General features: G+C 63.1%; 100 protein-coding genes, 1 tRNA gene and 2 pseudogenes (1 of these 103 running past the window's edge). 50 read left to right on the top strand and 53 right to left on the bottom strand.

Annotated elements, in window-relative coordinates; genetic code table 11:
* From QME84_07165 to QME84_07120, 10 genes are all read right to left on the bottom strand, one after another.
* Positions 1-840 carry the 5' portion of an aldehyde ferredoxin oxidoreductase family protein gene (locus tag QME84_07165; protein ID MDI6874045.1) on the bottom strand. It extends 1,245 nt beyond the left edge of the window, so 840 of the gene's 2,085 nt are visible here — the first part of the coding sequence; the start codon lies at positions 838-840; its stop codon lies off the left edge, out of view.
* A 421-nt stretch (positions 841-1,261) separates the two neighbouring features.
* The gene (locus QME84_07160; GenBank protein ID MDI6874044.1) at positions 1,262-2,224 is read right to left on the bottom strand and encodes an amidohydrolase family protein; all 963 of its coding nucleotides are present in this window, start codon (positions 2,222-2,224) and stop codon (positions 1,262-1,264) included.
* Positions 2,225-2,390: 166 nt separating this feature from the next.
* Positions 2,391-2,675: a 4Fe-4S binding protein gene (locus tag QME84_07155; GenBank protein ID MDI6874043.1), complete on the bottom strand. Its 285-nt coding sequence runs from the start codon at positions 2,673-2,675 to the stop codon at positions 2,391-2,393.
* A gap of 44 nt (positions 2,676-2,719) precedes the next feature.
* Positions 2,720-4,213, bottom strand: coding sequence for an NAD(P)/FAD-dependent oxidoreductase (locus QME84_07150; protein MDI6874042.1), 1,494 nt, complete (start codon positions 4,211-4,213; stop codon positions 2,720-2,722).
* Between the two features lie 578 nt (positions 4,214-4,791).
* Positions 4,792-6,465 carry an FAD-binding oxidoreductase gene (locus QME84_07145; protein MDI6874041.1) on the bottom strand — a complete coding sequence of 558 codons (1,674 nt, stop codon included), beginning with the start codon at positions 6,463-6,465 and terminating at the stop codon, positions 4,792-4,794.
* A gap of 193 nt (positions 6,466-6,658) precedes the next feature.
* Positions 6,659-7,939 (bottom strand): (Fe-S)-binding protein, encoded by a 1,281-nt coding sequence (locus QME84_07140; protein ID MDI6874040.1) that lies wholly within the window; start codon positions 7,937-7,939, stop codon positions 6,659-6,661.
* Between the two features lie 148 nt (positions 7,940-8,087).
* Positions 8,088-9,563 carry an FAD-binding oxidoreductase gene (locus QME84_07135; GenBank protein ID MDI6874039.1) on the bottom strand — a complete coding sequence of 492 codons (1,476 nt, stop codon included), beginning with the start codon at positions 9,561-9,563 and terminating at the stop codon, positions 8,088-8,090.
* Positions 9,564-9,576: 13 nt separating this feature from the next.
* On the bottom strand, positions 9,577-10,032 hold the full coding sequence (locus QME84_07130; protein MDI6874038.1) for a hypothetical protein: 456 nt from the start codon (positions 10,030-10,032) through the stop codon (positions 9,577-9,579).
* A gap of 24 nt (positions 10,033-10,056) precedes the next feature.
* Positions 10,057-10,857, bottom strand: a complete 801-nt coding sequence (locus tag QME84_07125; protein ID MDI6874037.1) for an electron transfer flavoprotein subunit beta/FixA family protein — start codon at positions 10,855-10,857, stop codon at positions 10,057-10,059.
* Positions 10,858-10,863: 6 nt separating this feature from the next.
* Positions 10,864-11,853, bottom strand: coding sequence for an electron transfer flavoprotein subunit alpha/FixB family protein (locus QME84_07120; GenBank protein MDI6874036.1), 990 nt, complete (start codon positions 11,851-11,853; stop codon positions 10,864-10,866).
* A gap of 604 nt (positions 11,854-12,457) precedes the next feature.
* Between QME84_07120 and QME84_07115 the strand changes: the two genes are divergently transcribed.
* The 5 genes from QME84_07115 (at position 12,458) to QME84_07095 (ending at position 18,069) form a co-directional block, all read left to right on the top strand.
* Complete coding sequence (locus tag QME84_07115) at positions 12,458-12,973, top strand: ferritin (GenBank protein MDI6874035.1); 516 nt, start codon at positions 12,458-12,460, stop codon at positions 12,971-12,973.
* 351 nt (positions 12,974-13,324) lie between these two features.
* The gene (locus QME84_07110; GenBank protein ID MDI6874034.1) at positions 13,325-14,872 is read left to right on the top strand and encodes a radical SAM protein; all 1,548 of its coding nucleotides are present in this window, start codon (positions 13,325-13,327) and stop codon (positions 14,870-14,872) included.
* Between the two features lie 132 nt (positions 14,873-15,004).
* Positions 15,005-15,334 carry a hypothetical protein gene (locus QME84_07105; GenBank protein MDI6874033.1) on the top strand — a complete coding sequence of 110 codons (330 nt, stop codon included), beginning with the start codon at positions 15,005-15,007 and terminating at the stop codon, positions 15,332-15,334.
* Positions 15,335-15,404: 70 nt separating this feature from the next.
* Positions 15,405-16,862, top strand: a complete 1,458-nt coding sequence (locus QME84_07100) for a zinc ribbon domain-containing protein (GenBank protein ID MDI6874032.1) — start codon at positions 15,405-15,407, stop codon at positions 16,860-16,862.
* A 1-nt stretch (position 16,863) separates the two neighbouring features.
* Positions 16,864-18,069, top strand: a complete 1,206-nt coding sequence (locus QME84_07095) for an acetyl-CoA acetyltransferase (protein ID MDI6874031.1) — start codon at positions 16,864-16,866, stop codon at positions 18,067-18,069.
* A gap of 305 nt (positions 18,070-18,374) precedes the next feature.
* On the opposite strand, the gene QME84_07090 is transcribed toward QME84_07095, so the two are convergent.
* A complete protein-coding gene (locus QME84_07090) occupies positions 18,375-19,169 on the bottom strand; it encodes an enoyl-CoA hydratase/isomerase family protein (GenBank protein ID MDI6874030.1) in 795 nt (264 codons plus the stop codon).
* Positions 19,170-19,769: 600 nt separating this feature from the next.
* Between QME84_07090 and QME84_07085 the strand changes: the two are divergent.
* The 8 genes and pseudogenes from QME84_07085 to QME84_07050 all read left to right on the top strand — a co-directional run bounded on the left by QME84_07085 (position 19,770) and on the right by QME84_07050 (position 26,585).
* Positions 19,770-20,120: pseudogene (locus tag QME84_07085) on the top strand (C-GCAxxG-C-C family protein).
* Complete coding sequence (locus QME84_07080) at positions 20,094-20,693, top strand: C-GCAxxG-C-C family protein (GenBank protein MDI6874029.1); 600 nt, start codon at positions 20,094-20,096, stop codon at positions 20,691-20,693. The pseudogene QME84_07085 and the gene QME84_07080 overlap by 27 nt, the downstream one beginning before the upstream one ends.
* A gap of 34 nt (positions 20,694-20,727) precedes the next feature.
* Positions 20,728-21,834, top strand: a complete 1,107-nt coding sequence (locus QME84_07075) for a DUF362 domain-containing protein (GenBank protein ID MDI6874028.1) — start codon at positions 20,728-20,730, stop codon at positions 21,832-21,834.
* A gap of 9 nt (positions 21,835-21,843) precedes the next feature.
* Positions 21,844-22,581 (top strand): class I SAM-dependent methyltransferase, encoded by a 738-nt coding sequence (locus QME84_07070; GenBank protein MDI6874027.1) that lies wholly within the window; start codon positions 21,844-21,846, stop codon positions 22,579-22,581.
* A gap of 649 nt (positions 22,582-23,230) precedes the next feature.
* Positions 23,231-23,707 (top strand): Zn-ribbon domain-containing OB-fold protein, encoded by a 477-nt coding sequence (locus QME84_07065; protein MDI6874026.1) that lies wholly within the window; start codon positions 23,231-23,233, stop codon positions 23,705-23,707.
* Between the two features lie 14 nt (positions 23,708-23,721).
* Positions 23,722-24,867 (top strand): hypothetical protein, encoded by a 1,146-nt coding sequence (locus QME84_07060; protein ID MDI6874025.1) that lies wholly within the window; start codon positions 23,722-23,724, stop codon positions 24,865-24,867.
* A 12-nt stretch (positions 24,868-24,879) separates the two neighbouring features.
* Complete coding sequence (locus QME84_07055) at positions 24,880-26,112, top strand: hypothetical protein (GenBank protein MDI6874024.1); 1,233 nt, start codon at positions 24,880-24,882, stop codon at positions 26,110-26,112.
* Between the two features lie 29 nt (positions 26,113-26,141).
* Positions 26,142-26,585, top strand: a complete 444-nt coding sequence (locus tag QME84_07050; GenBank protein MDI6874023.1) for an OB-fold domain-containing protein — start codon at positions 26,142-26,144, stop codon at positions 26,583-26,585.
* 271 nt (positions 26,586-26,856) lie between these two features.
* Here the strand turns inward: QME84_07050 and QME84_07045 are convergent, their stop codons facing one another.
* A complete protein-coding gene (locus QME84_07045; protein MDI6874022.1) occupies positions 26,857-28,008 on the bottom strand; it encodes an aminotransferase class V-fold PLP-dependent enzyme in 1,152 nt (383 codons plus the stop codon).
* 814 nt (positions 28,009-28,822) lie between these two features.
* Between QME84_07045 and QME84_07040 the strand changes: the two genes are divergently transcribed.
* Together QME84_07040 and QME84_07035 are read left to right on the top strand one after the other, a co-directional pair.
* Positions 28,823-31,162: an NlpC/P60 family protein gene (locus QME84_07040; protein ID MDI6874021.1), complete on the top strand. Its 2,340-nt coding sequence runs from the start codon at positions 28,823-28,825 to the stop codon at positions 31,160-31,162.
* A 191-nt stretch (positions 31,163-31,353) separates the two neighbouring features.
* Positions 31,354-32,118, top strand: coding sequence for a hypothetical protein (locus QME84_07035; GenBank protein ID MDI6874020.1), 765 nt, complete (start codon positions 31,354-31,356; stop codon positions 32,116-32,118).
* 29 nt (positions 32,119-32,147) lie between these two features.
* Here the strand turns inward: QME84_07035 and QME84_07030 are convergent, their stop codons facing one another.
* From QME84_07030 to QME84_07005, 6 genes and pseudogenes are all read right to left on the bottom strand, one after another.
* Entirely contained in the window at positions 32,148-32,897 is a 750-nt protein-coding gene (locus QME84_07030) for an acyl-CoA dehydratase activase (protein ID MDI6874019.1), read from the bottom strand.
* A gap of 82 nt (positions 32,898-32,979) precedes the next feature.
* Complete coding sequence (locus QME84_07025) at positions 32,980-34,266, bottom strand: double-cubane-cluster-containing anaerobic reductase (protein MDI6874018.1); 1,287 nt, start codon at positions 34,264-34,266, stop codon at positions 32,980-32,982.
* 78 nt (positions 34,267-34,344) lie between these two features.
* Positions 34,345-34,566 (bottom strand): DUF3343 domain-containing protein, encoded by a 222-nt coding sequence (locus tag QME84_07020; GenBank protein ID MDI6874017.1) that lies wholly within the window; start codon positions 34,564-34,566, stop codon positions 34,345-34,347.
* A 542-nt stretch (positions 34,567-35,108) separates the two neighbouring features.
* A pseudogene (locus tag QME84_07015) lies at positions 35,109-35,537 on the bottom strand (hypothetical protein).
* A 445-nt stretch (positions 35,538-35,982) separates the two neighbouring features.
* Positions 35,983-36,315, bottom strand: a complete 333-nt coding sequence (locus tag QME84_07010; protein ID MDI6874016.1) for a transposase — start codon at positions 36,313-36,315, stop codon at positions 35,983-35,985.
* Positions 36,316-36,335: 20 nt separating this feature from the next.
* Positions 36,336-36,485, bottom strand: a complete 150-nt coding sequence (locus tag QME84_07005; GenBank protein ID MDI6874015.1) for a hypothetical protein — start codon at positions 36,483-36,485, stop codon at positions 36,336-36,338.
* 310 nt (positions 36,486-36,795) lie between these two features.
* On the opposite strand from QME84_07005, the gene QME84_07000 reads away from it, so the two are divergent.
* A complete protein-coding gene (locus QME84_07000) occupies positions 36,796-37,254 on the top strand; it encodes a helix-turn-helix domain-containing protein (GenBank protein ID MDI6874014.1) in 459 nt (152 codons plus the stop codon).
* A 33-nt stretch (positions 37,255-37,287) separates the two neighbouring features.
* On the top strand, positions 37,288-37,752 hold the full coding sequence (locus tag QME84_06995) for an integrase core domain-containing protein (protein MDI6874013.1): 465 nt from the start codon (positions 37,288-37,290) through the stop codon (positions 37,750-37,752).
* A gap of 112 nt (positions 37,753-37,864) precedes the next feature.
* Here the strand turns inward: QME84_06995 and QME84_06990 are convergent, their stop codons facing one another.
* Positions 37,865-38,080, bottom strand: coding sequence for a hypothetical protein (locus QME84_06990; GenBank protein ID MDI6874012.1), 216 nt, complete (start codon positions 38,078-38,080; stop codon positions 37,865-37,867).
* Positions 38,081-38,497: 417 nt separating this feature from the next.
* Here QME84_06990 and QME84_06985 point away from each other — a divergent pair, with 417 nt between their 5' ends.
* The 3 genes from QME84_06985 to heR all read left to right on the top strand — a co-directional run bounded on the left by QME84_06985 (position 38,498) and on the right by heR (position 40,522).
* Positions 38,498-38,674, top strand: a complete 177-nt coding sequence (locus QME84_06985; GenBank protein ID MDI6874011.1) for a hypothetical protein — start codon at positions 38,498-38,500, stop codon at positions 38,672-38,674.
* A gap of 298 nt (positions 38,675-38,972) precedes the next feature.
* A complete protein-coding gene (locus tag QME84_06980; protein MDI6874010.1) occupies positions 38,973-39,509 on the top strand; it encodes a helix-turn-helix domain-containing protein in 537 nt (178 codons plus the stop codon).
* 224 nt (positions 39,510-39,733) lie between these two features.
* Entirely contained in the window at positions 39,734-40,522 is a 789-nt protein-coding gene (gene heR / locus QME84_06975) for a heliorhodopsin HeR (protein ID MDI6874009.1), read from the top strand.
* Positions 40,523-40,800: 278 nt separating this feature from the next.
* On the opposite strand, the gene QME84_06970 is transcribed toward heR, so the two are convergent.
* The 5 genes from QME84_06970 to QME84_06950 form a co-directional block, all read right to left on the bottom strand.
* Complete coding sequence (locus tag QME84_06970; GenBank protein MDI6874008.1) at positions 40,801-41,553, bottom strand: alpha/beta fold hydrolase; 753 nt, start codon at positions 41,551-41,553, stop codon at positions 40,801-40,803.
* Positions 41,554-41,884: 331 nt separating this feature from the next.
* Entirely contained in the window at positions 41,885-43,381 is a 1,497-nt protein-coding gene (gene glpK, locus QME84_06965) for a glycerol kinase GlpK (GenBank protein MDI6874007.1), read from the bottom strand.
* Between the two features lie 229 nt (positions 43,382-43,610).
* On the bottom strand, positions 43,611-45,209 hold the full coding sequence (locus QME84_06960) for an AMP-binding protein (protein MDI6874006.1): 1,599 nt from the start codon (positions 45,207-45,209) through the stop codon (positions 43,611-43,613).
* Positions 45,210-45,881: 672 nt separating this feature from the next.
* Entirely contained in the window at positions 45,882-46,313 is a 432-nt protein-coding gene (locus QME84_06955; GenBank protein ID MDI6874005.1) for a hypothetical protein, read from the bottom strand.
* A gap of 40 nt (positions 46,314-46,353) precedes the next feature.
* Positions 46,354-46,569 (bottom strand): 4Fe-4S binding protein, encoded by a 216-nt coding sequence (locus QME84_06950; protein ID MDI6874004.1) that lies wholly within the window; start codon positions 46,567-46,569, stop codon positions 46,354-46,356.
* A 989-nt stretch (positions 46,570-47,558) separates the two neighbouring features.
* Between QME84_06950 and QME84_06945 the strand changes: the two genes are divergently transcribed.
* Together QME84_06945 and QME84_06940 are read left to right on the top strand one after the other, a co-directional pair.
* Positions 47,559-49,961: a PAS domain-containing protein gene (locus tag QME84_06945; protein MDI6874003.1), complete on the top strand. Its 2,403-nt coding sequence runs from the start codon at positions 47,559-47,561 to the stop codon at positions 49,959-49,961.
* Complete coding sequence (locus QME84_06940) at positions 49,958-50,644, top strand: flavodoxin family protein (GenBank protein ID MDI6874002.1); 687 nt, start codon at positions 49,958-49,960, stop codon at positions 50,642-50,644. The genes QME84_06945 and QME84_06940 overlap by 4 nt, the downstream gene beginning before the upstream one ends.
* A 24-nt stretch (positions 50,645-50,668) precedes the next feature.
* Here the strand turns inward: QME84_06940 and QME84_06935 are convergent, their stop codons facing one another.
* A complete protein-coding gene (locus QME84_06935) occupies positions 50,669-51,325 on the bottom strand; it encodes a diphthine--ammonia ligase (protein MDI6874001.1) in 657 nt (218 codons plus the stop codon).
* A 475-nt stretch (positions 51,326-51,800) separates the two neighbouring features.
* Between QME84_06935 and QME84_06930 the strand changes: the two genes are divergently transcribed.
* The 4 genes from QME84_06930 (at position 51,801) to QME84_06915 (ending at position 57,015) form a co-directional block, all read left to right on the top strand.
* Positions 51,801-52,568, top strand: a complete 768-nt coding sequence (locus QME84_06930) for a TetR/AcrR family transcriptional regulator (protein ID MDI6874000.1) — start codon at positions 51,801-51,803, stop codon at positions 52,566-52,568.
* Between the two features lie 180 nt (positions 52,569-52,748).
* Positions 52,749-53,969: a saccharopine dehydrogenase NADP-binding domain-containing protein gene (locus QME84_06925; GenBank protein MDI6873999.1), complete on the top strand. Its 1,221-nt coding sequence runs from the start codon at positions 52,749-52,751 to the stop codon at positions 53,967-53,969.
* Positions 53,970-54,096: 127 nt separating this feature from the next.
* Positions 54,097-55,659, top strand: a complete 1,563-nt coding sequence (locus QME84_06920; GenBank protein ID MDI6873998.1) for an FGGY-family carbohydrate kinase — start codon at positions 54,097-54,099, stop codon at positions 55,657-55,659.
* Between the two features lie 12 nt (positions 55,660-55,671).
* Positions 55,672-57,015: a RuBisCO large subunit C-terminal-like domain-containing protein gene (locus QME84_06915; GenBank protein ID MDI6873997.1), complete on the top strand. Its 1,344-nt coding sequence runs from the start codon at positions 55,672-55,674 to the stop codon at positions 57,013-57,015.
* Between the two features lie 67 nt (positions 57,016-57,082).
* On the opposite strand, the gene QME84_06910 is transcribed toward QME84_06915, so the two are convergent.
* Entirely contained in the window at positions 57,083-57,847 is a 765-nt protein-coding gene (locus tag QME84_06910; GenBank protein MDI6873996.1) for an acetoacetate decarboxylase family protein, read from the bottom strand.
* A 320-nt stretch (positions 57,848-58,167) separates the two neighbouring features.
* Positions 58,168-59,163: an NrpR regulatory domain-containing protein gene (locus QME84_06905; GenBank protein MDI6873995.1), complete on the bottom strand. Its 996-nt coding sequence runs from the start codon at positions 59,161-59,163 to the stop codon at positions 58,168-58,170.
* Positions 59,164-59,525: 362 nt separating this feature from the next.
* Between QME84_06905 and QME84_06900 the strand changes: the two genes are divergently transcribed.
* The 6 genes from QME84_06900 (at position 59,526) to QME84_06875 (ending at position 66,003) form a co-directional block, all read left to right on the top strand.
* Positions 59,526-59,963 carry a 4Fe-4S dicluster domain-containing protein gene (locus QME84_06900; GenBank protein MDI6873994.1) on the top strand — a complete coding sequence of 146 codons (438 nt, stop codon included), beginning with the start codon at positions 59,526-59,528 and terminating at the stop codon, positions 59,961-59,963.
* A gap of 113 nt (positions 59,964-60,076) precedes the next feature.
* Positions 60,077-61,423: an FAD-dependent oxidoreductase gene (locus tag QME84_06895; GenBank protein MDI6873993.1), complete on the top strand. Its 1,347-nt coding sequence runs from the start codon at positions 60,077-60,079 to the stop codon at positions 61,421-61,423.
* A complete protein-coding gene (locus tag QME84_06890; GenBank protein MDI6873992.1) occupies positions 61,392-62,543 on the top strand; it encodes a glutamine amidotransferase family protein in 1,152 nt (383 codons plus the stop codon). The genes QME84_06895 and QME84_06890 overlap by 32 nt, the downstream gene beginning before the upstream one ends.
* Entirely contained in the window at positions 62,540-64,072 is a 1,533-nt protein-coding gene (locus QME84_06885; protein MDI6873991.1) for a glutamate synthase-related protein, read from the top strand. The genes QME84_06890 and QME84_06885 overlap by 4 nt, the downstream gene beginning before the upstream one ends.
* A gap of 144 nt (positions 64,073-64,216) precedes the next feature.
* Positions 64,217-65,020 carry a hypothetical protein gene (locus tag QME84_06880; protein MDI6873990.1) on the top strand — a complete coding sequence of 268 codons (804 nt, stop codon included), beginning with the start codon at positions 64,217-64,219 and terminating at the stop codon, positions 65,018-65,020.
* A gap of 335 nt (positions 65,021-65,355) precedes the next feature.
* Positions 65,356-66,003 carry a winged helix-turn-helix domain-containing protein gene (locus tag QME84_06875; protein MDI6873989.1) on the top strand — a complete coding sequence of 216 codons (648 nt, stop codon included), beginning with the start codon at positions 65,356-65,358 and terminating at the stop codon, positions 66,001-66,003.
* Positions 66,004-66,080: 77 nt separating this feature from the next.
* Here the strand turns inward: QME84_06875 and QME84_06870 are convergent, their stop codons facing one another.
* The gene (locus tag QME84_06870; protein ID MDI6873988.1) at positions 66,081-66,443 is read right to left on the bottom strand and encodes a nucleotidyltransferase domain-containing protein; all 363 of its coding nucleotides are present in this window, start codon (positions 66,441-66,443) and stop codon (positions 66,081-66,083) included.
* Positions 66,397-66,783: a HEPN domain-containing protein gene (locus tag QME84_06865; protein MDI6873987.1), complete on the bottom strand. Its 387-nt coding sequence runs from the start codon at positions 66,781-66,783 to the stop codon at positions 66,397-66,399. The genes QME84_06870 and QME84_06865 overlap by 47 nt, the downstream gene beginning before the upstream one ends.
* A gap of 467 nt (positions 66,784-67,250) precedes the next feature.
* Here QME84_06865 and QME84_06860 point away from each other — a divergent pair, with 467 nt between their 5' ends.
* From QME84_06860 to QME84_06830, 7 genes are all read left to right on the top strand, one after another.
* On the top strand, positions 67,251-68,897 hold the full coding sequence (locus tag QME84_06860) for an FAD-binding oxidoreductase (GenBank protein MDI6873986.1): 1,647 nt from the start codon (positions 67,251-67,253) through the stop codon (positions 68,895-68,897).
* Positions 68,898-69,121: 224 nt separating this feature from the next.
* A complete protein-coding gene (locus QME84_06855) occupies positions 69,122-69,874 on the top strand; it encodes a hypothetical protein (protein ID MDI6873985.1) in 753 nt (250 codons plus the stop codon).
* The gene (locus tag QME84_06850; GenBank protein ID MDI6873984.1) at positions 69,871-70,155 is read left to right on the top strand and encodes a 4Fe-4S binding protein; all 285 of its coding nucleotides are present in this window, start codon (positions 69,871-69,873) and stop codon (positions 70,153-70,155) included. Before QME84_06855 ends, QME84_06850 begins: the two co-directional genes overlap by 4 nt.
* A 253-nt stretch (positions 70,156-70,408) precedes the next feature.
* Positions 70,409-71,965, top strand: coding sequence for an ammonium transporter (locus QME84_06845; GenBank protein MDI6873983.1), 1,557 nt, complete (start codon positions 70,409-70,411; stop codon positions 71,963-71,965).
* Positions 71,966-71,970: 5 nt separating this feature from the next.
* Positions 71,971-72,309 carry a P-II family nitrogen regulator gene (locus QME84_06840; protein MDI6873982.1) on the top strand — a complete coding sequence of 113 codons (339 nt, stop codon included), beginning with the start codon at positions 71,971-71,973 and terminating at the stop codon, positions 72,307-72,309.
* 245 nt (positions 72,310-72,554) lie between these two features.
* Positions 72,555-73,886 carry a glutamine synthetase family protein gene (locus tag QME84_06835; protein ID MDI6873981.1) on the top strand — a complete coding sequence of 444 codons (1,332 nt, stop codon included), beginning with the start codon at positions 72,555-72,557 and terminating at the stop codon, positions 73,884-73,886.
* Positions 73,887-74,080: 194 nt separating this feature from the next.
* Positions 74,081-75,838, top strand: a complete 1,758-nt coding sequence (locus tag QME84_06830; GenBank protein ID MDI6873980.1) for an NAD+ synthase — start codon at positions 74,081-74,083, stop codon at positions 75,836-75,838.
* An 18-nt stretch (positions 75,839-75,856) separates the two neighbouring features.
* Here the strand turns inward: QME84_06830 and QME84_06825 are convergent, their stop codons facing one another.
* The 3 genes from QME84_06825 to QME84_06815 form a co-directional block, all read right to left on the bottom strand.
* On the bottom strand, positions 75,857-76,135 hold the full coding sequence (locus tag QME84_06825; protein ID MDI6873979.1) for a GyrI-like domain-containing protein: 279 nt from the start codon (positions 76,133-76,135) through the stop codon (positions 75,857-75,859).
* A 109-nt stretch (positions 76,136-76,244) separates the two neighbouring features.
* Entirely contained in the window at positions 76,245-77,516 is a 1,272-nt protein-coding gene (locus QME84_06820; GenBank protein ID MDI6873978.1) for a 2-hydroxyacyl-CoA dehydratase family protein, read from the bottom strand.
* 66 nt (positions 77,517-77,582) lie between these two features.
* A complete protein-coding gene (locus QME84_06815) occupies positions 77,583-78,575 on the bottom strand; it encodes a 2-hydroxyacyl-CoA dehydratase family protein (GenBank protein MDI6873977.1) in 993 nt (330 codons plus the stop codon).
* Between the two features lie 239 nt (positions 78,576-78,814).
* On the opposite strand from QME84_06815, the gene QME84_06810 reads away from it, so the two are divergent.
* Together QME84_06810 and QME84_06805 are read left to right on the top strand one after the other, a co-directional pair.
* Positions 78,815-78,973 (top strand): rubredoxin, encoded by a 159-nt coding sequence (locus tag QME84_06810; protein ID MDI6873976.1) that lies wholly within the window; start codon positions 78,815-78,817, stop codon positions 78,971-78,973.
* A gap of 85 nt (positions 78,974-79,058) precedes the next feature.
* Positions 79,059-80,258 carry an FprA family A-type flavoprotein gene (locus QME84_06805; GenBank protein MDI6873975.1) on the top strand — a complete coding sequence of 400 codons (1,200 nt, stop codon included), beginning with the start codon at positions 79,059-79,061 and terminating at the stop codon, positions 80,256-80,258.
* Between the two features lie 115 nt (positions 80,259-80,373).
* Here the strand turns inward: QME84_06805 and QME84_06800 are convergent, their stop codons facing one another.
* The 3 genes from QME84_06800 to QME84_06790 all read right to left on the bottom strand — a co-directional run bounded on the left by QME84_06800 (position 80,374) and on the right by QME84_06790 (position 81,532).
* Positions 80,374-80,712 carry a hypothetical protein gene (locus QME84_06800; protein ID MDI6873974.1) on the bottom strand — a complete coding sequence of 113 codons (339 nt, stop codon included), beginning with the start codon at positions 80,710-80,712 and terminating at the stop codon, positions 80,374-80,376.
* Positions 80,713-80,782: 70 nt separating this feature from the next.
* Positions 80,783-81,097 carry a hypothetical protein gene (locus QME84_06795; protein ID MDI6873973.1) on the bottom strand — a complete coding sequence of 105 codons (315 nt, stop codon included), beginning with the start codon at positions 81,095-81,097 and terminating at the stop codon, positions 80,783-80,785.
* 360 nt (positions 81,098-81,457) lie between these two features.
* Positions 81,458-81,532: transfer RNA gene (locus QME84_06790), tRNA-Ala, on the bottom strand.
* Positions 81,533-81,902: 370 nt separating this feature from the next.
* On the opposite strand from QME84_06790, the gene QME84_06785 reads away from it, so the two are divergent.
* The gene (locus QME84_06785; protein ID MDI6873972.1) at positions 81,903-82,784 is read left to right on the top strand and encodes a metallophosphoesterase; all 882 of its coding nucleotides are present in this window, start codon (positions 81,903-81,905) and stop codon (positions 82,782-82,784) included.
* Positions 82,785-83,079: 295 nt separating this feature from the next.
* Here QME84_06785 and QME84_06780 read toward each other — a convergent pair whose 3' ends face one another.
* The 3 genes from QME84_06780 to QME84_06770 form a co-directional block, all read right to left on the bottom strand.
* Entirely contained in the window at positions 83,080-83,841 is a 762-nt protein-coding gene (locus QME84_06780; protein ID MDI6873971.1) for a LytTR family transcriptional regulator DNA-binding domain-containing protein, read from the bottom strand.
* Positions 83,842-83,933: 92 nt separating this feature from the next.
* Positions 83,934-84,878, bottom strand: a complete 945-nt coding sequence (locus QME84_06775; GenBank protein MDI6873970.1) for a response regulator — start codon at positions 84,876-84,878, stop codon at positions 83,934-83,936.
* Positions 84,879-84,894: 16 nt separating this feature from the next.
* Complete coding sequence (locus tag QME84_06770) at positions 84,895-87,876, bottom strand: GAF domain-containing protein (GenBank protein ID MDI6873969.1); 2,982 nt, start codon at positions 87,874-87,876, stop codon at positions 84,895-84,897.
* Between the two features lie 440 nt (positions 87,877-88,316).
* Between QME84_06770 and ychF the strand changes: the two genes are divergently transcribed.
* On the top strand, positions 88,317-89,408 hold the full coding sequence (gene ychF / locus QME84_06765; GenBank protein ID MDI6873968.1) for a redox-regulated ATPase YchF: 1,092 nt from the start codon (positions 88,317-88,319) through the stop codon (positions 89,406-89,408).
* A gap of 24 nt (positions 89,409-89,432) precedes the next feature.
* Here ychF and meaB read toward each other — a convergent pair whose 3' ends face one another.
* Positions 89,433-90,389 (bottom strand): methylmalonyl Co-A mutase-associated GTPase MeaB, encoded by a 957-nt coding sequence (gene meaB / locus QME84_06760; protein ID MDI6873967.1) that lies wholly within the window; start codon positions 90,387-90,389, stop codon positions 89,433-89,435.
* A gap of 351 nt (positions 90,390-90,740) precedes the next feature.
* Between meaB and QME84_06755 the strand changes: the two genes are divergently transcribed.
* The 3 genes from QME84_06755 to QME84_06745 all read left to right on the top strand — a co-directional run bounded on the left by QME84_06755 (position 90,741) and on the right by QME84_06745 (position 93,028).
* Complete coding sequence (locus tag QME84_06755) at positions 90,741-91,112, top strand: DUF192 domain-containing protein (protein ID MDI6873966.1); 372 nt, start codon at positions 90,741-90,743, stop codon at positions 91,110-91,112.
* Between the two features lie 274 nt (positions 91,113-91,386).
* On the top strand, positions 91,387-92,208 hold the full coding sequence (gene fdhD / locus QME84_06750) for a formate dehydrogenase accessory sulfurtransferase FdhD (GenBank protein ID MDI6873965.1): 822 nt from the start codon (positions 91,387-91,389) through the stop codon (positions 92,206-92,208).
* A gap of 175 nt (positions 92,209-92,383) precedes the next feature.
* Positions 92,384-93,028 (top strand): molybdenum cofactor guanylyltransferase, encoded by a 645-nt coding sequence (locus QME84_06745; GenBank protein MDI6873964.1) that lies wholly within the window; start codon positions 92,384-92,386, stop codon positions 93,026-93,028.
* A 211-nt stretch (positions 93,029-93,239) separates the two neighbouring features.
* On the opposite strand, the gene QME84_06740 is transcribed toward QME84_06745, so the two are convergent.
* Both QME84_06740 and QME84_06735 read right to left on the bottom strand, forming a co-directional pair.
* On the bottom strand, positions 93,240-93,800 hold the full coding sequence (locus QME84_06740; protein ID MDI6873963.1) for a TMEM165/GDT1 family protein: 561 nt from the start codon (positions 93,798-93,800) through the stop codon (positions 93,240-93,242).
* 282 nt (positions 93,801-94,082) lie between these two features.
* Positions 94,083-94,850, bottom strand: coding sequence for an alpha/beta hydrolase (locus tag QME84_06735; protein ID MDI6873962.1), 768 nt, complete (start codon positions 94,848-94,850; stop codon positions 94,083-94,085).
* Between the two features lie 653 nt (positions 94,851-95,503).
* Here QME84_06735 and QME84_06730 point away from each other — a divergent pair.
* Positions 95,504-95,791 (top strand): hypothetical protein, encoded by a 288-nt coding sequence (locus QME84_06730; protein MDI6873961.1) that lies wholly within the window; start codon positions 95,504-95,506, stop codon positions 95,789-95,791.
* A gap of 77 nt (positions 95,792-95,868) precedes the next feature.
* Here the strand turns inward: QME84_06730 and QME84_06725 are convergent, their stop codons facing one another.
* Positions 95,869-97,527, bottom strand: a complete 1,659-nt coding sequence (locus tag QME84_06725) for a long-chain fatty acid--CoA ligase (protein MDI6873960.1) — start codon at positions 97,525-97,527, stop codon at positions 95,869-95,871.
* A gap of 263 nt (positions 97,528-97,790) precedes the next feature.
* A complete protein-coding gene (locus QME84_06720; GenBank protein MDI6873959.1) occupies positions 97,791-99,017 on the bottom strand; it encodes a 3-hydroxyacyl-CoA dehydrogenase in 1,227 nt (408 codons plus the stop codon).
* Positions 99,018-100,469: 1,452 nt separating this feature from the next.
* Between QME84_06720 and QME84_06715 the strand changes: the two genes are divergently transcribed.
* Positions 100,470-101,183: an MBL fold metallo-hydrolase gene (locus tag QME84_06715; protein ID MDI6873958.1), complete on the top strand. Its 714-nt coding sequence runs from the start codon at positions 100,470-100,472 to the stop codon at positions 101,181-101,183.
* 464 nt (positions 101,184-101,647) lie between these two features.
* Here QME84_06715 and QME84_06710 read toward each other — a convergent pair whose 3' ends face one another.
* The 10 genes from QME84_06710 to QME84_06665 form a co-directional block, all read right to left on the bottom strand.
* On the bottom strand, positions 101,648-102,160 hold the full coding sequence (locus QME84_06710; protein ID MDI6873957.1) for an OB-fold domain-containing protein: 513 nt from the start codon (positions 102,158-102,160) through the stop codon (positions 101,648-101,650).
* Positions 102,161-102,177: 17 nt separating this feature from the next.
* Positions 102,178-103,332: a thiolase family protein gene (locus QME84_06705; protein ID MDI6873956.1), complete on the bottom strand. Its 1,155-nt coding sequence runs from the start codon at positions 103,330-103,332 to the stop codon at positions 102,178-102,180.
* Positions 103,333-103,345: 13 nt separating this feature from the next.
* The gene (locus QME84_06700) at positions 103,346-104,488 is read right to left on the bottom strand and encodes a thiolase family protein (protein MDI6873955.1); all 1,143 of its coding nucleotides are present in this window, start codon (positions 104,486-104,488) and stop codon (positions 103,346-103,348) included.
* 18 nt (positions 104,489-104,506) lie between these two features.
* A complete protein-coding gene (locus tag QME84_06695; GenBank protein MDI6873954.1) occupies positions 104,507-104,971 on the bottom strand; it encodes a Zn-ribbon domain-containing OB-fold protein in 465 nt (154 codons plus the stop codon).
* 746 nt (positions 104,972-105,717) lie between these two features.
* Positions 105,718-107,580, bottom strand: a complete 1,863-nt coding sequence (locus QME84_06690; GenBank protein MDI6873953.1) for an aldehyde ferredoxin oxidoreductase family protein — start codon at positions 107,578-107,580, stop codon at positions 105,718-105,720.
* A 139-nt stretch (positions 107,581-107,719) separates the two neighbouring features.
* Positions 107,720-108,136, bottom strand: a complete 417-nt coding sequence (locus QME84_06685; GenBank protein MDI6873952.1) for an SCP2 sterol-binding domain-containing protein — start codon at positions 108,134-108,136, stop codon at positions 107,720-107,722.
* A gap of 155 nt (positions 108,137-108,291) precedes the next feature.
* Positions 108,292-109,455, bottom strand: a complete 1,164-nt coding sequence (locus QME84_06680; protein ID MDI6873951.1) for an iron-containing alcohol dehydrogenase — start codon at positions 109,453-109,455, stop codon at positions 108,292-108,294.
* A gap of 228 nt (positions 109,456-109,683) precedes the next feature.
* Positions 109,684-110,247, bottom strand: a complete 564-nt coding sequence (locus QME84_06675) for an SCP2 sterol-binding domain-containing protein (protein ID MDI6873950.1) — start codon at positions 110,245-110,247, stop codon at positions 109,684-109,686.
* Between the two features lie 667 nt (positions 110,248-110,914).
* Positions 110,915-111,154, bottom strand: coding sequence for a 4Fe-4S dicluster domain-containing protein (locus QME84_06670; protein MDI6873949.1), 240 nt, complete (start codon positions 111,152-111,154; stop codon positions 110,915-110,917).
* A gap of 44 nt (positions 111,155-111,198) precedes the next feature.
* Complete coding sequence (locus QME84_06665) at positions 111,199-112,014, bottom strand: 4Fe-4S binding protein (protein MDI6873948.1); 816 nt, start codon at positions 112,012-112,014, stop codon at positions 111,199-111,201.
* Positions 112,015-112,250: 236 nt separating this feature from the next.
* Here QME84_06665 and QME84_06660 point away from each other — a divergent pair, with 236 nt between their 5' ends.
* Together QME84_06660 and QME84_06655 are read left to right on the top strand one after the other, a co-directional pair.
* Positions 112,251-113,240, top strand: coding sequence for a (Fe-S)-binding protein (locus QME84_06660; protein ID MDI6873947.1), 990 nt, complete (start codon positions 112,251-112,253; stop codon positions 113,238-113,240).
* Positions 113,241-113,711: 471 nt separating this feature from the next.
* Positions 113,712-115,343 (top strand): beta-galactosidase (locus tag QME84_06655; GenBank protein ID MDI6873946.1); only part of this gene is annotated, 1,632 nt, incomplete at its 3' end.

Genomic DNA, 115,343 nt, shown 5'->3' with positions numbered 1-115,343 from the left:
GGTGTCGGCCATGTTCACCCCGGAGAGCTCTTCCATCCCCTCCACCCAGCGGGGTTCCCGCCAGTTCTTCACCGGCAGGTCGCAGATGGCCGAGGAGAGGTCCACGCCTCCCGCGGTCCCGAAGAGGCGGAGGCCCTCGGCGAAGGCGCTCCTCTCCATGTTCTCCAGGGCCCGGCGGCGCACGGCCTCGCAGGCCTCGCGGTCCGCGGGGCGGGGCTTGAGGTCGCCCCTGACCACCACGGCCTTCAGCTTCTTGGAGCCCATCACCGCGCCCAGGCCGCAGCGCGCCGCCAGGTTCCCGCGGTTACCGACCACGCTGGCATATTTTACCATGTGTTCACCGGCCGGGCCGATGCTCGCCACCGCCGCCCTGCGGTTGCCCACCTCCTCCTTCAGGATCTCCTCCGTCTCGAAGGTGCCCCTGCCCCAAAGGTGGGAGGCGTCGCGCAGCTCGCCGCCCCTCTCCGTGAGGAGGAGGTATACCGGTCGTTCCGAGGCCCCCACGAGGACGACGCCCTCGTAGCCCGTGCCCCGCAGTTGGCGGGCGAAGGGGCCGCCCATGCTGGACTCCCCCCATATGCCGGTCTGGGGGGAGCGGGCGCAGATGGAGAGGCGGGAACAGCCAAGCAGGTTGGTCCCGGAGAGGGGTCCGTTGAGGATCAGGAGGGGGTTTCCGGAGGACAGGGGTTGAGCCTCCCAACCCCTTAGTTGGAAGAACATGTAGGCCGCCAGCCCGGAGCCGCCCAGGAACCTTCGGCAGGCGTCCTCTTCCAGCCGGAATTCGGACAACTCCCCCGTGGACAGGTCCACCCAAAGCAGCTTTACCGGTTCATGAAGCATCGAAGGTCACCTCTTTTTACCATTTCCGGACTGCCCATATCCGAGCCTCGGTTTCCCGCGCCCTCCCCTGGCGGGTTCGTCGCCTGCCTCGCCGTTCCCGATGAAGGGTGGGCTTCCGGCCATGGAGGGACCTTCTGTTCCGAGGTGCCCGGCTACCGTGTCCGCGATAAGATTATGTTTTGTGCCCCTTTCCTAAGCGACCCACACCACCCAGATCCGCGGTCAAGAGCTGTGGTCCATGCCTGCACGATTTCCTCTATATTCCTCCGCGACCCACATCGCCTAGATCCCGCGGACCACCGGCAGGCGAGGTTTGCGGCTCCCCCAACCGCATCCTCCCATGGATTCCCCTCCCGTGGATTCCCTATTCTCCCGCCAGGGTCGGGCTGGCCGCCGAATCACGGGTGGGAGTGAGTAGAGCTCATGACATCATCCGCAGGCGGGGGAAGAGCGCCCGGGCGTTGCGGTGGAACACGGCCTCCCGGGAGGCCTCGTCGAACCCCGGGTACTCGTTCAGGCCGGAAACGGTGGCCACGGCAGCCAGCTCCGGGGCGAAGGGATAATCGCTCCCGAAGAGGATGTGCGAATCGTCCACCAGTTCCTGCAGGGAACGCAGGGCGAAGGGCGCCGCGGAGATGGCGGTGTCGTAGTAGAGCTCCCGCAGGTAGGCGACGACCCCCTTGGGGACGTGTTCCTGGAGGCCGGGCCAGAACTGTCCCAGGGTGAGTCTTATAGCGATGAAGGGGACGGTGCCCCCGGCGTGGGGCAGGATGAGCCTCACCCGGGGACACCTTTCCAGGGTCCCGCGGAAGAGCAGCGAGGCCACGGCGCGGGTGGTCTCGAAGACGAACTCGATTAAGGACGGAGGGAGGCCGGTCTTGGGCGCCTCGTCCTCCTCCGGGGTATGGGGATGCATGAAGACCACCGCCCCGCGGCGGTCCAGCTCCTCGAAGAGCGGCCGGTAGGCAGGGTCTCCCATGTAGCGCCCGTCAACGCTGCTCAAGAGGCTTATTCCATCAAGACCCAGCTCGTCCAGGGCGTAGGCAACCTCTTCCAGGGCGGCCTCCACGTCCGGGAGAGGCAGGACGGCGAAGGCGCCGAAGCGGCGCGGTTGTTCGCGCACCAGCCCGGCGAGGTACTCGTTGCACGAGCGGGCCAGCTCCCGGGCCAAGGAGAGGTCGCCGATGAACACGCCGGGCGCGGAGACCGAAAGCATCGCCGTCTCGATGCCCTGCCGGTCCATGAAGCCCAGGGTCTCCTCCAGGTCCCAGGCCGGGATGGGCCGCCCCCCGACGCTCTCCACGCCCCGGGCGGCCAGGGCGGTGCGGTATGGCGGCGGAGCTATGTGGTGGTGCACGTCGATTTTCGGCGTGGGATTTTCCATTCTTTCCCTCCGCTCGTCTCTCCCCGCGAACGCCATTTTGTCTCTCCCGTCGATGGCGGGAATGCCCCGCCGACGCGCCTACGTCTCGGGGCGTAAACCATGCGGTACGCCCCCGGCACGTATCGACTGCGACGCGGTTCGTAGCTCGACTACGGGCGCACAGCTATTATCCGTACTCGATGACCACCCCGGTGCCGCCGGCGGGGTAGGAGAAGTCGATGGCCTCCGTGGGACAGATCTCCCAGCAGGCGGCGCACTCCAGGCACAGCTCCTGGTAGCGCGGGGCCAGGCGGGCCTTGCCGTCCTTCATCGACCAAAGGTTGAAGGAGCAGACCATGTTGCACAGCCCGCATCCGTTGCACTTGCTCTCGTCGTAGCGGATGAAGTCGCCGGTCTTGTCGGCGTCCACCCTCTTCACTAGCTTGGTGAAATCCAGCTTGATGTCCTCCATCTCCTATACCTCCTCATTGCGCCCTCCCGGAAGCAGCTTTCCGACTACTTCTTCCCGGCCCTGCTCCGCTCGAAGACCTCCCGGGGCAGGGGGGCCTCCTGGTCCACCGTGGGGTCGAGGTAGGGGGCCAGAGACTTGGAAAGTTTTGCCACCACACGCAGGAAGGTATTGTCCGGGAGCTTGTTCAGCACCGGGATCCTGGGTTTCACGGAGAGCAGGATCCGCTTCACGTTCTTGGGCCAGATGCCCCGGGCCAGGGGGGCCAGGTAGGTACGCCCGAAGTCGGCGAACTGCGGGGCCAGGTCCAGGAGATGCTCCAGGTGCTGGTTGAAGCAGTCTATGTGCGCGTCGCCCCAGTCGAAGACCACCGAGAATGGATGGAGCATGGAGAACTCCAGCAGGAGCTGTATCTGTCGGGCCATGAGCTTGGGGTCGAAGATGGTGCTGTTCCAGAGGTCCACGAACTCCGGCCCGAACTCGTGCTCCTTGCCCAGGGGAGAGGCCTTCCAGCGGCGCTCGTACTCGGCAAGGGCTCTCTCCGAGGTGTCCCCGCGGGAGATGGCCCAGGCGGCGGTCTCCGCGGCGATCTTCCCCGAGGTCAGGGCGTGCCAGATCCCCTCCGCCTCCAGGGGACAGGGGAAACCCGCCGCGTCCCCCACCAGCATCATGCCCCCGGTGTAGGTCTTGGGCGGCTTCTTCAACCAGGGAAGGAGGTGGGCCTGGTACTCGCGGGGCTTGGCGTCGATGGCCCGGCACATGGCCTGGAAGGCCGGGAACTGCAGCACCTTCTTGACCATGTCCGTGGGCTTCTCGTCCCAGTCCTCCCGCAGCCACTGGCCGGCGCCGATGTGGAAACCGTCGCGGAAGTTGACCTGGTAGGCCCCGTAGAGGGCGCCGAACCACACCCACTCCGCGTTCCCGATGACGTCGTCCATCTTGTCCGGGTCGGCGGAGAAGTCCAGCTGCGGCACCAGGGTGCAGCCACCTCCCCAGCGGTTGCGCATCCCCGACTTGCGGGCCATGGTGGACATGGCACCGTCGGCGGCGATGACCACCTCGGCGTAGAAGGGTTCCCCCTTCTCCGTGCGCACCCCCTTCACCTGCCCGTTCTCCATGATCACGTCGCTCACCAGGGTGGAGGTGCGCAGCTCCGCCCCCGCCTTGACCGCCAGGTCGGCCAGGAAGGGATCCAGGTCCCGGCGGTAGATGCTGATGCCGTCCATGCCGTGCGGCCACCGGTTGGCGCAGAGGTCGGAGCCGGTGGTCCCGCAGCGGTAGCGCAGGCGGTTGTTCTCGTCGACGAGGTTGATCACCACCATCTCCACCTTGCGCACGGAGGGCAACCCCTGCAGGGCCTCCATGATGTCCGGGAAGTCACGCCACCAGCGCTGCCCCAGGCCGCAGCCCGAGGAGTTCTTGTCCCCCGGCTTGCGGCCCCTCTCGAAGAAGACCGTCTTCAGGCCGAGCTCGGCCGCGGTCTTGGCGGCGTAGGAACCGCCGGGTCCGGCTCCCACCACCACCACGTCCCACTTTTCCATCCGCAGTCACCTCCCTCAAAGGGTCTTCATTCTCTCGGTTCCCTTTATCTATAGAGAAACGTCCGCCTTGTCGCCGGATCGTAGTCCTTTTCTCCCTGCAGGTCCCGCTTAACGGATTCCGCCCTTCCTGGGTCGGGAAAAGGCCCTTACCGGGACAGGGACCAGGAACCCCAGCTGCCCTTCGGCCCTAGGTATCCCTCTCCGCCAGGGATATCTCGCGGCCCTGCATGTCCAGGCTTCTTAAAGGCCGGCGATCGCTTCTCGCCGGGCTTACCCCGGACCACGACGGTCTTCATCATCGCGACGCAAGCGCGCCGCCCGGCATCGTCGGGGTTTGGAAGTTGCGGCGGATGGAGCGCGACCGGTGCTACAGCGAGGGCAAGGCGACGGACCGCCTTTTTCTTTTCAAGCAGCCCCCATCGACTCGGGCCAAGCAGCCCCCCATCGACTCCGGCAGCGATCTTCAGGCAGCCCTCGTCAACTTGGTCAGCCACCCATCCCTTTCCCGCTCCCGGGGTCAGCCCTCGAGCTGGGAAGAGATGGCGACGACACGCTTAAATATAAGAGGCGATCCTCCCTCAGGACGGAGGACCCTCCTCCGTCCAGCGGAACTTCTCCACCAGGCGGTCCAACTTGGCCTTCAACTCCGGCTCCACCTTGGAGAAGTCGAAGTCCACCTCGTCGCAGTACATGCCGGTGTCCGCGGCCCGGTTGGCGTCCACCATGGCCGAGACCTTCTTCTGCCACTCGTTGTAATGGCCCATGAGGGGACTTACTATCTTGCGCAGCCTGGCGTCCGTGGCGGAGAGGGGCTCCATGCACTTCTCGATGGCCGCCACGGAGAACTCGATGAACATGGGCTCCAGGGAGGCCAGGTGCTTGGGATCCCGGGCGTCGTACTGGAAAATCTCCTCGCAGTGGGCCCACATGTTGCTCTCGTAGAGGGCCATGAAGGGGTTGTCGGCCAGGTCGTCCAGGATGCCACCCCGCTCAATCCACTTCTTCTTGATGGCCTCCCCGATCTCCGCCCAGTCCAGCTGGGTGTCCCAGGTGTCGTTGCGGTCCAGGGCGGTGGAGAAGAGGCCGCCCATGCGGAAGACCATGGGGATGGCCGTGACCCGGAAGAAGTTCATGAAGACCATGGAACCGATGGAGGGGACCCCCATGGCTTCGATGGAGAGCCCGTCGTGGTCGGTTAGGATACGGTGCAGCACGGCGTCCTGGTACTCGATCTCCTCCTCGGAGGCCCCCACCAGCATGATAACGAAACCCCACTTCACGCCCTTGCTCAGCACGTCGCGCAGGGCGCGGGTGCCGGCGATGCGGCGCAGCAGGTGGGGGGCGAAGGTATAGATGAAGGCGGCCACCGCCGTTCGGGTGGCCAGATAGCCGATCTCCGCCTCGCCCATGCGGTACACGGCGTCGGCCAGCCTCTTGCGGTCGGGGAAGAAGCAGAGGTGGAAGCGCACGTTCTCCGGGATCTCCGCCTTGGCGTCCAGGAGCAGGCCCTTGATGTTCACCCGCGAGGGCCCCGGCCAAGGATAGAGCTTCAGGGCACACTTGGTAAATACTCCCAGGCCGGATAGGGCTCCCGTGGACCCGCGCATCAGCCCCCGCAGGGAGGGGCCGGGCCCGTCGGGAGAGAACCACCCCAACCCGGAATCCGCTGATCCCACCCGGATGACCTCACCGCTGGGGAGCACCCATTCCGCTCCCAGGAGGTTGCGGTGCCCGTAGCTCATGTAGATGCCGTCCCAGCCCACTCCCCAGCCGGAGGTGGCGCTGGCCAGGGGAGAGCAGGCGGGACCGGCGCCGATGATGTGGCAGTTGAGACCCCGCTTCATGGCCTCCGCCTGCAGCTGGGCCCCGCAGACGTAGGGTTCCACCAGCGCGTACATATTCTTCTCGTCGATGTCCAGGATGCGGTTCATGCGCCGCAGGTCGATCTGGACCACGTTGTCGTAGGTGGGGCCGGAATAAACGCCCCACCCGGTGGAGAAGGCCTTGAACTTCAGGCCATGGCGGTTGCATACCCGGACCACCTCCTGCACCTCCTCGGTGGAGGAGGGGAGGACCACGGCCACGGGGCGCTTCACCCACTTGGCCGGGTCGTCGTTGATGGTCGGCTGCCAGGCGTACCCGTCCAGGACCGCCGGTTCACGGGAGACGTTCTCCTCGCCTACCGCGTTTTCCAGCTCCCGGTAAGCGGTATCCGATATCTCCCTCCAGGTCTCGAGAGTAGCTGTGGTCATGCCTTGTTCCCCCTTCCAGCCTTCTTCCCGCTGCGACGTGATTCCTTATTCGTGCCCACGGCGCCGTCGCGTCCGGATTGCGGCCTGATTACTCGACGCCGGCTCCGTGGTTCCGTAACTCCGCCGATGTTCCACACGGGGAGACGTCCCCTCTTTCAGGCCCTCATCTTCGCAAGGCGAGCCTCTTCCGGCCTCACACCCGCTCTTTTTCCGCGATCCCTGCCGCCTGGAGCGCCAGGTCCACCAGGTCGTAGACCGGGAGTTCCGCCCCCATTTCCTCGGAGGCGTCGCGCAGCACGCGCACGCACCAGGGACAGGCGGTGGCCAGCGCCTCCGCCCCCGTGGCCAGTGCCTCTTCGATCCTCTCGGCGGCCGTCCAGGCAGCGAAGTCCGGGTAGGCCTCCAGCACCCCGCCTCCCGCCCCGCAGCACCAGGCGTATTCCCGGATGCGCTCCATCTCCGTGAGCTCGGCGCCGGGCAGGGCGCGCAGGAGGTTGCGCGGGGCCTCGTAGACCCCCTTGCGTCCCGACCTCTTCAGGGACATGGGGCGCTGCAGCTTGTCCCCCTTCCAGTCCCCCAGGTAGGGCTCCCCCATCCTTCCCAGGTGGCAGGGGTCGTGGTAGGTGAAGAGGAGGGGAACCTGCTCCCGGAGGCGCAGCCTGCCCTCGGAGACCAGCCTCTCCAGGAGCTGGGTGATGTGCAGGACCTCGCAGGGAAGCTCCTTGCCCATGCGGGGATAGAGGTAGCGGAAGTGGGCGTACCCGTCCGCGCAGGGGGTGACCAGGATGCGCGCCCCGGAGGCCTTCACCCGGGAGAGGAGATCCTCGGCGTAGTTCTCCGCCTCCCCCCGGTATCCCAGCTCGTAGGCCCGGCCCCCGCAGCAGGACTCCTCGGCCCCGGCGATGCCCACGTCCAGCCCGGCCTCCAGGAGGAGCCTCACCGCCCCCCGCACCGTCTCCCGGAGGTCAGGGTCGTAGGAGTAACGGCAGCCGGCGTGGAAGAGGACCTCGCACCTCTCGCGGTTGATGTCCTTGACCGGAAGCCCTTCCGCCCATTCTCCCCGCTTGGCCTTGGGCTCTCCCAGGACGTTGTCCTCGCGTTTGAGGGCGTCGATGAGCGCCATGTGCTCCACCATGAGGAAGCCCTGCTCCACGCAGTGGGCGCGGAGCTCGAGGAGGACTTCGGTCAGGTCGATGTCGTCCCGGTAGACCTTGCAGGCGGTGTCGCAGGCCCCGCACAACTGGCATTTATAGATGATCTCCGCCACGGCGTCGTTGAGTTCCGAGCGCCCGAGAAGCAGGGAGAGTCCGATGATCATGCGCCCGGAACCGGAGTAGGCGTGGAAGTTGTAGCGGCAGATGGAGGGGCAGTTCTTGGCGAAGCGCCAGCTCTTAATCTGGTTGTAGGGCACCCACTTGCAGGAGGAGCAGCGGGAGCAACCTTCCATGTCCCTCTGGTAATCGGAAAGAGCCATCTCAAGACACCCCCTCTCGCGCTACAAGCCCCGGGGCGGATGACCGTAGGTGACGGCGACAAGGAACCATCTCCAGATACCCCCTCTTAATTCCTGAAAACCGTGACCGGGAAGGGTGGGTGGCGGACTTCATGGCTGGAGCGGCCATTCACACCACCTCCTCCGCAAAGCAGAGCTTGCCCCGGTTGAGAACGTGGTCGGGGTCCAACATGTCCTTCACCTTGCGCAGCACCCGCACCGTGTCCGGGCAGCGGGCGTAGGCCAGGTCGGCCCAGATCCCGTAGGGGCGGGAGAAGAAGGCCCCCGCCTCCGAGAGGGCCCGGGAGGCGGAGGCGTGGAGCTCCCGGGCCTTTCCGGCGTCCTCGGGGTTGAAGTAGAGAGTGAACTCCAGGTGGGCGTTCCTGCCCTGCTGGATGGGCTGGATGTACACGCCCAGGCGCCAGGTGGGATAGCCGAAGCGCTCCGCCTCGGCCTCCATGACGGAGATGAAGCGGGGCACCTGGTCCAGGGTGGTGAGGAAGAAGATATCCAGAAAGTCCCCCTTGGGGCGGGTCTTGTAGTAGGGCTCGGGGGAGGGGGCGGCGAGGATTCTTTCCATCCGCTTCCAGGAGCATCCCGGGACTTCGTAGGACGCCGCGACCCCGGCGGCCTGGGCGTGTCTCGCCAGGTCGTGTTCCTGGTAGGCCACCCGCTGCTCCGGCAGGTACTGGTACCCGGAGACCCCGTAGACCACCGTCCAGGGGGCCTGCTCCTCGGCCAGCTCCTGGATGCGCTCCGGGTCCTCGGCGATCACCGTGGCCAGGGCGAAGGAGTTGAGGATAAGCCACTCGTCACCCAGCCGGGGCCGGAGGGCCCGGTAGGTGAAGTCGATGAGCCTCTCCAGCTTGCGGTCGGGGACGAAGTATATCCTGTGGATGGTGGGCTTCACCTCCAGCTTGAGGGAGCACCAGGTGACCGCGGCCATGGTCCCCTGCGAGCCCTGCACCACGCGCACGAAGTCCGTCTGGGCGGGGCCCATGGGGTTCTTCTGTGCCGCCCCCGCTGCCCACTGCTGCTCCAGCGAACCGGGACCGGCCGCCGACCCGGTGCGGAAGAGGTCCCCGGTTCCGAAGACCAGCTCGGTGCAGAGCATGGGGTCGGTCATGTCCCAGTGGTACTTGGGGATGATGATGGGCTCCCGCTCCAGGCAGGAGGCTAGGATGGACTTGCCCCGCTTGGGCAAAAGGGGCATGAGCACCTTGAGCCCCAACTTGTCCACCTCGGGGATGAGCTTCTCGTAGGTCACTCCCGCTTCGATCAGGGCCACCTTGTTCCTGCGGTCCAGGCGGACGATCTTGTCCATGCGGGACATGTCCACGATGATCCCCTCCCCGTTGGGGACTGAATCCCCCCTCAGGCGGGGTGGGGCGGAGGAGGAGAAGACCAGGTTGTACTTCTCCTCGCGGGCCAGCTTGATGAGCTCCTGCACCTCCCGGGTGTCTGCCGGCCGGACCACGGCCAGGGGCTCTCCCCCCTCCACCGTGCCGGCCTTCCTGAAGGTGGAGAGGACCTCCTCGTCGGTGGACACGTTCTCCCTTCCCACCACGGAGGCCAGTTTTTCAAGTGCCACGCTCAGCTCGGCCATCGACCACACCCCCTCATGCCGCCCTGCGCAGTCTCGAGACCGCGGACTTCACCCTCTCCGGAAGGGAGGGCGGGGCCTCACCGGTGAGGGTCCTCTTTATGGAGTCCGCCATTCGCCTGGCCATAAAGGCCTGCACCTTCTCGGAGGAGAGCAGCCGGTCCGCCAGGCGCATGAGGCGGTCGTTGTTCAGGTATTTCAGGAAGGGGCCGGCCCGGTCCAGGAGGCGGTCCACCTTCATCACCGTCTCCTCCTTGGCCTCGTCCATGCGGTTGAGCAGGTCCCCCATGTCCGCGCCGGTCTCCTCCATGACCAGCTCCAGGGCCCTGCCCTGGATGGACATGAACTTGTCCAGCACGCCGTTGCGGTAGGCGCACTGCATTACCCAGAAGACTTCCTGGGGGTCGATGGCCACCGTCCTCACCTCCCGTCTAACCGTACCGGCCAGCCGTTGTTTTCGGTTGATGATCAAGGGTTTTACCCCGGGAATATCGATTCACAGTACCTTCTCCTCCCGCAGGAGCAGGGCCAGCTTCTCCCCCGCCTCCGCCGGGGAGTCGGCCTCCACCAGGCGGCACCTCCTCTCCCGGCGGGGAGGCTCCAGGGAGACCGTCTCCACCCAGGGGGAGGGAAGGTCGATTCCCAGCTCCTGCGGCTTCATCACCCTCTGGGGCAGCTCCTTGGCCGCCCGGATGGCCTGCAGGCTGGGATAGCGCAAATCCCCCACCTCCCCGCTCACCGTGACCAGGGCGGGGAGGGAGCACTCCACCACCTCGTAGCCCTCGGAGAGCACCCGCTCCACCACCACCTTCCCGTTCTCCACCTCCACCCTCTGGGCGAAGGTGACGGCGGGAAGGCCCAGGATGCGGGCCACCCCCAGGCCCACCACCCCGGCGTTGCTGTCCGAGGCCTGCCTGCCGCAGAGGAGGAGGTCGAAGGGCTCCAGGGAGCGCAGGGCGGCGGCCAGAAGGGCGGCCGTGGCCCGGGAGTCTAAAAGCGCCTGGTCCAACGAGTCGTCCTCCACGAGCACCGAGGCGTCGGCCCCTGAGGCCACCGCCTTTAAGATCACCGCCCGGGAGAGGTTCCTCCCCAGGGAGAGCAGGGTGATGGTCCCCCTGGCCCGCTCCTTGATGCGGATGGCCGCCTCCAGGGCGTTCTCGTCGAAGGGGTTGATCACCGGGGGGATGCCTCGGGCCACCACCCTCCTTCCCGCGGGATCCACCTCGAAGGAGGAGGGAGGGCCCTCGGGGTCGGGGACCACCTTGGCCAGGACCACGATGTGCATGCCCCTCTTCACCTCCCCTCATTCCGCGGCCAGCTCTTTCACCTTGGAGAGGAAGGCGGGGAGCACCTCCCGCCAGTCCCCCACCACCCCGTAGTCGGAGACCTGGAAGATGTAGGCCTCGGGATCGCGGTTGATGGCCACGATCTTCCCGGAGTCCCCCATCCCGGAGAGGTGCTGGCTGGAGCCGGAGATGGCCACGGCGATGTAGAGGTCGGGGGCCACCACCTTCCCGGTGATCCCCACCTGGCAGGTGGTGGGGGCCCAGCCCGCGTCCACCGGGGGGCGGGAGGCCCCCACCGCCCCGCCCAGTAGCCGAGCCAGCTCCCGCAGTATTTTGAAACCCTCCTCCCCGCCCATGCCCCGGCCCCCGGAGACCACCACCCGGGCCTCCTCCAGGGGGCATTCGGAGGCCTCCAGGCGGTGCCTCTCCCGCACCGCCATCCCTGCTTCCGCCGGGGGGTCCAGGTCCAGGGGGAGGAGCTCTCCTCCCGGCCCGGATGCGGGGAGCGCCTCCCCCACCCGGGCCCGCACCGTGGCCAGGGCCAAGGGGGTGGTGATCCTCATCCCCGCCAGGGCGTTCCCTCCGTAGACCGGCTTGGTGAAGAGGAGGCCGCCCTCCCTCGCCCGGACCCCCACGCAGTCGGTGACCAGCCCCGCTTCCAGGGAGAAGGCCAGGCGGGGGAGGAGGTCCTGCCCCAGGGGGGTGTGTCCGGCGAGCACCAGGGCCGGGGAGCGCTCCCGGAGGAAGGCCTCCAGGAGGGGCGTCCATACCTCGGGGTTGTAGGGGGTAAGTTCCGGGCGGTCCAGGAAGAAGACCCGCTCCGCTCCCCGGGAGGCCAGCTCGGAGCAGGCCTTCTCCACCCCGCTTCCCAGGACCAGGGCTGAGACCCCGCCCTCCGGTGGGGCCAGGCCCCTCCCCAGGCCCAGGAGCTCCAGAGTGAGCCGGGTGGGGGTTCCCTCCTCGTCGATCTCGGCTATCACCATGATCTCGCGGTCGATATCTCCCATTTGTGCCTCCGTTGCGCCGTCATACACGCCATAAGGATCATGTGTATGGGATGCAGGATGTCGGATGGAGGTGGTAAAAGATGGAAAAACCTGCCCTCCGCTTGTGCTGGATGTGAATCCTCATCCCCCGCGGCATCCCGTTTTCCCTCCCCAATGAGAAGGCGGCTTTCGTCCCGGCTGCGTGTGTGCTGCGACGAAAGCCGCTTCTCAAATGTGACTGGTAGTCATTTTATATCACCACTTATGCGCAAAGTCAATCAAAATTTTTAAATTTGTATGGAATCGAGGAGAGGGGATGGGAGACGGCTTGCTCACCGTCCGGTAACGAGTCCGGTAAATACTCTCGTCCTCCCTCGTCCAGGACTTGGGTCCGATTCGGGAACCCGGAGCAAGCGGCATTCAGGCCTGGCCCGAACGCAAAGGTGAAAGAGATGACGGACCACCCATCTCCTCCTTCGCCCGGGGCCTGCTTCTCCTCCGGGGATGCGGAGTGCCGTGTCCATGACCTGTATCCTGTTTGGGGACGCAGAGCAAGCGGTATAGGTATAAATAATGAGGTTGGTGTATTGAGAAGGATGTTCATCCAGGAAAGGAGTGGTGGACGATGCTTTCAGAGAGGATGCAGGAAGCGCTCAACGACCAGATGAAGTGGGAGTTCTACTCCGAGTTCCTCTACCTGGCCATGGCCGGGTATTTCAAGTCCCGGAGCCTGGATGGGTTCGCCAACTGGATGCTGGTGCAGGCGGAGGAGGAACGTACCCACGCCCTCATGTTCTTCAACTACATAGCCGAGGCCGGTGGACGCCCCGAGATCAGGGCCTTCGACCAGGTGGAGAACGAGTACCCCTCGGTGACCGAGGTGTTCCGGAAAACGGTGGAGCACGAGAAGCTGGTCACCCGTCGTATCAACGACCTCATGACTCTGGCCCTGGAGGAGAAAGACCACGCCACGGCCAATTTCCTGGACTGGTTCGTGAAGGAACAGGTGGAGGAGGTGGCCTCGCCGCAGAAAATCCTGGACCAGTTGGAGCTGGTCAAGGAGGACGGGCACGCCCTCATGATGCTGGACCGCGAGCTGGCCCAGAGGGTCTTCACCCCACCTGCCACGGCAGCGGAATAAACGGACCGAGAAGAGACATGAAAGGGTTTCGCCCCGGTTGACCTCCAGGCACCGATGGGAGCCCGGGGCCCATGGGTTTTCCGTTAAGGCCATGGTAGCCCTTTATAGGCCACGGTTTGAAAATTGACGAGGCCGCCCCTGGGAGTTCTCGACGGTGAGCGGCTACCCGCCTGGGGTCGGGTGGACCAGAACAAGTTCTTGAAGTCCTGGATGGAGGAGTGCAAGGATAGGGATGGAATGTTCACCATGCAGTGGACCAGCACACCCCTTTCCCTTTTACCGGCGGAGAATATATAATCCTTTCGCGACCGGCGGATCCTCCGCCGCGAAGAGCCAGCATACGAGGCGAATATGAATGTACTTTTTGTGCACTCCGAGGAGGATGCCTACTCGCCGGAAAAACCCCTGGAGATACAGGAACGCGTGCAATTCGGCATCTCCTACATCTCCTCCTTCCTCCGGGCGCACGGGCATCGGACCTCTCTGGTGGTACTCTGCCGCGAGACCCCTCATCTCCTCGAGGAATACATCCAATCCTTCCACCCCGACCTGGCCTGCTTTACCGCCGTGTACACCGAGTACCTTTTTCTATCCCGGGTGGCGGCGCGTATAAAGAGAAAGTACCCGGATGTCTTCCTCCTCCTGGGAGGGCCTCACGCCTCCCTCAATCCCGACCGCTGCCTGGAAGAGGCTTCCTTCGACGCCGTGTGCGTGGGGGAGGGGGAGTTCCCCACCCTGGAGCTCGTGGAGCAGCTGGAGAAAGGGCGTTTCCCCTCGGGGATCCCCAACCTCTACATCAGGAGGCCCGATGGTTCCATAGAGCGGAACGCCCCTCGTCCCTTCCTCGAGGACCTGGATTCCCTCCCCTTCCCGGACCGGGAGATGTGGACGCCCTGGGTGGCCAACCCTTCCTCCCGCCCCTCGGTGCTGGTGGGAAGGGGATGCCCTTTCAGCTGCACCTACTGCTGTAATCACGCCCTGCGGAAGGCGGCGCCGGGCCGGTACGTTCGCGTCCGCAGCCCGGGGAACATCGTTCAGGAGCTGGAGAGCATGAAACAGAAGGACCCCTCCTTCGCCGAGGTCTACCTGGAGGTGGAAACCCTGGGGGCGAAGCGGGAGTGGGCCCTGGAGCTTTGCGCGGAGCTGCGGAAGCTCAACGCCCGCCTGGAGGTCCCCATCGCCTTCGGGGCCAACCTCCGGGTAACCCCCAACGCCGATTACGAGGAGCTTTTCGCGGCCTTCGCGGAGAGCAACTTCCGCTTCGTGAATATCGGGCTGGAATCGGGGAGCGAGAAAATACGCCGCCAGGTGCTCAAGCGCATGTATTCCAACCAGGACATCATCCGCGCCGTGGAGACCGCGCGCAAGTACGGCCTGCAGGTGGGGATATACAACCTCATCGGGCTCCCGGGGGAGACTCCCCGGGAATTCCGGGAGACGGTGCGGGTAAACCGCGTATGCCAGCCGGACTGGTTCCTGCTCTCCGTGTTCTTCCCCTACCCGGGAACGGAGCTCTACGAGAGGTGCCGGGAGCAGGGCCTCCTGGAGCGCGATCCCGACCCCACCCTGGAGAGAAGGAAGCCGGCCCTGGATCTTCCGGGATTTTCCAGGTGGCAGGTGGGATGGCGCAGGACCTGGTTCCCCTTCATGGTCTACCGCGGTCACCGGCCCCTCTCGGAATGCCTCTGGCTGGTGGCCATGGCGGAGATATATTCCCACCGTCCCCTCATCCGCCTCCATCGGGCCATCGCCAACGGGGGATTGCGTAAGCGGGCGAAGTGGCACCGCGGCTCCCCGGAGGTGAAGTTCCATCCTGGACTGGCGGAACCGGGAATGGAAGCCGCTTCCGGTTACCGGGAGTCAATGCCCGATGAGGCCGGGGGGTTTAATATCGGTTAGTCGGAGGGAGGCGCGCAGGAAGAGACGCATCACGCACCGGGCCGCGTGAAGAAAAAGTGCCGTGGGGCTCGCGAGGGCGAGCTTTGCATGGAAGGGACACCGGTCGGACTTGGGAGGGAGGTGCGCAAGGCGATGGCGCAGCACGTGCACCAGCCCATCGGCGAGGAAATAAGAAGTATCGCTGGATACTACATGGTCCTGGAAGAGGGCATGTTAAAATATAGGGACCGCGAAGTCCTGTACCTCCTGGAGGCCGCCGCGGCGGACACCTCCTGCTGCGGGGGAGCGGGCATGGGATTCATCATGGTTCCCGGGTACATAAGGGAGCTGCGGGGGCGGAAGAACGAGGACGGCCTCTGGGTCTCGGAGGTCGACCGCGTGGAGGACGAGGGGGAGCGAAGGGAAATAACCAGGGAGCTGAAGGCCAGGCACCCCGGTTTTCATCAGATAATCTTCGCCTGAGTAAGAGAGGTCGCGACGAGGCAGGGCTCGACCTTCATCGGCAGAAAGACAAGAGGGAAGGGAGGAAGAGATGGTTGGGATCGGCTCCTTCGGCGGCTACGTGCCCCGCTACCGGCTGAACCGCATGATCATCTTCGGCAGCATGGGCTGGCTGAACCCGGTGATCATCACCAACGCCCGCGGGGAGAAGGCCGTCGCCAACTTCGACGAGGATTCCATCACCATGGCCGTGGCCGCGGGCATGGACTGCCTGCGGGGGGTGGAGCGCCAGAGCATCGACGCGGTGTATTTCGCCACCACCACCGCCCCCTACAAGGAGAGGCAGAACGCCAACATCGTGGCCGGGGCCCTGGGGGCTAGGGACGAGATACGGTCCGCGGACTTCACCGGGTCCCTGAAGTCCGGAACCAGCGCCCTGCTCTCGGCCCTGGAGTTCGTGGCCTATAACGGCGGAAAGGCGGTGGTCTGCGCCGCCGACTGCCGGCTGGGCAAGATGGCCTCCACCCAGGAGATGGTCTTCGGTGACGCGGGGGCGGCGATCATGGTCTCCGACCAGGACGTCATCGCGGAGTACAAGGGTTCCTTCTCCGTGTCCCACGATTTCGTGGATCACCTGCGGGGCGCCAACACCAGGTACGACCGCATGTGGGAGGAACGCTGGATACGGGACGTCGGCTACCAGCAGTTCATCCCCCAGGCGGTGCAGGGGCTGTGCGCCAAGTACGGGCTTAACCCCTCCGACTTCGACCGCATCATTTACCCTTGCTACTACGGCGGGGCCCGTAAAAACATCAACAAGGTACTCCAGGTGGAGCAGGAGAAAGTGCAGGACGACATGCTGACCACGGTGGGCGATTCCGGAAGCGCCCATCCTCTGCTCATGCTGGCCGCCGCCCTGGAGAATGCGAAGCCAGGGGAGAAGATCCTCCTGGTAAGTTATGGAAGCGGGTGCGACGCCCTGTGGTTCGAGGTCACGGACAACATAACCAAGATGCAGGACGGGCGGGGCGTCTCCCGCTGGCTGGCCCGCCGCGCCGACCTGGACAACTACCAGAAGTACCTGGTATGGAGGGGGATGGCGCCGGCGGAGACGGGCATCCGCGGGGAGACGGACAAGGAGACCCGCTGGTCACTGGTGTGGCGGGAGCACAAGGCTATCCTGGGGCTCTGGGGCAGCAAGTGCCGCAAGTGCGGGACCCAGCAGTACCCGCCGCAGCGCATCTGCATTAACCCCGACTGCCAGGCCCTGGACGAGATGGACCCCGTCTACCTGGCGGACAAGGGCGGGACGGTGTTCACCTACACCGGGGACATGCTGGCCGCCTCGGTGAATCCGCCTGCCATCTACGGGAACGTGAACTTCAACGGCGGCGGACGCACCCTCATGGACTTCACCGACTGCACGGTGGAAGACCTTTCCGTGGGCATGCCGGTGGACTTCAGCTTCCGCATCAAGTTCTACGATCCCAAGCGCGACATCACCAATTACTTCTGGAAAGCCATACCGGCGGTGGGGGAGGTGAAGTGAGATGGCCGAGGGAATCCGGGACAAGGTGGTCATCCTGGGCATGGGATGCACCAGGTTCGGGGAGCGCTGGGACGCCGGTTCCGACGACCTCCTCATAGAGGCGCTCACCGAGGCCCTGCAGGACGCAGGGATAGAGAAGAAGGACATCCAGGCCGCCTGGCTGGGCATCCACATCGACGAGATAAACATCGGCAAGGGCGCCACTTATGCCAGCGGGGCCCTGCACACCCCCTTCATCCCCTTCACCCGCGTGGACAACTTCTGCGCCTCGGGGACGGAGGCCTTCCGCGGCGCCACCTACGCCGTGGCCTCGGGGGCCTGCGAGATCGCCCTGGCCATCGGGGTGGAGAAGCTCAAGGACACCGGGTACGGAGGACTTCCCGATAGTCCGGCCTTCGGGCAGGAGGCGGTAATGATCGGGCCCAACGCCACCGCTCCCGGGATGTTCGCCCAGCTGGCCACGGCCTACGCCGCCAAGTACAAGATCCCCATGGACAAGCTCAAGGAGGCCATCACCCACGTCTCCTGGAAGAGCCACCAGAACGGGGCCAAGAACCCCCGCGCCCATTTGAGGAGGGCGGTGACCAAGGAGCAGATCATGGGGGCCCCCATGGTGGCCTATCCGCTGGGCCTCTTCGATTGCTGCGGGGTGAGCGACGGGTCGGCGGCGGCCATCGTGTGCACCCCGGAGGTCTTCAAGAAGCTCAAGCCCAACGAGCCCATGGTCAAGGTCAAGGCCCTGCAGATTTCGGTGAGTTCCGGCGAGGAAGCCATGTTCACCCGCTGGGACGGAGCGGGGATCATCACCACCCAGACGGCCTCCCGGAAGGCCTACGAGGAAGCGGGGATAAAGGACCCGCGCAAGGAGATTTCCATGATGGAAGTGCACGACTGCTTCTCCATCACCGAGCTGGTGACCATGGAAGATCTTGGCATCTCCCCGCCTGGAGGAGCTCCGGAGGACATCCTCAACGGCTTCTTCGACCTGGACGGGCAGATACCCTGCCAGCCGGACGGGGGCCTGAAGTGCTTCGGGCATCCCATCGGGGCCTCGGGGATCCGCATGATCTACGAGATTTACAACCAGCTCCTGGGCCGCTGGCCGGAGGACCGCGCGGTGAAGAACCCCAAGTTCGGTCTCACCCACAATCTGGGCGGCGTGCCCACCCAGAACGTCTGCTCGGTAGCCATCTTCGGGGTTGACTGATCCGGGACCACGGATACCCTCCGGGTTGGATGACCCGGGCGGATGAGGGGACATTTCGCCCGGACCGGCCGAGACTGTGGGTTGGTCCGGGCTTTTCTATCCTTTCGCTGGCAGATCAGGGACCCATGGACGAACGCTCGTTCCCGGGCGTGGGTTTACCGGGTGGAAGGCGATCCCGTCCTGGAAATAATTATCATGATGAACGCGGTCTCCATGGTTACCCAGCACACCTGGGGAGCCAGGTGACCCCCCTGGTTTCACAGCGAAACGGGTCGCTTCCCTATGCTGTCGTCTCGTGCTGGCGGTCACTCGCCCCGGAATTCCGGCTCCCTTTTCTCCAGGAAGGCCTGCACCGCTTCCCTGAAGTCGCGGGTGGTCTCCGCCAGGAGCACCTGGTCGCTGTCCATGTGCATGATGGCCTCGTCCAGGGCGCCGACTACGGCGTTCACGCTGCGCTTGATCATCTGCACAGCCACCGGGGCGCGGGAGGCATAGGACTCGGCCATTTTCAGCGCCCTCTCCAGGAGCTCGTCCGTGGGTACCACCTCGTCCAGGAAACTCCATTGCAGGAGCATTTCCGCACCCAGCTTCTCCCCCAGCATGAGCCAGCGCTTGGCCCGGGCCGGGCCCACCAGGTGCACGCAGAGGGGCAGGCTCACCCAGCTCAGGGGAATGGCCAGGCTGCTCTCCGGATAACCCACCCGGCAGTCTGCCGCTCCCAGGCGGAAGTCCAGGGCGGAAGCTATGCAGGCCCCGCCGCCCATGGCCGCCCCGTTTATAGCGGCGATGGTCACCTGGTCCATTCCCCGCAGGGCCCGTATCATGCGGGGGCCGAGGTGGAAGAGGCGCTGGCGGGCGAGAAGGGGTGCGGACACGGATTCCACGTGTTCCGGGTCCCGCAGGTCGATGCCCACGCAGAAGTGTTTGCCCGCCCCGGTGAAGATCACCACCCGGGTCTCCGTGTCCTCCCGAAAGGAGAGGGCGGCGTCCTCCAGCTCCCTCATCATCTCCACGCTGAGGGCGTTTCCGCGCTCCGGGCGGTTGAGGGTAACCACGGCCAAGTGTCCCTTTCGCTCCACCACGAGGTTGCGGTACGACAAGCTCTTCACCTCCGTTCCGGCCCCTCGGTAAAAGGACGGGGACATGGGCTGTTTCCCGCCTTTCCCGTGCCGTTATATGGGGACGGCGCCGCTGCGCGAACGACCTTCAGGGAACACGAGCGAATCGGGTCGTTCCCGCGCTTTCCCTTCCCCGTCCTTCCCCTTCGCTTGTTCCAATCCCCGAGTTTCAGGTTGACGGCAAGAGTCCCGGTGTTTGCTATCCTCGAGCTCCCTCCAACAGGCACCTTGCTTTTCGAGGATATCATGCCCTTTCATCCCCGCCGTTAAAACATCCTCTTGGTATCCCCGAAAAGTTCCGACGCGACAGGGGCCAATTTCCCACTTTCCTCCCCGCCGTTAGAACATCCTCCTGGTTTCCTCTTGGAGACATGTCCTTCCCCCTTGACGTAAAAGATCCGGCGAGCGGGAGCGGGCGGCACTCGTAAACTGCATGACTTGTACGGGTTATAATGTTCCATGTCCGCTTCCCTTGGATTTCGGCGGGAGGAGGCCGTTGTGGACGAACTGGTAAACCGCTGGATAGCCACCCTGGCGCGCGTGCGTCTCATCACCTACCTGAACTGAAGCCAGGCCACCTTCGGTACCCTGGTAGGGTACCTGGGATTGACCGACCGCAGCGCGGTGAGGGCCGCCTGTCCCCTGGAAGGGGGAGGGGTGAGCGAGGGCTCCACTTGCGGGGTGGTCTCCGGGGGGTGCATGGCCCTGGCCCTGGGGCACCTGGGGGACCTCCTGGAACAAGACGCCGCGAAGGCGGAGGCCCTTTACCGGCGCATGCGCGAGTACACCGCCTGGTTTGAGGAGAGTTTCGGTAGCACCTTGTGCCGGGAGCGCTGCGGGGCCGACCTCCGGAAAGCGTCCGGGTTCGCCGATTACGTCCTCACCGGCAAGGTCTTCACCCGCTGCGTGAACCACATCGGGAAGGCGGTGGAGAAGCTCATCGAGCTGGTGAACCGTCCCCTCGGGGAGGGAGCGGCGGAAGCGGGGACCGCGGAGACGTCCAGCGGGGGAGCCACGGCTCCTGGTGCGGGAGGAACGAGGGGCGGAGCCGGGAGCCCGGCTGGCGGTCACTGCGCCGCCCCGGTCCTGCGCCGCATCCGCGAGGCGACCGGGTTGGGAAGCGAGTTCCTGGAAGAAATATCCATAGCCCTGGACGGGGGCGTGGGCCTGTCCGGGGGCCTTTGCGGGGCCCTGGCGGGAGCCCTGTTACCCCTGGGCGAGGTCTGGGGCATCGACCCCCGCGAGGAAGGCATCCTTGGGACCCTGCGCTTCTTCGTCCGCGGCCACCTCAACCTCTACGCGGGCAGGGGGAAGAAGGGATTGTGGGCGGTAGGGAATCCCCTGGTGCGGGGATTCCGGAGCCGCTTCGGTTCCCTGGAATGCCGGAAGCTCACGGGCCGGCACTTCGGTGACCGGGAAGACCTGGAAGAATATGTAAATGATTCCAAAGTGTGCGAAGGAATAAGAGACTGGTGCGTCGACGAGGCGGTAAAGATCCTGAGATGAGACGCGGCGGAGATCCTCTAGGAGGTGTTCCGGGTTGACGGTCGCGGTGATAAGGGCGGAAAGCCCTCAAGAGGTGAGGAGAGCCATAGAGCTCCTGGGAGGCATGGGAAGGTTTGTCTCGCCCGGGGACAAGGTCCTGGTCAAGCCGAACATCTGCGCCGCTAAGAGCAGCGATACCGGGGCGGTCACCGACCCGGAGCTGGTGGCCGAGGTGTGCCGGATGGCGGCGGCGGAGGGCGCTGAGGTGACGGTGGGGGAGAGCCCCATCCACCCCTTCCGCTCCTCCCGTGTCTTTCCCCGCGCCGGGTACGGTGATTTCCGGGAACGCTACGGGTTTCCCCTGATCGACCTGGACACGGCGGAGAAGGTGGAGATACGTATCCCCGGGGGCGTGGCGGTGAAGGAGGAGGTGGTGGCCAGGCCGGTACTGGAGTGCGATGCCCTGATCAACGTGCCGGTGATGAAGACCCACCTCCAGACTGTGGTCTCCCTGGGCCTTAAGAACCTCAAGGGAGTGGTCCCCACCAGGGACAAGCTCATCATCCACCTCCACGGCCTGGACCAGGGCATCGTGGACCTCAACACGGTCATCCGCTCCCGGCTGGTAGTGGTGGACGGCCTGGTGGGCATGGAAGGAGCCCTGGGGCCCACCAACGGGAGGCCGGTGCGGTTGGGGACCATCGTGGCCGGGGACAACGTGGTGGAGGTGGACGCGACCTGTGCCCGCATCATGGGAGCGGACCCCCGGGAGATCACCCATATCCGGCTGGCGGCGGAGAGGGGGCTGGGCCGCCTGGAGGGATTCGAGGTCCTGGGTGACGGCATCGAGGCCGTGCGCAGGAAGCTTGAGCTTCCCACCCGGCCGGACCTCAACCGCCTCATGATCTCCGGCATCCTCCTCAGGATATACGACCTTTTGCGCCGCCCCCTGGACCGCCTCGCGGGACGCGCCCCCTCCTTCCGCTTCGGGGAGGTGCGCCTGGATGCGGGAAGGTGCGACGGCTGCCGTATCTGCGTGAAGGCCTGTCCCGTGGAGGCGGTGTCCATGCGCGGGGAACTTCCGAGCATCGACGACAGAGCCTGTATCGCCTGTTTCTGCTGCGCCGAGGCCTGCCCACGGGGTGCCCTCTCCCGAGCTTGAGGAGCCGGCATGAAACTGGAAAAAAGGGCTTACGCCACCATATTCGAGAAGGAGGACGAACACTGGTGGTTCGTGGGTCGGCGCATGGTCCTGGCCTCCCTCCTGGACGGGCTTCCGCTGGGGGAGGGCCGCCGCGTCCTCGACGTGGGCTGCGGAACGGGAGGCAATTTCCCCTTCCTCTCCCGCTACGGGGAGGTGGAGGGCTGCGACTACTCCGAGGAAGCGGTGCGCTTCTGCCGCCTGCGGGGAATCGCACCCGTCCGCGAAGCCAGCATCTATGACCTGCCCTATCCCGATGCTTCCTTCGACCTGGTGACCTGCCTGGACGTACTCGAGCACCTGCGACTGGACCTTCCCGCCCTGCGGGAACTGGAGAGGGTGCTCAAGCCGGGCGGCCATCTCCTCCTCACCATCCCCAGCCGCCCCGAGCTGTACAGCGACTTCGATTGCCTGGCCGGCCACCTCCGCCGCTACACGCGGGAAGAGGCGAAGCGCCTCCTGCGTGCCACGGGCCTGCGCCTGCTGCGCCTCACCTCCTACACCGTGCTGGTCCAGCCACTGGTCCGCTATTACATGTGGCGGGGCAATTTCGTGGGAGGAAGGGGGAATTATACCCAGGGCATGGAGACGCTTTTCCCAGCCACACACCAAGTCCTCCAGCTGCTCCTGGATCTGGAATCCCGCCTCGTCCGGCGGTTCGACCTGCGGGGTGGAACCTCTCTTGCGGTCCTGGCAGAAAAGAGGTAGAATAACAAGTATTAAGCGTCAGTTAAGATTATTAATGGTCCATCCATCAGAGTGACATGAAGTATTTGGACCGGTGCCGGGCCCGATGAGAGAGTATTCCACGTCAGTTCGGAATTTCGGGCTTGAGGCCATCGCTGACCCAGGGCGTGCTTGTGGGAACTGCCTGTCGCTATATGGAGGGAGAAAGCCCCGGGAACGTCTGTGTAAATCCTTGGCATAAGGCTTGGAGCGGTTTCCGACGGCCGGAAAAAGGGAAAAAATTTTCGAGGAAAGCAAGGGAGACCGTCCGGGAGATAAGGGGTCGGCTTGATGGAGCGGGGCAAGGGGCATGGGTGTTGCTCCGTCCCGGCTGGGAAGAGAGACTTTTCCGGGTGGGACATACCGAGGGCGAAAGGAGGGCAAGCTTTCCCGGGCGGCGAACGGCACAAGATTTGCGGCGCCGGACGGTCTTGGCTTGCAGGGTTCATACGCGCTAAAGGTTTTAGGATTGGGGTGCATGGAGAGGCTATCCATGGCCGTCTTTCCGTCGAGGGAGGTGAGGCGATAGCTTGCCGGAGGGGAGGATGATGGAGAGGGAGAAGGGGTTCCCCGGGCCGCTGCGGGACAGTTACCGGCAACCGGCGGCATCGCGGGAGGAGGACTTCTACGGATGAAGGAGGGAGTTATGGGAGCGACGGAGGAGACCTTTCTTACGCCGGTAGTCCCCTTGGATTTCACCTACAACTATTACATCGGGCAGTACCTGACCCGGTACTTCGAGGGATTCAAGGAGAAGAAGATACTCGGCTCCAAGTGCCCGGGCTGCGCTAAGATAGCCGTTCCTCCGCGCAAGTACTGCGGCGTGTGCAACAAGGTCATGGAGGAGATGGTGGAGCTTCCCCAGGAGGGGATCCTGGAGAACTTCACCGTGGGGCACGTGGTCATGGAGAAGGGCGGCAAGCTGAGCCCCGCCGAGGAGCCCTACGTGCTGGGCCTCATAAGGCTCGACGACAACGCTTCCCTTCTCCTGCACAAGGTGGAGGGGGTGGATCCTGGCAAGGTCAGCGTGGGGATGAAGGTGAAGGCGGTCTGGAAGGACCAGGTCGAGGGGGACTACTGGGACCTCGACCACTTCGAGCCGGCGTGAGGGAGGTGAGGGATATGGATAAGAAGGTTGCCATCGTCGGATTCCGCATGAAGAGCGCGCCGGACCTGGTCACTACCCGCGAGCGCCTCACCTTCGAGCTCACCCGGGGCCTCTTCGACGACCTGGGAATCGACCGCACCGCCGTGGACACCACCATCTTCTGCACCAACGATTTCCTGGACGGGCGCACCATATCCAACTGCTTCCTCGAGGGGCCCGCGGGGTGCTACATGCGGGACGAGAGCAAGGTGGAGATGGATGCCCTGAACGGGCTCATGTACGCCTGCATGCGCATCCTCTCCGGGCAGTACCGGACGGCCATGGTGGTTTCCCTAGCCCTCACCGGGTACCAGGCGAGCCCCTACCTGCACGTCGAGTACCAGTTGAGCCCCATCTACGACCGGCAGATGAAGATGCTCAACGAGCTCAGCGCCGCCGCCTTCCAGGCGCGGAGCTACCTGGCGAAGTTCGGCTACTCCGAGGAGCTGCTGCACGAGGTGGCAGCGCAGGCCCTCTCCAACGCCGCTGCCAATCCCTTCCAGGCGCGGAAGCTCCCGGGGGTGAGCGCGGAGCAGGTGGCTTCCTCCGCTCCCTACTACGAGCCGCTGCGGGAGCTTCACTGCTATCCTCCCACCGACGGCGGTTGCGTGATGCTCCTGGCCTCGGAGGAACGGGCGAAGGAGCTCACCGACAAGCCGGTGTGGGTGCTGGGCATGGGGCAGAGCATCGAGACCTTCTACCTCGGGGAGCGCGACCTCTCCAAGTCGCCTTCCACCGCCCAGGCGGCGCAGCGTGCCTATGCCATGGCGGGCATCAAGGACCCCCGGGCCGAGGTCGACCTGGCGGAGATATCCGCCCTCTTCGCTCACCAGGAACCCCTCCTGGCGGAGGCCCTGGGTCTCCTTGAGGAGGGCACGGCGGAAGCGGCTTACAGGTCCGGCGACACCTCCATCACCGGCAAGATGCCCCTCAACCCCTCCGGCGGGGCCCTGGGCGGGCATCCCATTTCCGCCACCGGACTCATGCGCGCCGCGGAGGCCGTCCGCCAGCTGCGCGGCGAGGCGGGCGAGAACCAGGTGGGGAAGGCGGAAGTCGCCGTGGTGCACGGCCAGGACGGACCCTGCGCCCAGCAGAACGCCGTCGTGGTGCTGGGAGTGTAGGAGGTGGTGAAGATGCGTAACGTGGCCATTATCGGGATAGGATACACCCCGGTATTCGTCAGCAAGCGCCGGGACGTGTGTATACCGGAGATGATCTCCGAGGCGGTGGAGAATGCCTTCCAGAACTCCGGCCTCACCCCTGCGGACATCGAGGCCGTAATCTTCGGCAACATGCAAACCTTCGAGGGGGTGAACCTCCCCCACCTCTGGGCGGCGGACTACATCGCCTCCCTGGGTAAGCCGGTGATGCGCGTCGCCACGGGGGGAACCACGGGCATGTCCGCCTTCCACGCCGCCTATTATCACATCGCCTCCGGGCTGCACGACGTGGTCATGGTGGTCACCTACGAGAAGCACTCCGAGGGCGACGCCCAGGTGGGCCTCATGGGCATCATCACTCCGGAGATCATGGCCATGCTGGCGGCGGGAATCGACGTCACCGGCCAGAAGGGCATGGGGGCCATCGGGGGCGGCAGCGCGGGAGGTATATCCTACCAGGCTTCCTCCTACCTCCACCATTCCGGGGCGGGCATCGAGCACATCGACGCCGTCGCCGCCATGGAGAGGCGCAACGCGGCCAAGAATCCTTACGCCCACCTCAAGGACCCCGAGGCCACAGCGGAGAAGATAGCCCAGACCCCGCTCATCTCCTGGCCCATCCGCTTCGGCCACGTCTGCCCCACCACCGACGGAGCCACGGTGTGCATCCTGGCCTCGGAGGAGAAGGCGGCCAAGCTGGCGGACAAGGCGGCCTGGGTGTGGGCGGTGGCCAACTGCGCCTCCGACGCTACAACCGGGAACCTAATCGAGGGCATCATCACCGATCCGGGAGAACAGAGGCCGGCGACCATAGCGGCCAAGCAGGCCTACGAGCGGGCAGGCATCGAGGATCCCCGGAAGGAGATCGACTACGTGGAGATCTACAACGGGTTCGCCCACCAGACTCTCATGTTCCTGGAGAGAATAGGGATGTGCGAGGTGGGGGAGGCCCACAAGCTACTGGAGAAGGGCGAGCTGGAGATGAGCGGGAGGCTACCGGTGAATGCCTCCGGCGGGGTGGTGAGCACCAACGCCATCGGGACCTCGGCCCTCAACCGGGTCACCGAGTGCGCCCTCCAGATCATGGGACAGGCCGGCGAGCACCAGGTGGAGAAGGAGGTGCACAAGGCCCTGGCCCACGGCTGGGGAGGGCTCATGCAGTACGTGACCATCACCATCCTGGCCGATAAGCCGAAGAAGCTGTAGGGAGGTGCAGGGATTAAGGAGGTGCAGGGATGGAAGAGACCAGGCAGGTGCAGGGCACGTGGGATCTCTCCACGTTCAAGTTCCGCATCGAGGGGGAGGGCATCAATAACATGCTCAAGGAGATGAAGGAGGCCAAACTCCTGGGGAACCGCTGCCACCAGTGCGGCACGGTGTACCTCCCGGCCAACTTCTATTGCCGCAAGTGCCACATCGCCATCCACGAGCCGGCGGAGATCAGCGACCACGGCGAGGTGATGAGCTACACCGTGGGCTACGCGGACGTGCGCGGCAATCCCCTGGATGAGCCGCGGGTTTCCCTCATGGTCAAGCTGGACGGCTCGGACACCTGGATCATGGGCGCCGGCGAGGAGATGAAGCCCGAGGATGTGCACATCGGCATGCGGGTCAAGATAAAGTGGGCCGAACATAGGGTCGGCAACCTCCAGGACATGGAGAGCTTCATCCCCGAATAAAGGGGTCAGGTCTTGAATTTTGATACCCCCTGGGGTATCTGGAGCGGGAAGCCTCCGGTCCACTGAAGGCCGGCTGGGGGATAAAGGCCAGAAGGGCCTTTAAGGATCCGGCAACCGGGCGGGGAGGGAAGTTGCGGGGCGCGGGCAACCGCGCCCCGAACGCTTCCGCGAGTTTGGGAGTCAAGCAGCGCTCAGGTTAACGTTTCGTCAATTTCCAGTCTCCAAGCCCGAGGTTGGCGTTGTTATTTGCACTCCGGCAGCGTCGCTCGAGCTATCGGCGCGACAACTCGCGGAGCGCCTGTATCAGCGAATCCACGTCGTCCTCGTTGTTCAGGTAGCTGAGGCTGGCGCGGACCACACCGCGCTGCAAGGTCCCCAGGGTGCGATGGGCCAGGGGGGAACAGTGCAAGCCGGAGCGCACGCAGATGCCGTACTCCTCGTCCAGCAGGGAGGCCAGCTCGGAGGAGGAATAATCTCCCAGGTTGAAGGAGACGATGCCCACGCGCCTCTCCCATTCCAGCGGCCCGTAAACGATGGCGCCCGGTATCCGGGAGAGGCCCTCAAGGAGCCTTTCGGTGAGCTCCCGCTCGTGCCTCCTTATCCTCGCGATGCCCGTCTCCAGGACGTATTCCACCCCGGCCCGCAGGCCAGCCAGTCCGTGGGCGTTAAGGGTGCCGCTCTCGTAGCGGTCGGGCAGGAAATCGGGCTGCAGGGAACTCTCCGAACGGCTGCCGGTCCCCCCGTAGGTGAGGGGTTCGACCTCCCAGCCGGGAGCGATGTATAGGCCTCCCGTGCCCTGGGGTCCGAAGAGTTCCTTGTGGCCGGTGAACACAAGATAGGCGATGCCTATCTTGCGCGGATGTATCTCCACCCGGCCCGCGGTCTGGGCGGCGTCGACAAGCAGGGGGACCCCTTTCTCCGCCGCCACCTCCGCGATCCCGGTGATGGGAAGAAGGGCCCCGCTGACGTTGGAGGCATGGGTGCAGGCCACCAGGCGAGTTTCGGGGGTAATAACCTCTCTCAGTTCCGTGAGATTCAGGCTTCCGTCCGCCCCGCATTCGAGGATGGTGTAGGTAACGCCCTTTCTCCTGGCAAGGGCTTCCATGGGCCTCCAGACGGAATTATGTTCCAGCGAGGTTATCACCGCGTGACCGCCGTCCCTCATCCTTCCCTGAATGACCAGGTTGAGGGCTTCGGTGGCGTTCTTGGTGAAGATGATGCGCGAGGGGTCGTCCACCTGGAAAAGGCGGGCCAGGACCTCCCTCGCCATGAGCACCTCGCGCCCCGAGTCCAGCGCCCGGTGATGTCCGCTCCGTCCCGGGTTACCACCAACCTGGCGGGCGAAGCGGTCCATGGCCCGGTAGACGGCTTCCGGCTTGGGATAGGTGGTGGCCGCGTTATCCAGGTATATGTCTTCGCTCATGACGTCTCCTCGCTGTCCTCCGGCCAAGCAGCGGGCAAGAAAATAATAGCATGGCCTTAAACCTCTCTCCGCCGGGATTCGCGTGACCGGCAGGTTTTTCGCGGGGGATACCTGGCAAACCTGTTTCTACGGAAAACCCATTGGCCCGGATGGCAAGGAACGAGGGCAAAGTTCATGCCCCGATCCATTTCCGGCCTGCGCGCCTGCTCCCGCAAGGCCGGGGTTCGATGGGGGAGTGCGGGGGTGAGTAAAATGCGGGGTAGTTACCGATCGATCACGGATAAGGCAGGGAACGCTCAGGCAGGAAAGGAAGAGCGGGAATCGCTTCCCTCGGGGAGGACGAGAGAGCGAGGAATGGACGCCTTGGAGAAGCTAAAGTTCGCCTCGCCTTCGGCGTTACCCCAGTTCGCATGGTCAAGGCAGGAGGCGGTTAAAGTCATCTCCCCTCGGGCGCTTTCCCGTTCACCCGGGGTGCCTGGAACTCCCGGCTCGCTAGAGCAGGACATGATGCGGTTAAAGGGGAGGGAACCCGGAGACGATTCAAGAGTGGGAACACGGTGGATTTTTAGGTTCATGGCTGGAAAGCGAAAAGGTGGGGGAGTGAATATCGGCCATGAGGATCAAGCACGGTTGTCCGAGTGACGTTGGTGGCGAAACAGGCTTCTTCGCGTCCGGGAAGGAATGCGGGTCTCCGAACCTGCCAGGGACCTCGCCGGTTCGAGTGGCGAGAGTGGATGTTTTTTGGAACCATTCCCTCGGAAAGCCCCGTTTCGTCAAACGAAGCGGAGGCAAGCGTTGTTGGGCGCCCCTCCTTTTGACCCTGAGCCTCGTTCTGGTCCTTTTCCTCTTCCCCATGGCACCGGGGAAGGCCCTGGCCCAGGCCTTCAACGACCTGTCCGGGCAGCCAGCGGAAATCAGGCAGGCCATCGAATATTCCGTCCAGATGGGTTACATGCAGGGTTTCCCGGACGGAGGCTTTCACCCCAACGACGCTCTGACCAGGCTGGACTGCGCTAAGGCGCTGGTGCGCGTCTTCGGGCACGCGGGCGAGAGTGCCGACCCGGGCATCACCTTCACCGACCTCGCGGAATCCCACCCCGATTTCATATGGGCCAACCTGGCGGTGAAACACGGGCTCATGGACCGTCTTCCCGACGGATCCTTCCAGCCTTCGCAGGGCGTGGTTTTCGAGAGGGTGGCCATCGGGGTGACGGCGGGCATGGGGTTGAACGATGTTGCGGCCAACGTGAACGCTCTGACCGGCGGATACCCATACTACGGGGGAGCCATGGCCGTTTTCATGGACTTGCACTGCAAGTATCGCTACAGCCGGGTCTGGCCGGGGCAGGCTTACCCCCGGGGGGAGATGGCTTATACCCTCTATCGCCTTGACCATATGGAGAGCTGGAGGCCTTGGTACGTGAGGGACTCCTTCTCCCCCTCCCGTTGCGCCGTGCCCCTCGCTTCCGAGGAGCAGCTTCAGGCGATCCGTTACGGCTTCGAGCGCCTGGGATGCCCTTACGTCTACGGGGGGGAGCGGGAATCGGAAGGGGGCTTTGACTGCTCGGGTTTCGTCTACAACACCCTCTCCATCCGCATGGGATACCCGATGATGCGGGTGGCGGACGACCAGGCCAGGGACAACCGCTACCTTTTCGTGTCCCGCGAGGCGTTGCAGCCCGGCGATGCCATATTCTTCTACGAGAGCGCCGGCGATAACCCCGATGGATACATAGGCCACGCGGGAATGTACGTGGGGAATGGGATCTTCATCCACTCCACGGGGTCCAACGGCGGGGTGAGCTTCGACTGCCTGGACAACAACGACTACTGGCGTACCCATTTCGCATGGGGAAGGCGGGTGGTGGGAGGCCCGTACAACGACCGCTTCGATACCTGGCTGCTCCTCTACAATCCCGGAGAGGGCACCCAGCCGGTGAACGTGAGGTTCATGCGTTCCGGCCGCGCACCGGAAACCAGGTCTTATCAGCTGGCGCCCCACAGCCGTTTCACCCTGCCCGTGGACAACCTCTACGCCTACGACGAGCTCTCCATGGAGGTGGAGGCACCCGCTCCCGGAGTGGTGGCGGAGCGGGCCATGTACTTCGACTACGGTGACTGGGCGGACGACGGACATGCCGGCGAAGGAGCGAGTGAACCATCTACGGAGGGATATTTCGCCGAGGGGTACACGGGACAGGGATTTCACACCTGGCTGCTCATGGTCAACCCCAACGATGCGGAGGCGCTGGTGGAGGTCGCTTACCTCCCCGAGGGCAGGTCACCGGTGACGGTGAACTATTCCATTCCTCCCCGCAGCCGATTCACCGTACGGGTCAACGGAGTGCCCGGCCTGCCCGCCGGCAGCGTAGGCCTGAGTTACCGCTCGTTGAACGGGGTGCCGATAGCCGCCGAGCGGGCCATGTACTTCGACTACTTCGGAAAGCGCGGCGGGCACTGCTCGGCGGCCGTGGAAAATCCTTCCACCCGCCTCTTCCTGGCGGAAGGGTACACCGGCGGCGGCTTCGATACCTGGATACTTCTGGCCAATCCCAACCCGGAGGCGGCGGAGGTGGAGGTCACTTACTTGGTGCAGGGTGGGGAGAACGTCAGCGAGCGCAGGACGGTCCCCGCCCACTCGCGGGTCACCATAAACGCGCGGGACAGAGTGCCGGGAGCGTCCTTCGGAACGGTGATCGAATCCCTCAATGGTGTGGGAGTGGTGGCGGAGCGGGCCATGTACTTCGACTACTTCGGAAAGCGCGGCGGGCACTGCTCGGCGGCCGTGGAAAATCCTTCCACCCGCCTCTTCCTGGCGGAAGGGTACACCGGCGGCGGCTTCGATACCTGGATACTCCTGGCCAATCCCAACCCGGAGGCGGCGCACGTGAGGCTGGTGTTCTGCAGGGAGGACTCCTCCACGGTGAGCGTGGAGCTGACCGTGCCCGCCGGTTCACGGGTGAGCCGCTGCGTGGACGAGATCGCAGGTATGGGCGCCTGCTCCTTCGCCACCCGTATGGAGTCCGACCTTCCGCTGTTCATGGAGCGTTCCATGTACTTCTTCTACAAGGATCGTTCCGGGGGGACCAACTGCACGGCCCAGGAGGGTCCTTACCAGCGGCGTTTCTTCGCCGAGGGCTACACGGGAGGATGATGCCTTCCTGTTTTCACGCCGCTTCCGTTTTCCTGCCTGAGTCGGGCGTCTCGCATGTATAATCGGAGTCGTGACCCGGTGACGACGGCGGAGTTCGGTGCCGTCGCGGCGGAGATCGGCGGCCGGGGACGGATAAGGCCCATGGCGGTTCAGCGGTCCGCCATGCTCGAGGCCCGGGAGGTGAACGTCGGATGTCCACGGGAAAAGAGGTCAGGTTGAAGCGTATCCTCGGCGAGGCGGGCGGTACGCTCATGGTGGCCATGGACCAGGCGGCGGTGATGGGTCCGGCGGGTTTGCTAACGCGACCCGGGGAGGCGATACGGCTGGTGGAAGCGGCCTCTCCGGACTCCCTCCTTCTCACCCGGGGCATGTTCCGCCACGGGCTGCAGGAGATGTCCTCGCGCCCCGGCCTGGTCATGCGCGCCAGCGGAGGTTTCACCGTGCTGGAAGGGGCGCGCGAGTTCCGGGACCGGCTGATCACCGGGGTGGAGGAGGCCCTTCGCTGGGGAGCCGATGGGGTAGCGGCGGCGGTGAAGTTCGGCCACGAGCTGGAGGGCGAATTCATACAGGCGGTCTCCGCCCTCTCCGACGCCTGTGACCGCTGGGGGGTACCCCTGCTGGTGGAGGCCATGGTGGCCTTGCGCGGGAGCGCGGGGCTGAGCGAGGAGGAGGCCCTGGCAGTGACGGCGCGGGTGGCCGCCGAAATGGGAGCCGACGTGGTGATCCTGAAGTACCCGGTCAAGGGCGGGAACCTGGCGGAGGCGGTCGATGGGTGCCCCGTTCCCGTCCTGGTGGCGCTGGGCGAATCGCGGGCCGGGGAGGACCTGTTGGGGGTGGCCGGCAGAGCCCTCCGCGACGGCGCCGCCGGCGTGCTCCTGGATGCCTCCTCCCTGGAGAGGGAGAGCGGGGCGGAACTGCTTCGTTCCGTGCGCGGCCTTCTCTCCCAAGGGGATTGAACGCGGCTTTGTGAATCCTGCCGGCTGGGTCAGGCCTCCTCGTGGGCGGAGAGAGCGGCGCCGAGGGCGCCCACTATCTGGGGGTTTTCCGGCACCAGGAGGGGAAAGCCGAGGCGCTCCTCCAGCAGGGCTTTCAGGCAAGGGTTGCGGGCCACACCTCCGGCGAAGACCAGCTCCCTCCGCACGCCCACCCGCTTGAGCAGGGCTGCCGCCCGGTCGCATACCGCCTCGTGCAGGCCGCGGGCTATGAGGGGGCGAGGGGTCCCACGGGCGATCAGCCCAGTGACCTCGGACTCGGCGAAGACGGTGCACATGCTGGAAATTTTTACCTCTTCATTCGCCTCCATGGCCACCTCGCCGAACCCCTGCAGGGACAACCCCAGGGCGGAGGCCATCACCTCCAGGAACTTGCCCGTCCCGGCGGCGCAGCGGTCGTTCATCTGGAAGTCAACCACCTTGCCCCTGGGTCCCACCGAGATGGCTTTGGTATCCTGGCCCCCGATGTCCAGGATGGTCCTACACTCGGGGAAGAGGTAGTGGCAGCCCAGGGCGAAGGCCTTTATCTCGGTTACCACCCTGTGGGCGAAGTTGGCCTGGGCCAGGTGCCGCCCGTAACCCGTGGCCACCAGGAGGTCGAAATCGCGGTCCTCCAGGAGGCGGCGGCACTGCTCCAGGGGGTCGAAGGTGGTGTCCACCACCTGGCTGAAGGATATCTCCCCGTCCTCCATCTCCACCAGGGCGATGGTCCGCGAACCGATGTCCAGTCCCGCCGTTCTCATCCCCGCCTCCTTTACCCCAAGAATGATAACCGAGGCAGAACACGCTGTCCATGCGGGGGGGAGACGAGCCGCGCTTCGCCGGCTAGGCCGGGCCTGGGCTTTCCACCATCTCCAGCAGGGCCTGTACCCGGGTGGTCAACTGCCCCACGTCCTCCGGGCTGTAGTCGGTCTCCACGTAGAGGAAGGGTATTCCCTCCTTTTCCAGTTCCTGTTTCACCTGGAAGGCCTCTATGGTATAGGGGTCGCAGAACTGCAGGGCGTAGTAGACCACGGCGTCTATAGAGTAATCGGCAACCAGCTCCTTGATATGCTCGATCCGTTCCCGGTTGGGGGTGAAAACCGCGCAGTCGATCTTCAGGTAGCGCTCGGCAATGGCGTCCAGCATCCCCTCCAGGTCGGAGGGTTCCTCGTCCACCAGGTGCCGGAAGTACCTTATCCCGGTGCACATCTCGTCCATGGCCACCAGGGCCCCGGAGGTCTCGATGACCGTGGCTAGCTTCCAGTTGGGTATGGCCATGGGGCATCCGGAGAGCAGGATACGCGGACGGTGCGCGCCGCGGATAGAGATACCCCTGTCCCGCCTCTCCTCCAGCTCGTCGCAGAGGGCATGGACCTTCTCCGCCAGGCGCTCGGGGTCGTCGTAAAAGGCGATCTGGTTGACCAGGAGGGCGTCGCGGCCGGAGATAAGCGGCGGGTCGCTCTTGCGCAGTTCGGCCAGGCGCAGGAGGGCGCGGCGCTTTTCGTTGACCACCCGTATGGCCTCGCGCAGGGATTCGGGGGTTATTTTCCTCCCGGACAACTCCTCCAACCTGGCCGCCAGGCGCCTGACCTCCGATCTCCAGAGGGCCCGGTCCGGCTCCTCCTTTCTCTGGGGGAGTTCCATGACGTGCACCGGCTGGAACTGCCCCAGTATCTCGTAGTACTTCTTTTTCCCGTCGCAGGTGGTCTCTCCCACCAGCAGGTCGCAGGACTCGATGTAGGGGCATACCTTGGCCAGCTTGAACCCCAGGGAGGACTTGATGAGGGCGCAGAGATTGCGGGGCAGGTATTCTTCCGCGGCTTCCTCGGCTACCTGGGCCCCGGCGCAGAGGCCCACGCAGATTCCTCCCGCGGCGATGATCAGCTCCTCCGGGACGTAGGTGCAGAAGGTGCCCACCACTACGCCGCCCCGGGCCCTGTGGTCCACCAGCTCCTTGACCCTCAACCCGTGGATCTCGGAGAACACGTAGTCGAAGTACTCCATGCCTCGCGGCCGGCCCTCCTGGCTCAAGATGGCCTCCTGGTAGAGGGGAGGAAGCACCTCGAGCAGCTTGTCGTGCGTTTCCAGGTCCAGCCCCAGTTCCTTCCACATCTCGCGGTAATCCGACATTTCCAGCCTCCTTTCCGGTCACGAACACGATCCCTTTCGTGTAGCCGCGCTCGAGTTTCAGGTCCTGCTATTTTGTTCCTATTTCCGTTTCCGCATCGTGTAGGGGACGATGCCCGTGAAGACCACCCCGGCTTCCCGAAGGGCTCTCCCGGCTGCCTTTTCGGAAGCGGTATCTATACGCAGGGAGATCCCGCAGTCCACGCTGAATTCCCTGGGGGTGTTGATGACCGCATGCGGGATCCCAGCTTCCTTGAGGACCGCCTCGGCCCTCAGGGCCTGGTGGGTGGAATCGAACAGCACGACGTAACAATTATGATGTTCCATAAATAAAGTTTATCATATAGATTTTGGTATTTTATTATCTTAGGGGCTGTATTATTGCATGATACCAACATAAATACAAAGTTTTTTCAACGTCTTCCCTATACGGACCCTTGCCGAGTGATCCTGAAACCAAAGACGATTCGCTTGACTTGCACTTAGACACTTCCGGCTCTCGAAAGCCCCTCATCACCGGTTAATCGCTTTCCCAGGCATTTTTCAAATATCTTCCCGGTATCGTCAGGAACCGGTCGGAAGGCCTCCGTTGAGGAGGTCCATATGGTGTATCAAGGACGGTCGTGGTCATGGGGCGGGTTCTTTTCGGGGTTGCCCAGGTTCAGAAACATGGTGGACTCCCCCTATACTTGCTTTGTAGTAAAAGAAGCGAAGCAAGGAGAAGTCATAGAAAAAGTCAACCCCAAGAGATATAGGCATGTTGCTTCCGATTCTGGCAATGGTCAAGAAAGACCCGCAGAGGACCAATTTTCCACGGGATCCTGGGATGAGGAAATACCCATATGCTATTGTTGGTTAAGGGCCACTCGACCTCTTGCAGCGGCCTGGCGAGGCCTTGGGGCGGTGGCCCTCTTGTAACGGATGGGCATAACCTTCTTCAGGGAGGAGAGGTCCTTCTCCGCAACCAAACAGCCCTTCTCCCGGTCCACGAAGCGTATCTCGAACCCCTCCTCCGGGTACTCGTAGGCGGGGTCGTAGCGCTTGCCGCTCATGAGCACCCCGTAGATGATGTGGGTCAGCTTGCGCATGGAAGGTCCCAGGGCCACCATACGGTCCTTCCCCTTCGCCACCTTGGAACAGTAGAAATGCTTGATGGCGTTATCCGGTGAGCGGGGGGAGATGGCCGCGAGCACCGAGAGGTAGACCGCCTGGTTCAGGTAGCGGTTGCCCTTCCTGGTCATGCGGGGTTTTGCGAGCCTGGACTCCCCGGATTCCCGGAGCTCCGGGTAGGCCCCCTACCTCCCCCACCAGATGCTTGGCGGAGGGGAAGCGTCCCACGCTTCCTGTCTCCGCCTCCATCACCGCCGCCTGCAGGGGACTTATCCCGGGGACAGTGAAGAGAGGGGTGGCGGGGAAGGCTTGGTAGAGCTCGGAGATCTTCTCCTCGATCAAAGAGAGTCTTCCCTTATGCGGAGGAGGTTGGCCTGAATGGAGCGCAGGGCGAACCCCATGCCCGGTCCATGCTGTGAGGCGCAGGAGCGGGCAGCCAGATCTTTCACCTCATGGGCGAACTTCTCTCCCAGCCGGAAGTTCCTCTTCCCGAAGGTGAGGGATGCGATCTCGGATACTTCCGCCCGGCGCACTTCGCAAGCGGTGGGGAAGTGCATGAGCAGGGCCAGATACCTGAGGCCTGAGCCCCTCTTGACCTTCCCACAGAGCTTAAGGGAAGGCCTGTTTCAGGTACTTGTGCAGGTGGTTAAGGTAGCGGGCGTGCTCGGAAGCCTTGAGCTTTCGGAAGCGGCAGAGCTCGCAGAGGTCGAGGTACTCGGAGGGAAGATCCGGCGCTGGCTCGGGCTCAAAGGTGGCCACGAAGCGGGCTATGGTCCGGGCATCTTCTGCGTCGGTCTTCACCCGGTGGAGCTCCAGTTCCTTGAAGCGCCTCGTCTGCAGGGGATTAAGGAGGGAGAGCTTCGCCCAGGGCATGGTCCTTCGGAAGAAGGAGAAGATGTTGCGCCAATAGATCCCGCCCTCCTCCGCTCCCCCATGAAAGATAGCCTCCGGATACCTCTTTCTCAGTTTTCCATCTCCTCCTTGAGGGCCTCGAAGCCCTCTAGGTCATCGGGAATGGTGAGTTCCCTTCCCAGGGGGTTCTTGTTCTCGTCGAGGAAGCATATTCTATGGAATCTTCCTCCCACATCCAGTCCGAAAAAGATCTTCTCCACATCGCCTCCTTTCCTCTGTCGGGAGGCCTCCGGGAGCCCGCGACTCCAGCCTTGCGCAATGATCAGAGGTCTAAAGCCCCAGGAAGTCTATCAGGAATCGGTCACGGGGTCCGGAGGACCAGTCTCCTTCCAAGGGCCTTCGCCCCAAGGAACCTCCGAGGCCTCCCCCGACACTTTGATTGTCATTCTAAACGGGAAAGCCGCCCGCAAGGGGCGACTTTTTCTATACAAGGTGTCCAGGAAAGGTTCAGTAGGAACCAGTACCATTATCTATCATACGAGGCTCCCGCACCAGGGGAAAATACTCAGGATGGCCAAGGTGGCGGATCTATCCAGGGAGGCCAAGGTGAGGCTTTACTGGGTGGGACATTACAAGAAGCACAAGAACGCCTCCGTCACCTGCCGCAGGTTCGGGATATCCAGAAGCACCCTGTATAAGTGGGTGAAGAGGTACCTCAAGAAGGGCCCCCGGGGCCTGGAGGACCTCCCCCGCACCCCCAAAAGGAGGAGGGTATCCAGGATACCCTGGCAGACGGTGGAGCTCATCTGCGACTTAAGGAGGGAGCATCCGGCCTGGTCGAAACATAAGATCGCCGTCATCCTAAAAAGGGACCACGGCATAGAGATCTCCTCCTCCAGCGTGGGAAGGATCATGAGAAGAAAGGGACTCTATGACCGGAGGGTGCAAAGAAGGAAGAGCCGGGCGGGAGAAAGGAGGAAAAGGGGCCTGCTGGCGGAGCGCTGGATGAAGAGGGCCTTCCCAGGGTGACTCATCCAGATAGAGCCCAGGAACCTGCGCTTCTTGGGCAAGAAGTTCTACCCGTTCACAGCCATAGACTGCTTCTCCCGGGTGGCCTTCAGCCGGGTGTACTCCTCCGCAAGCTCCGCCTGCGCCCGGGCCTTCTTAGAGGAGGTGAAGGCTTGTATGCCGTTTTCCGTCCTCGCCCTCAAGACGGAAGGCGGATCGGAGTTCCTCCGCCACTTCGACCGCGCCACGGAGGAGGGGCTCATCACCCACTACTTCTCCCACCCCTACTGCCCCAAGGACAATGCCTTCGTGGAGAGAAAGATCCAGACCACCAAGTACGAGCTGTGGGCCTTCCGTGAGGGATATACGGTGGAGGAGTTGAACGAGATCCTGGAGGAATGGAACTACGTCTACAATTACGTGAGGCCCCACCAGAGCCTGAGCTATCTCACCCCCATGGAGTTCCTTAGCCAGTGGATGGAGGAGTGCAAGGATAGGGATGGTGTGTTCACCATGTAGTGGAACAGGATAGGGGCTTGAAAGGATGTTTCAAGATTGGGAAGGTAGTGCAGGGACCGCCCCGCTCCCTTCCGGCCGGCGTGGCTGGGGAAAGGTAGATTGCGGCTGTTGCCTATACGTCTTTACGCCTTGCCTTTGAACATACGAACTTGAGGGGAGTGTCGTAGGAGGTGCCTTTTTCCAGCGGCCGGCTGACCGTCCGGGGATAGCACAGGCAGCAGGCCATATGCATGGGCTTACCGCGACAGTATTCAGAAAGGTAAGGGTAACGCCGCAAGGCCGCTGCCCGCAGCTCCCTTTCCTCCAGGTCTATGATATTCCCTCGCATCTCGTTCAGCCTTCCCGCGTGGTCGTCAACTGCAAGTCGAGATCTCGGGCTTCAGGTAGAAGGGTCCGTCCTTTTGGTGGAGCGCCGTTTCCAGGGCGGAAGTCAATCCTATGCCGGCATTTGTGCTTCCCGGGTCATTTTCCAAGTCCCTTATCAATTTATCGCCAACTATGTTTAATAATAATATAACCTGTTTTCTAATATAGTAATATAATATTTAGATATGTATACTCAAGTATGATTAATTTATTTCAAATAATATAACTGTATTATAGTCGTTCGACAAGAGCAACACCATTGCCTGATGACCGGAATGCAGGTGGCCCGAGAAAAGGTTTCTGAAATGGAATTATGGCCCCGAATCGATTGTTTCTCAATATTGACAAAAAACCATGATAGTAATATATTAAATTTGTAATGTTACTCTATAGAGAAACGGTGGTGATGATGTACACGGAGCACGAAATCGAATGCTGGTATCTTGGCCTTCCTTTCGAGGAGGAACGCCGGGAAGCGACCACCATCGAGTTTCCCTATCTTAATGATGAGGAGGTGGAGCGCATTTTTTTGGGCCTTCCCCTCGCGGCGGCCTGAAAAAGCGGGATATCACATCTTTGTGGCGCGTGCCCTTCCCTTTCCTCTCATCATTGGCGTGGAAAGGGAGCTGTTTTCGCTCCGCAGTGGTCAACGGAGCGAGGTTACCGCAGAAAAATCCCCTGTGAACCTTATGTAATATTATATATATATTTAATAATCTATTACCGGAAAATTTATCCTATTATTTAATACTTATCGATTTTCGATAACATATCGTAAATGGAGGATTAATCCATCGTGCATAATAATTATTTATCAGGATACGGCGGATGACGGAGACGGCGGGAGGGAGGCCGTGGATGATATAGGTGGCAAGCTGCGGGACCTCAGGAGGAGCAGAAAACTCTCCATACGCCAGGTCGCGGAGTTAACGGGATTCTCGGTATCCTTCCTGAGTAAGCTGGAGACCGGAAAGACGAGCATCACCATCAAGAACCTCATCAAGCTTCTGAATTCTTACGGTGTGACCCTCGCGGAACTTTTTTCTGGCCAGGCGGTTCGCAAGATAACCTACCGGCGTGAGGACCGGCGCAAGATAGACAGTCCGGAGGACGTGAGCCTGGAACTCCTGGTTGACGACCCCGAGGCCCAGATGGAAACACTCCTGGGCACCTTTCAACCCCATGCCAGGTACCGCGATCCCATCAAGCATGGTGGGGAGGAGTTCGCCATGGCCCTGAAGGGCGAATTCCGTTTCGAGCTGGGCAGGGAGGCCCACCACTTAAGGGAAGGGGACTGCGTTTACTTCCGAGGAGAGGAGCCTCACGCCTGGGAAAACCTCTCCGACGAAGAGGGCGTTCTCCTCATGGTCATCACCCCACCCAGCGTGTGAGAGCGGTCCTGATCGAATTTCGGGGTACGCAAGGAGATGCCGGACGTGGCCTGTCTTCTTGGACCGGAGCCTCCGATCGAGCCCGAAGAAGATCCCGATCCTTGCTTAAACCCCGAAGCTCCAGGGAAAAATATTCAAGGTGACGGTAAGCCGCAGGGACACGCCCCAAGACCGGGGCTTTCGCCAAAGGCGGCGTTCCCGGAATGGGATAGGAGGACTTCGTGATGGAAGAGGCGTCGAGGGATGGGGAAAAGGTCTATCGCCGCTTGCGGCTGTACAATGGGGTGATGGCTGCCCTCCATTTCCTGCAGGGCCTGCTCATGGTGGCCCTGAGCAACGACTTCTCCCTTCCCGTAACCACCAACTACCTGAAGGCGGACCCGACGCAGTTCGCCCAGCCCAGCATGCCCGAGGTGGTGGGCCACCTGAGGATCGGGCCCATGGTGGCCGCCTTCCTCTTCATGAGCGCCCTGGCCCACTTCCTCCTCACCCTTCCCGGGATATACGAGTGGTACGCGGGGAACCTGAGGAAGGGCATCAACCACGCCCGCTGGATAGAATATTCCTTCAGCGCCTCCCTGATGATCGTGGTCATCGCCATGCTCTCCGGGGTCTACGACCTGAGCACCCTCCTCCTGCTCTTCTTCCTCAACGCCATGATGATCCTCTTCGGGTGGATGATGGAGCTGGACAACCAGGGCAGGGAGAAGACGAGGTGGACCGCCTTCTGGTTCGGCTGCCTGGCGGGGATCATCCCCTGGGTGGTCATCGCCCTGTACTTCTTTTCCGCCGTCGCCAACCCGGAGGCCGACGTGCCCACCTTCGTCTACTTCATCCTCCCCATCCTCTTCGTCTTCTTCAACATCTTCGCCCTGAACATGGTCCTGCAGTACCGGAAGGTGGGGAAGTGGCGGGACTACCTCTTCGGGGAGAAGGTGTATATCCTCCTGAGCCTTCTGGCCAAGTCCGCCCTGGCCTGGCAGGTCTTCGGCGGCACCCTGCGCGGCGGATGAGGGGATAGAAGCCCCCGCCGTTTTCACGCGGCGAAGAAACACTCACCGCGTAGAGGCCCGGGAGAAAATCGGGCAACCGGGACATCTCTATGCGGCATTGCTTGCGCAGGGCCCTCTTGAATATCTCCGGAGACGCGGCAGGTATGCGGAAGGGACAGCGCATTCTCGAGACCCCTCCCGGGCTCGCCTCGTATTTGTGCACCGCCCTACCGAAGGGCCTGCCCTGCCGCCCAGCGAATGTCGCAGCCGTAGCTATCCGGGGCGAGAGACCTTCGGCGTTATCCGCCCAGCCGGTGGATGAACTCCACGCAGCGCTTGACGATGAGATCCTTGTCGTAATCCAGGGTGGCCACGTGGTAGGAGTTCTCCAGCCACACCAGCTCCTTGTCCGACGAGCTCACGTGGTCCAGGATATAAGGGCCGTTGGGGGGCGGGACCACGTGGTCCTCCCGGGAGGTGAACACCAGGATGGGGGCGGTTATCCTGGGCAGGTCGCGACGGGTTATCTTCATCAGCTCGTAGAGCTCCGCGGCGGCGCGCACCGGTACCTTGTCGTAGCACAATTCCTTGGATTCGGGATCCTTGATGTCGCTCCCCACCCCGGGAATGGTCTTCAGCAGGTACTTGAATACCGGGGTCAAGGGCATGAGGGGGCTGAGTTTAGCCACCGCGGCGTTGATGGGCAGGAGGCCGGCCACCCGGTCGGCATATCTCTCGCCCAGGTAGCAGGTGATGGTTCCCCCCATGGAGAGCCCGGTGATAAAGACCTTGTCGCAGCGGTCCAGGAGTTCCCGCAGGCCCTTTTCAGCTTCCCCGGTCCATTCCTCCCAGGTACGCCCGGCCAGGTCCTCCACGCTGGTCCCGTGCCCGGGCAGCCGGGGACCGATGACCGTGAAACCGGCTTCCGCCAGCCCCTCTCCCAGGGGACGCATGCTCTGGGTGCATCCCGTGAAGCCGTGCACCACCAGCACCCCCGTCTTTCCGCCCTCGAAGCGGAAAGGTTGCGCGTCCGGCCAGACTTCCTCAGCCATTTTTCCACCTCCCGTTTCTCGTGATGTCAACCTTCGTTAACCTGCACGAACCGAGTATTTTCCCGTGACGCCAACCACCATTAACCCGTACCAACCAGGTATTAATACAAGTTTCGCGCCTAGTGCGTCGGAATCGACCATTCTGTTCAGCCGGGATCATAGGGTGGTCTCTCTGCCTTTTTCAACCCGGAAAGCGCCTACTGAGACGATACAGCATCTTCCTTTCTCCTGGCCGAGTACCCCGTGAGCCGCGAGCCGGTCGGGGCCGTCTTCCTTCAACCGGTCTGTTCCCGTGGCCCATGCCCGGGGCCTCGCGGGCGGTGGCCTTGGCTCATTCCTCGAGCACCCAGTCCAGGCTGCGCTCCACGGCCCGCCTCCAGTACCGGCGCATCTTCCGCGCCCGCTCCTCCGCCGCGGGGTCGGGAGCGGCTTCGCGGTCCACCTCCCACCTTTCCTCTATTTCTTCCAGGTCCTTCCATACGCCGGTGGCCAGGCCGGCGAGGAGGGCTGCTCCCAGGGAGGTGGTCTCCGGGATCACGGGACGGCGGACGGGCACGCCCAGGAGGTCGGCCTGGTACTGGAGGAGCATGTCCATGACGCTGGCCCCGCCGTCCACGCGAAGCTCCTTAAGGGGGATACCCGTCTCCTCCACCATGGCCTCCACCACGTCGCAGGTTTGAAGGGCCATGGACTCTATCGCCGCCCGGGCCACGTGAGCCCGCGTGGTGCCGCGGGTCATGCCGATGAGCAGGGCTCGGGCGCGCGGGTTCCAGTAGGGAGCGCCCAGCCCCACGAAGGCGGGGACGAAGTAGACCCCGCCGGCGTCCTCCACCTGGGAGGCCAGCCCTTCGATCTCTGAGACCTCGGATATGATTCCCAGTCCGTCGCGGAGCCAGTTCACCGCCGCGCCGGTGATGAATATGGAGCCTTCCAACGCGTAGGTGGTCTTGCCGCCGATGCTCCAGGCCACGGTGGTGAGGAGTCCGCGGGAGGAGAGGGTGGGCCGATCGCCGGTGTTCATGAGCACGAAGCTGCCCGTCCCATAGGTGTTCTTGCTCATCCCGGGATGGAAGCAGGCCTGGCCGAAGAGGGCTGCCTGCTGGTCCCCGGCTATTCCCGCCACCGGGGCGCTTATCCCCAGGAAGGAGGAGGGGTCGGTCTCCCCGAACACGCCGCTCGAGTCCCTGACCTCGGGGAGCATGGACATGGGCACCTCGAAGATGCGCGCCAGCTCCTCGTCCCAGGACAGGTCGTGAAGGTTGAAGAGCAGGGTACGGCTCGCGTTGGAGACGTCGGTGGCGTGTACGCGACCCCCGGTAAGACGGTAGAGGAGCCAGGAGTCCACGGTGCCGAAACACAGCTCGCCCGCCTGGGCCCGCTTCACGACCTCCGGCTCATTCTCCATGACCCAGGTGAGCTTGGTTCCCGAGAAGTAGGGGTCGAGCACCAGTCCCGTCCGGCGGCGTACCTCGTCCTCCAGGCCCCGTTCCCGGCAACGTGCGCAGATGTCGGCGCTGCGGCGGCACTGCCAGACGATGGCCCGGCGGACCGGCTTACCGCTCTCCCGGTCCCAGATGACCGTGGTCTCCCTCTGGTTGGTGATGCCTACCGCGGCCACCTCGCGGGGGGAGATTCCGGCCTTTTCTAGTGCGCGTCGGGCCGTGTCCAGGGTGCATTCCCATATTTCCTCGGCGTCGTGCTCCACCCACCCCGGGCGGGGATAGTATTGTGGGAATTCCTGGGAATGGCCGGACACTATCCTCTGGCTCCGGTCGAAGCAGATGCACTTGGTTCCCGTAGTTCCCTGGTCGATGGCCAGGATGATCATGCCGACCTCCTTACGAGCTTCCGATCATATCCCTTAACGATTGTTCCCTCGGCTCAGGAAAAAAGAAGATGTAGCTGTATGGAGTGCGGGACGACCGAGGATATCATAACTTGTTTTGGCCACCTGTGAGGATGCCATAATCGATTAGCCCTTTCCTTCCGGAGGGTAAGCTCATCTCCTTCAATCATGGCACCGGCCGTTAAACCCGCGGTTGCCCCGACCGGTGCGATTATCCTTCGGAGTCGCTTGTTCCTTCCGCGTCCTCTTCCAGGTCCAGGGGCACCTGCAGCCCTCCGCTTTCCTCGCTTTCGCCGGGTTCCCGTTCCGCCGTTCTCCGGAATCCCTGGGCACCCGGTCTCATGTCCAGGAAGCGCTTCTCGCGCCCCTTGGTCTCCAGGCCCAGCCTCTGCAGGAGGCGGGGAAGGCTGTGGAAGACGATCCGGGTTGGGGCGATCTCCACCTCCTTCTGCAGGAGTTCGTAAAGCTCCCTTTCCAGGTACTTTCTGGAAATCCCTTCCGCGGGGGCGATATGCAGGTGCAGTTCGTCCAGGTCATAGGGGTCGTCGTTGTGCTTGCGGATCTCCAGCTGCCATTCGAGGACGTCCTTATGCCCAGAGAGCAGGGGGTAGAAGGCGTTGAGGTCCACCAGGGTTCCCTTGAGCTTGGTGAGTTCGAACTCCTTGTACTCCGAGGTGCGGCTTATTTCCATTCCCAGCCTGGGGAGGGAACGCCCGCAGTAGGGGCAGGGCTCATGGACAATCCCTCCCTTGACCAGGTCGCCGGTGCGGAAACGCAGGAGAACGCTCCCCCGCCAGTCGATGCAGGTGTAAACGATCTCCCCGTCCCGGCCGTCCTCCACGCGGGAGCCGGTTTCCGGGTCCACGATCTCCAGGTACTCCATGTCCGGGAAGAGGTGGTATCCCGAGCTTTCCTCGCGGGAGAGGGCCGAGGCGCGGCACTCGCTCCAGGCCACGCGTCCTTCCGTGAACCCGTAGGTGGAGATGACGGCCGGTCTTTCCGAGCCCACCTTCGCCAGCAGCTCGAGCATCTTGTCCTTGAGCCCGTGCGGAAGACCGTCCCCTCCCAGGATGATGGTGTGCAGGTTTGAGAGATCGCGTCCCTCCCGCGCCGCCAGGCGCAGCAAATGATAAGCGTAGCTGGGGGTGGCGGTGAGTACCGTACCCCGCAGCCGTTCCAGGGCATCCAGGATGCGCTCCGTGCCCAGTATGCGGCCTCCGCCCGTGTGCAGGGCGGGCATGCCCATCGCCTCGACGGCGAAGTAGGTCATCCAGAAGGCCAGGTGGGGCGCGAAGGGGAAGGCGTTGATGACCATGTCCCTCCGGTCCAGCCCGGCCAACTCGAAGATGCGCCTGCCGGCTTCCCGCAGCCTTTGCAGGTCGTAGGGCGTGTAGAGGATGGGGGTGGGAAGGGCCGTGCGCCCGATGGTGAAGTGGTAATGCACGGGGGAGAACTCGTGATGCATGAGCTTCGCGTAGCCCCCCTTTCCGTGGGTCAGCCTGAGCATGCGATGCCGCCAGCGAACGGCAACGCGGGAGCTTATTCTCTCCCGGTCCGGCCTGAGCACGAGGTTGAAGGGAATTTCCGGGTCGTCGGGGAGGGGGGCGATGTCCGCCTTGGTGGTGAAGGGGATGCAGGACAGGTCCCTCAGGGTCCGAATGACCTGAGGTTTAATACGGTTGTAATCGAAAAGCTCCCGGTAGTAGGGGCTCGTGGGATAGACGAGTTCGCGGATGAAACGGACCAGGTGCTGCTCCTGTGCCGCCAAGTACTGCCTCGGCGGCAGGTGGTCCCAGAAGGTCTTGGGCATCTCCCTCTTCCTCCCCCTCTCCTCGTGCTACGACCCGAAAGCGTGCCTGTCCGGTCTCGCTTAACGATACTACCACGAAAGGGGGTATGGGCGAAGGAGCACCTGGAAGAATCCAGCGAGGGAAAACTAAACGGGATGACGCCCTTCCCTCTTGTGATGGTTGGAGGACGACGTGAGACGTATTACGGAGTGAAAGCCCGGTGACCTGAAGTTCGCCGAAGGAGGCAAGCTCGGGATAAGGCGTTGAGAATGGGGAGACCGGACTCGAGCGGGGGAAGGCGAACGATGCGGTGCGAGCGGAAGTGTGACCTCCGCAGGCACATTAACCGGGGTTGGTCGGCCCCTGCGCAGCGAGAGAGCATGGAATGGCGTAAAAGAAGAGCCCTGCCGGGCTCTTCCTGCCGTCCTGATTCGGGTGGAGGTTAAGGTTTCACGGTCCGCCTCCGCGATCCGGGATCGCGGAGGCCCATGTCAGCAGCCTTCCGAGCAGTGAGCCACGCGCGGAACCATGAAGCGCTTCACTTTTCCACCTCCTTCCACCCCTTCACCAGCCGCCTTGTCCTCATCCGTCAACCCGGGATGACGTTACCGGGCGGACGTTCCACGGAACCGTATTCCCCCGCGCTTGAGCGAGATCCCGGAATGAGGCCCTCCCGGCTCCTCCCGCGCACCTTATTTAATTTCGTACAATATATCGCATTCCCCGACCACACCGCTCTTGCGCACTTCCCGGAGCGAGGCTTTCCTGCCCCCTACCCGGGAAATGGAAAAGAGCCCGGTGGGGATTATGGGGCAAAGGGTGGGTGCTCCTTCACGGCGGAGTTCCTCGTTTCCGTGGCAGATATGGCAGCCCCGCACCTCGATCCTCAGGCCCTCGTCCTCGCCTTCCACCCTCACCTGCTCGCCGAAACGGAGTTCATCCCGGAGATAATCCTCGAAAGCCCGCCGGAAATCCTCACCTTCCAGCCCGGTTCCTACCTTCTTCTTGAAATCCTCCGCCCACTCGGAACCGATGCGGGATTTAACCTTCTCCAGGTCCCCGGAAAGGGACTTGACCACCGCCCGGTGATATTTTTTCACGAACTCCCGGTCAACCTCCGGCATTTTTTATGACCTCCTTCCTAGGTGCGTTATGACGCCAACCTCACACCATGCGCACGGCTCCCAGGTCGCAGGCGTGGGAGCAGTTCCCGCAGAACCTGCATTTCTCGAAATCTATCCCTACGCGGCAAGCTCCCCCATTATCCGCCCGGATGACCCTGAAGGCCCCGTGGGGACAAAAGCGGGCCGCCTTGCAACCCTCACACCTTTCGGCTATGTCGCATTTCTCCACGTCTATCCAGGGCATCTTGGTCCGCATGGCCACCACCTCTGTATACCTATGGGGGTATTTTATCCTTGAATCCGGCGGTCGCCGATGATTCAGGTCATAAAAGCGGTCGTGCGAGATACCCGAGGATGCAAAGACCAGCCGCAGGCTGTCTTCCTGCCCTTCGCACGGCCCGTGCCTCGACCCTTGGCACCTCGAAAAAGCCGGGATTTGGATCCGTGCTCCCCCAGGTCCCGTCTTCTCACAAGGACCGTCATGAGTTTGCGGATTTGATGGATCGGGTGATGGTTCATGATTGCGCCCGACACGAACCCTGATCTCAGGGCTGTGTCCGGCGGGTGGTCGGAGGAGGATGTTCGCCCCCCCGGGACCTAGCCGATGCTGGAGGTTTAGAAGTGCGGGGAATGTGGTAAATTAGGATGTAGAACGAAAAGGGAACATCAGCTCCCGAGGATAAGCGAGATTGCGGGGTTCTCCGCGGCGAAGAAATAGTCAGGCTTTTCTCGGGAGCTGTTCCATTAGGAGAAATATTAGCTTCCGCTTGTAGAAGTTGGAATCCTCGAGGCTGTCCCTGTACACTCTCGTAATTCCACTGGTAGAAATATTAGCCCCCGTCCATACTGAGGCGTCATGACGTGGATCAACCCCCTCCTACTGAACCCGGCTCCCGCGGCGTCCCGGACGACTCTTCCTTGTCTCGAATTGAACGATAAGGTTCGGTTGGCCTCAACCTATGGCCGACCCGGGAGAAAGGGTGACTTGGACCGGGAAGCTGAGCAGGTGAACCGTCATGTCATCCCTCCACCCCATGGCATTGTGGTTATCGTCCGCCGCGGCTCGAGCCCCGATAGCGGAGGGGAAGGTAGAGAAGTGGCCGGACTCGAATAATCCATGGAGGGCAAGCAATGCGGTCTGGGTGACCGTGAGAGGTTCTACGCCGTCCCCGAGCCGCGCGACGGCGCCCGGTAATATAGGAGACAAGGCAGTGTGCGATCGCGTTGAACAACGGGAGGAGGACGATGAGAGAGAAGGATGACCGGGGCGTCCTCCATGCATCCTTGCTCCTGGACGGGGAAGACCGGATTCTGGAGGGAAACCGCGACGCGGAGGTCTTCCTCGAAAGGCCCCTGGAGGAAGCGCGCAAGGCCTCCCTCCGGGAGGTCAACCCCATCCTCTACTCCGCCCTGAAGGACCTGCTGGCCAAGACCAGGCGGGGGCGCGGGGTGGAGAATTACGCCATGGCCTACAAGCTGGGAAAACACCTCCTGCGCCTGAACGTCTCCATCACTCCCTATCCGCTGGAAGCGCTGGGAAGCACGGGCAGCATGGTGAGCATCACCACGACCTTTCCTGGGGGCCTGGGGCAGGCGCGCCGCCCGGAGAGCTCGCAGCTCTCCATGCTCGTCCCGGAAGCCGCCGGGGAGATAAAGGGATTTCTGGACAGGATCGCGGACCCCGCTTTTCTGCTGGACGACGAGGCCGGGTTCATCTACGCCAACGCGGCCATGTGCCAGGCGCTCGGGCACGGTGCCAACGAGGTGATGGGAAGGCCGCTTTCCTTTTTCCTGGCCCACGAGAAGGCCAGGAAGACCTTGGAATACCTGGCGGAAACGGTGCGCGCGACCCCCTGGAGGGGCGAGCTGGAGTTTAAGCGCCCGGATGGGACCGTCTCCGTGGTGGCGGTCACGGTGGTCCTATGGGGGGAAGGTGAGGAGGCGGCGATGCTGGGCCTGGGCAGGGAGGTTACTTCCGAGGCCCGGATGAAGAAGGAGAGGAACGAGGAGCTGCGGCGTTTGTGGAACCTCCTGGAAAGCACCCAGTCGCCGCTGCTCTGCTTCACGCCCGACTACCGTGTTACCCTCGTAAGCTCCCGGGCGGAGGAGCTGCTGGGCGTCTCCCGCGACAGGGCCATCGGGGCTACCTTGGCGGAACTCTTTCCGGCCGAGGTCAGGGATGTGGTGAGCGCTCTGGCCGAGAGTGCCGTAAGCGAGGGGGAAGAGCGAGAGGCGACGGTTACCCTGAGAATAAAGCGGGCCAGTAAAGAACTGAAGATGATCGCCCGGCCCGCATACCAGGTAAGGGGCAAGACCCGTGAATACGCCCTTCTTATACAGGAGGTTACCGGGAAAGCGGACGAGGTGAAAGCCCTCCGGAAGAGGGTGGAATCCCTCGAGCGCAGCCTGAAGATCATGGAACAGGCGGCAAGGAGCGCGGACTGGGAAGGGCTGCTGGATTTCTGCCTGGAGCTCGCGGGGCACGTGGTGGACTACGAGGCCGGAGCGGCGTTCCTCGTGGAGGAGGGCTTTGCCTCCCTCGAGGCGGCTCGCCGCCTTGAGGAAAAAGACTTGGAATCGTGTCGAAGGGTCGGGCTGCGCCCAGGTTACATGCGCCAGTGCCGTGAGGAGGGCCTGTTCCGGTTGGGCGTCCACGGTGGGGTTCCCCGGGAGGGATGGGAGGAGATGGCCTCCATGCTGGAGAGGCCGGATATCCTTACGGACCTGCTCGGGGAGAAGCGGTGGCGATCCCTGCTGGTGATTCCCCTGAGGGCTGAGGGGTCGGTGGTCGGCGCCATAGCCCTCGCGGACCTTCGGCCTGAGGGGCTGGACGAGGCGGTAAGGGAAGCACTCGAGGCCCTGGGAAGAGATGCGGGCGAGGCGGTACGGGCCATGCGCATACGCATGTCCTCGCGAACGGAGAGGTCGGATGGGTCGGGCGGTCCCGGATCGGGTGGGTGGGATAAAGGCGCGCATTACGGCCGCGACTCGGAAGTGGATACCGGAAGCAGGACCGACACCATAGAACGGAAGCCATCCGGAGGGCCGGCTCATGGTGGTTCCGGCGAGGGAAAGGAACACGATTACCTGCGGATAGCCCGCCTTTCCAGGGGAAGCGAGAACCCGCCGGACTTGCTGGCCGCGCCGGGTGAAGGTACGGCCCCCAGGGCAGTGCTCTCCCCCCGTGGCATCGACCTGTGGGGCATGATCAAGGACCTCAAGGACTACTATGCGCGGCGCGGCAGGGCCGGGGAGATCTTCCTCGAGGTGGAGGAGGACCTTCCGCGCGTGCATGCGGATAAAAGGCTCCTCCGCGAGGCGCTCATGTGCCTCCTGGACAACGCCTTCCGGTTCTCCCCTCCCGGAAGCCCGGTGGTCCTGGGGGCGGAGAGATGGGGAGACGAGATACTGCTGCGGGTTGAAGACCAGGGACCCGGGATGCCGGAAGAGGTGATCCGGGAAATCACCCGTGCGGATGCGGAGGAGGAATCCTTCCGGGTCACGGGCCGGAGGGCCAAGAGCCTCCTGGTCTGCCGCAGGTTCGTCAGGTCCATGGGCGGGGAGCTGTCCTTCAAGGCCGCTCCGGGAGAGGGTACTGTGGCCTACATCCGCATACCCGTCCTTCCCTTCGTCAGCGAGGTCTCATGAGCCCTGCAGATTCCCTTCCCGAGGTAAACATCCTGGGGATTTGCGGAAGCCCGGTGAGAGACGGGAACGTTGTCGCACTCTTGGAGGAGGCCCTGCGCAGCCAGGACGGCCAACCGGGGGTGAGTTGGGAGATCGTGCACCTCGCGGACCTCCGGGTGGAGGACTGCGTGCATTGCAACTGGTGCCTCCGGAAACAGACCGAGGGGAGGCGATGCTCACGTGGAGACGATATGGAGGAGATATATCCTCGGGTGGAATCCTGTGATGTCCTCATATTGGCCACGCCAGTGTATTTCGGCCGGCTTTCGGGGCACCTAGCGGCTTTCATAGACCGCATGCGCATATACGTTCACGGAAACCTCACCGCGGGGAAGCTGCGCGACAAGGTGGGGGGTGCCCTGGCCGTGGCCTGGTTCCGCATGGGGGGGCTGGAGATGGCCTTACTCACCGCCCACCAGTTCTTCTACGCTGTGAACATGGTCATCGCCTCGCCGGACATCGGGCTCCAGGGCGGGGCGGCCTTTTCCTCCCTGGAGGGAACGGGAAAAAGGGCGGAAGGTGATAAGAAGCTGGTTCTCCGCGACCAGTGGGGGGTAGCCAGTGCCGTTTCCACCGTGCACCGGGCCGTGGAGCTCGCCCGCCTGCTCAAGGCCGGCCAGGAGGCGCTGGACCGCAGGGGATGAGGAGCAGGTGCAGCTCTTCCGGAGCTATTTACCTTGCCTCCCTTGAAGGACCGCCTGCAGGTGGTCCCCGCGTTTCGCCTCCCCGACCAGCCTGTACCTCACCGGCTCGCGGAATAAGGGCCCGGCATAGACGAAGGTGTGGAACTCGCCGTTTTCCCCGGCCGGATCTATCCCCGCCCTTTCCATTTCCTCCAGGATCTCCCGATCCAGGGTTCGACCTAGCCAGTCTCCGAGCAGGCAATCCTTGCGCACCGAAACCACGAGGGCACGGAAACCCAGGTCGATGAACTCCTCCACCAGCTTCCGGCGGTTCTCTCCCCAAAGCGGTAGAAGGGGAAGAATTCCCAGCTCATCTGATATTCTCTCTACCCATTCGCGGTGTTCCGCGAGGTCTATATCCCCGAAGATGCCTGCCCGCACCCCCTTCCTCCTCAGTTCTTCCACGCCCTCTTTGAACGCCTCCTCGTATCCTTCCCAAGTGGAGCAAGCGAAACTTATGGGTAAGCCCATGGCCCTGGCCTGCGCGGCGAAAAGTTCCCGGGGAAGCCCATGGGAACGTGAGTACTTGCCGCCCTCGTGAAGCATGCAAAAGAGCGCGTTAATGCGGTACCCCGCCGCCAGCCCCCGGTAAAGGGCAAGGCAGGAATCTTTTCCACCGCTCCAGGAGACGAAAGCCTTCATCTTTTAATGGGGTCAGGGCTTGCCCGATACATGACCTTTTGCCGACCGTCCCGCCGGGACGATTCCATTTCCGGCCCCACGACGAGGCTGGTAGGATTCGCAAACTCCGACGAGCGCCTCGCAAGCCGGGCGCATCGGGCAAGTCGACCAGACTCAGGTTACACCAACCGCACGGTACAGGGCAAGCGGAGCGTAAACCCCTTACGGTAGGCGGTGCGTACCTTGAAGCAGAGTGGACGGAAAGTCGCCATCCTCGCGGGGGTGCGAGGCGGCCCAGTTGACAGAACTTGTGCAGGAGTAGATAATAAGACTGACCGGTTGGTCTAATAATCAGAACGGCAGCTCAGGCCGAAGGAACCAGGTTCGGAGGATTTATCGGGGCGGGAAAGTAACGATCACGCCACGATGGCCCGGAGGACCGGACATCCGAAGGTTACAGGCGTTCTGAAAAGGGTGGGGGAAGGGCAAGAGAGGCATGGCTGGGAAAGCCAGGACGCTGGGTCTCAGGAAAAACCCGGTGAAGGACGAGCGGGAGCAGGCTTTCAAGCGGGCTGCCCTGAAGTTCTTCTCCGCCAAGGGATATCACCGCACCACCATGTCCGAGATAGCCCTGGAGGCTGGGTTCGGCAAGGGGACCCTTTACTGGTACTGGAAGTCCAAGGAAGACCTATATTTTTCCCTCATCGAGGACATGCACCGCGAGTTCCTGGACCTGGTGGAACGGGCGGCGGAGAGGGAGGGCAGCGCCTGGGAAAAGCTGCGCTGGCTGGGAGAGGAGATAACCGACCTCTATTACCGGGACCGCGACTATTGCAAGCTCTCCTGGAAGATGCGCGCCGAGGAGCTGGAGACCTTTTCGCCCGAGCACGTGGACCGTCTTTACTCCTACATCAACCGCACCAAGGAGAAGCTGCAGGAGATCATGGCCCAGGGCGTGGCGGAGGGCGTGTTCCCCCCTTACGACCCCTATTACCTGGCCTGTATGCTCATGGGCCTGGTGGAGGGCATGGAGATCCAGTGGCTGGAGGACTCCAAGTCCTTCGACCTGCGCCGCGCCATGGGCATGGCCATGGATCTCCTTTCCGCCCTCACGGCCGGGAAGGAGTTGAACGCGGCGGCGGAACCTTCCCGGAAGGAGCCTGCGGGAAAGAAGATCGCCGGTTCGCGGTCCGGGGATGTAGCGCGAGAACAAAGGGAAATTGCGGCCAGGCAAAGCACGAGGATGAAGGGTAAGCGGTCATGATCCGTGAGGGGAGCGGCACGGCTTTCGCCCGGGGAGGGATTTGACCAAAACCTCGATTGCAGGGCCTCGATTGGACACCATGTAAGGCGCGAGATGGAGACGATTGCAAGACCCGGCTTGGTGGCAGGAATTTTCGACCATCGACCGGAAAACGCGGGAAGCACGAGAAGGAGGTAGGAGATGTCCAGGTTGACCATTCTTGGCGGATGCGGAGCGGTGGGGAGCACCGCGGCGCGGGCGCTGGCCGCCGGCGACTATTTCTCGGAGCTGGTCATCGCCGACCGGGAAGGGGAGGCCGCGCGGCGGCTGGCAGCGGAGCTGGGAGGAGGCAGGGTTTCCGCGGTGGGCGTGGATGCCGACGATCCGCAGGCTCTCAAGGAGGTCATGGCCGGCTCCGACGTGGTACTCAACTGCATCGGTCCCTTCTACCGCTTCGGTCCGCCCATCCTTCGGGCGGCCATCGAGGTGGGCGTAAACTACGTGGATATCTGCGACGACATGGATGCCACCCAGGAGATGCTGGCCATGGACGAGGAGGCCAGGGCGGCGGGGGTTTCCGCCCTGGTGGGGATGGGAAGCTCCCCGGGGATGGCCAACCTGCTGGTGAAGTTCACCGCCCAGAACCTGCTCGACCAGGTGGACTCGGTGGACATCTACCACGCCCATGGCGGGGAGCCCGTGGAGGGTCCGGCGGTGATCAAGCACCGCTTCCATTCCATGGAAATAGACATCCCCATGTTCCTGGACGGGGAGTATAAAACGGTGCGCCTCTTCGATGAGAGCGGGAAGGCCCTGGAGGAAGTGACCGACTTCCGCGACGTGGGGACCTACCCCGTCTACGCCTACCCGCACCCCGAGACCATCACCCTCCCCAAATACATCAAGGGTGTGAAGAGGGTCACCAACCTGGGGCTGGTCATCCCCGTCTCCTACGCCGAACTGATCAAGGACATGGTGCGCCTGGGACTCACCTCCGACGAACCCCTGGAGGTGCAGGGGGAGAAGGTGATACCGCGCGAGTTCGCCGTGGCTTTCGTGCTCTCCAAGCGCGACGCCCTGCTCAAGGAGGCGGGCATCACCACCCCGCGGGGTTGCTTGAAGATCGTGGTCAAGGGGAGCAAGGAGGGCGAGCCTCATACCTATATCTTCCAGATGTCTTCCAGTGGGATGGGGATGGGCGAGGGTACGGGAATCCCCGCCGCCCTGGGAGCCATCGTCATGGGTCAGGGGAAGATCACCCTGAAAGGGGTCTTCCCGCCCGAGGCGGCCGTGGATCCCATGGACATGATCAAGCTGGCCGGAGAGGTCATCAAGTCCAGCGGCAAGGGGGACCGTGCCCCGATCTATATAGAGCACGTGGACAAGGACGGCAGGGTGGAGACCCTGGACCTCAAGTTCTGAGGGGTCGGTGTGGAAGGCCGGGCCTGAAGCGGAGGCGTGGTCCGCATGAACCAGCGTGCAAGGCGGCCCACATGGGTCCGCACGGATCCATGTGGAGCATACAAGCGAATCAGGTGGTGAGCGCGGAATGAGCGAGAAATTCATCATCTCCCATGACGTGGGGACGGGCGGCAGCAAGGCGGTGCTGACCGACCTGGGAGGGAACATACTGGCCTCCTGCTTCGAGCCCTATCCCACCTCCTACCCACAGCCCCACTGGGCGGAGCAGGACCCCCGGGACTGGTGGAGGGCGGTGACTGGGAGTACCAGGAAGGTCCTCAAGGAAAGCCGCGTCAATCCCCGCCAGGTGGTGGGCATGGGCTTCGCCGCCCAGATGCTGGGGGTCCTTCCGGTGGACGAGAAGGGCGTTCCCCTGCGCCCGGCCATCATCTGGATAGACAGCCGGGCCGACGAGCAGGCCGCCAGGCTGGTGAGGAGATTCGGCGGCCCCCGGGTGGTCATGGCCGTGGCCGGGGCGGTGCCCTCGGGAAAGGACGTCATCTGCAAGATACTGTGGATAAAGGAGAAGGAGCCGGAGGTGTTCTCCGCCACCCACAAGGTCCTGGACGTCAACGGCTACCTGGTCTTCCGGGCCACCGGCAACATGATCATCGACCACACCGGGGCGGGAGTCACCGGGATACTGAAGAACAAGACCCGGGAATGGGACCAGATGTTCGCGCGTATCCTGGGCATACCCCTGGAAAAGATGCCGGACATAAAGAGCTCGGTGGAGGTGGTGGGGCTCCTCACCCGCGAGGCGGCCGAGGAGATGGGCCTTCAGCCGGGCACCCCGGTGATAGGGGGCATGGGGGACGTGCCCGCCGCGGCCACCGGTTCCGGGGCCCTGGAACACGGGGATGCCCACATCTACCTGGGGACCTCGGGGTGGCTGGTGGTCTCGGTGAGGAAACCCAAGAACCTGGGGAAGAACGGCATCGTGTCCGTGGCCTCGGCGGACCCGGAGATGTTCCTCATGATCGGGGAAACGGAGACCGCCGGGGCCTGCCTGAAGTGGTTCGCCGACAATTTCGCCACCGCCGAGGAGAGGAAGGAGGCGGAACGCCGGGGGGACGAGATGGCCATCTTCGCCGTGCTTGACGAGGTGGTGGAGGGGGTGGAGCCGGGGTCCGCACGGCTGCTCTTCACTCCCTGGCTCTTCGGGGAGCGGGCCCCCATAACCGACACCACCATCCGCTCCGCCTTCGTCAACCTCTCCCTCAACCACCGCCGGGAACACGTCCTGCGCTCCATCTACGAAGGGGTGGCCTACAACTTCCGCTGGCTGGTGGACACCGTCGCCGGCGCCGGCTTCCCCTGTCGCACTCTCAGGGCCATCGGGGGAGGGGCGCGGAGCGACGTGTGGATGCAGATCATGGCCGACGTGACCCGCAGGAGCATCGAGGCGGTGGCTGACCCCCAGGAGGCGGGGGCCATCGGCTGCGCCCTGGCGGTGGCGGTGGCCCTGGGGGAATACAACGGTTACCGCGACCTGAAGAGGGTGGTGCGGGTGCGCCGGACCTTCGAGCCCGATCCCGGCTGCTGCACGGAGTACGACGAGCTCTACCAGGTCTTCCGCCGGCTCTACGGTAACCTGTGCGGACTGTGCCGACGCCTGAACCAGGCCGAAGAGGCCTGCGAAGCAGTGTAAGGAGGGAGGAAGATGCTCTACTACGAAGCCCAGCCCAAGGCCCTGCCGGAGGGAATCGACTACGACGACTTCATTGTGGCCACCTACTACGCCGCCCTGCCCCGGGAGGCCATCATGTACTACCTGGCCCCCTTCCTGGCCATAGAGCAGTCCACGGGGACCTGGACGCCGGTGCCCGGGGAGACGCCAGAGGTGAGGGCCAAGCACGTGGCCAAGGTCATCGGCATCCACGAGGTGCCCTTCTACGAGTTCGAGGTGCCCAAGGGGGTGGAGGAGCGCACTTACGTGGTGCAGATCGCCTTCCCCTTCCGCAACATCGAGCACCAGATACCCATGCTGCTCACCGCCGTGGTGGGAAATATTTCCATGGGGGGAAAGATCAAGCTCCTGGACCTCTACTTCCCGAAGAAATACACCGAGGGTTTCCAGGGGCCTAAGTTCGGCATCGACGGCATCTACGAGGTCCTGGGGATAAAGGAGAGGCGCCCCCTGCTCAACAACATGATCAAGCCCTGCACGGGGTATTCCTGCGAGGTGGGGGAGAGGCTCTTCTACGAGGCGGCCCTGGGTGGTTGCGACGTGATCAAGGACGACGAACTCATCGCGGACATGGCTTTCAACCGGGTGGAGGACCGCGTCCGGGCCTACATGGCCATGGAGAAGAGGGTCTACGAGGAGACCGGTGAACATACGCTGTACACGGTCAACGTCTCGGACAGCATCCCCAAGATGTTCGAGACGGCCAAGCGCGCCGTGGACGCCGGGGCCAACGCCATCATGGTCAACTACCTGGCGGTGGGGCTGCCCGCCCTGCAGGCCCTGGCCGAGGACCCGGACATCAACGTGCCCATCCTGGCCCACATGGACTGCGCCGGGGCCCTGTACGAATCGCCCATCTCGGGCATCGCCTCCCACCTGGTCCTGGCCAAGCTTCCCCGCCTGGCGGGGGCGGACGCCATCGTCTTCCCGGCGCCCTACGGGAAGGCCCCCTACCTCAAGGACCGCTTCGTGTACACGGCGGACGTCATGCACTACCCGCTGCACAACATCAAGCCCTCCATGCCCATGCCCTCCGGGGGCATCACCCCGGAAATGGTCCCCACCTGCGTGGCGGATCTCGGGAAGGAGATCATGATCGGGTCCGGCGGGGGGATCCACGCCCATCCCATGGGGCCTACGGCGGGGGCGCGGGCCTTCCGGCAGGCCATCGACGCCACCATGCAGGGCATCCCCCTCCACGAGTATGCCAGGGACCACCAGGAGCTGGCCGTGGCCCTGGGGCTCTGGGAGGGCTTCTTCAAGGAGACCACCGCGGATACGGGCATCGAGGCCAAGACCGAACACCTGGGCGATTAGGGGTCAGTCAGGCAGTCGGCGGTCTGTGGATACCCCCAGGGGTATCAAAATTCAAGACCTGACCCCTTTAGAGGCTGAGGTGCTGCTCCGCTTCCGGAAGGAGCATCCGGGCGCGGGGGATGTAGAGGGAGTGGATGCTTTTCCCCGGCGCTATCTCGCGGATTTTCCTCGAGAGTTCGTGCTCGCCGAGGGTGATGCGGGCGGTTCCGGGGAGGAAGCTGCGGCCCAGGGAAGTGGAGACTCCCCGGATGGGGGTGAAGAGGAGCTCCCGGTCCTTCACCGTGTAGGTATTGATGTCGAAGTAGGTTTTCATGCGGGGGAGCGACTTCTTCACCTCCAGGGTGAGGATGTGTCGGCCCTGCTCCGTGAGGGTGCAGGTTACCGTCTTCTCGTCCTCCGCGAACTCGATCTCCCCCAGGAACTTGGGGTAACCCCAGATGTCGATCCCGGCGTGCAGCGCTATATCCGTGGTCACCGGGAGCTGCCAGACGAAGGCCTCGAAGGATAGGGAGGCGGCCATGCGCAGGGGCGGGATGAGCATGGGGTTAAGGCGGGGGCGGTAACGGGCCGGGACGGCTATTCCCAGCTCCCGATAGGGGCCTATGCTGGTGTCCCGGTAGTCGAAGGCCATGATGGCCAGGAGCCCTTTTCCGGGCATCACCTCCGCGGGAACCAGCTTGGAGGTGGGCAGAAGGTCGCGGAGTTTCAGGGTGGGGGCCAGGAAAATGCCCGCCACGGCGAAGACCTCCCGGTAGAGCACCGGCACGGCGCAGGACCCGCCGGTTATCTCCACTTCCCTCTGCTCCACGTCCTCGAAGAAGAGCCCCTCCATGTTACCTCCTTCCATCCCCGGGGTGCTCACGCCCGTCGCGAAGGGTCGCCGCGACAAGCTTACGGAGAGCCTGCTGACCCCTTCGCACCACATGGTTGCCGGCTTTATTATACCTGTCTTTCCGGGCGCGGTCCCGAACCTTGTTATCTTCCCAGTACTTGGAGAGGGCTCCCGTTTCGTGGGCCCGGTTCACGGCCAGGCGGAAAAGGTCCAGGCTGAGGGAAAATAGCGACATGGTAATAATTGCCAGAACGGCGATCCCCCCGCGCAGGTCGTGTAGTCCCGCTCCACGAGGCAAAGCGCCCCGCAGTCCGGCCACTTCAGGGCCTGACCGTGGAGAAGGGCACCAGCTGGGAGTAGTCCACCAGCTCGGCCATGGCCCGGGAATAGGTATCCACCCCCAGTTCTTCGGCCGCCGCAGGGGGGTTGAGTCCTCCCGCCACCACCAGGCCTACCCGTTCCTTGGCGCAGGGTATCTCCAGACAGGGCTGCCCCGGCTTGCCCAGCACCACCAGCCCTCCCAGGCGGACGGAGCGCATCTCCTCCAGTATCTCGGAAGCCCGTCCGCGGGCACTGGCCGGTATCTGGCGGAAGGAGGCACAAATCCTGCCGTTCCCGGTCTCCGCCGCGGCATGGACGCCGGTCATCTTTCCCTTGATAAAGATCTCGATGGGGTCCAGGGTGGACCCGGAGTAGCTGATGATCTCAGTGAAGCGGCGGGGTTTTCCCTCCTGGATCTCCAGAAGCCCTCCGAAACTGGATTCCACGGGTATACCGTGGCGCAGAAAGATGGCGTTCAGGGTTACGCTGCACAGGGTGCCCCAACCTACCATGCCGGAAGGCACCTCCACCTGGCCGATGCGTTCCCCAGGCCCGGCTCGCAGCACCAGGTCGGATAGACAGAAGCCGGCACGGAAAGCGCTGCGCATGGCCTCCACGGCCCTCGGTTCCTGTTCCCGGGGGAGGAAGGTGAGGTTCACCACCACGCGGCCCTTCCCGGTTCGGGGGTCGTAATCGGCCCGCCAGGCGAGGTCGTCTATGCGCGCGTTGACGAAGCCCAGGCGTTCCACAGCCAGGGCGCCCTCCACTTCCTGTGCCCCCTTTTCGGTGAGCACCCTGCCGCTTCTCCCCACCAGGCGGGTGAATCCTCTTGCGTCAAGATGGAGCAGGTGGTAGCGAACCGTCCTCTCGTTGAGGTCCAGGCCCTTCCGGGAGAGTTCCCGGGCGATGGCCCGTGCTCCAAGGGGTTTCCCGGCCTCCTGGAGTATTTCCAGGATGGCCAGGGCCTTGCGCTCCAAAATCCTATCGTTGCTCATTTAGGTAAATTTTTTCCGTTTAAAGCCTTGACAAGCTTATTTATAAGCTTAATATAGGTAATAGGTTACCTATTGCCGGTAATTATAAGCTTTTCCCGGCCCGGTGTAAACCCCCGGCTGGGTTACGGTCACCGGCGGGGTTTATACTGATTCTGGTCGCCGGAAGTTTATATATTCTGTTCGGAGTTTCGGACTGAGGGAGGAAGGGTACATCCGTAGTCCGGGACCCGCAACCGGATGGGTTGACCGCCAGCAGGGACGCTTACTGTTGTCCGGGGCGGTTATGAACCATCATAAACTGCTGACACGACGGGTGCCCGGGAAACCCGCTGCAGGTCACGGTCACGAAAGGCGGTTGTGAATTGAAACGCATCATTCCCCGCGAGGAATACTGCATAGGATGCCGGCTGTGCGAGATCCACTGCATGGTCCAGCACTCGAAAAGCCGGAACATCATTAAGGCCTTCAAGAAGGAGAAAAGGCCGGCCAAGAGGGTGGAGGTCGAGGAGCGCGGTCACGTATCCTTCGCCCTGCAGTGCCGCCATTGCGACGAAGCGCCATGCATCACCGCCTGCCTTTCCGGGGCCATGCAGAGGGATGCCGCGTCGGGAGCGGTGGTCCACGACCCCCAGAGGTGCGTGGGATGCTGGACCTGCATCCTTGTCTGTCCCTACGGAGCGGTGCGCCGGGACGCTGCGGAAAAGAAGGTGGTGGGCAAGTGCGACCTGTGCCCGGACCTCGAGGTGCCGGCCTGCGTGGCCAACTGTCCCAACGAGGCCCTGGTCCTGGTGGAGGAATGAACAGATGGAATCGGAGCTGGCGGCTCGGGGACTTAGAAAGCAGGATCGGGTGAGGAAACGCCGGGGAAGGGCGGGAATGGGCGACGGCCGTTGAAGGAGGAAGAGGAACCGATATGCTGACTTACGACTACGTGGTGGTGGGCAACTCGGCGGCGGCCATTAACGCCTGCGACGCCATCCGCAGCCTGGACCAGGATGGGAGCCTGGCCGTGTTCGGGGAGGAGAAGCGCCGTTGCTATTCCCGCCCCCTGATCTCCTACCTGGTGATGGGGTATATCGACGAGAAGGGGATGTATTACCGGCCCACCGACTACTACCGCAAGCGAAGGATAGACTTCCATCCCGGAAGCAGGGTAGAGGTGGTGGACCTGGAGCGGCACTTCCTGGAGACCTCCAGCGGTGAGAGGTTCAAGTGGAAGAAGCTGCTCCTGGCTACCGGATTCCAGCCTTTCATCCCCCCTGTCGAGGGGCTCGCGGAGATGAGGTATCTCACCTTCGTTTCGTGGGATGATGCCCGGACCATGCTCCGCCTCACCGCTCGCCCCCTTAGGTCGTTGGTGATGGGGGCCGGCCTGATCGGCATGAAGGCGGCGGAGGCCCTGCATTCCCGGGGTTGCGAGGTGGTGGTGGTGGAGAAGATGGACCGGATTCTTCCGCTGGCGTTGGACGAGGTGGCCTCGGAGATGGTGGCTGCGCGCTGCCGGGAAGCGGGCATAGAGGTAACCACGGGCCGCAGCGTCTCGCGGGTCGAAACCCGTGGAGGATACCGGGGGACGGCGGTCCTCGACGACGGGGCGGAGCTGGATTTCGACCTCCTGGTGGTGGCGGTGGGCGTGAGGCCGCGCATGGAGCTGGCCGAGGAGGCCGGTCTTCACTGCGATAGAGGAATCTTGGTTGATGAGCACCAGCGGACCTCCTGCCCGAATGTCTTCGCTGCCGGCGATGTCGCTGCGGCCTTCGACCTGGTGCGCGGGGAGCCCGCGGTGAATGCCCTGTGGCCTATAGCGGCCCTGCAGGGGAAATACGCGGGCCTGAACATGGCCGGGAGGGAGGTCCCCTATCCGGGTGGCAATTCCATGAACGCGGTGGAGTTCTTCGGGCTGCCCGTCCTTTCCGCAGGCGTGGTGAACCCGCCCGATGATTCCTACGAGGTAATCGTCCGACGGGGAGAGGACGGCGATTATCGGAAGGTGGTCATCCAGGGAGACCTCCTGGTGGGGATGCTGGTGGCGGGCAAGATAGAGAGGGCGGGCATCCTCACTTCACTCATCCAAGAGAGGGCCAATGTGCGAAGGATAAGGAATTTCCTCCTCGAGGAGGGTTTCGGGCACATACACTTCCCGCGCTCCATGAGGGAGGAACGCATCGTGGAGGCGGTGGCGGGTCTGGCCAGGGCAGGAAAGGGAGAGGAGAAAAGGATAGTCAGCCATGCTCAGGGAAGCGCGCTTTCGGGACGATAAGGATTTCTCCGGGTGTTCCATATTCGGGATGATGAACGTCCGAGGGGAGAGGTTCAACGGCGAACCCATGATAGTGGCTATCGCCAACATGAAGGAGAGGAGCAACGGTCTGGGCGGCGGCTTCGCCGCTTACGGTATCTACCCACAATACGCCGAGCTGTACTGCTTTCACATGATGTACGATGACCAGGCGGCCAGGAAGGAGACGGAGGAATTCTTCAAGACCCGGTTCGAGGTGGAAGGCGCCGAGGTCATTCCTACCCGCGCCTGCGAGGGAGTGGATGACCCGCCGCTGCTCTGGAGGTACTTCCTGCGACCCAGGGAGAACCTGGTCTGCTCGGAGCTGGATGCCGACGATTTCGTTGTCCAGGCGGTGATGCACATAAACGTAAGGATAGATGGGGCCTTCGTCTTCTCCAGCGGGAAGAACATGGGCGTCTTCAAGGGGGTGGGTTTCCCGGAGGACATCGGCCGTTTCTTCCGCCTCGAGGAATACGAGGGTTATACGTGGGTGGCCCACGGCAGGTTCCCCACCAACACCCAGGGATGGTGGGGAGGGGCCCACCCCTTCAACATCCTGGACTGGTCGGTGGTGCACAACGGCGAGATCTCCTCCTACGGCATCAACCGCCGCTACCTGGAGATGTTCGGTTACATCTGCACCCTGCACACGGATACCGAGGTCATCGCCTACGGCGTCGATTTGCTGCTGAGGAGGCACGGACTTACCATCCAGGACATGGCCAGGGTCTTCGCCGCGCCGCTGTGGACGGAGATAGACCGCATGCCCCCGCGGGAGCGGGAGGTGCACACCGCCCTGCGCCAGACCTACGGTTCCCTGCTCCTCAACGGCCCCTTCAGCATCATCATCTCCAACCGCAGCCAGATGATCGGCCTCACGGACCGCATAAGGCTGCGGCCCCTGGTGGCCGGGCGCAACGGCGATTTCATGTACATCTCCTCGGAGGAGGCCCCCATCCACCTGGTGGACGATACCCTCCGGGAGACTTGGATCCCGCAGGGAGGGGAACCCATCGTGGCCGAACTCCTGGAGGCGGCGGAGGAGCACGAGGAGGCTGGAGCCGAGGTCATCTCCCTTCCCGCGACGGATTCGGCTTGAAACGGAGGCTGGAGGACTTGAAGAGCTACCTGTTGCCGCAGTTCCTGATCGACCGGGACGACTACCGGTGCATCCGTTGCGAGGTCTGCGCCCGGCAGTGCGCCTTCGACGTGCACTGGTACGATGAGGAGGAAGACGCCGTCTTCGCCGACGAGAGCAAGTGCGTGGGCTGTCTGCGCTGTGCCACCCTGTGCCCCACCAATGCGCTGGTGGTGCGGCATAACCCTACCCAGCACCCTCCCAACGCCAACTGGACCAGGGAAGTCCTTCAGAACATCTACAAGCAGGCGGAGACGGGCGGGGTCCTCTTGACCGGCATGGGGTGTGATAAGCCATACCCCATCTACTGGGACCGCATCGTCCTGGACGCCAGCCAGGTGACCAACCCCTCCATCGACCCCCTGCGGGAGCCCATGGAGCTCCGCACCTACCTGGGGGCCAAGCCCGACGCCCTCAAGGTGGGAAGGAAGGGTGGCAAGCCCTCCCTGGAGACCAGGATCACTCCCCAGCTGAAGCTGGAGACCCCCATCATGTTCTCGGCCATCTCCTACGGGGCCATCAGCTACAACGCCTGCGAGTCCCTGGCCCGCGCCGCCGCCGAGGCGGGCACCTACTACAACACCGGGGAAGGAGGCCTGCATCGCAACCTCTATAAATACGGGGATCACACCATATGCCAGGTGGCGTCGGGCCGTTTTGGGGTCCATGCCGATTACCTGGAGGTGGCAGCGGCACTGGAGATCAAGATAGGACAGGGGGCCAAGCCCGGCATCGGCGGCCACCTTCCGGGAGAGAAGGTGAGCGCCGAGATCTCCAGGACACGCATGATTCCCAAGGGCACCGACGCCCTTTCACCCGCCCCCCATCATGACATCTATTCCATCGAGGACCTGGCCCAGCTCATATACGCCCTGAAGGAGGCCACCCACTGGGAGAAGCCGGTGTCGGTGAAGATCGCCGCGGTACACAACTCCGCGGCCATTGCCTCGGGGATGGTGCGCGCCGGAGCGGACATCATAGTTCTTGACGGTATCCGGGGCGGGACCGGGGCGGCACCCACCATGATAAGGGACAACGTGGGCATCCCCATCGAGCTGGCCCTGGCGGCGGTGGACGACCGCCTGCGCCAGGAGGGCATCCGCAACCGGGCCAGCATCGTGGTGGCGGGCGGCATTCGCTCCTCCGCCGACGTGATCAAGGCCATAGCCCTGGGGGCGGACGCGGTGTATATCGGGACGGCGGCGCTGGTGGCCCTCGGTTGCCACGTGTGCCAGAAGTGCTATACCGGGAAGTGCAACTGGGGCATCGCCACCCAGGATCCCTACCTTTCCAAGCGCCTCAACCCGGAGGTGGGGGCCCGCCGGCTGGTCAACCTCCTCCGCGCCTGGTCCCACGAGATCATGGAGATGCTGGGAGGGATGGGGATAAACGCCATCGAGAGCCTGCGCGGCAACCGCCTCCGCCTGCGGGGCGTGGGTCTCACCCAGGAGGAGCTGGATATACTGGGCATCAAGCACGCCGGGGCCTGAGGGCGGGAACCTTTCGAATCCCGGTCCTGTCTCTCCTTGTGCGGGGTTCGGCTGCGCGGCTGGAGGAAGGAGAAGCTTTACGAAGAAATATGAGTTGAACGGGAGGTATGGATCGGGGCGCGGAGTTCAAGAGGTGATGCAGGAATGAAAATCGACGTCGATCACCATGCCGGTCTGCCGGGCGTATTCGTGCGCATCGACGGCAAGGTGAAGATAAATGCCCGCCAGCTGCATTACCGGGAGCTGAACAACATGATCAAGGGCGCCGCCTCGGAGGGCGTGGAGGAGATCGTGGTGGACAACGTCTACGGGCAGCGCTACATAGGATCGGGCATCCGGCGCCCCGTGCGCATCGTGGTCCACGGGGTTCCCGGGAACGACTTGGGAGCCTTCATGGACGGACCCCACATCACCGTGGACCGCAACGCTCAGGACGGGGTGGGAAACACCATGAACAGCGGGCTGATCGTGGTCCACGGCCGGGCCGGGGATATCGTGGCCATGGGTATGAGGGGTGGCAGGATATTCATCCGTGACAGCGTGGGCTACCGGGCGGCCATCCACATGAAGGAGTACCGCAAGTTCCGCCCCGTGCTGGTGATTGGGGGCGATACCCAGGACTTCCTCGGCGAATACATGGCGGGCGGGCTGGTCATCGTGCTGGGCCTGAAGGGAAAGGGCCGGGGAAAGGCCAGGTTCGGTGCCCGGCATATCGGTACCGGAATGCACGGGGGCTTGATCTTTTTGCGCGGCGAGATAGAGGAGCACCAGCTGGGGAAGGAGGCGGCTGCCGTTCCGGCCACGGAGGAGGACAAGGAGCTCATCCGCCCCTTCGTCGATGAATACGCGGGATATTTCGGCGTCGACGCCGCGAGCATAATGAACTCCGATTTCCTCAAGGTCTATGCCCGTTCCCACCGGCCTTTCGGCGGCCTCTACGCCTATTGAGGGACTTTGCCTACGATCTCGGGGAATCCGGCTGCGGAGGTTGGCAGATGGCTTTTCGGCATCCTGCGGAAAGAGGACTACGATGATCTTGATTATATCAGGAGAAGGCATCACTTCATTTCCAACCTCTCTCCATCGTCATTTATTCTAAACTAAAGGTGGGGGTTCCCGGGGTGATCCACCTTGATGGTATATAATTCCAGGGAGGCACGAAAGAAGCTCTTGCGTGGTTTCCCCGTGGGACGTACACGCTGAAAAACTTTGATCGCGACAGGGAAAGTCCGCAGGCGGGCGAGCCCCGGGTCCGTTGATTGAAGGTTCCGGAGTGAGTTGTCGTGAAAATCTACCTTTGCAGCCCGGGCACTCGAAAGGAGCTCCTTTTGGAACTCCTGGAGGGCGAATTCGAGGTCATGGATTACCGGCCACGGGAGGAGGAACCGGGGACGGGCGACGTCCTGGTCCTGGACCTGGTGGAGGAAGCGAGCGATTGGCGGAGCCGGATATCCAACCTCAGGAAGTCGCTTCCGGAAGGAGTGAAGATGCTGGCCGTGCTCCGCTTCGACCAGCTGCGGGACGTGGGCGGGGGAGTGGCGCTGGACGACTTCGTCCTCGACGGCTCGACGGGGGAGGAGATAAGGGCGCGGGCGAGGAGGCTGGCCGGGGAAGGGAAGGAGACTGCGCAGGAGGTAGGACTGGTCATAGACGAGGACCGCTACCAGGTGAAGGTTGACGGCATGCCCGTCGAGCTGACCTTCAAGGAGTTCGAGCTCCTGCGTTTCCTGGCCTCCCGCCCCGGGAAGGTGTTCACGCGCGAGGTTCTCCTGGAGCAGGTGTGGGGATACGACTACTTCGGGGGGACGCGGACCGTGGACGTGCACATCCGCCGCATCCGCTCCAAGATAGAGCGCGAGGGACGCGCCTATATCCGCACTATCCGGGGGGTGGGCTACATCTTCGAACCGTCAGACGCGGGTCCCTCTTGAGAAGAGGGTCATATCCATCGGCCGGCTTGCCGATTTTTTAGTTCGTTAACGCCTGCAGGACCGCAGCTTCAGGTATATCAGGCGAGCATCACACTCCCCTCCAGCAGGTCCTGCCCGACCCCGACACGCCGGGAGTTTAAAACATCCAGTTCATGTTGGGTCACGGGGAACACATCCACCGCCAGGTCAAGATCAAAGAAGGGGAGATATCGTTTAAGGCGGTCGACCGGGTTAAGCTCGCTCTGGTGAAGGACTATGAGGATGTCGGCATCGCTGGTGCCGATGTGATCACCACGCGCTAGGGAGCCGATCAGCCGTATCTCCTTGACCTCGGGACACGAACCTTTCAGCCTCATGGCCACTGCCTTCAGTTTTTCAATGGCCGCTTCCCGGTCAAGCCATATGCTCACAACAGAACCGAATGATCTTATCTGCCGCATCAATCGCCTCCGAGGCCATTTTCAGGTTGTAATAGTCGGCCGGCTTGCCGGTGTCGAATCCGTTGGGATAGCGGGAAGGTATATAATAGGCGTCAAGAACCTGGGCCAAAGATACCAGTTCTTCAGGAATTTCCATTTTTTCCCGTAAGGCACGCAGGATTACGCTCACCGCATGTCCCCAGATGGAAAGACCCTTGTGCATACCCAGGGCCTTTACCGCCTTTTCCGCTGCCTGCTGCGCGGTGAAGCACGCCCACTCGAAATAGGAATGCTCCAGGTCCACCCTGGCCTTGGAGAGATCCCTCTCGGCCTGCTCCAGCCAATCCTTTTCCCTTCCCATATTTCACCACCACACCTATCATAACATTCCTGATGTTTTCGAGGGGCGGGGGAAAGGTCATGTCTTGACAATATAAAACCAAAGGGTTTTGTATAGAGATGAAGAAAAGGGAGGGGAATGGTCGAGGGTTGGAAAGACATTTTACCAGGAGTAGCATTCCGATTTGACCCACCAGCCTAGGTTACCTGCACCTCTCGCAAAAAAGACGGGACCAGGGAGCGGAACCGGTAATTGCCTCGCAAGAAGCACCTCCAGCGGCGCCGCTTGAAGGTGGGGCGCATCAAATTTCAGCCGGCGAAATCCTTCATCCGGGATTAGGCCACGTTCCCTTGACCACCTCCTTTCCCCGGATCGAATGGTTCAGGGCATGTGCAGGTCGGGGAGGCAAATCCGTGAAGCGTGCGACCTTAAGCCATCTTCTTATCCGAAAGGGGGAAGATCATGGACGGCTTGGGCGCCTCCAGGGGATGGAGATTCCGGATTCCGCCTACGAGGAGCTGGAGGAGGCGGTGGGGAAGGAGTTCGTCTCTCGGGAGCCAGCGGTGCTCGACGGCTACGCCTGGCAGCCCATGGGCAACGAGGACCCGGCCAAGTGGGTGAAAAGGCCCGTCGCCGTGGTGCTTCCCTGCTCCTCCGAGGAGGTGCAGGAAGTGGTCCGCGTGTGCAACCGCCATGGGCTGAAGTTTAAGGCCTTCGCCACCGGGTGGGGGGTATTCAGCGCCGTGACCTACGACAACGTGGTCCAGATAGACCTGCGCAGGATGGACCGCATACTGGACCTCGACAAGAGGAACATGTACGCGGTGGTGGAGCCCTGCGTCTGCGGCGCACAGTTGCAAGCGGAGGCTATGAAGGTGGGCCTGAACACCCACATCATCGGGGCGGGACCGGTGTGCTCACCGCTGGCCAGCGCCACCTCCGGTTGGGGGGTGGGATGGGACAGCGTGTACATGAGCTACAGTGCCCGAAACGTTCTGGGGGTGGAATGGGTCCTCCCCGAAGGCGAGATACTCAGGTTGGGGACCCTTGGCTCCGGGACGGGCTGGTTCTCCGGCGACGGGCCGGGTCCCTCCCTGCGGGGACTGATGCGCGGCTCCACGGGGGCCCTGGGCGGGCTCGGGGTCTTCACCAAGGGAGCCATCAAGCTCTACAACTGGCCGGGACCTCCCAGGGTGGAGACCGAGGGGATGCTTCTCGATGCCCGGTCGGAGGTCCCGGAGAACGTCAGGTTTCATCTTTGCCTCTTCCCGGACCGCAGGCGGGTGGCGGACGCGGTGTACAGGATCGGGGAATCGGAGATCGGGTACCTGGCCACCAAGACCTCCATCGCCGCCTTCATCTACACCATCGGACCTCATCTCCTGAGAAGGATAACCGCCACCGCCCACCTGCGGAGGATATTGAACGACGCCCTTAAGGGCACCTTCGTGATCATGCTGGCGGGGAACACCAGGGAGGAGATCGAGTTCCAGGAGGCGGTGCTGAAGGAGATCATCGCCGAGCACCAGGGCCTCTCGCTGGAGATCATGGGCACCCCGGCCATGGGGCCCATGATGCTCATGAACTTCCTCCGGGTGACGGCCATTCCCATGGTTTTCCGGATGGGCGGGATCTTCAGCAGCGCCCTGGACCGCAACGAGACCTGGGACAGCCAACTGGACTGGGCGGAGATCGGGGAGGAGATCAAGCGTAAATGGATAGCCCGCGGGGGTATCCTGGACGACCTGGGCGACAATCCCTTCATGGCCCTCTACGAGAACAATACCTGGGGCCACTGCGAGGAGGTATGGCAATACGACGCCGGGAACCCCAAGCATCTCGAGTCGTTGGCTCCCATGTTCATCGAGTTCTCCATTGCGGCCATCGAGAGGTGCATGGAGCCCCTCTCCTCCTGCGACGCCCGCCTGAGGAAGACCATCAGTCCCATGATGGGACACTACAACGAGTGGCAGAAGAGGATCTCCCATGCCGTGGACCCGGGACGCGCGGCCGACACCGGCGAGTACTGCGACGAGGGGGAGTTCGATTTCTCGAAGATAGAGCCCGCGCTGAAGGCCAGGCTGGACCGGCTCATCGCCGAGAGGTCGTGGACCGAATCCGGCCCTCCCGCGTGAAGAGCGTCGATAGCCCCCCGGATGACGACGTTGCGGCGTGTAAGGCAGATGGAAAGATATGGTATATAGCGGGGCGGGATTCGCCGAAAGGGCGCCATGTAAAGGTTTCCCATGACAAGTGTTAGTATCCAGTGGCGTGGGCAGCGGCCGTGGGGTTTGAAGCGGATGGCGACGATCCCCGGGCACGGGTTGGGGATGTTGATTCCCGGGCATCTTTGGGGGAGTTGGATGAAGCATGGAGAAGTGGGACGTGGTGGTGGGAGCCGGTTCAGGCGGTGAACGCCAGGCCCAGGGAGTTCCAGGCCCACCTCCTGCCCTGGTTGAAGAAGCCGGTGAAATCCTACACCGGCGGGATGATGCTGGTGGGGGACGCGGCTGGGTTTCCCTGTCCCCTGGAGGTCGAGGGCGTGTGGCATGCCTGCTATTCCGGGAAGATAGCCGCGGAGACGGCCGCCTGGGCCATCTCCCGGGGAGACACATCGGAGAAGGCCCTCCAGGAGTACGAGAGAAGGTGGAAGGCGTCCTTCCTGGGAAAAGAGCACGAATTCGGGGAGGAGTTCGTGGACATCTGGGAGGGTTCGATAATGAACCGGGAGAAGGCCCTGGAACAGCTTCAGCTGATGCTGGAATTCACCATGCTCCAGCCCTTCTCCATCGTCTTCGACTGGGCGGATGCCCACATGGACTGCTTCAACCAGCACCTCAGGCATTTCCTGGAACTGGCCCCGCAGTTCTCCGACCTTGGAAGGACCTATTTCGCTCCCCTGGCCCGGGGCATCTGGCCCAGCAACGTGAAGATGATTCTCCTGAAGTTGAAGCCCCGCATACCCGTGCTCAAGCACCTCTCGGACCGCAACTATTTCCGGGTCCTGGCCCGGCTGTTCAAGCAGCTGGCGCCCTTACTCGATCCAGCGGCGGAACAGGACGCCCCCCTGCCCAGGGGAAGCCTCGTGACGCGGGGAGGTGAGAAGGGATGAGCGAGGAGAAGATCGATTTCAAGGCCCTCGTGAAGCGCGTAGATGCGGACAAGACGGGGGATTTCATTTCCTACGACGAAGCGAAGTGCAACGGCTGCGGCCTTTGTGCCGTGATCTGCCCTTTCAGGCTGTGGACGGTGCGGGAAGGGAAGGCGAAGCTGGCCCCGCGGTACCAGGAGCTGTGCCTGGAATGTGCCTCCTGCTGGGAGATATGTGAGCAGGAGGCCATAGACTTCTCCTACCCTAGTGGAGGGACCGGGGTGGTCATCGAGTACGGGTAGACGGCGGATTCGGGCCTGAAAAACTCCGTCTTCATCGCGGCGGGTCTTCAGCAGGATTTTGTATCGGTATGGAGAAAAGCAAAGGGTACTGTATTCTGGAATTAGAATATGCCTCGTAAAGCTGGAATATTATGGATTTAACCGTCCGGCAACAATGTTGTAACGGCGATTTAACCCCTCGATAAAATACCTGAAACAACTCCTCTCTACATTGGAGCCATGAAAAGGGTCGAGTGGAGAGGAGGTGGTCGCCTTGACGGCGCAGGTTCGCAGGTTCGGCCCTTTTATGGTCGCCGTCCTTCTTTGCCTGGTGCTCTCCTTTGTTCTCTCCGCCGCCTCGCCGGCCTTCGCCGACGCCGGCGGAGAAAGCACGGGCAGGGGACAGGATCTGAGCGCCGACCTATCCCAGGAAGTGGGCCACAACAAGGTAGCTCTTAACTTCATTTGGGTGTTCCTGGGCGCCATCCTGGTTTTTTTCATGCAGGCCGGGTTCGCCATGGTGGAGACGGGATTCACCCAGGAGCGCAACGCGGTCCACGTGATGATGACCAACTTCACCATCTTCGCCATCGGCACCCTGGGATATTTCCTGGCGGGATACGCCCTCATGTTCGGGGGTGTGGGAGCGTTAGCAACCCTGGGGGGTCAAGAGATCCTCAACGCCAAGTTCGAGGTGGCCAGGGGGTGGTCGCTTTTCGGGCTCAAGGGATTCGCCCTCTCGGGCAGAGGTGTGTATGACGTGGGAATCTTCCTCTTTTTCCTTTTCCAGGTGGTCTTCATGGACACGGCGGCCACCATCGTCACCGGGGCGATGGCGGAACGATGGAAGTTCAAGGCCTTCATCGTCTATGGGTTTTTCATGTCCATGATCCTCTATCCGGTGTTCGGCCACTGGGTGTGGGGAGGAGGTTGGCTCTCACAGTTGGGGGCCAACCTGGGACTCGGGCACGGTTTCGTGGATTTCGCCGGCTCCTCGGTGGTACACGCAGTGGGCGGTTTATGCGCACTCGCGGGGGCCCTGGTGATCGGGCCGCGCATCGGGAAGTTCGATTCGGAAGGTAAACCCCGCGCCATCCCCGGCCACAACGTCCCCATGGCCATCATTGGGGTCATCATCCTGGTTTTCGGCTGGTTTGGCTTTAACGCCTGCAGCACGCTCAACGGCGGCGATCTCAGGCTGGCGGTGGTGGCGACCAACACGCTTCTCGCCGCCTGCGCGGGCTGCCTCTCCGCCATGTTCTTCATGTGGAAGAAAATGGGAAAGCCCGATCCCTCCATGACCGCCAACGGCATGCTGGCTGGCCTGGTGGCCATCACCGCCCCCTGTGCCTTCGTTCCCGCCTGGGCTGCCCTGGTCATCGGGACGATCGCGGGGATCCTGGTCTGTACGGGGGTGTTCGCCCTGGAGAGATTCGGCGTGGACGATCCCGTGGGTGCGGTGGCCGTGCATGGCTTCAACGGCATTTGGGGGGTCCTCTCGCTTGGGCTATTCGCGGACGGTACGTATGGGAATGGTCTGAATGGTGTGGAGGGCGCGGTGAAGGGGCTGTTCTTCGGGGACGCGGGACAGTTCGCCGCCCAACTCGTAGGCGCGGCGGCCTGCACCGTGTTCGTCTTCGGCCTCTCTTACCTATTCTTCCGCCTGCAGGACAGGTGGCATGGCATCAGGGTCTCTCCCCAGGAGGAGGTGGACGGCCTGGACGTCCACGAGATGGGAATCAACGCCTACACGGAGGACAGCCGCCTCGTGCTCCCGATCTCCCCGGTGCCGGCAGCCGACATGGGTGAGGCACGGGTAGGGGGGAGGTGAGGTACATGAAGAAAATCGAGGCAGTCATCAGGCCCGAACGCCTGGAAACGGTGCTGGAGGAGCTGCGGAAGCTCGGGTACCCGGGGATGACCATCACCGAGGTCATGGGTCACGGCAAGCAGAGAGGCATCAGCCGGGTGTGGAGGGGCGCGGAGTACCGGATCGACTTCCTGCCCAAGCTCAAGCTGGAGGCGGTGGTGCTGGACGAGGACCTCCCCCGGGTGGTGAACGCCATGATCCGGGCCGCACGCACCGGGCACATCGGGGATGGGAAGATCTTCATCTACGAGGTGGCCGACGCGGTGCGCATCCGGACCGGCGAGTCGGGCTTCCAGGTCATTTAACAGAGCCGTAACATTCCGGAAAAGAAGACGAAACAGGAAGGTGCAAAAATCATGTTCAGGAAGAGACGGCTCTCGACCCCTGCCCATCGGGGCAAAGGGGACGATCCCGGAAGGAGGAGAGGATTATAAAGGTCAGCCTGATAAGAGGCGACACGGGAACCGCCATGGTTCGCCTTTGAAACGCGGCTTAACGAGGTATGGGAAGGAAAGGCACGCCTGAAGGAGGAGAAAAAGGAGGTTGACAGATGACCACCAAGGACAAGGAATACGTGCTCAAGATGGCGCGGGAGAACGACGTCCGGTTCATCCGCCTGTGGTTTACGGACATCCTGGGGTTCCTCAAGAGCTTCGCCATTACCATCGGCGAGCTCGAGGAGGCCCTGGAGGACGGGATGGGCTTCGACGGGTCGTCCATCGAGGGGTACGCCCGCATCGATGAAAGCGACATGATCGCCATGCCCGACCCGAGCACCTTCGCCATCCTGCCCTGGAGGCCGCGGGAGCACAATGCCGTGGGGCGCATGTTCTGTGATATTCTCAAGCCGGGAGGTGAACCCTACGAGCGCGACCCGCGTTATATCCTGAAGCGCAACCTGGCCCGGGCGGCGGAGATGGGTTACACCTTCTACGTGGGCCCGGAGCTGGAATATTTCTATTTCAAGTCCTCGGAGTCCCCGGAGGTGCTGGACCGGGGCGGCTATTTCGACCTCACCCCCCTGGACGTGGCCAGCGACCTGCGGAGGGACACGGTCATAGCCCTGGAGGAGCTGGGAATAGGCGTGGAATACAGCCACCACGAGGTGGGGCCCAGCCAGCACGAGATCGACATGCGCTACACCGACGCCCTGACCATGGCCGACAACGCCATGACCTTCCGCCTGGTGGTCAAGGAAATAGCCCTGCTCAACGGGGTGTACGCCACCTTCATGCCCAAGCCCCTCTTCGGGGAGAACGGAAGCGGCATGCATACCCACATGTCCCTTTTCCAGGGGGATCGCAACGCCTTCTTCGACCCCCATGACGAACACCACCTGTCCGACGTGGCCAAGAAATTCATCGCCGGCCTTTTGAAGCATGCGCCGGAAATAACCCTGGTCTGCAACCAGTGGGTCAACTCCTACAAGCGCCTGGTTCCCGGGTACGAGGCGCCGGTCTACCTTACTTGGGCGGTGCGCAACCGCTCCGACCTCATCCGGGTGCCGGAATACAAGCCGGGCAAGGAGAAGGCCACCCGCATCGAGTTCCGTTCCCCGGACCCGGCCTGCAATCCTTACCTGGCCTTCGCCTGCATGCTGGCCGCCGGCCTGGAGGGGATTATCAACGATTACGAGCTGCCCCCCATGGTGGACCGCAATGTCTACGAGATGAGCGAGGAAGAGCGGGAGGAGCTGGGTATAGGCCAGCTCCCCGAGGACCTCTACGAGGCCATCCAGATCGCCGAGAAGAGCGAGCTCCTGCGCCGGACCCTGGGGGACGCGGTCTTCGAATCCCTGATCGAAAACAAGAAGATCGAGTGGGAGCGCTACCGCGCCCAGGTGACGGAATGGGAGATGCGCCAGTACCTTCCGGTGCTCTGAGGCTTGGACGCGGCGGACCTGGTGCCGGGCCGGCGCCCGACCGGTTCCGCCGCTCGGGCGGGTGGGAGCGGACGGCTGGTTATGGGTCGGTCCCTGCCCTTTATCTCGAAAGCGTACCGATGGAGATGGGTTTTCTGGACATGGCGCCCCGGCGGCGAACCGGCTGGCGGAGTCCTTGAGGAGGGGCGGGTTCGATGACCATCAGGCTGGCCCTGGCCCAAGTGAACGCCACGGTGGGCGACCTGGAAGGCAACGCGGAGATCATCTTGCATTACTTGAGGGAGGCGGAAGGCGCGGGTGCCGACCTGGTCTGCTTTCCCGAGCTGGCCCTCTGCGGCTATCCCCCCGAGGACCTGGTCCTCAAGCGGGACTTCCTCGAGGAGAACATGCGGGGCGTGAGGCGGCTGGCCGAAGAGGTGAGGGATGTTCCCGCGGTGGTGGGCGCCCTGCATTTCGACGAGGACCTCTATAACTCCGCCGCCGTGCTCCACGAGGGAGAGATCCGGGCCTGGTACCACAAGAACTTCCTTCCCAATTACGGGGTTTTCGACGAGGCGCGCTATTTCGCCCCCGGGGAGGAAGGGCTGGTCCTCAGGGTCGGTGATGTGCGGGTGGGGATCACCATCTGCGAGGACATATGGTATCCGGGCGGATCCCTGGAGAACGAGGTGGCCTACGGGGGCGCCGAGGTGGTGGTAAACCTCTCCGCCAGCCCCTTCGAGAGGGGTAAGCAGCTCCTGCGGGAAGGTATGCTACGAGCCCGGTCATCGGACAGCTGGGCGTTGCTGGCCTACGTCAACGCGGTGGGTGGCCAGGATGAACTGGTCTTCGACGGCGGTTCCATGGTCGTCCATCCGGAGCGGGGCAGGGTGGCCGCCGCACCCCGTTTCCGGGAGCACCTCCTACTCGTCGACGTGGACACGACGGGGATCTGGGGAAGGCGGATGGTCGTTCCCCTCCAGCGATACGTGCGCAAGGGCGCTCTCCGCAGGACGACGCGGGTCCTCGATATCGGTGGACGAAGCGGTCCACCGGCGGAAGAGCGCCCTTCCCTTTCTTGCACGGACACCCCGGAAATTACCGGAGAGGAGGAGGTCCTGCAAGCCCTCCTCCTGGGATTGAGGGATTACGTGCGCAAGAACGGTTTCCAGGAAGTGGTGCTGGGCCTGTCTGGAGGGGTGGACTCCTCCCTGGTGGCCGCCCTGGCGGTCATGGCCCTGGGACGGTCCCGGGTGCACGGGGTCTTCATGCCTTCGCGGTTTACCTCCGGCCTCTCCCGCTCCTGCGTGGAAAGGCTCGTGGATTCACTGGGCATAGACCTGGAAGAATATCCCATAGACAACATACTAGAATCCTACCTTGCCCACGCGGCCCCCGGCTTTCAGGGGAGGTGGTCGTCCCTGGCCCTGGAGAACCTCCAGGCCCGCATTCGGGGCAATATTCTCATGGGCATCTCCAATGCGCGAGGATGGCTGGTTCTGGCCACCGGCAACAAGAGCGAGCTGTCCATGGGCTACTGCACCCTCTACGGGGATATGGCCGGCGGTTTCGCGGTGATCAAGGACCTCCTCAAGAAAGATGTCTACCGGCTCTGCCGCCACGTCAACCGCCGGGAGGGCAAAGAATTGATACCCGGGGAAGTGATATCACGGGAGCCTACCGCAGAGCTCCGTGAGGATCAGAGGGATAGTGATTTCCTTCCGCCTTACGAGGCACTCGACCCCATCCTGGAGGATTATATCGAGAACGGACTCACCATCGAGGAGATGGTGAGGAAGGGATACAACCGCGCGCTGGTTACCGAGGTCGTCCGGCGCGTGGACGCCAATGAGTACAAGCGGCGCCAGGCGCCGGTGGGCATAAAGATCACCCCCCGGGCCTTCGGGCGCGACTGGCGCCTTCCCATATCCAAGCGTCCTCCCCGGGGTGGGGAGGGGACCACGGCTGGGTAAAGGGGGAAGGAGAGGGACTCACTCCTTCTTGCGAACCGGGAACCGCAGCTCGGTGATCAACTCTTCCTCCGACCTCACGGTGATGGTGTCGTTGTGGAAGACGGCCTCCCCCGGTCCCATGAGCTCGTAGCCGTTCTCCGATATCCAGCGCATGAGCCTGAAGAAGGAGTCCTGCAAGCCGGAGTGGGGTCCCTTGTGTACCAGGTAGGCCACCTCCCGGGCGGGGACCGTCTTCACCGCCGCCTCCCCGGTCTCGGCCATCCTCTTAATCTCCTCCGGCGGTTCCAGGGGCCTCATACCAACCTCCTTCCAGGTATCGCTTCGTCCTTCGGAAGTAAAACGAATGGCAAGGTTATTGTAACCGGCCTTCGGGACACGGGCGAACGCTCTCCGGCGGCCGAGACTCTTACCTCAAGGACTCGAGGAAGGCCTCCAGGCGGGTGGATATCTGCCCCTCCTGGTACTCTCGCTGGTCCACGCAATCGCCGTCGATGATCAAGACGGGCACGCCCTTTTCCTGGAGCGCCCTTTTCACCAGGGGAGCGCCGCCACAGCTCTGGCGGCATCCCCAGTGGTTGAAGTGGATGGCCCCGTCCACGCGGTATTCCTCGGCCAGCCGGGCCAGGTGGGCGGCCCTTCTCTCCGCCGGGCCCACCAGGAAGTGGCTCTCCAGCTTGGCGGCCAGTGAAACGAAGGGATCCCCGGGATCCATGGGTTCCCAGGTGGCGTGGGTGTATTCCTCGCAAACCAGGCGCGCACCGTGCCTTTCCAGGGACTGGAAGATGGACTGTGCGTACCATGGCTTGAGGTGCATCCACATGAGGCGCAGGGAACGCGGCCCGCGGCAGCCGCGCTCCCGCAGCTCTTCCGCCAGGAGGCGGTAGAACTCCACCCCCGCCTCGCTCCCCATGCAGCCCGCAAGGACGCTTACGTTGCCCATGGCGTCCTTCCCGTCCAGGGTGCAATCGTCGCGCTTGCGCATCTCCTCCACCCGGCGGAGGTAGGAGAGGGCCCGGTTGGAGAGTTCTATGGACTCCGCCAGGCCCCTGAGCATCCCCTCCCGGTCGCGGCCGGAAAGCCGTGCCATCTCCGAGGCTGCCTCTTCGAGCTGCCCCGCCAGCAGGGGAAGATCCTCCTCGCGTCCCGGAAGGGGTACGTCCACCACCAGGTGGGGGACGCCGTAGAGCTCGGAGAGGAAGGCAAAGGAAAGCACCGCCGAGTCACAGGGGTAATTGACGGAGAGAAGCAGGTCGGGTCGGGGAAGAAATCCCTCCACCGCGCACCCCAGGAGGCAGCGGTGGTAGGAGCAGGCGTCGCTGGAAAACTCTTCCTCCACGGCCCGGTCGATGAAGCGGGGAGCCAGGCCGGCAGAAGCCACCACCGCGGCGGCCATCTCGGGATAGAAGGGCAGGCATCCCAGGCCGTGGACCAGCTCGCTGGGGACCAGCAGGTTGCACCACACCACGGGAGCTTTCCCCAGGTAGGCGTCCCGGGTGGAGCGGATGAAATGGGAAAGGGACACGCGGTCCGCCTTCCACTGCGGCCGGTTCAGGGGCGAGCGGGCCAGGCCCTCCACCGTCTTCCAGAAGAGCCGGGAACGGAATATCTCCGGGGACAGCTTTTCCAGGTAGCGCTCCTTTATCGCCTCCAGGAGCCCGTTCTCCCTCTCCGCGCTCATCTCACGCACCTGCCTCCTTGCTCATGGCTCATGTCGCTCCCTTGCGGCCTTTTTCCGGGTCATCCCTCACCCGGCGATCATCTCCAGGAAGGCCTCCACGCGGGTGAGAAGCTGGCCGGCGTGACCGTCGGCGTAATCGCTCTCCAGGCGGAGCACGGGGATTTCCTCCCTCCGCAGCCTCTCCCGCAGGCGCGGGAAGTCGTACAGGTAGGAGTCGCAGAACTTGAGGGAAGCATAAATCACCCCCAGGGCTCCGCATTCCCTGGCCCTTTCCACCAGGAGCCGGTACCGCCTTTCCCCGTCCGCCATCCTGGCGCATGGGTGACGCTCCAGGTAACGCGCGGCCAGTTCCCTCAAGATGCGTGGCCTATCCGCCCCGGTCACGGGCGCCTCGGCGGTGAAGGGACGGTCACCGTTGCATAGGTCCGCCCACACCACCCGGGCCCCCGCCCGTTCCAGGATGCTCAGGAGCCCCCGTGGATTAAGGAGGTTCCCGGAGAGTAGAACGGGAACGCCCGTGGAGACATGGTCGGCCGCTTCCACCGCCGGCGCACGGTCCTCCTGCGCGGCCTGGGCCGCCGCCACCCGGGCGGCGCCCCACAGCCCTTCCACGGTACGCCGGTAGGCTAGCTGGAGTTCGCGTTCCTCCCGGCAGGCCCGCAGGAGGTCATCCGGGGTCACTCTCCGGCCCGCGAATTCCTCCAGGGCGCCGAGGAGGCGGGCAAACTCGCGGCCCAGTGCCTCCCTGCCCCTCTCGTCCGTCCTGCGGGGCAGGTCCATGAGGAAGGCGAAAGATTCCGGGAAGAGCGCTTTCCACGCGTCATGCAGGCGACGCATCCCGTCGCAGCAGTTCACGAACATGGCGTGGTGCGGTGGTGCCTGGTCCAGGGCCTGGGCAAGGCAGGCCCGGACGTAGGGACACAGCGCCGGGTGGAGGTAGGTATCCGCCGCTTCCAGCCCGTGGGGATCGCCGAAGCGCCGCACGGGACGGAAGCCGGCCGCGCGTATAAGCTCCACCGGCGTATAGGCGCAGAACCAGGCCATGTCCCGGTCAGCCATCTCCGCTCTCCTCGTTTCGATCTTCGCCCGTTAGTTTGTCCGTAGGGCGGGTATATTATATTCGTCGCACCCGCCCGCCGGGAATTGCAAACTCGTGACGGGCAGCGGGAGAAGCGAGCCCGTAGCCCAGGAAACGGGCGGGAAGGTACACCCGCAGGGAGGTTCATGCTCCACCGGCGGGTGCCGCGCAGGAGAAGGAAGCCCCGCGTTGCGGGGCGGGAGGCATAAGGGGGGAAGGGATGGATAAGTACGAATGCACGGTATGCGGCTACGTTTACGACCCGGAGAAGGGGGACCCCGACGGCGGGATCGAACCGGGAACGCCATTCGAGGACCTGCCGGACGACTGGGTTTGTCCCCAGTGCGGAGCGGACAAGGACATGTTCGAGAAAATCTGATCTGCGGACAGACTTCCTCGGGCCGTCGTGCAGGGTCCGTTAGTCGGGCCCTGTCGTTTACGGGAGAAGTGACAAGGAGGTTGCCATGAGACCGGTGGAGATAACGGAGGGCGTGCACTGGGTGGGAGCCCTGGACCCGCAACTCCGGGTTTTCGACATCATCATGAAGGCGGACCACGGCACCACTTACAATTCCTACTTGGTGACGGCGGGGGAGAAATTAGCCGTGGTGGACACGGTGAAGGCCCCCTTCTACGAGGAGTTCCTGGAGAACTTGAGGTCCCTGGTGGACGTCCGCGACATATCCTACGTTATCATCAACCACACCGAGCCCGACCATTCCGGTTCCCTGGACCTCTTCCTGAAGGAGGCTCCCAACGCCAGGGTGGTCTGCGACCGGCAGTGTCGCAACTTCGTGAAGAACATTCTCAACCGGGACGTGGACCCCATCCTGGTCCAGGACGGTGATACGCTGGACCTGGGCGGGGGTGTGGCGATGCGCTTTATTCATGCCCCCTTCCTGCACTGGCCGGACACCATGTTCACCTACCTGGAGAAGCAGAAAATCCTGTTCACCTGCGATTTCCTGGGAGCCCACTACTGCGACGACCGTCTCTTCGACGACCTGGTGGACGACTACTCGCACGCCTTCGAGTACTACTACCTGGTCATCTTCCGCCCCTTCAAGAAGTACGTGCTGGAAGCCCTGGACAAGGTGGAGAACCTTGACCTGCGGGTCATCGCCCCCAGTCACGGCCCCGTGCTGCGTTCCAACCCCCGGGCCTACATGGAGAAGTACCGGGAGTGGAGCTCGCGGCCGGTTCCCGGGGAAGAAAAGAGCCTGTTGGTATTTTATGCCAGCGCCTACGGGAACACCGCCGCCCTGGCGGAGAAGATCGCCGAGGGAGCCCGCTCCGAGGGGGTCAGGGTCACGGTCATGGACGTGGCCGCAACCGAGCTGGGCCTGATGATCGACCGCATCGAGGCGGCGGACGGTATCGCCGTGGGCTCAGCCACCATAAACGGGGATGCCGTGGAGCCGGTGTGGTACCTCCTCTCCCACCTGGCCACCCTCAACCTCAAGGGCAAGGTGGGCGCCGCCTTCGGTTCCTACGGCTGGAGCGGCGAGGCCCCCAAGCTCATCGCCGAGAGGTTGCGGGGTCTGAAGTTCAGGGTGGAGGAGGAACCGTTGCGGGTCAACCTGGTTCCCACCGGGGAGGACCTGGAGAAGGCGGCGGAGATGGGCAGGAGGCTGGCCCGTTCCCTCAAGGACAAGGAAGGTTGAGCGCCGTCCCGGCACGGATTTTCAACCCCGCCGCCCCTCGAGGCCCGCGCCCCGCCCCCGCATGTCGGTTGAGGATGCGGGAGGTCCGGAAAGGCCGCCCTTTTCCGGCTCGCCCTCAGGAACCGTGGACGGAGCACACCACCCGGGTGCCGGAAAGGGTGTAGGTCCCGCCGGAGGGGCAAGCGGGAACGCTCTGCAGGTACTTTGGTACCAGCTGCTGGATGGAGGTGGGAACCCGGCCCTCCATGGCCTGGTACTGTTGGGCCGCCGAGGATATGGCCCGGCGGTTGGCGGCGCAGGCCGCGGATTCCGCCTGGCCCACCGGTGAATTCTCCGAGGACGGGCCTCCCGTTCCCGCATCCACGGCGGTCTTGTTTTCCCCCCCGCACCCCGCGAGAACCAGCGCGAGGATCAGCAGGACGGCCGCCAGAATGGCCGGCATACTCCTTTTCATGCTCACCTCCAAGGCCTTTTTCGCCCGCTCTTCGGAAATCGTCCGGCGGCGGAGACGGCTTTAACCGAGTTCAAGCCTGGCCGGTTTCCCTTTCCCGGATGGCCCGCACCAGGGTCTTTTTAGCTACGTGGTTGATGATACTGGGAGGGTTTTCCAGGACGGCCGCACGCCACTCTTCAAGGGGGCGGTCGGCTTGGCAGAAGGCCTCGTAGAGGGCCTCCTGGAGGACGGAGAGGTTGGGTTCGATGTAGATCTCGTAGATGTATCTCTGCGGCCCGGACAACTGTTCCACGTCCTTGGAAAGGACTTCCATGAACTCGCGCTTGATGCGCTTGTTCCGGTTCCTGATGTAATAATCGTTCAATACCTGCAGGAAATCCACCATGCTCCCTTACCTTCCCCTCCGGCCCTTCTCATGCGCACAATGATATGGCTTCCGGCGATAAAATCAATAAGCCGCCGTCAATAACCGTGTCTCTAACCGTCCGTGACAAAAATCGGCAGTCGCTGGACGCCCCTTTAGGGAAAAAGGGGGAAAGCGCTGAGAGGTCGTGATAGGAGTTAATGCGTCCACCCCTTCCTGCGCCTTCCGGCTGGCCTTCATCAACCGAAAAGTCCCTTTTCATCTTCCGGGAAGCCTGCGTTACGGGAGTTGCGGTCCAGGTGCAGGGAAGCGGTCGGATAGGAAGGCAGGAGGGGAGAAAAGAAAAGCCGGGAATCTGCTGGACTTTCCCCGGCTTTCAGGTGGTGGAGCCGATGGGATTTGAACCCACGACCTCTGCCGTGCGAAGGCAGCGCTCTCCCGCTGAGCTACGGCCCCGGAACAGGGACTATTTTAACAGACTTCGCGGGTTCACGCATGGCCCCCGGGCAGGACTCGGGCGTTGATCGGGGTCCGGAAGGATGGTGGCCTTTCCTTCCATCCATGTGCGTGTTGAAGCCGGACACCGAAATTCCGAGGCCAGGCTCGTCACGGCCGACAGGGATTCCCGCGCACCACCTTCCGGTCTCTCCGCGTCGGGGGGCGAGCCCCAAGCTAAGCCTCACGGAGTCGCGGCGTGTCCGTCTTCAGTGGTCCGCAGGGCTTGCAGGGACTATAGTATTTGTATCTGATGACCGGTTGGCGGCGAGAAGGACGGCCGGAAGCGCGGAGGGAGAAGGAGAAGAAAACCGGTGCGGGAAGAGGCGAGATGTTGAGGGAAAGAGCGACCGGAAGGGGCGGCCGCGGGGGCCGGAGGCGAGGCACAAGTTCCCGACCGAGCCTGGCCATCCTGCTATCCTTCCTGATAGCACTGTCCCTATTCCTGGCGTCCTGCGCTTCCGGAGGCGGGAGCGGGAAGGCGGGGGAGGGGGAAAGCGAGGTCGTTCCCGTTGAGCCCTCTGGGTATGACAACCATTTTTCCTTTCTGGTCTGCGGCGACCCTCACGGCCGCACCGACCTCCTGGCCGAGATCATCTCCCGGGCCGGGGAGGGGGAGTTCCTGGTGGTGTTGGGAGACATCACCACCGGGAAGGGTGTGGAGGAAATGCGCAGGATGAAGGATTTCCTGGACGGCAGCGGGATAACCTACCACGTCATCCCCGGCGACAACGACATGCCCGGGAGCTCCCTTAAGGCTTTCTGGGAGGTATTCGGCGCCGATTACTATTCCCTTGACATCCAGGAGACACACCTCGTTTTCCTGAACAACGCGGTGGCGGGTGTAGGGTGTCCGCCGCGGGAGCTCTCCTGGCTGCGGGAGGACCTGGCCGGCGCGGTGGACAAGCTGGTCATCGCCTTCGCCCACGTGGCCCCGGGAGCGCCCGTGGATATCGGTAAGAGCGGGTTCGTGGCCCGGGAGTCGGAGAGCAACCGGGAGATGAAGGATATACTGGCCGCCGCCGGGGCCCCCGTTATCTACTGCGGGCACATCCACGCCTACATGCTTTACGCTTCCGGGCCGCCGCGGGTGGTGGTCACCGGGGGAGCGGGAGCCAGGCCGCACCTCTCGGAGGAGAGCGGGGGCTTTCATCACTTCCTGCGAGTCATCGTGGAGAACGACCAGGTGAGGGAGGAGGTCATTCCGCTTTAGGCCCCGGAGCAAAGCTGTTGCGGGTTATCGATAGGGGCAAGACTCCGGCGGAGGGAAATATGAGGTGGATCCCTGGAGGAAAGGGGGAGGATAGTAGCTCGATAAAAGGGGAAGACCCCGTCGGGGGGAACGGGGTCTTGAGTCTGGCAGCTAGTTCGCTTGCGCCCTTTGAGGGAATTGCCGGTAAACTCATGGGGGACACCTAGCTACCGATTCATATATCGGAAAATATCCCCGCGGCTTTAGGGTCATTTTGTACCGCGTGTTTCCTCCATGAACTTCGGGAATACGGCTTTCAGATCCCGAGCATGTCCTTCAGGGCGGCGGCCTGGCGCCTGGAGACCGGAATACGGCTCTCGCCCTGGTCCTTGAGGGTCACCACCAAGGCGTTGCGAGACAGCCTGATGATCTGGTTGACCTTTCTGAGGTTGACGATGTAGCTGCGGTGGGTACGGAAGAAGTTCCGGCTGTCCAGCATCTTCTCCAGTTCCGCAAGGGTGTAGGTGGTGAGGTAGGATTCATCGAAGGTGTGGATGTTGGCGTATTCGTGCTTGGTGTCTATGTAGTAGATGTCCTCCATGGGGATGAGCTTGATGGCCTCTCCCCTCTGCACCGGGATCTGATTCAGCACCGCCCTTTCCCGCTCCTCGCCGGCGGAAATGCGCCGGGCCCGCCCCACCCGGTCCAGGATAACTTTCACCCGGGCGGCCAGCTCCAGGGGACTGAAGGGCTTGGGCACGTAATCATCCGCCCCCCCGCGCAGGCCGATAACCTTGGATCTCTCATCGTCGATGGCCGTGAGCATGATAACCGGGATGTCCCGGGTCCCCTCGTCGGACTTGAGGCGCATAAGTACCTGCCAGCCGTCCAGCTTGGGCATCATGACATCCAGGATAATGAGGTCGGGGTGGACCTCCTCCACCATCTTCAGGCCTTCCTCCCCGTCCGCGGCCAGGAAGACCTCGTAATTGTCCAGGCGGAGGTTTAACTCCACCACGTTGGATATGGCCGGATCGTCCTCTATGAGCAGGATCCGGTACCTCTTTTCCTCGGCCATGAGCCCTCCCTGGTCTCCGCCTGCTTAAAATCTTCAAACCCAGGATATTATGAATTTCGTCAGCGCTTACGACCTTCTTAATAATCAACGACTCACTTGGTGCGGCGGTCTATGAAATAGGTGCTCCCGGGGATGGACTTGGCGTATTTAAGGGTCTCCTTGGCGATCTCGCCCACCTCCCAGTGGGTGGTTATCCTCCTCTTCTGGTTGCTGGCCACCCCGATGCTCAGGGTCATGATGGGTATGTAGTTCTCCCTTCCCACGCGGTCCATGAGGATGGAATACCCGCGCTTGAGGTCCTCCTCCCGGTAAAAGGAGGGCACCTTCTGTTCGAAGGCGGAGATTATCTCCTCGGCGATGCGGGAGGCCTTCTCCGGAGTGGTCAGGATCACGAAATCGTCTCCCCCGCCATGCCCGATGAAGTCGTCGTAGTTGCCGAAACGTCGGACGGTCTCGTCTATGATGGAGGCCAACTCCCGGATAACCGTGTCTCCCTGCGGGAACCCGTAGATCTCGTTGTAAGGCTTGAAGTTGTCGATGTCCACGTACAGGGCGGCGAACTTGAGGTTCTTGGCCAGGCGGCGCTTGGTCTCCGCTTCTATGGATATGCTTCCGGGCATCCCGGTGAGGGGACTCACGTCGCGCTTCTGCTTGGCCCGGATGAGGTTGACGACGATACGCGCCACCAGGTCGGAGAAGTCGAAGGGCTTGGTGATGAAATCATCCGCCCCGGCCTCGATGCTGGCCACCTTGTCCTGGGCCTGGGTTTTGGCGGAAAGCATGACCACGGGTATCTGGTTGGTCCTCCCGTCGGCTTTGAGGCGTCGACATATTTCCAGGCCGTCCATTTCCGGCATGAGGATATCGCAGAGGATGAGGTCCGGTTTCACCTCGTGGACCATGCGCAGGGCTTCCTCCCCCTCCTGAGTGGTGAAGACCTCGTATCCCTCCACCTCCAGGTTGAAGCGGATGATGTCCAGGATGTTTTTCTCGTCGTCCACCACCAGTATCCTGACGGGATTTTTGGGCCTTTCCAACGGCGTTCCCCCTCGCTCAATCGTGGTCCTCCACCATGTCCATGTGGGTCTCTGAATCCGGTTCCCGCGATCCATGCCCGGACTCCTGAAGCAGGGGCAGGGTGAAGTGGAAGGTGCTCCCCTTCCCCGGTTCGCTTTCCACCCATATGTTTCCGCCGTGTGCTTCCACGATGCTCTTGCTGACGTACAAGCCCAGCCCGGTTCCGTAGACCTCGCGCGTGGATCGGTTGTCCACGCGGTGGAACTTCTCGAAGATGTGCGGGATATGCTCGGCGGGGATGCCCACGCCGGGATCGGTGATGCTGCACCGGACCATGTGGCGCTGCTTCCCGATGCCCACCCTGACCTCGCCCCCCTGCGGGGAGTACTTGATGGCGTTGTCCAGGAGGTTCATCAACACCTGTTCGATCTTGTCCGGGTCGGCGTAGACCTTGGTGTTGTCGCATTCCGGTGCCAGGATCAGCGTATGTTTTGCGGATTGCGACTCCAGCTTCCCCACCACGATCTCCGCCAGCTTGACTAGGTCAAACTCCCGCTTCTTGAGCTCCAGGCGGCCCGATTCAATGCGTGACATGTCCAGGAGATCGGAAATAAGCCGGGTGAGGCGGTCGGTTTCCTCCTCGATCACCCTGAGGAACTGCTGGCGGGTTTCCTCGTCGAAGCTCACATCCCGGCGGCGCAGGGTGGCCGTGTAGGCCTTGATGGAGGTCAGGGGGGTGCGCAGCTCATGGGACACGGTGGAAACGAAATCGGACTTGGCCTGTTCTAGTTCCCGCAAGGTGGTGACGTCCCGGATGATGGCAATGATTCCCAGGCTCTTCCCCGGCTCGTCCTCGATGAGGGAGGTCTCCACCTTCAGGACCTTCCTCTCCGGGCCCTCCAGGCGGATTTCTTCGGCCATCTCCCGCCCGGAGTTGAGGCTCCGAAGGAAGAGGTTGGCCAGGGCCGGGATGCGGATGACCTCCTTGACGTGGCGCTGTTCTATGTAGGAGAAGGGTGGGAGGCCAAGTATCCTTTCCGCGGCGGAGTTGACCAGGATTACCCGGGCGTCGTTGTTCACGGCGATCACCCCGTCGGCGATGGAGAAGAGCATGGCCTCCGTGCGCCGCTGGTCCTCGGCCATCATGCGGTAGAGGTTGGCGTTCTCCAGGGCGATGGCCGCCTGGCTGGCGAAAAGGCTGAGCAGCCTCTGATCGTCGTCTCCGAAGGAACGCTCCACGGGGGGGATGGCCACCTCCAGTACGCCCGTGGTCGTACCCCGCCAGGTGATGGGTACCGCGAGATAGGATAGGGGCTCCCGCATGCCTTCTCCCCAGGCTCCGGCGTGGTGAGGCTCCACCCTGGCCAGGCGCACCGGTTCCCCGGAGGCGGCGGCTTTGCCGGCGTAATATTCACCAGGGCGGAAGGACCGTCCAACCAGCTCTGCGCCGAGACCGTGGACGGCCTTCACTCGGAAGGATTCGTCCTCCTCCCGCAGGGAGAGGAGGCCGATCTCCGCGCCGACCAGCTCCACTGCCTTTTGCAGGAGAAGGTCGGGCAGGTTCCCGGTATCCAGGTCCCGGGCCAGGGAGCGGCCCAGCTCGTAGAGGGCGGACTGTTCCTCCACCCGGCGGGCGATGAGGAGGAGCAAGTCGTCGCGTATCTCCTCCACCTTCACCCTTTCGGTGATGTCGTCCAGTATGATCACCCATCCGGCGGCGGGTTCGTAGCCCGCCCGGATGGGTGAGACGCGCACGGACAAGGTACGTTCCGGGGCTCCAGCCAGCCGGGTCTCGAAGCTTCCCCCGCCGTTTCTTGACCCCGCTTTCCCTTCCGGACGCAGGTATTCCCACAGTGGCTCGGTGTCCACCAGGGCGTCCTCCAGGATGTCTTTCAGGGGGGCATGCGGCGGAAGGTTCTCCAGCCCCAGGAGGTCGCGGGCGGCCTGGTTGGCCATGACCACTTTTCCGGCCGCGTCGCATACCAGGAGACCGCTGCTCATGCTGCTCACGATGACCTCGCTCCTGGAGAGCACCATCTGGTAGAGCTCGGAGCGGGCTATGGCCGAGGCGGCCAAGTTGGAGATGGTGACCAGGAGCTGGACGTCCTCGCGGGAGAAGTGGTGCGGCGATGTGCTGGCGAAACAGAGCACACCCATGGGTTCGCCGCCCATGAGTATGGGAGCGGCCAACAGCGCCTCCACCTTGTCCGGGACCGGGCTGCAGACCGCGGGAACATATCCGCTCTCCCCCCGCTTTATGAGCAGCGGCTTCTTTTCCTTGGCCACCCTGCCTATGATGCCCTGGCCGACCTCGATCTCCTTTACCGTTGTCTCTCCGGAAGCGGGGAGGATAAAGTCCTGGAGCTTGAGTTTTCCCGACCCCCGGTCCAGGAGCCAGACGGATCCCAGGTCGGCTTCCAGGAGCTCGGCGGTGGATTGCAACAGGAAGCTCAGGGTCTCCGAGAGATCCACCTTCTCCATGAGCTGAGAACTCACGCGGTAAAGATATTCTATGCGCCTGGTCCTGGCATGCTCGCGCCTGTCCAGCTCGGCGATAAAGGAGATGAAGACGGAGATGCCGAGGAGGGCGAAGATATCCACCAGCAGGCCCGCCCCGTCGGTTTCCATCCGGATTCCTTCGAGGAAGCAGACCAGCGCGTAGAGTGCGCCTGCCGCAGCGGACACCAGGAGAGTGAGGGTCCACTGGTCGAAGAAGGAGAGCACCACTACCAGGAGGAGAAGGAGCGGGAAGAGAGGACTCCGAACCCCCCCGGTCCCGTATATAAGGAGGCAGGTGGAGGCGATGTCCCCGACCAGGAGGGGCAGCCCGCTTTTCCGGAAGGAAGGTGTGAACCTGGGCCTAAGGAGCAGGTGGTAGAGGAGCCCCAGGAGGCCCATGACCGAAAGCCCCGCCGCCCACAGCGGGTAGGATGGAGGCTCCCCCGCATAGAGCGGGTAGAGGCCCACCGCGAGGAAGGCCGCCCAGTGGGGCACCGGCAACCAGCGCGACGTCTTCATGACAAAGATAATATCGTTGTTCGTTTCCCTTTCATTGAGAGCCCTTTACCTGTCTGATAACGACGGCGCTTCTCGATGAAGTTCAATCCGCCCGAAATAATATTTCCATTTTCAGGTGGAGAAGCCTTCTTTCGGATAGGTAATTTTCCGGAGAAGATAGGAGGCCGGGAATTATACAGGCATGCCGTTCTTACTTTCGAATGCGAAAATGGTGAAACAAGTAAAACGATATGAGGTCGGGAATCTGCCGGGCATACCATTCCCTTCCTGCGGATGTGGTGTAAGATCTGCAAAACCAGGCCTGCCTTCCCTTTCCCGGGCCGGGTCCCATGACACATGCTTCCTTCACGAGAGCCCGTTTGCGGCCCGGAATAAAAATATGAATGCGGGCTGCGGTGGGTGGTCCACCCTGCTATGATGGATGGGGAAGGGGGAAGCACATGGCCTTACAGGTGGGGATCATCGGTCTTCCCAATTCCGGGAAGTCCACCATCTTCAACGCCCTGACCCGGGCCGGGGCCGCGGTGGCGGGATATCCCTTCACCACCGTGGATCCCAATTACGGGGTGGCCGCGGTACCCGATCCGCGCCTAGAGAAGGTCGCCGCGGCGGCCGGTTGCGCCCGCGTTGTGCCTGCCGACCTGCGAGTGGTGGACATAGCCGGCCTGGTGAAGGGCGCCCACCGGGGAGAAGGGCTGGGCAACCGCTTCCTGGCCCACATCCGGGAGGTGGACGCCGTGGCCCATGCCGTGCGCTGCTTCTCCGCCCCCGACGTGCCCCACGTGCGGCCTGAGCTGGATCCCGCCGCGGACATCGCCCTGGTGAACACCGAGCTCATCCTGGCCGACCTGGAGTCGGTGGCCCGGCGCAAGGAGAGGATAGGCAAGGCTGCCCGCAGCGGGGACCGGGAGAAGGCGCTCGAGCTGGAGGTCCTGCTGAAGGTGGAGGAAGGGCTGAACCGGGGAATTCCCGTGCGCGGGCAGGAACTGGAAGACGAGGAGCGCGAGGCCCTGGCCGGCCTTTTCCTGCTCACCGCCAAGCCGGTCATCTACGTGGCCAACCTGGGCGAGGAGTGGCTGGGGGAGGACGGTTCCCTCCTGGAGGAGGTGCGCCGGGTGGCGGAGGCGGAAGGGGCGGAGGTGGTGGCCTTCTGCGCCAAGCTGGAGGCGGAGATCGAGGAGCTGGAGCCCGGGGAGATGCGCGAGTTCCTGGAGGCCTACGGAATCGAGAAGCCGGGACTGGAGCTTTTCGTCCAGCGTTGTTACTGTCTTCTGGGCCTGATAACCTTTTTCACCACCGAGTCCGGCGAGTGCCGCGCCTGGCCGTTGCGCCGGGGAAGCACCGCGGCGCAGGCGGCGGGCAGGATACACACGGACATGGAGAAGGGGTTCATCCACGCCGAGGTGTTGGGCTGGGAGGAGTTCCTCGCCCACGGTTCCTTCCATGCCGCCAGGGAGAAGGGAGCGGTCCGCATGGAGGGACGCGATTACGTGGTGCAGGACGGCGACGTCATGCTCTTCCGCTTCCACTGAGCGGAAATCCGCTGGAGGGAGGGATCAGACCTCGGATTTCTTGAGCAGGTGGCGGATAACCAGTTGGGCTCCCGTATGGGGGTCGATTTCCCGGGTCTCCACCAGCTTCCTTACCAGCTCCACCATCTCCGGGTCCTCGCGCAGGGCGCGGGAGACCGTGCTTTCCACCCTCCGGTTTATTATCTCCTGCAGCTCGGCCAGTATCCTTTCCCTTGCTTTCTTTTCCAGCAGGCCCTTCTCCTGCAGGTAGCGGTAATGGTCCAGGACGGCGTCCGCCAGCTGGTCCACGCCCTGTCCGGTGGTGGCCACGGTGCGGATGACCGGAGGCACGCGGTCCTCGTCCCGCTGGGACATCTCCAGCATCATGGTTATCTCCGTGTAAGTGCGGCCTGCGTCCTCCCGGTCCGCCTTGTTGACCACGAAGATGTCCCCTATTTCCATGATCCCCGCTTTAAGGGCTTGTATCTCGTCCCCGCCCCCGGGCATGGTGACCACCACCGAGGTGTGGGCCAGCCGCACGATGTCCACCTCCACCTGGCCCGCCCCCACCGTTTCCACGATGACCAGGTCCTTGCCGAAGGCGTCTAGGATGTTGACCGCGTCGTTGGTGGCCACGGACACCCCGCCCAGGGAGCCGCGGGTCCCCATGGAGCGGATGAAGACCTCGGGATCGGTGGCCAGGTCCTGCATACGCACGCGGTCTCCCAACACCGCGCCGCCGGTGAAGGGGCTGGTGGGGTCGACGGCGATGATGCCTACGCTCTTTCCCCGCCGGCGCAGCTCCTTGGTCAGGGCGTTCACCAGGGTGCTCTTGCCGCTTCCCGGGGCACCGGTAATACCCACGATGTGGGCCCTGCCGGTATATTCGTGGAGCTTGCGGATGGGTTCGCGTGCGGCGGGATCTCCGTTTTCTACGAGGGTGATCAGCCTGGCCACGGCACGGCGGTCCCCCTGCAGGAGACGGGCCAGCAGGTCGTCCATCTTCCCTCCTTGCTCGGGTTTTTCCTCATTATAATCGACATTTCCGCGCCGGAAGTCAAAGCAGAGCCGGCAGGCGGGGAAGGCATCTCCTTTGTGTGCTTCACAGAAGTCGCCTCCCTTTAAAGTACACATTTACTAAATATAACATGGGAGGAGCAATGTATTTCCGGCTTCTCGGAACGTCCCCTCAGGCGTGCGTGACGTGGAGAGCGGCGGGTCTGGAGGAAGCATCCCCCGCGCCACAAACTCGATCCGCGAGGTGATATACCCCCCAAGCTTGACCATGGGAGTGCAGAGGCGCTGATTCCGCAAGACGTCCATCCGCGGGGTGGTGCGCCTGGAAGGGTACCGGTGTATGCTTACACCATGCGCCGGGTGAGCATCGTGAACCTTTCCCGCGGGACGGTACTGGCGGAGGAAGCGGAGGTGGCGGAAACCTCCGCATCACGTCGTCGCGGCCTTCTGGGACGGGACCGCCTTTTCGAAGGTGGGGGACTCCTCATCATCCCCTGCCGGCAGGTACATACCTTCGGAATGCGCTTTCCCATCGACGTCGTCTTCGTGGACGAGGCCCTCAGGGTCGTCCGCCTGGTGAAGCGCCTGCGTCCCGGAAGGCTGAGTCCCTTCGTCCTGCGTGCCCGCACCGCTTTAGAGCTTCCCGAGGGAACCATCGAAAGGACGGGCACCCGGTCCGGCGACAGCCTGGACATAAGGACCATTTAGGCGAGCCGCCGGACGTCCCATGTGTCCGGGAACGTGCTGGGATGCCGGACGTGCCTCCCGCCCTCGCTTACCGCTCGGAAAACACTGGGAAACGTCGCAGGATATGGCTTGACCTTTCCTCGTCCGTGCATGCCGGGATCGCCGTATCCTGGTCCATTCCACGCCCGTGAACATGATTGATTGCCTTCTTCCGGGGATGGAAGGAATTCGTTGTCTTACGCACCCATGACCCCTTTCGTTTACGGACGCCTAGCTTACGCCTTATCATGGAGGCATGATCGGTTGGAGCATTACCCGCTTCTTCCCCTCCGGAAAGGAGGAAGCCGACGACCGGGTGGTGGTCGAGCTTCCCCTGGAGATTATGGTCAACGGCATGCCCCTGGTGGCCCTCATGCGCTTGCCCGGCATGGACAAGGAGCTGGCCGTGGGTTTCTGCCTCACGGAGGGGATCATCGATGACGTGGGGCGCATCAACCTCATCCGGCACTGTGGCTCCCTGGAAGCGGAGGCCGCGGTGGGTGGGAGAGGGGAAGGGGACGGCCTGGACCGCGGGAACGTGGTGGAGATGGAGGTGGAGAGCCCCCGGGGAACGGACAGGTTCTCCTCCACCTACGTGGTGCGTACCGGGTGTGGGGGAGCGGACCTCTCGGCGGTGGAGGACTATCACCAAGGCTGGGTGACCTCGGAATTACAGGTTCCCTCCCATGTCCTTTACGGGCTGGAGGAAAAACTGACTGCCAGGCAGGAGGTCTTCCGCGCCACCGGGGGCACCCACGGGGCGGGCATCTTCGACGCCGGGGGCGAGCCACTGGTGGTGGCCGAGGACGTAGGGAGGCACAACGCCTTGGACAAGGCGGTGGGTTGGTGCGCGCTGCGCGGCATTTCCCTGGAGGACAAGATCCTCGTGCTCTCCGGGCGCGTCAGCTTCGAGATGGCCTTGAAAGCGGTGAGGGTGAGGATACCGGTGTTGGTCTCCGTGGCCGCGCCCACTTCCCTGGGGCTCCGCATCGCCGAGCGGGCTGGCCTTACCGTGGTGGGCTTCTGCGATGGAAAGAGGTTCAACGTATACACCCACGGGTGGAGGATCCTTTCATGAAACGTGAAGGCGCGCCGGCTCTGGGGAATACTTGACGGGGGAATAGGATGACCAGCCCGATGAGATGTTGTTTCTTGAGTATGGGGATTATTCCTCTTCGGGGAGCATCCCGTTTTTACCCGTATAACCAAGGAATCGGCGATGGTTACATCTGCCCTCCGGGAGGTCCAGGGCCATGAATCTCCCGGGACCCGCCGATGCAAAGGCCGGGTATTTCGCGGCCGCAGTCTTGGCCGGGGGGAGGGGGAAACGCCTGGGAATGGACAAGACCTCCCTGGAGATAGACGGCAAGAGCGTGCTGGGGCGCATCGTCAACGTGCTCAAGTACATATTTCCCCGTATCCTCGTGGTGGTCCAGGGAGACAACCATGCCGTGCAGGCCGTTGCCGGCGATGGGGTGAGGGTGGTGAACGACCTCTTACCGAGAAAGGGCCCGCTGGGGGGTATATACACTGCCCTGGAATATTCTACCAAGCCATACGTGTTCGTGATGGCCTGCGACATGCCTTACCCGAGCCCGGAACTCATCCGTCTTCTGCTCTCCCGGGCCCCGGGCCGGGAAGCGGTGGTTCCGCGGCGCGGACGGTACATCGAGCCGCTCTTCGCTGTTTATTCCCGGGATATACGGAAGATGGTCAGGGAGAGGTTGGAAGGCGGGAGATTGAAAATCCACGAGGTCCTCGAGGATCTTGACGTTTGCTATGTTGAGGAGGAGGAGATAGCGGAGCGCGATCCCGGATTCCTTTCCTTCTTCAATATCAACACCCCCGAGGATCTGGAGAGGGCCCGCCGCCTCCTGGGTCCCGAGCCGGATGGTTGACACGGGCCTGCCCTCGCATGGAAGAGTTGGCCGGGAGCGTCTGAGACGAGCGGGGCGCGAGCGGTACATGCCTTCCACCGATATACCGATACCCTGTGGAGGTCCGTTCCTGGCGATATTATGCGAGCGGTGTACCGCGGCTCCCTTTTCCAGCCACTTGATGGTGGATGCCGGAAGGGCAGTGGCTTCAGGTGGTGGTCAGTGGCAAGGATTACCAGAAAAGGCTACCCACCCCGAAGGCCAGGAAGACGATCCCGGAGATGCGGCGCATCCACAAGGGAGGCACGAGCCGCGATATCCCGGTGCCCACGAGGGCCCCGATCAGGGAGGTGAGGCTCAAGGCCAGCGTCCCTCCCAGGAATATCAGGAGCGGGTAGGAGTACCTGGCGGACAGGGCCAGGAGGGAGAGCTGGGTTTTATCCCCCAGCTCCATGAGGGAGACGAGCAGGAAGACGGAGAGGAAAGGATTTCGCGCCCGGGCTCTCTCCCTTTCGCCCTCCTCCTTTTCTCGCCCCAGAAGGATGAGGGTTCCGATGAGGATGAACAGCCCGGCCGCGCCGTATCGAACGACATTCTCCGGCAGGAACTCGTAGAGGGTCGCTCCCACGGTCACGGCCAGGGCGTTGAGCAGGGCGAAGGCCGTCGACGCCCCGGCGAAGACCATCTTCCAGCCGTGTCGACCGGCCAGGGTCAGGATGACCAGCTGGGTCTTGTCCCCCAGCTCGGCCACGAACAGGAGTCCGAAGGCGGCCAGAAATGCTTTCCACCACATGGGTAGAGATTACCATGTGGCCCATCCCTTGCCGCTCCGATTCCTCCTTCCTTCCCACCGCATCGGCGGGGATCGCCCTGCTCGGTTTCCGGTACGGTCCTCACCGGGGAAATGCCGGCCGGTCCTTGAACCATTCCTCGCCACCCGGGGTCGCCGGGGCGTGGCCCCGATAAGTTGCTGGCAAGATCATCCATAGCCGGAAAGCGGGGTGGTGATGGGGAGCGTGGGTCGCGAGGGGCGGGGAGGAAAAAGTCGGCCGCGGTGGGTGCACCCGGCTGGGGGTCAACCTCCGCGACAGGATTCCAGGAAGGTGCCAATGCGGCGCGCGTATTCCTCTCCCGCCACCAGGGAGACGTCGTTGTGCCCGGCGCCGAGCACCAGGTAGAGTTCCTTCGGTTCAGGGGCTGCCCGGAAGAGTTCCAGTCCTTCCTCCACGGGGATGAGCTCGTCCCGGTCGCCGTGGATGACCAGGACCGGGCAGCGGACGTCCCCCATCTTCTCTAGGCTGGCATAGCTCTCCCCCAGCGGCACGCCGCGGGGCAGGAAGGGGAAGAGCCTGCGGGCCACGGAGGCCAGGGAGGTGAAGGTGGATTCCAGGACCAGGGCCCGCAGGGGCCTCCCGCGGGCGACCTCGCAGGCCACCGCGCCGCCCAGGGATTTCCCGAAGACGATTATCTCTTCCTCCGGAACGCCCTCGTTCTTCAGCCATCCCAGGGCCGCCTCCCCGTCCAGGTAGAGCCCTCTCTCGTGGGGTTTGCCCCCGCTCTTCCCGTAGCCGTGGTAGTCGATGAGCAGCATGCGGCAGCCCAGCGGCTCCAGCTCCCGGTGGACCAGCGACCAGCTGTAGACCTCCTGGGCATTGCCGTGCAGGAAGAGGATCACCGGGGCGCCTTCCGGTTCCTTCCACCACAGCCCGTGGATGCGCACCCCGTCCGCGCATTCCAACCACACCTCCTCCGCCCCCTCCGCCCAGGGAGGGGGAGGGAGGTCGGCGGGAAGGCGGTCCGGATAATACAGGAATCTCCGCGCCAGCCCCTCCAGACCCTTCATCCTCCAAGTTCCTTTATCCCAAGAGCAGTTAACCGGGCAATATTCCCTCCATGAAAGAAGCCCGCAGACAATCCTCTCTCCGTTCTTGCAGTTTCAATCGCTTAGGCTAGGCTCCGTGTCACTTCGGGCAACCTATGCCGGGATGCCGGAGCCGTGTTATATCGTGCATCGTTTATTCATTCCGATCCTAATATATCCCTTTTGCCATCCTTTCCAGACTATGTTGATGAGGAAGCCTGGGGTAGATACTTATAGTGGTCCCAATTGAACCCTTCATTTAGACGTCACCTTGCTTCTCTTCTGTACCTCACCTTGCTTCTCTTCTTGCTTTACAAAGCAAGTATAGGGGGTGTCCATCATGTTCCTGAACCTGGGCAGTAGGACGCCGCGCTTCCCTGATGTGGAAGACCGGACACGAACCGCGCCTCGGGCAGGTCCGTATGCGGATTCTTCTCAAACGAGGTCGTTCAGTCATGGGGGTTCTAGCAATTGCCTGATCTCGGGACCGGGTTTTCGCTGAGCAGGGATGATATATGGTTCGAGCAGGACTTTCGGGATTGAAAGAAGTTGGGAGACCGGTCAACGGTGGTTTTTCAGCTCGCGTTAAAGGTTTAGGATAATAGCTGAAGGTCGGGAAACAGGGGTAAAAGCCGATGGAAGGCCGACATACGGAGCGGATAAGTTTTCCTCCTCACTGCCGGCTTCTGGACGGATCAGATCCTTCCCCCGAGGAAGGATGGAGGGAGGCGGTTATCTCCGGCGGGGAACACCTGAAGAGGGTTTTGGACGAATACGGGGAGATGGGTTTCGAGTGCCTGCTGGAGGAACTGGGGGATGAGGACGTGGAGGGATGCGCGAAGTGCTACTTGCTGGGCGGTGAGCGCATGTTCCGGGTTTACGTGCGCCGTGTGCTCCGCGGAGAGGGCGAAAACGAGGGTTAAGAACAATGCCCGCCGGTGGCGGCGGGCATGAGGGTCGAGTCCCAAGGGGTACTTCCGGTTTATGAACGATGGGGTAATCAGCCCTTCTTCTCCTCCTGGGCCTTGCGCTTGGCCATCTCCTCCTCGCGCAGGGCGCGGCGGAGAATCTTGCCCACCATGGTCTTGGGCAGCTCGGGGCGGAACTCCACCAGGCGGGGGACCTTGTAGGGGGCCAGGCGCTCCCGGCAGAAGGAGATGATCTCCTCCTCGGTGCACTCGCACCCCTCCTTGAGCACGATGAAGGCCTTGACCGTCTCCCCCCGGTACTCGTCGGGGACTCCCACGGTCACCGCCTCCTGCACCTTGGGGTGCTCGTAGAGGACCTCGTCCACCTCGCGGGGGTAGATATTGAAGCCGCCGGCGATGATCATGTCCTTCTTGCGGTCCACGATGTAGAAGTAGCCGTCCTCGTCCATGGTGGCGATGTCCCCGGTGTACAGCCAGCCGTCGCGCAGCGTCTCCGCGGTCTCCTCCGGTTTCTGCCAGTAGCCCTTCATCACCTGGGGTCCCCGGATGATGAGCTCCCCCGGCTCGCCCACACCAAGCTCCGTCTTCCCGGTTTCCACGTCCACGATCTTGGCCTCCGTGTCCGGGAAGGGGATGCCGATGGAGCCCACTTTCTTCAGGCCGAAGACGGGGTTGGAATGGGTCACCGGGGAGGCCTCAGAGAGCCCGTAGCCCTCGGCGAAGATGCCCCCGGAGATGCGGCTGAACTTGCGGATGACCTCCACGGGGATGGGGGCCGAGCCGGAGTTGCACAGCCTTATCTTGTCCACCCCGTAGGAGAGGGCGTCGGGGTGGTTGAGGATGGCCACGTACAGAGTGGGCACCCCGGGGAAGAAGTTGGGCTTGTACTTTTGGATGACCTGGAGCATCATGTTGATCTCGAATTGGGGGATGAGGATCATGGTGGCTGCGTTGGCGATGGCCGTGTTCATGCCCACCGTCTGCCCGTAGGAGTGGAAGAAGGGGATGACGTCTAGGTAAACGTCCTTACCCCGCTCGGTGAACTCCTTAGCCCAGAACATGCATTGGGTGGCGTTGGCCACCAGGTTGAAGTGAGTGAGCATGACCCCCTTGGGCAGGCCGGTGGTGCCTCCTGTGTACTGCAGGGCGGCCAGGTCCTCCTCGGGATCGATCTCCACCTCGGGGACCTCCGGCTCCGCCTCGGCGATTATCTCCTTCAGATAATACACCCCGGGGCCCTTTTCCACGTTGGGTGGCGCCGGGGTCTCCATGTAGTCGGTGATGCTGGAGGCGATGAGGCGCTTGAGGGGGCTCTTGTCCTTCACCGCCTGGATGCGGGCGTCGAAGAGGTCCAGGTAGATGAGGGTCTCCGCCCCGGAGTCGTTGAACTCATACTCCAGCTCCCTCTCCACGTGCAGGGGACTGATGTTCACCACCGTGGCCCCGGCCTCCAGGACCCCGTAGTAGGAGATGATGAACTGGGGACAGTTGGGGAGCATTATGGCCACGCGGTCTCCCTTCTGCACCCCCATGCCTCGCAGAGCGGTGGCCAGGCGTCTTACCTGATCGCGCAGCTCGCCGTAGGTGAGCTTCTGATCGAAGAAGATAGTGGCCACGTTCTCGTCGTATTTCACGCAGGTCATTTCCAAGAGCTGGTACAGGGGCACACGTGGGTAGCGGATGCTCTCGGGGACGAAGTAGTCGTAGTGCTTGAGCCAGACCTTTTCCATGTTTCTCACTCCCTCCTCTGTCGGCGCCCGTGCCTTAATAAGAAGAAGGGCTTGACGGGTTCAGTCCCGTGGTCAAGCCCTCCGTTCCTCCTTCGAAAAAGTGTAATTATAGACCATCGCCTTGACTTTCGCGGAACGCAGCCATCCCCATTCAGCACTTAATAATAGGATATATGCCTGGTGAGCAAGGTGTCAAACCAATGCAGGCAAGCCGGTATACGGCTCGGATTCGAATCGCCGGCTGCTTTGGTTCAAGAATGGGGTTAAGGTTCAGTTTGGTAGGAGTGAAAGCCGCGCCCGGACTTGCGCCCCAGCATCCCCGCCGCCACCATGCGCCGCAGGAGGGGAGGAGGGAAGAACCTGGGGTTCCCGGTTTCCCGGTGGAGGGTGAGGGCGGTCTCCAGGACCGTGTCCAACCCCATGGTGTCGGCCATCTCCAGTTGCCCGAAGGGCAGGTTGAAGCCCAGGCGGGAAGCCCGGTCCACGTCCTCCGGCGTGGCCACGCCGGCCTCCACCACGGCCACCGCCTCCAGGATGGCGGGAATGAGGAGGTGGTTGAGCACGGTTTGCATGCGGAGGTTGCGTTCCTCCTCCGATTCCCCGCTGCGGACGGCGGGGAAGTAACTCACCCGTTTCCCGGTGGAGTAATCGTAGAACCCGCGCCCGGCCTTGCGCCCCAGAAGCCCCGCCTCCACCATGCGTTTAAGCAGGGGAGGGGGAAGGAACCTGGGGTCGCGGGTGTCCTCGTAGATGGCCAGGGCGGCGCGATATCCCACGTCCAGCCCCGCGTTGTCGATGATCTGCATGGGTCCCACCCCGGCCTCGTATCCCCCGGTGGCGCGGTCTATCTCCTCGGGGGTGGCGAAGCCCTCCTCGATCATGCGCACGGCCTCGATGTTGGTGGGGATGTTCACCCGGTTGGCCACGAAGCCGGCGTGGTCCTTAAGTACCAGCACCGTCTCCTTGCCCAGGCTGCGGGCCCACTCCTCCGCGTTACGCATGGTCTCCTCGGAGGTCAGGAGGCCGCGGATGACCTCCACCAGGCGCAGCAGGGGGACGGGACCGAAGAAATGCAGGCCCACCACCCTTTCCGGCCGGGAGGTGGCCGAGGCCAGGGAGGTGATGGGGATGGCCGAGGTGTTGCTGGCCAGGATGGCATGGGGAGGACATAGGCGGTCCAGCTCGGCGAAGGCGTGTTTCTTTAGCTCCAGGTCCTCGGGAATCGCCTCCACCACCAGGTCCGCTTCCCGGGCGTCCTCCATGCGGGTGGTGAGGTGGATGCCGGCCAGGGTGGCCTCCGCCTGTCCCTCGGTTATCTTCCCCTTGGCCAGGAACTTTTCCAGCGAGGACCTGATAGCCTGCAGCCCGGCCTCCAGGCGCTCCTCGCTCACGTCGCACATGGTCACCGGGTAGCCAGCGAAGGAGGCTACCTGGGCGATACCGTTACCCATGAAGCCGGCACCGAGCACGAAGACCTGCCTTATCTCCAAGGCTCCCTCCTTTATCTATCCGGATTATGAAACCGGTTTCCCCTTTCGCGGTCGAAGCGCGTGGCCCTCTGCGGAATTCCCGTTTGCTGCCGCCAATAGCTTCCGTTTGGTCTTCCGGCTGGGACCGCCTTACTCTTATGTAACGGCCGGAAAAGCTCAACGGAAACGCCACCATGTCCCTCCCACCATTATCTTCCATCTGGTCTTTCTCGGATTGCTTCGTTCCCATGGCGACGGTGGGGGCCGGGTTCCATGGAGCTCCCAACCTGGTACCTCTCACCAATATCTTCCATCCGGACTTCCCAACGGGCTTGCGTCGCTGCCTCGGTGAAGGTGCGAACGAGTTCCACGGAGCTTCCCGCTACGTCTCGCCCACCAGGTTCTCATTCCGAACTTCCCAACGGGCTTGCGCCGCTGCCTCGGTGACGGTCGGATGGGCTTGCGGGAGCTTTCCGTCCCTCCGTCAGGGAGATTATATCCCCGGGAGGCGGTCGAGGGCATCACCCCGGCCTTGAGCAAGAAAGGAAACCCGCCACCGCCCGAGAGGAGGCCGCGTTGGGCCACTTTCCCTCTCCCCCCTGCAAAGGCCCGGACATCCGTCATCCTCGAGGAAAAGGCCGTTCCACCTTCAAGTAAGGGTACGGGGAGTGGAATCAACCTCCCGTGATTCCTCCTTTCGAGAGGAGACAGACGGCGTCCGCGTACCGCGAACCAGGTTGCCAGGTTGGGCACCCGCTATCCACGGAAGCGTCGATCCACCCTTCGGATAGCAGAGGAGCGTCGATCGACTTAACGGACAGCAGTTCCTGGAAATGATAAGAAGTTCTCATCCTACCCCACATACCCTAACGCGTCGATCCACCCTTCGGATGGCAGTTCCTGGAAAGTATCCGGTTGGTCTTGCGCGGGATCGCCCGCGGCGGTTTCCGGCACGAAATCCCCTTGTATTAATAATGTTTTCCAGATAACGAAGGACATCGAGAACGGGATCCTGGTGGAGCCCGGGAAAGCCATACGGGTAGTGGCCGAGTGTTTTTAGATCGGAGAAAAGCGAGATCGTCGAAAATGGCTAAGCCGGCGATGCCGAGAGAAAGGAGCCGAGTGTTTTTGGATAACGGAGAACAGCGAGAACTGGATAGGCGGAACGGGCTTACGCGACGTGCGCGGAGATCCGGGTGAAAGCAGGTCCCATGCGTGTCCAAAGCTTCCGCTACGCCGGATAAGGGGAAGCGGGCCCTAGGCGGAACGCGGAGGTTTCGCCGTTCCTTTGCCGGGGATAGAATCATGTGCCGGGGATAGAATCATGTCCGACGCCGGGGCAAGGACACGGAAAGGAAAGGTTAAGAATATGCCTTACCGGAACGTGGATGCGGGAAGGTCGTGAACACGTAAGGCATGGGGCGAGAAAGCGACGGCTCGGCAGCCGATGCAGGAAAGAGGAAAGGAGAGGGGATGAAAGGTATGGACATCATCACCATCAGGACGCCTACGGCCAACTGTTACCTGGTGCGGGGCGACCCGCCCTATCTCGTGGACACCAACGTACCCGGGGGCAGGAGGAAAGTGCTGGATGCCCTCTCGCAGTGCGGCTTGAGGCCGGAGGAGCTCAGGTACATCCTCATCACCCACTATCATTACGACCACACGGGCAACCTGGCCGAGCTGAGGCGGAAGAGCGGGGCCCGGGTGGCGGCAGGGGCGAAGGACGCGGAGGTGATAGCGGGGAGGAGGCCGCCCGCCGGCCCCGGGGATATAAGCCTGGCGGGACGCCTGCTGCGCCGCGTTCCCCGCTCCGTCCTGGAGAAGTACCAGCATTTCGATACCTGCGAGGTTGACCTGCCCCTCCGGGACGGCGAGATGCTGGAGGAGCTGGGACTGGAGGTGCTGGAGCTGCCCGGCCACACGGAGGGCGGCGTGGCCTACCTGAACCGGGAAAGGAGGATGGCCTTCATCGGGGACATGGTTTCCAACTTCTTCAACCGTCCCGGACCGCCCTTCCTCTCCTTCAGCTACGACCGCCAGGCTATCCTGGAATCCATGCGCCGTCTGGCTGAACTGAACCTGGACTACGCCTACCCGGGCCACGGCGCGGTTATCGGCCCCGGAGCGTCCCAAAAGATAGGTCGCCTCGCGGACCGGCTCGCCTCGCGGTGGGGCATGGGTTGATCGGCATCCGCGGAGCTGTATGCCGACCCACGAACGGCGGCCATGGGCGGAAGCCCGCAAAAGGAATTCTCATCCGGTCGCGTCCAGCCGGCGGCGAGGGCATTCCTGGGAGAAGAACCGTTGGAAGGAGGAGCGGGGAATCCCCGATGGTGACCGGAGTGCTTTGGCATGTTCATACTGCATGCCATGTCCATGGAAGATTTCCCTGGCGGGAGTCCTCGATGGTGGACGTGTTTCGTCGACCTTGATTGATGGGTGGTTCCCAGGGCTTTTAACGCCTACCCGGGACTGCCCCGCCCTAAGGGCGCGCCCGACCCGGCCTTTCGCCTGGATGGTTAAGGTCCAGGAGGAGATTCACTCGGAAGATAAAGGGGCGGATATATTCTATCCGCCCCCATGACCGCCTCGCCTTCCGGCGTCAAGGGCCTCGACATTCGGTTTCCATTTTATGGAATATGTCGCCCTTACTCACGGATGACCTCGAAGTAGGCCACGTCGTGGATGCTCCCGGTCCGCTCCTCGGACCACACGGCGCGCATGCGCATTCCGACCTCCAGGTTCTTCTCGTCGGTCTCGTTGCAGTAGTGCATCATGCGCGTGTTGGCCCCGTCCAGGGTGACCCAGATGGAGGTGAAGGGGACCTTCATCATCCCGCCGGTGTTGGGGTCGATGTAGGGGAAGCGCACGATGGTGAAGCCTTCCAGCACTCCTTCCGGGCCCACCTCCACCCAGTCGTTCATCTCCAGGAAGCACCGGCCGCACACCATGCGGGGAAGCATGTACACCGTGCCGCACTGGCTGCACTTGGTGGCCAGGAACTTCTTCTCCTTGAGTCCGGCCAGGAACTTGCTCCAGTAGTATCCCAGGTGCCAGTTGAAGTCGTACTCCAGGTGCCCGGACTCGTGGGTGAGCAGCTCGTAACCCTCCGGGGTGTGGGTGCGCTTGCGCTTGTCCTCGTAGAGTCCCATGGGTTTCATTCCTCTCACCTCCTTCCTCAGGGGAGCTCGGCGCCCAGAATCATAACGTCCGACCAGCTGCAGCCGCCGAACCCGGTGGCCAGGGCCAGCTTCACGTTTTCCACCTGGCGCGCCCCGGCCTTGCCCATCACCTGCCAGGCGGCCTCGCCGATGCGGATGAGGGCGGTGGCCCCGATGGGGTTGGTGGAGATGACCCCCCCGGAGGGGTTGATGGGGAGCTCCCCGTCCATGTGGAAGGTGCCCTTGCGCACCAGCTTGGGGGCTTCGCCGTGGTCGCAGAACCACAGGGAGTCCATCCACTTCACCCCGCAGGTGGAGGCCGGGAGGTAGAGCTCGGCCACGTCGAACTCCTTCAGGGGGTTGGTGATCCCGGCCAGCTTGTAGGCCTCCGCCGAGGCCCGCTCCAGGGTGGGCATGAAGGTCCACTCCAGGTCCCCGAAGTGGGTGTAGTCGTGGCGCACCACCGAGGCGTGCACCCAGGCCGGGCGGGGACAGAGCTTCTTGGCCTTCTCCTCCACGGCGAAGATAACCGCGCAGGCTCCGTCGGAGCGCGGGCACATGTCCAGGAACTTGATGGGGTAGGAGAGCATGGGGGACTTGAGCACGTCCTCCACGGTCACCGCCTGGCGGGAGTGGGCGTAGGGGTTGTTGAGGGCGTTGTTGCGGTCCCTGGCCGCCACGATGGCCGCGTCCTCCTCGGTGGCCCCGTAGGCCTTCATGTACATGGAGTACTCGGTGGCCAAGGGACCGATGGCCCCAGCGAAGAAGTCACGCTCCAGGGTGGGGTTGGAGCAGGTGGCGATGGCCGCCTGGGTGTCCGACTCCGAGTTCTTCTCCCAGCCCACGGCCATGACCACGTCGAAGAGGCCGCTGGCGCAATGGTAGTACCCGCAAGCCCCCACCGTGGTCCCCGTGGTCCCCCCGGTGGTTACCTTGAACACCGGCTTCATGAAGGCTCCCAGCCCGTCCACGGCCCACATGTCCACGTAGTTGATGTTCTCGAAGTGGTCCATGTTGCCGATGACGATGGCGTCGATATCCTTGATGGTCAGCTCGGCATCGTCCAGGGCGCGGGTGACGGCCTCGGCGATGAGCTCCACCCCGGAGGCGTCCAGGCGCTTGGCGGCGTGGTGGGTCTGTCCTACTCCGATGATTCCGACTCTTTTACCCATGGCGCGTCACCTCCTATCTGCCCAGGATCCAAACGCAGTGGGACTGGCCGCACATGCCGTTGATGCCGTGGGCCAGGGCGACGTTCACCTCGCCCACCTGTCGCTCGCCGGCCTCCCCGCGGATCTGCAGCACGCACTCCGCCAGTTCCGCTAGTCCGGCCACCTGCACGGGATTGGCGGAGAGCCGTCCTCCGGAGGGGTTGACCGGGAGCTTCCCGTCGAAGTTGAAGTAGCCGCGCTCCAGGTACTCGCAGCCCATGCCGTCCTCGCAGAACCCCAGTCCCTCCAGCCACAGGGGCTCCATGTAGGAGAAGGCGTCGTAGACCTCGGCCACGTCGATTTCCTTCAAGGGGTCGACGATGCCCGCCATGGCATAGGCGCGCTTGGCGGCCGCCTTGAGGGCCCGGGTGTCCGCCAGGTCGCGGTCCCCCAGGCGGTAGGCGTCGGAGCAGTGTCCCACGCCCAGCAGCCACACGCGCTTCTTCCGCGTGGAGAGCTTCTTGGCCTGCCTCTCTGCGGCCAGCACCAGGGCCGCCGCGCCGTCGGTCACCGGGGAGCAATCCAGGAGCTTGAGGGGGTCGGCGATCCTGCGGGAGTTCATCACGTCCTCCACGGTAATCTCCATGGGGAAGAGGGCCAGCGGGTTGCGCATGGCGTTCCCGTGGTTCTTCACCGACACCAGGGCGAACTGCTCCTCCTTGAGGGCGTACTTGGTCATGTAGCGGCGGGCCTGCAGGGCCGCCGAGGAAACGGCGTCGATGCCCAGCTTCCTCTCCACCAGGGGATCGAAGGCGCAGTTGGTGATGCCGTTCATGTTGCTCTCCGTCCCCTTGTGGTGGGCCACCACGATGGTCACCCCGAAGCTCCCGGAGAGGATGCGCATCATGCCGTAGAGGCATCCGAAGGTCCCGTCGCCCTCCACGGTGGTGATGTCCTTCCCGTAGGCGCACGCGCTGTCCTGGATGGCCATGCTGGAGATGGTGCGCCCGTCCCAGAAGTCGCTGGACACCGACACCACGTTGTCCACCTCGTCCTTGGTGATGCCCGCGTCCTCCAGGGCCCGCCGGGTGACGTCGTAGACCATCTCGGCGAAGGTCTCCGGCTTGTTCTGCTCGTACTTGCTCTGGGCTACTCCTATGATGGCAACTTTTTCCATGACTTTCACCACCTTCCATCAGCCCAGGGGACGGAAGTGTCGGATATCGAGGATGTTGCCCTCCCGCTCCTCCTCCAGCACCGCCTCCACGCGCATGCCCACCTTGACCTTCTCCGGCTCGATCTCGTCGATGAAGTGCAGAAGGCAGGTGTCGGCCCCGTCCATCTTAATGAGGCCGTAGACGAAGGGGGCCTTGCGGGGGTGGAGCTTGGGCTCCTCGTAGCGGACTATGGTATAGGTTTCCACGGTCCCGGTCCCCGGAAGCTCCACCCAGTCGTGGGGTTCCTGGTAGCAGTGGATGCACTTGGCCTTGGGGGGCACGAAGACCGTTCCGCAGCTGGGGCAACGGTTGGCCCATATCTTGCCGTTGTCCCGAAGCTCGCAGTACCAGCGGCTGAGGGTGCTTCCCACCGTCCACGAATAGGGGACACTTATCTTTCCCTGGTGGATCAGGACTTCCACGTCCTTCTTCCAGTCGGACATTACCTCACCTCCCTTGGTCGTCCCGGCTGTGGCTTAAAGCGCGTTTCTGGTTCGGCCATCCATCACCTCCTCCGAGGAACACTGGATTGGTGCCCGGCTTGATGTCGTGAAAAAACGGAAGTCGAGCAATGGCGATCCTGACCTCATCCTTGACCGCTAACCGGCTCTTGAGCGGCACCGACCCTCCCACCCTGTCCATGTAAGCGAAGTGCCGGTTTCTTTCCCTTTTTTCGCCCGCGGATCCTGTCCCTCCGAGCGTGCCCGCGGAGCGTCCGCGCTGACCATAATATTAAGCGAATGTTAATATTTTAATGCTTTTGCCGCCTCGCGTCACCCGGAATTTTTCCGGGGGCGAAATCAACCTCTCCCTCCTGCGCCTCCTCTACCGTCTTATGCTGGGTTCTCGATGGAGAGAAACTTCCTTTTCCGCTTGCTTTAATCCGCATCGGGATAAGTGGGGAGGTTGCCCCTCCCGGCGTGGAGGTTTCCTTGTACCTGCCCGTTGTTTGGTGTACATTTCGGAAGGAGAGAAAAAGGGTTCGGGGGCAGGTTCTTCACCGCCCCCTTTTAAGAATTGCCACCTCCGTGCCTTTACATCGTACATCGGCCTTTACGGTCGCTCCACGAACCGTCTTGCGCGATCTGGTCCCAGCCCCGCATCCTTATTAAACGGGCTAAAGGACGGCAAGGACTCCGGGATGAAGGACCGGGTTCGCCTGGGGAGGTGGGATCACCACGCTTTCCCCTCACAGGCCCAGGCGGTCGGCCAGGTAGCCCAGGCTGTACTTCTCCAGGGTCTCCCGGGTGGGCATCCCGTCGGGGGTCATGCCGCGATACTCGTAGAATTCCCGCAGCATGGTATCCATGTCCGGGACGGAACCGGCGATGCCCCCGTCCTCCACCGGGGTCATGATCCTCTGCCCGATGCGGTCGTCGGCTCCCGTGGCCCCCCAGATGTGGCCCAGGCAGCGCTGCAGGAACCACACCCGGGCCCCGGCCTCCATCATCTTGCGGTAATCCCACCCGTAGCCGGCCACGGCGTCGAAGAGCTCCGCCCACTGGGTAACCGAGTAGATGGTCCCCGGGAACTCGCACCAGCAGGCGGAGTTCATGATACAACCCAGGTCGGCGGTGAGGGCCACCGCCTCGGCCTTGTACTCCGCGGACTGGGGCTGGTAGTTCTTGTCCAGCCCGATCTCCGGGTACTCGATGGCTCCCCACTCCAGGAGGAAGGTGAGGTTGGACACGTGGCAGGCCCCCCGGATGGAGACGGCATAGGCCAGCCCGTCGCCCCAGTTGCAGCGGGGATCGTGCATGGGGGCCTCCAGGCCCTTGGAGTCGGTGAGGTAGGCGTCGGCGCCATTGCCCACCTCCTCCGCCGCCCTGCGGGAACCCTTTGCCAGGAGGGTGCCCAGCTTGCCCTCCCGGTTGACGATCCTGGGCAGGAGTTCGATGACCGTGTCCACGTCTCCCCATTCCAGCCTGATGCCGTCGTAGTCCTCGGGCTTGAGGATTCCCGCCTCGTAGCAGTCCATGGCCCAGGCTATGGTGGCCCCGCAGGTGATGGTGTCCATCCCCACGCGGTTGCAGTACTCGTTTATCTTGCACAGGGCGGCCAGGTTGTCGTTCATGATCATGGTCCCGAAGGAGGCCTGGGTCTCGTATTCCGGACCCGGACCCGGCCCCATGGCGTAGGGTCCCTCCTTGACCTCCACCACCGGCTTGCAGCGCACCGCGCAGCCGCGGCAGCTGCCGTGGTCCACGACGAAGTTGTCCGCCAGGGCGATACCGGATAGCTTCTCCGCCCCCTCCTCCCATATCCCGCGTCCCCAGTTGCGGGTGGGAACGTCGCCCTCCATCATCTTGGCCTCCATGTTGGCCCCGGTGCCGAAGGCGGAGAGCGCCCCGCAGAAGACGCTCTCCTTGACCAGCTCCCGGAATTCCTCCTGCATGGCCTTGACCTTCTCCGGGTCCTTGTACTCCATCTTCTTGGTCCCCTGGGCCACGATGGCCTTGACCCGCTTGGACCCCATCACCGTGCCCATACCGGCGCGCCCGAAGTGGTGGCCCTTATCGTTGACGATGCTGGCGAAGGGGATGAGGTTTTCCGCCGCCTGACCCACGGCCAGCACCTTGGCCTGCTTTCCATGCCGTTCCTTGAGGATGTCCGTGGTCTCGTAGGTATCCTTTCCCCACAGGTCCTCCGCGGAGGCTATCTCCACGGAATCGTCGCCCAGGACGAGGTACACCGGCCTCTCCGCCCTTCCCTTGAGGATCAGGGCGTCGTATCCGCAGCGCTTGAGCTCAGGGCCGAAGTTTCCCCCGCAGGAGGCCTGACCCCATATCCCGGTGAGCGGGGAGCGGGAGCCCACCGAGAGGCGGCTGGATCCCGAAAAACCTATTCCGGTGAGGGGACCGGTGGCGAAGATGAGCAGGTTGTCCGGGTCCAGGGGCTCCGCTTCCAGGTTCCCCCGGTCGTAGAGGAGCTTGGCCGCCAGTCCGGTACCACCTATGTAGTCCCGGTAAATTTCCTCCGGGATCTCGAACTCGGTTACCGTTCTCGAGCTCAGGTCCACCTCCACGCCTTTACCCATATTTCCGAAGGTCATGCGCATCACCTCTTTCCGCCTCACGAGACAACGGCCGGGCCGCACTCCGTCCATGGGTCACTTCAAGATGAGCCGTTCCCTTGCGGGAATGGCTCATCTTAAGGATGGTCACGGTTCTCGGGCCGGCCACCGGTTTCATTCAGTTCAGGGACATGATCCTGGTGAGCCGGGTAAGGGGCCCCAGCCTGGTGATCAAACCCTTGATCTTGAGATCTCCCTTGAGGAGTTTCTTGACCACCCCCATGCCCGTCTCGTCGAAGTACCAGGGCAGCCCATACTTGATCTTGAGATTGGCCAGCTCCAGCAGGGTGGTGGAATCGGTGGCGATGGAGATGTCCGGCTTGCCCGCCTCGCCCCCGTAAACGGTCAGCCTGCCGCGGTCGAAGTCCATGGTTATCTTGGCCTCCGCGTCCACGGCATGGATGAGCACCTTGGCCTTCAGCTTCTCAAAATCCCGCTTCTTCTCCGGTTTCTCCAGGTTGGACTTGAGCATCTCCGCGAGCATCCCTGCCAGCGGAACCTCATCGGCTCCCGGTCCCAGGTTGATCTCGGCCATGCTACCTCCTTTCCACGCCGACAACGGTACGAACCAGCATCAGATCCCCGACACATCCCTAGCCCGGTTCCGGGCGATCGGGCTACCCTCGGACGGAAGTGCAACCCCCTCAGGACCCGTAGGTCCCCATGCACAGGTTGTCCCGGCACACGGCCTCAGAATGCTTCCTTGTATACCTCCAGGACCTGATCCGCCTCGAAGATCATCTTGGGATTGTAGACCAGCGAACCGTCGCCCAGGGACATGTCCGCGGCTTGGGGGAGGACATCCTCGGTCACCCCCACCTCCCGCAGCTTCTGGGGGACCCCCATGCGCCTGGTCAATTCCCAGACGGCGTTGATGGCCGCCTCCGCCGCCTCCTCGTCGCTCATGCCCTTCTCCTTGACCCCCATGGCCTCGGCCACCAAGGCGTAACGGTCTGGGCACTCGTCCATGTTGTACTTCATCACGTAGGGGAGGAGGATACTGTTGGCCAGACCGTGGGGTACGCCGCATAGGGCGCCTATGCTGTGGGCCATGGCGTGCACCAGGCCCACTTGGGCGTTGGAGAAGGCCACCCCGGCCATGGTGGCGGCTATCTGCTGCTGGCCGCGGGCTACCAGGTCGTCGCCGTTCTCCACGCAGCGGGGCAGGTATTCCATGATCAGCCGGATGGCCCCGAAGGCCATGGTGTCGGAGATGGGTTCCGCCTGCAGGGCGTGGATGGCCTCGATGGCGTGGGTCAGGGCGTCCATCCCTGTGGTGGCGGTGAGCATGGGGGGGAGGGTCTGGGTCATCACCGGGTCCAGGATGGCTGTGTTGGGAATGATGTAGTCGTCCCCGTAGAGGAGCTTCTGGTTCTTCTCGTAATCCTTGAGCACGAAGGCGTAGGTGACCTCGCTTCCCGTGCCCGCCGTGGTGGGAATGGCGATGTGGGGCGTCTGGGGCCGGGTGAGCAACTGGAAACCGGAGTAATCCTCAAGCCGGCCGCCCTCCTTGAGGAGTATGGCCATTCCCTTGGCGGTATCGATGACGCTGCCCCCGCCCACGCTCACCAGGCAGTCGGCACCCGCCTCGCGGGCTATCTCCGCGGCCTGGTTGGCGATGTGGAAACCGGAGTCCTGCGGACATTCGTCGTAGATGCCCACGAAGCGATTTCCCAGGGCTTTCTGTACCTTTTCCACCAGCCCGGCGGCCTCCACGCCCTTGTCGGTGACGATGAAGGCCCGGGAGCACTTGAGGTAATCCACCTCCGCCCCCACGTCCCTCACCGAGTTGATGCCGAAGACTATCCGCGTGTAGTTCTTGTAGATGAAGGAAAGGTCGGGACCGTATGCCATGTACAACACCTCCTGCCGGTTTCCTATCCTGGCACCGCGGTTCTTTTCTTCCGCCGGAACGCCTGTCGACTCCCAGGCGGCGTGTCGGCCGTCACCCGGGTCCCGCCGGGGGTCCGATTCGGGCCACCCTCCCGCCGGGGCGGAAAGGTGCCGCTTTTTCCATCCGCTTTACATCCCCGCGCCCCCGGTCCCGGGTGACCGGAGACATGAATCCTGTGGAACCGGATTTCAGACGCCCAGCTTCTCCCTGGCTTCCTGAAGCAGCTTGCGCAGTTCCTCCGTCTCCTCGGGGCTCAGCTCGTCCGGGAAACGGGGTTGGGTGGACGCGGACAGTTCCACCAGCCGGCTGGCTGCCTTCACCGCCCGCACGATGGTGGGAAGGTCCCCTTTGAGCTTCAGCTTCCCCTGCATCATGCCCTTCACCGGGTCCAGTTCCCCGGCGATTACGGACTTCCAGCGATCATACTCGCCGGTGATTACGTAATCACCGGCCTCGCCCACCTCCGGGGGCACGATGCGCATGGACCGGCAGTCGCCGTGCCAGAGGTCCATGAACAGGTAGAGGTCGCTTTCCAGGCCGATCTCCGGCTTGGCCAGGATCTTGATGACCACTGACCCCTCCCAGTCCTTGGCCGCCTCCTTGTATGCCTGGTCGTTTTTCACCAGTTCCTCGTACTGGGCCACCCACTCCGGCGTGCCCATGATGTAGGGCTTGGACTGGGTGGCCTGCCTTTCCTTCAGCAACTCCTGGTACGCCTTTTCCCACTCCTCGGTGCCGTAAGCCAGCGCCATGTCTTCTCCCTCCTTTACTTTTCCGGAGCAACCTCTTCACGCTACGTGAAAGATTTGTCGCCCAGACCGAAGCGATCGCCCTAATAATATAGGTATTCAACACAAAACGGAATAAATCGCGGGTAAATTCTGCATTTCACCTTTCCTCTTTAAAACCCGTAGCCTCCGCTCGGGTCGAGCCCCATCACTCAGAACCGCGGCGCTTCCGTGGACACCTGTTTATTACGTGGCCGTCGACCTTCTCCCTCGTTCCTTCCGCCGCTACCCCCTGTCCTTTCGCTGCCTTAATGTTCCAACCCCGTGGCGGATCCTCGTTCGGTGGGCAATCCCGTGTCGTATTTTCGATGCCGTAGTCCGGTGCGATTTCCCCCACTCCCGTTCAGGTGACAGCCAAGTACAATATGCAATAAATAAATACCCCAAGCGGGTCCGGGTTAAACGGAATGTTTGGGTATCAGGGTAAGGATCGACCTGCGGCGAGGTCCGGGTCGTGGCGGGGGGCGTTATAAAATCTGGCGATAGTGGTGAACCCCGCCACCGGATTCGAGCCGCGACCACCCTGTCGCGGGTAAGCGAGGGGTAAGGAATGACGAGAATCGGCTGAGGTTCCCCCGTTCCCTCGGGGGCTTCCGGGGAAGGCGGCCCGGATCCCAATCCGGTACGTCTTTTACGTCGAAACCCTTATCCCACACTGGGGGCACGTCGCCACGCACTCCCCGCAGCCGTCGCAGAGCCCCCGGAAGCGGGGGACTATGCGGTAACGGGGATGCGCGGCGTGACGCTTGCGGTTCTTGGAGCGGGGGACGGCCAGGAACACGCCCCGGGGGCAGACCTCCTGGCATCGGAACCCGCAGCCCTCGCTGTCGCAATCTTCGACCTTTACCCTGAAGCCGCTCTTCCCAGCCATTTCCGGTCACCGCACCATGAGATCGCCCCGTCTCCTTCCCGTGCTCACCACAGTCCTGCGGCGGCGGGCACCTCCTCCCTGGGAACCAGGGAGAGAGCCCCGCGGGAGCAGGTGCTGCGGCACAAGCCGCAGCCGAAACAGCGCGACGGGTCCACGTGCACCCTTCCCGCCTCCGGGTCGTAGTTAAGGGCTCCGAAGCGGCAGCGGGACAGGCACAGGGGTTCCTGGCAGAAACGGCAGTCCTCGGGGTCCACGGCGCAGACCTCGTGACCCTTGAGGATGGCCACCTCCACCCCGTTGGCCAGGCGCTGTTTCAGCGAGGTGCAGTAGCGGGCGTCGCAGTTGCAGATGCAGATGGGGAAGGGGACTTTGGCGTACAGCACCTGGTGGAAATACCCTTTTTTGTCGCACTCCCGGACCACTTCCCGGGCCTCCTCCAGGGTGAGCTCCTCCATGGGCCCCTCGGGAAGAAAGCGGCGCTGCAGTTCCTTCACCGGTCCGAAGTTGAGGCATACCAGGTCCTCGCGATGACCCACCAGCTTGCGGCAGGCACAGGGGAGGAGCACGAAATCGCGGGCGTAGGAGAGGAGCTGCAGGGCGTCCTCGAGGGAGACGACCTGGCCTCCGTGTTCGTTGGGGGCCATGTGGTTCACGGCGGCCTTCACCGCCTTGCCGATGACCGGCCAGTTCACGAACTCGGTGACCCGGGAAGTAAAATCTATGTAGTACTCTATGCCCCATCCGGCCACCTTCTCCAGGGTCTTCACCCTCTGGGGGTCCTCAAGCATCCTTTCGGAGAAGTTCTCCGGGTTGAGGTACCAGCGATTTCCCTTCCCGTGCCGGGAACAGAACTCGCACACCGTCGCCTCCCCTGCCGCATGCTCTTGGTCTCCGATTATACCACGGGTTGCGGGGAAACATTCTCTCTTGGAGGTAATGGAACGGCGGCGAGGGTCGCCGGAAGGATAAGGTACAGGAAGCCGGAACCTGCCGAAAGAAGGTGAGTTGTGTTAGGATAGATGCGCACAACAGGTTATGAGCATAAGTTAGAATATGCTACGGCAGGCGGCGGTTTCAACGAGGCAAGGAGGGAGAGATGTTCAGAAAAGAGCTTTGCGACCTGTGTGGGGACTGCGTTTTCCTCTGTCCCTACGTCGATTATGACCGCGAGCAGTCCATAGAGCAGTTCCGCCGCCTGTTGGAAGGCGAGACGCCGGAGATCGTCAACCAGTGTGTGACTTGCGTGGCCTGCAACTGGTTCTGCGAAAAGGGCGCCAACCCCTTCGACCTCATCCTGGAGCGCCAGGAGGAGACCGGGGTCCTCGACATACCGGAACAGAACATCCAGCTCTTCCGGAACCTCCCCAAGGCCCCCAGCGAGGTGGTGGAGGGGGAGCCGGGCCGACCGGTTATCTCCCTGTGCAGCGTGGGTGACCTGGTCCCCGGCCTCTTCGAGGGCCGCCTCTTCGAGGGCTGTACCTTCCTCAAGGGGGGTCGATACTTCTGCAACGTAGGATGGGTGCACCTGGGCTTCCATTCCCCGGTGCGGGAGGGAGCCGGGAAAGTGGTGGAGAACCTGGCCGAGACCGGCGCCCCGGAGATCGTCTTCTACCATGACGACTGCTACGCCCTGCTGGCCTCCATGGTGAAGGATTACGGGGTCGAGGTCCCCTTCAAGCCGGTGCACATCATCGAGTACCTCCTGGATTACGTACGCGAGCACCGCTCGGAGATCAGTCCCCTGGGGATTAGGGTAGCCTACCAGCAACCCTGCGCCTCGCGCTATACACCATGGAAGGACGAGTGGCTGGACGAACTCTTTTCCCTCATCGGGATGGAAAGAGTTTCCAGGAAGTACGACCGCAGGTTCGCCCTCTGCTGCGGGTCCCCCATGATGCCCAGGGACCGGGAGAAGGCCATGGAGATAAAGGAGCGCAATGTGAGTGATGCCGTGGAACACGGCGCCCAGGCCATGGCCTACCTCTGCCCCCTCTGCGTCCTCAACCTGCGGAAGGTGGCCGCTGCCTCCAACCTGGAAAATTACCATATCATCGAGCTGGTAAGAAAATCCCTCGGCGAGACCTGAGAAACAGAAACAGGGAAAGGGACCTTCTCCTTGCCCGGGCCCGGGTCGTTTCCAAGGTCTCCATGGAGGTAGTATTTACGAAAACGAATAAACCCGCCCGGGGTGTTCGCCGATACTAATCTTATATACAAGAAGAAATCACGCCCCTTAAGGGGTCTCAACGCTTCAAGGAATTATGAGGTGGAAAGGTCGATGCCGGCTATAAGCTCACACCTGTCCCGTCCCGTGGAAAAAAGATCATCGGGACTACCGGGGGCAGCGGTTTTTCGGGATTTACGTTGCTCCATACGCCGAAACTTAAAGCTTTCCTGCCCGCAGGTCATCCGTTACCGCCACGCTTCCACCACCTCACCCTTATTCTCTATTTGTATCTCCCTTTCATTCCTTCTTTATATCTCCCTTGTCGTTCTTCCCTTGCCGGATTCTCGGGCGGCGCGGAGTGACCTCGGGGCGGCGAGTCTTCCCTCCGGCGTGGGAGCCAGGTTCGGGGCGGCCTCCAGCCACCTCAAGCTCTACCCGGAGCAGGAGATGGAGGGGGAGCTGAATGCCCTGGCGGAGACGGGGGCGGGATGGGTGCGCTGCGATTTCGCGTGGGCGGACCTTGAGCCGGTGCGCGGGAGCTGGAACTTCGCCGGCGCCGACGCCGTGGTGGCGGAGGCCGGTTCACGTGGCATCCAGGTGCTGGGCATACTGGGCACCTCTCCCCCCTGGGCCAACGGTGGGAATGACTGGAATTACCCTCCTACCGACCTGGAGGCGTGGCGGAACTACGTGCGCACGGTGTGCGGGCGCTACCGGGGTCTGGTTCCCGCCTGGGAGATATGGAACGAGGAGAACATCCCCCAATTCTGGATGCCCGCGCCGGACGTGGACCGTTATCTGGAGCTCCTGGCCGCCGCCTCCCAGGAGATCAGGGCGGTGGACCCGGGGGCCAGGGTAGTCATGGGAGGGATGGCCGGGCTGGGTTACGATTACCTGAACCAGTGCCTGGAAAAGGGGGCCGCGGACTACGTGGACGCGGTAGCCTACCACCCCTACGCGGAGACCATCGGGGTGGAGGGGCAGCCGGAGGAGGACCTCTACCGTCCCAAGGAACGGCTGTGCCGGACGCTGGTGGACTTCGTCCGCTGGGTAATATCCCAGCATACCGACCGGCAACTGGAGATATGGATAACCGAGGTAGGCTGGACCACCTGTGCGGATTCTCCCCCTGGGGTGGACGAGGCCACCCAGGCCTCCTACCTCCTGCGCACCGTAATAAACTACGCGGGTACCGCCGTGGACCGCGTGTTCTGGTACAGCCTGCGCGACGATCTCACCAATCCCTGGGACCGTTACGGCCTCCTGGATTACGCCTTCCGACCCAAGCCCTCCCTCCATTACCTCCGCACCTTCGAGCAGGTCTTCGGGTCGGCGTCGGCTGAGGAACCGGAGGCCATCTCCATGACCTGCGGGGAACCCTCCAGCCTGGAGGCGCACTGCTTCCGCTGCCCCGACGGGAGCCTGGCCGTGGGGGTCTGGAAGTCTGACGACCTCGCGGACACCGTGGACATAACCGTGAACGACACCTCCCTCCTGGCCGCCTTCCGGGTGGACAACCTGACGGGGCAGAGGACCCCGGTGACCGGGGCCGGGCGGGATGGAGAGGGGCGGCTCCTGCTGGAGGGCCTCGGGGTAGGGAAGGACCCCCTGCTCCTGGAGATCAAGGAAGGGGAGCCCGCGCCTTCGCCCCAGCCGGCCACCTCCTTCCTCTTCGCCGAGGGCTACACTGGGGAGGGTTTCGAGGAGTGGCTGTGCCTCTTCAACCCCGACGCGCAGGAGACGGCCCAGGCCCAGATCACCTACTGCTTCACCGACGGGAGCACCCAAAAACAGGTCCTGGAGGTCCCGCCCCGCACCCGCCGCACCGTCTTCGTCAACTCCGTGGTAGGGGAGGGGAAGGAGGTCTCCGTGCTCCTCGCCAGCGACCGCCCCCTGGCCGCGGAGCGCCCCATGTACTTCAACTACGGGGGGAAGTGGGCGGGAGGCCACGTGGTGACCGGCCTCTCCCAGCCGGCCACCTCCTTCCTCTTCGCCGAGGGCTACACTGGGGAGGGTTTCGAG

The organism is Actinomycetota bacterium, assembly GCA_030019255.1.
Taxonomy (GTDB): domain Bacteria; phylum Actinomycetota; class Geothermincolia; order Geothermincolales; family RBG-13-55-18; genus Solincola_A.
Note: the sequence above shows the minus strand (reverse complement) of the source record. Positions and strands in the feature narration are given on the sequence as shown.

Coding starts and splice junctions, on each gene's coding strand:
- QME84_07160 (MDI6874044.1), bottom strand. CDS start 2,224: ATGGAAAATCCCACGCCGAAAATCGACGTGCACCACCACATAGCTCCG.
- QME84_07155 (MDI6874043.1), bottom strand. CDS start 2,675: ATGGAGGACATCAAGCTGGATTTCACCAAGCTAGTGAAGAGGGTGGAC.
- QME84_07150 (MDI6874042.1), bottom strand. CDS start 4,213: ATGGAAAAGTGGGACGTGGTGGTGGTGGGAGCCGGACCCGGCGGTTCC.
- QME84_07145 (MDI6874041.1), bottom strand. CDS start 6,465: ATGACCACAGCTACTCTCGAGACCTGGAGGGAGATATCGGATACCGCT.
- QME84_07140 (MDI6874040.1), bottom strand. CDS start 7,939: ATGGCTCTTTCCGATTACCAGAGGGACATGGAAGGTTGCTCCCGCTGC.
- QME84_07135 (MDI6874039.1), bottom strand. CDS start 9,563: ATGGCCGAGCTGAGCGTGGCACTTGAAAAACTGGCCTCCGTGGTGGGA.
- QME84_07120 (MDI6874036.1), bottom strand. CDS start 11,853: ATGGGAGATATCGACCGCGAGATCATGGTGATAGCCGAGATCGACGAG.
- QME84_07115 (MDI6874035.1), top strand. CDS start 12,458: ATGCTTTCAGAGAGGATGCAGGAAGCGCTCAACGACCAGATGAAGTGG.
- QME84_07110 (MDI6874034.1), top strand. CDS start 13,325: ATGAATGTACTTTTTGTGCACTCCGAGGAGGATGCCTACTCGCCGGAA.
- QME84_07105 (MDI6874033.1), top strand. CDS start 15,005: ATGGCGCAGCACGTGCACCAGCCCATCGGCGAGGAAATAAGAAGTATC.
- QME84_07100 (MDI6874032.1), top strand. CDS start 15,405: ATGGTTGGGATCGGCTCCTTCGGCGGCTACGTGCCCCGCTACCGGCTG.
- QME84_07095 (MDI6874031.1), top strand. CDS start 16,864: ATGGCCGAGGGAATCCGGGACAAGGTGGTCATCCTGGGCATGGGATGC.
- QME84_07070 (MDI6874027.1), top strand. CDS start 21,844: ATGAAACTGGAAAAAAGGGCTTACGCCACCATATTCGAGAAGGAGGAC.
- QME84_07065 (MDI6874026.1), top strand. CDS start 23,231: ATGAAGGAGGGAGTTATGGGAGCGACGGAGGAGACCTTTCTTACGCCG.
- QME84_07060 (MDI6874025.1), top strand. CDS start 23,722: ATGGATAAGAAGGTTGCCATCGTCGGATTCCGCATGAAGAGCGCGCCG.
- QME84_07055 (MDI6874024.1), top strand. CDS start 24,880: ATGCGTAACGTGGCCATTATCGGGATAGGATACACCCCGGTATTCGTC.
- QME84_07050 (MDI6874023.1), top strand. CDS start 26,142: ATGGAAGAGACCAGGCAGGTGCAGGGCACGTGGGATCTCTCCACGTTC.
- QME84_07045 (MDI6874022.1), bottom strand. CDS start 28,008: ATGAGCGAAGACATATACCTGGATAACGCGGCCACCACCTATCCCAAG.
- QME84_07035 (MDI6874020.1), top strand. CDS start 31,354: ATGTCCACGGGAAAAGAGGTCAGGTTGAAGCGTATCCTCGGCGAGGCG.
- QME84_07030 (MDI6874019.1), bottom strand. CDS start 32,897: ATGAGAACGGCGGGACTGGACATCGGTTCGCGGACCATCGCCCTGGTG.
- QME84_07025 (MDI6874018.1), bottom strand. CDS start 34,266: ATGTCGGATTACCGCGAGATGTGGAAGGAACTGGGGCTGGACCTGGAA.
- QME84_07000 (MDI6874014.1), top strand. CDS start 36,796: ATGGCCAAGGTGGCGGATCTATCCAGGGAGGCCAAGGTGAGGCTTTAC.
- QME84_06990 (MDI6874012.1), bottom strand. CDS start 38,080: ATGCGAGGGAATATCATAGACCTGGAGGAAAGGGAGCTGCGGGCAGCG.
- QME84_06985 (MDI6874011.1), top strand. CDS start 38,498: ATGTTACTCTATAGAGAAACGGTGGTGATGATGTACACGGAGCACGAA.
- heR (MDI6874009.1), top strand. CDS start 39,734: ATGGAAGAGGCGTCGAGGGATGGGGAAAAGGTCTATCGCCGCTTGCGG.
- QME84_06970 (MDI6874008.1), bottom strand. CDS start 41,553: ATGGCTGAGGAAGTCTGGCCGGACGCGCAACCTTTCCGCTTCGAGGGC.
- glpK (MDI6874007.1), bottom strand. CDS start 43,381: ATGATCATCCTGGCCATCGACCAGGGAACTACGGGAACCAAGTGCATC.
- QME84_06960 (MDI6874006.1), bottom strand. CDS start 45,209: ATGCCCAAGACCTTCTGGGACCACCTGCCGCCGAGGCAGTACTTGGCG.
- QME84_06955 (MDI6874005.1), bottom strand. CDS start 46,313: ATGCCGGAGGTTGACCGGGAGTTCGTGAAAAAATATCACCGGGCGGTG.
- QME84_06950 (MDI6874004.1), bottom strand. CDS start 46,569: ATGCGGACCAAGATGCCCTGGATAGACGTGGAGAAATGCGACATAGCC.
- QME84_06945 (MDI6874003.1), top strand. CDS start 47,559: ATGAGAGAGAAGGATGACCGGGGCGTCCTCCATGCATCCTTGCTCCTG.
- QME84_06940 (MDI6874002.1), top strand. CDS start 49,958: ATGAGCCCTGCAGATTCCCTTCCCGAGGTAAACATCCTGGGGATTTGC.
- QME84_06935 (MDI6874001.1), bottom strand. CDS start 51,325: ATGAAGGCTTTCGTCTCCTGGAGCGGTGGAAAAGATTCCTGCCTTGCC.
- QME84_06930 (MDI6874000.1), top strand. CDS start 51,801: ATGGCTGGGAAAGCCAGGACGCTGGGTCTCAGGAAAAACCCGGTGAAG.
- QME84_06925 (MDI6873999.1), top strand. CDS start 52,749: ATGTCCAGGTTGACCATTCTTGGCGGATGCGGAGCGGTGGGGAGCACC.
- QME84_06920 (MDI6873998.1), top strand. CDS start 54,097: ATGAGCGAGAAATTCATCATCTCCCATGACGTGGGGACGGGCGGCAGC.
- QME84_06915 (MDI6873997.1), top strand. CDS start 55,672: ATGCTCTACTACGAAGCCCAGCCCAAGGCCCTGCCGGAGGGAATCGAC.
- QME84_06910 (MDI6873996.1), bottom strand. CDS start 57,847: ATGGAGGGGCTCTTCTTCGAGGACGTGGAGCAGAGGGAAGTGGAGATA.
- QME84_06905 (MDI6873995.1), bottom strand. CDS start 59,163: ATGAGCAACGATAGGATTTTGGAGCGCAAGGCCCTGGCCATCCTGGAA.
- QME84_06895 (MDI6873993.1), top strand. CDS start 60,077: ATGCTGACTTACGACTACGTGGTGGTGGGCAACTCGGCGGCGGCCATT.
- QME84_06890 (MDI6873992.1), top strand. CDS start 61,392: ATGCTCAGGGAAGCGCGCTTTCGGGACGATAAGGATTTCTCCGGGTGT.
- QME84_06880 (MDI6873990.1), top strand. CDS start 64,217: ATGAAAATCGACGTCGATCACCATGCCGGTCTGCCGGGCGTATTCGTG.
- QME84_06870 (MDI6873988.1), bottom strand. CDS start 66,443: ATGCGGCAGATAAGATCATTCGGTTCTGTTGTGAGCATATGGCTTGAC.
- QME84_06865 (MDI6873987.1), bottom strand. CDS start 66,783: ATGGGAAGGGAAAAGGATTGGCTGGAGCAGGCCGAGAGGGATCTCTCC.
- QME84_06860 (MDI6873986.1), top strand. CDS start 67,251: ATGGAGATTCCGGATTCCGCCTACGAGGAGCTGGAGGAGGCGGTGGGG.
- QME84_06850 (MDI6873984.1), top strand. CDS start 69,871: ATGAGCGAGGAGAAGATCGATTTCAAGGCCCTCGTGAAGCGCGTAGAT.
- QME84_06840 (MDI6873982.1), top strand. CDS start 71,971: ATGAAGAAAATCGAGGCAGTCATCAGGCCCGAACGCCTGGAAACGGTG.
- QME84_06835 (MDI6873981.1), top strand. CDS start 72,555: ATGACCACCAAGGACAAGGAATACGTGCTCAAGATGGCGCGGGAGAAC.
- QME84_06830 (MDI6873980.1), top strand. CDS start 74,081: ATGACCATCAGGCTGGCCCTGGCCCAAGTGAACGCCACGGTGGGCGAC.
- QME84_06825 (MDI6873979.1), bottom strand. CDS start 76,135: ATGAGGCCCCTGGAACCGCCGGAGGAGATTAAGAGGATGGCCGAGACC.
- QME84_06820 (MDI6873978.1), bottom strand. CDS start 77,516: ATGAGCGCGGAGAGGGAGAACGGGCTCCTGGAGGCGATAAAGGAGCGC.
- QME84_06815 (MDI6873977.1), bottom strand. CDS start 78,575: ATGGCTGACCGGGACATGGCCTGGTTCTGCGCCTATACGCCGGTGGAG.
- QME84_06810 (MDI6873976.1), top strand. CDS start 78,815: ATGGATAAGTACGAATGCACGGTATGCGGCTACGTTTACGACCCGGAG.
- QME84_06805 (MDI6873975.1), top strand. CDS start 79,059: ATGAGACCGGTGGAGATAACGGAGGGCGTGCACTGGGTGGGAGCCCTG.
- QME84_06800 (MDI6873974.1), bottom strand. CDS start 80,712: ATGAAAAGGAGTATGCCGGCCATTCTGGCGGCCGTCCTGCTGATCCTC.
- QME84_06795 (MDI6873973.1), bottom strand. CDS start 81,097: ATGGTGGATTTCCTGCAGGTATTGAACGATTATTACATCAGGAACCGG.
- QME84_06785 (MDI6873972.1), top strand. CDS start 81,903: ATGTTGAGGGAAAGAGCGACCGGAAGGGGCGGCCGCGGGGGCCGGAGG.
- QME84_06780 (MDI6873971.1), bottom strand. CDS start 83,841: ATGGCCGAGGAAAAGAGGTACCGGATCCTGCTCATAGAGGACGATCCG.
- QME84_06770 (MDI6873969.1), bottom strand. CDS start 87,876: ATGAAGACGTCGCGCTGGTTGCCGGTGCCCCACTGGGCGGCCTTCCTC.
- ychF (MDI6873968.1), top strand. CDS start 88,317: ATGGCCTTACAGGTGGGGATCATCGGTCTTCCCAATTCCGGGAAGTCC.
- meaB (MDI6873967.1), bottom strand. CDS start 90,389: ATGGACGACCTGCTGGCCCGTCTCCTGCAGGGGGACCGCCGTGCCGTG.
- fdhD (MDI6873965.1), top strand. CDS start 91,387: ATGATCGGTTGGAGCATTACCCGCTTCTTCCCCTCCGGAAAGGAGGAA.
- QME84_06745 (MDI6873964.1), top strand. CDS start 92,384: ATGAATCTCCCGGGACCCGCCGATGCAAAGGCCGGGTATTTCGCGGCC.
- QME84_06740 (MDI6873963.1), bottom strand. CDS start 93,800: ATGTGGTGGAAAGCATTTCTGGCCGCCTTCGGACTCCTGTTCGTGGCC.
- QME84_06735 (MDI6873962.1), bottom strand. CDS start 94,850: ATGAAGGGTCTGGAGGGGCTGGCGCGGAGATTCCTGTATTATCCGGAC.
- QME84_06730 (MDI6873961.1), top strand. CDS start 95,504: ATGGAAGGCCGACATACGGAGCGGATAAGTTTTCCTCCTCACTGCCGG.
- QME84_06725 (MDI6873960.1), bottom strand. CDS start 97,527: ATGGAAAAGGTCTGGCTCAAGCACTACGACTACTTCGTCCCCGAGAGC.
- QME84_06715 (MDI6873958.1), top strand. CDS start 100,470: ATGAAAGGTATGGACATCATCACCATCAGGACGCCTACGGCCAACTGT.
- QME84_06710 (MDI6873957.1), bottom strand. CDS start 102,160: ATGAAACCCATGGGACTCTACGAGGACAAGCGCAAGCGCACCCACACC.
- QME84_06705 (MDI6873956.1), bottom strand. CDS start 103,332: ATGGGTAAAAGAGTCGGAATCATCGGAGTAGGACAGACCCACCACGCC.
- QME84_06700 (MDI6873955.1), bottom strand. CDS start 104,488: ATGGAAAAAGTTGCCATCATAGGAGTAGCCCAGAGCAAGTACGAGCAG.
- QME84_06695 (MDI6873954.1), bottom strand. CDS start 104,971: ATGTCCGACTGGAAGAAGGACGTGGAAGTCCTGATCCACCAGGGAAAG.
- QME84_06690 (MDI6873953.1), bottom strand. CDS start 107,580: ATGACCTTCGGAAATATGGGTAAAGGCGTGGAGGTGGACCTGAGCTCG.
- QME84_06685 (MDI6873952.1), bottom strand. CDS start 108,136: ATGGCCGAGATCAACCTGGGACCGGGAGCCGATGAGGTTCCGCTGGCA.
- QME84_06680 (MDI6873951.1), bottom strand. CDS start 109,455: ATGGCATACGGTCCCGACCTTTCCTTCATCTACAAGAACTACACGCGG.
- QME84_06675 (MDI6873950.1), bottom strand. CDS start 110,247: ATGGCGCTGGCTTACGGCACCGAGGAGTGGGAAAAGGCGTACCAGGAG.
- QME84_06670 (MDI6873949.1), bottom strand. CDS start 111,154: ATGGCTGGGAAGAGCGGCTTCAGGGTAAAGGTCGAAGATTGCGACAGC.
- QME84_06660 (MDI6873947.1), top strand. CDS start 112,251: ATGTTCAGAAAAGAGCTTTGCGACCTGTGTGGGGACTGCGTTTTCCTC.